The organism is Leptolyngbya sp. GB1-A1, assembly GCF_039962475.1.
Lineage (GTDB): Bacteria > Cyanobacteriota > Cyanobacteriia > Elainellales > Elainellaceae > Leptolyngbya_A.
In genome coordinates this window covers 115,344-216,984 of the sequence record NZ_JAMPLI010000008.1, presented here as the reverse complement: position 1 = coordinate 216,984, position 101,641 = coordinate 115,344, and the positions used below count along the sequence as shown (strand labels likewise).

At 48.5% G+C, this 101,641-nt stretch carries 73 protein-coding genes, 1 tRNA gene and 8 pseudogenes (1 of these 82 running past the window's edge); 33 read left to right on the top strand and 49 right to left on the bottom strand.

The window, feature by feature from the left end:
* Together NDI45_RS11475 and NDI45_RS11470 are read right to left on the bottom strand one after the other, a co-directional pair.
* A pseudogene (locus NDI45_RS11475) lies at positions 1-356 on the bottom strand (TIGR00341 family protein); the annotation flags it as partial.
* 454 nt (positions 357-810) lie between these two features.
* On the bottom strand, positions 811-2,373 hold the full coding sequence (locus tag NDI45_RS11470) for a Na+/H+ antiporter (RefSeq protein ID WP_348247404.1): 1,563 nt from the start codon (positions 2,371-2,373) through the stop codon (positions 811-813).
* A 134-nt stretch (positions 2,374-2,507) separates the two neighbouring features.
* Between NDI45_RS11470 and NDI45_RS11465 the strand changes: the two genes are divergently transcribed.
* Positions 2,508-3,527, top strand: a complete 1,020-nt coding sequence (locus NDI45_RS11465) for a DUF389 domain-containing protein (RefSeq protein ID WP_190794922.1) — start codon at positions 2,508-2,510, stop codon at positions 3,525-3,527.
* A 125-nt stretch (positions 3,528-3,652) separates the two neighbouring features.
* Here NDI45_RS11465 and NDI45_RS11460 read toward each other — a convergent pair whose 3' ends face one another.
* The 6 genes from NDI45_RS11460 to NDI45_RS11435 form a co-directional block, all read right to left on the bottom strand.
* A complete protein-coding gene (locus NDI45_RS11460) occupies positions 3,653-3,784 on the bottom strand; it encodes a hypothetical protein (protein WP_348247403.1) in 132 nt (43 codons plus the stop codon).
* A gap of 563 nt (positions 3,785-4,347) precedes the next feature.
* Positions 4,348-4,647: a hypothetical protein gene (locus NDI45_RS11455; RefSeq protein WP_348247402.1), complete on the bottom strand. Its 300-nt coding sequence runs from the start codon at positions 4,645-4,647 to the stop codon at positions 4,348-4,350.
* Between the two features lie 10 nt (positions 4,648-4,657).
* Positions 4,658-5,848: a 2OG-Fe(II) oxygenase gene (locus NDI45_RS11450; protein WP_348247401.1), complete on the bottom strand. Its 1,191-nt coding sequence runs from the start codon at positions 5,846-5,848 to the stop codon at positions 4,658-4,660.
* Positions 5,849-5,902: 54 nt separating this feature from the next.
* The gene (locus NDI45_RS11445) at positions 5,903-6,109 is read right to left on the bottom strand and encodes a hypothetical protein (RefSeq protein WP_348247400.1); all 207 of its coding nucleotides are present in this window, start codon (positions 6,107-6,109) and stop codon (positions 5,903-5,905) included.
* Between the two features lie 19 nt (positions 6,110-6,128).
* Entirely contained in the window at positions 6,129-8,906 is a 2,778-nt protein-coding gene (locus NDI45_RS11440; RefSeq protein ID WP_348247399.1) for a cation-transporting P-type ATPase, read from the bottom strand.
* A 255-nt stretch (positions 8,907-9,161) separates the two neighbouring features.
* Positions 9,162-9,854, bottom strand: a complete 693-nt coding sequence (locus tag NDI45_RS11435; protein WP_348247398.1) for a response regulator transcription factor — start codon at positions 9,852-9,854, stop codon at positions 9,162-9,164.
* 133 nt (positions 9,855-9,987) lie between these two features.
* On the opposite strand from NDI45_RS11435, the gene NDI45_RS11430 reads away from it, so the two are divergent.
* The gene (locus NDI45_RS11430) at positions 9,988-11,385 is read left to right on the top strand and encodes an ATP-binding protein (RefSeq protein ID WP_348247397.1); all 1,398 of its coding nucleotides are present in this window, start codon (positions 9,988-9,990) and stop codon (positions 11,383-11,385) included.
* A 277-nt stretch (positions 11,386-11,662) separates the two neighbouring features.
* Here NDI45_RS11430 and NDI45_RS11425 read toward each other — a convergent pair whose 3' ends face one another.
* The gene (locus NDI45_RS11425) at positions 11,663-15,226 is read right to left on the bottom strand and encodes an alkaline phosphatase (RefSeq protein ID WP_348247396.1); all 3,564 of its coding nucleotides are present in this window, start codon (positions 15,224-15,226) and stop codon (positions 11,663-11,665) included.
* 1,331 nt (positions 15,227-16,557) lie between these two features.
* On the opposite strand from NDI45_RS11425, the gene NDI45_RS11420 reads away from it, so the two are divergent.
* The gene (locus NDI45_RS11420; RefSeq protein WP_190790728.1) at positions 16,558-18,267 is read left to right on the top strand and encodes a hypothetical protein; all 1,710 of its coding nucleotides are present in this window, start codon (positions 16,558-16,560) and stop codon (positions 18,265-18,267) included.
* A 6-nt stretch (positions 18,268-18,273) separates the two neighbouring features.
* Here NDI45_RS11420 and NDI45_RS11415 read toward each other — a convergent pair whose 3' ends face one another.
* On the bottom strand, positions 18,274-18,477 hold the full coding sequence (locus NDI45_RS11415; protein ID WP_348247395.1) for a hypothetical protein: 204 nt from the start codon (positions 18,475-18,477) through the stop codon (positions 18,274-18,276).
* A 157-nt stretch (positions 18,478-18,634) separates the two neighbouring features.
* On the opposite strand from NDI45_RS11415, the gene NDI45_RS11410 reads away from it, so the two are divergent.
* From NDI45_RS11410 to NDI45_RS11395, 4 genes are all read left to right on the top strand, one after another.
* The gene (locus NDI45_RS11410; RefSeq protein ID WP_348247394.1) at positions 18,635-18,805 is read left to right on the top strand and encodes a DUF4058 family protein; all 171 of its coding nucleotides are present in this window, start codon (positions 18,635-18,637) and stop codon (positions 18,803-18,805) included.
* Positions 18,805-19,296: a hypothetical protein gene (locus NDI45_RS11405; protein WP_348247393.1), complete on the top strand. Its 492-nt coding sequence runs from the start codon at positions 18,805-18,807 to the stop codon at positions 19,294-19,296. The genes NDI45_RS11410 and NDI45_RS11405 overlap by 1 nt, the downstream gene beginning before the upstream one ends.
* A gap of 8 nt (positions 19,297-19,304) precedes the next feature.
* Entirely contained in the window at positions 19,305-20,030 is a 726-nt protein-coding gene (locus NDI45_RS11400; protein WP_348247392.1) for a hypothetical protein, read from the top strand.
* A 264-nt stretch (positions 20,031-20,294) separates the two neighbouring features.
* Positions 20,295-20,678, top strand: a complete 384-nt coding sequence (locus tag NDI45_RS11395; protein WP_348247391.1) for a site-specific integrase — start codon at positions 20,295-20,297, stop codon at positions 20,676-20,678.
* 149 nt (positions 20,679-20,827) lie between these two features.
* Here the strand turns inward: NDI45_RS11395 and NDI45_RS11390 are convergent, their stop codons facing one another.
* Positions 20,828-21,187, bottom strand: a complete 360-nt coding sequence (locus NDI45_RS11390; protein ID WP_190790449.1) for a hypothetical protein — start codon at positions 21,185-21,187, stop codon at positions 20,828-20,830.
* A 684-nt stretch (positions 21,188-21,871) separates the two neighbouring features.
* Between NDI45_RS11390 and NDI45_RS11385 the strand changes: the two genes are divergently transcribed.
* The 5 genes and pseudogenes from NDI45_RS11385 (at position 21,872) to NDI45_RS11365 (ending at position 25,793) form a co-directional block, all read left to right on the top strand.
* Positions 21,872-22,036, top strand: coding sequence for a hypothetical protein (locus NDI45_RS11385; RefSeq protein ID WP_190790450.1), 165 nt, complete (start codon positions 21,872-21,874; stop codon positions 22,034-22,036).
* A 46-nt stretch (positions 22,037-22,082) separates the two neighbouring features.
* Positions 22,083-22,773, top strand: a protein-coding gene (locus tag NDI45_RS11380; RefSeq protein WP_348247390.1) for an IS1 family transposase whose coding sequence is annotated in 2 segments (ribosomal slippage) — positions 22,083-22,414 and positions 22,413-22,773 — 693 coding nt in all. Because the reading frame shifts where the segments join, the coding sequence is not laid out codon by codon here.
* An 81-nt stretch (positions 22,774-22,854) separates the two neighbouring features.
* Positions 22,855-23,487 carry a hypothetical protein gene (locus tag NDI45_RS11375; protein WP_190790451.1) on the top strand — a complete coding sequence of 211 codons (633 nt, stop codon included), beginning with the start codon at positions 22,855-22,857 and terminating at the stop codon, positions 23,485-23,487.
* A gap of 78 nt (positions 23,488-23,565) precedes the next feature.
* Complete coding sequence (locus tag NDI45_RS11370; RefSeq protein WP_348247389.1) at positions 23,566-24,735, top strand: HNH endonuclease domain-containing protein; 1,170 nt, start codon at positions 23,566-23,568, stop codon at positions 24,733-24,735.
* A gap of 235 nt (positions 24,736-24,970) precedes the next feature.
* Positions 24,971-25,793, top strand: a pseudogene (locus NDI45_RS11365) (IS5 family transposase).
* A gap of 22 nt (positions 25,794-25,815) precedes the next feature.
* On the opposite strand, the gene NDI45_RS11360 reads toward NDI45_RS11365, so the two are convergent.
* The 5 genes and pseudogenes from NDI45_RS11360 to NDI45_RS11340 all read right to left on the bottom strand — a co-directional run bounded on the left by NDI45_RS11360 (position 25,816) and on the right by NDI45_RS11340 (position 30,805).
* Positions 25,816-27,270 carry a protein kinase gene (locus tag NDI45_RS11360; protein ID WP_348247388.1) on the bottom strand — a complete coding sequence of 485 codons (1,455 nt, stop codon included), beginning with the start codon at positions 27,268-27,270 and terminating at the stop codon, positions 25,816-25,818.
* Between the two features lie 221 nt (positions 27,271-27,491).
* Positions 27,492-27,812 carry a hypothetical protein gene (locus NDI45_RS11355; protein WP_348247387.1) on the bottom strand — a complete coding sequence of 107 codons (321 nt, stop codon included), beginning with the start codon at positions 27,810-27,812 and terminating at the stop codon, positions 27,492-27,494.
* Between the two features lie 168 nt (positions 27,813-27,980).
* Positions 27,981-28,794: pseudogene (locus NDI45_RS11350) on the bottom strand (IS5 family transposase).
* Between the two features lie 216 nt (positions 28,795-29,010).
* The gene (locus NDI45_RS11345) at positions 29,011-29,814 is read right to left on the bottom strand and encodes an isoprenyl transferase (RefSeq protein WP_348247409.1); all 804 of its coding nucleotides are present in this window, start codon (positions 29,812-29,814) and stop codon (positions 29,011-29,013) included.
* Positions 29,807-30,805, bottom strand: a complete 999-nt coding sequence (locus NDI45_RS11340) for a ferritin-like domain-containing protein (protein ID WP_348247386.1) — start codon at positions 30,803-30,805, stop codon at positions 29,807-29,809. The genes NDI45_RS11345 and NDI45_RS11340 overlap by 8 nt, the downstream gene beginning before the upstream one ends.
* Positions 30,806-30,993: 188 nt before the next feature.
* Between NDI45_RS11340 and NDI45_RS11335 the strand changes: the two genes are divergently transcribed.
* The 7 genes from NDI45_RS11335 to NDI45_RS11305 all read left to right on the top strand — a co-directional run bounded on the left by NDI45_RS11335 (position 30,994) and on the right by NDI45_RS11305 (position 39,534).
* Entirely contained in the window at positions 30,994-33,366 is a 2,373-nt protein-coding gene (locus NDI45_RS11335; protein WP_348247385.1) for a tetratricopeptide repeat protein, read from the top strand.
* Between the two features lie 260 nt (positions 33,367-33,626).
* A complete protein-coding gene (locus NDI45_RS11330; RefSeq protein ID WP_348247384.1) occupies positions 33,627-34,691 on the top strand; it encodes a sulfate ABC transporter substrate-binding protein in 1,065 nt (354 codons plus the stop codon).
* A gap of 2 nt (positions 34,692-34,693) precedes the next feature.
* Positions 34,694-35,563: a sulfate ABC transporter permease subunit CysT gene (gene cysT, locus NDI45_RS11325; RefSeq protein WP_348247383.1), complete on the top strand. Its 870-nt coding sequence runs from the start codon at positions 34,694-34,696 to the stop codon at positions 35,561-35,563.
* Positions 35,553-36,434: a sulfate ABC transporter permease subunit CysW gene (gene cysW, locus NDI45_RS11320; RefSeq protein ID WP_348247382.1), complete on the top strand. Its 882-nt coding sequence runs from the start codon at positions 35,553-35,555 to the stop codon at positions 36,432-36,434. Before cysT ends, cysW begins: the two co-directional genes overlap by 11 nt.
* 21 nt (positions 36,435-36,455) lie before the next feature.
* The gene (locus tag NDI45_RS11315; protein WP_348247381.1) at positions 36,456-38,816 is read left to right on the top strand and encodes a DUF3604 domain-containing protein; all 2,361 of its coding nucleotides are present in this window, start codon (positions 36,456-36,458) and stop codon (positions 38,814-38,816) included.
* Positions 38,817-38,883: 67 nt separating this feature from the next.
* Positions 38,884-39,075 carry a helix-turn-helix domain-containing protein gene (locus NDI45_RS11310; protein ID WP_190792582.1) on the top strand — a complete coding sequence of 64 codons (192 nt, stop codon included), beginning with the start codon at positions 38,884-38,886 and terminating at the stop codon, positions 39,073-39,075.
* Between the two features lie 108 nt (positions 39,076-39,183).
* Positions 39,184-39,534, top strand: coding sequence for a winged helix-turn-helix domain-containing protein (locus tag NDI45_RS11305; protein WP_348247380.1), 351 nt, complete (start codon positions 39,184-39,186; stop codon positions 39,532-39,534).
* A gap of 79 nt (positions 39,535-39,613) precedes the next feature.
* Here the strand turns inward: NDI45_RS11305 and NDI45_RS11300 are convergent.
* From NDI45_RS11300 to NDI45_RS11270, 7 genes and pseudogenes are all read right to left on the bottom strand, one after another.
* Positions 39,614-39,721: pseudogene (locus tag NDI45_RS11300) on the bottom strand (oxidoreductase); the annotation flags it as partial.
* 105 nt (positions 39,722-39,826) lie between these two features.
* Positions 39,827-40,162 (bottom strand): hypothetical protein, encoded by a 336-nt coding sequence (locus NDI45_RS11295; RefSeq protein ID WP_348247379.1) that lies wholly within the window; start codon positions 40,160-40,162, stop codon positions 39,827-39,829.
* Between the two features lie 115 nt (positions 40,163-40,277).
* Positions 40,278-40,946 carry a response regulator transcription factor gene (locus NDI45_RS11290; protein WP_190792580.1) on the bottom strand — a complete coding sequence of 223 codons (669 nt, stop codon included), beginning with the start codon at positions 40,944-40,946 and terminating at the stop codon, positions 40,278-40,280.
* A complete protein-coding gene (locus tag NDI45_RS11285) occupies positions 40,876-42,435 on the bottom strand; it encodes a HAMP domain-containing sensor histidine kinase (protein ID WP_348247378.1) in 1,560 nt (519 codons plus the stop codon). The genes NDI45_RS11290 and NDI45_RS11285 overlap by 71 nt, the downstream gene beginning before the upstream one ends.
* Positions 42,436-42,671: 236 nt before the next feature.
* Positions 42,672-42,869, bottom strand: coding sequence for a hypothetical protein (locus NDI45_RS11280; protein ID WP_348247377.1), 198 nt, complete (start codon positions 42,867-42,869; stop codon positions 42,672-42,674).
* A gap of 373 nt (positions 42,870-43,242) precedes the next feature.
* Positions 43,243-43,539, bottom strand: a complete 297-nt coding sequence (locus NDI45_RS11275) for a hypothetical protein (protein ID WP_348247376.1) — start codon at positions 43,537-43,539, stop codon at positions 43,243-43,245.
* 429 nt (positions 43,540-43,968) lie between these two features.
* Positions 43,969-45,729: an alpha/beta fold hydrolase gene (locus tag NDI45_RS11270; protein WP_348247375.1), complete on the bottom strand. Its 1,761-nt coding sequence runs from the start codon at positions 45,727-45,729 to the stop codon at positions 43,969-43,971.
* 341 nt (positions 45,730-46,070) lie between these two features.
* Between NDI45_RS11270 and NDI45_RS11265 the strand changes: the two are divergent.
* The 3 genes and pseudogenes from NDI45_RS11265 to NDI45_RS11255 all read left to right on the top strand — a co-directional run.
* Positions 46,071-46,288 (top strand): annotated as a pseudogene (locus NDI45_RS11265) (transposase); the annotation flags it as partial.
* Between the two features lie 325 nt (positions 46,289-46,613).
* Positions 46,614-46,686 (top strand) — tRNA-Ala (locus NDI45_RS11260).
* Positions 46,687-46,954: 268 nt separating this feature from the next.
* Positions 46,955-47,341 (top strand): hypothetical protein, encoded by a 387-nt coding sequence (locus tag NDI45_RS11255; RefSeq protein WP_348247374.1) that lies wholly within the window; start codon positions 46,955-46,957, stop codon positions 47,339-47,341.
* Here the strand turns inward: NDI45_RS11255 and NDI45_RS11250 are convergent.
* The 3 genes from NDI45_RS11250 to NDI45_RS11240 form a co-directional block, all read right to left on the bottom strand.
* Positions 47,271-47,498 (bottom strand): glycosyltransferase, encoded by a 228-nt coding sequence (locus NDI45_RS11250; RefSeq protein WP_348247373.1) that lies wholly within the window; start codon positions 47,496-47,498, stop codon positions 47,271-47,273. The genes NDI45_RS11255 and NDI45_RS11250 overlap by 71 nt on opposite strands.
* Positions 47,499-47,519: 21 nt before the next feature.
* A complete protein-coding gene (locus tag NDI45_RS11245) occupies positions 47,520-49,010 on the bottom strand; it encodes an NAD(P)/FAD-dependent oxidoreductase (protein ID WP_348247372.1) in 1,491 nt (496 codons plus the stop codon).
* Positions 49,011-49,071: 61 nt separating this feature from the next.
* Positions 49,072-50,130: a glycosyltransferase gene (locus NDI45_RS11240; protein ID WP_348247371.1), complete on the bottom strand. Its 1,059-nt coding sequence runs from the start codon at positions 50,128-50,130 to the stop codon at positions 49,072-49,074.
* A gap of 365 nt (positions 50,131-50,495) precedes the next feature.
* On the opposite strand from NDI45_RS11240, the gene NDI45_RS11235 reads away from it, so the two are divergent.
* On the top strand, positions 50,496-50,762 hold the full coding sequence (locus NDI45_RS11235) for a hypothetical protein (RefSeq protein ID WP_348247370.1): 267 nt from the start codon (positions 50,496-50,498) through the stop codon (positions 50,760-50,762).
* Positions 50,763-50,877: 115 nt separating this feature from the next.
* Here NDI45_RS11235 and NDI45_RS11230 read toward each other — a convergent pair whose 3' ends face one another.
* From NDI45_RS11230 to NDI45_RS11195, 8 genes are all read right to left on the bottom strand, one after another.
* On the bottom strand, positions 50,878-52,317 hold the full coding sequence (locus NDI45_RS11230; RefSeq protein ID WP_348247369.1) for a hypothetical protein: 1,440 nt from the start codon (positions 52,315-52,317) through the stop codon (positions 50,878-50,880).
* Positions 52,318-52,411: 94 nt separating this feature from the next.
* Entirely contained in the window at positions 52,412-53,554 is a 1,143-nt protein-coding gene (locus tag NDI45_RS11225) for a methyltransferase domain-containing protein (RefSeq protein WP_348247368.1), read from the bottom strand.
* Positions 53,555-53,603: 49 nt separating this feature from the next.
* Positions 53,604-54,842, bottom strand: coding sequence for an ABC transporter ATP-binding protein (locus NDI45_RS11220; RefSeq protein WP_348247367.1), 1,239 nt, complete (start codon positions 54,840-54,842; stop codon positions 53,604-53,606).
* Positions 54,843-55,643: an ABC transporter permease gene (locus NDI45_RS11215; protein ID WP_348247366.1), complete on the bottom strand. Its 801-nt coding sequence runs from the start codon at positions 55,641-55,643 to the stop codon at positions 54,843-54,845.
* A 28-nt stretch (positions 55,644-55,671) separates the two neighbouring features.
* Entirely contained in the window at positions 55,672-58,542 is a 2,871-nt protein-coding gene (locus NDI45_RS11210; protein ID WP_348247365.1) for a glycosyltransferase, read from the bottom strand.
* Positions 58,542-61,241 carry a glycosyltransferase gene (locus tag NDI45_RS11205; protein WP_348247364.1) on the bottom strand — a complete coding sequence of 900 codons (2,700 nt, stop codon included), beginning with the start codon at positions 61,239-61,241 and terminating at the stop codon, positions 58,542-58,544. Before NDI45_RS11205 ends, NDI45_RS11210 begins: the two co-directional genes overlap by 1 nt.
* A 77-nt stretch (positions 61,242-61,318) precedes the next feature.
* The gene (locus NDI45_RS11200; protein ID WP_348247363.1) at positions 61,319-62,452 is read right to left on the bottom strand and encodes a glycosyltransferase family A protein; all 1,134 of its coding nucleotides are present in this window, start codon (positions 62,450-62,452) and stop codon (positions 61,319-61,321) included.
* Entirely contained in the window at positions 62,445-62,756 is a 312-nt protein-coding gene (locus NDI45_RS11195; RefSeq protein ID WP_348247362.1) for a hypothetical protein, read from the bottom strand. Before NDI45_RS11195 ends, NDI45_RS11200 begins: the two co-directional genes overlap by 8 nt.
* 622 nt (positions 62,757-63,378) lie before the next feature.
* Between NDI45_RS11195 and NDI45_RS11190 the strand changes: the two genes are divergently transcribed.
* Both NDI45_RS11190 and NDI45_RS11185 read left to right on the top strand, forming a co-directional pair.
* Positions 63,379-63,579 carry a hypothetical protein gene (locus tag NDI45_RS11190; RefSeq protein ID WP_348247361.1) on the top strand — a complete coding sequence of 67 codons (201 nt, stop codon included), beginning with the start codon at positions 63,379-63,381 and terminating at the stop codon, positions 63,577-63,579.
* A 360-nt stretch (positions 63,580-63,939) separates the two neighbouring features.
* Complete coding sequence (locus NDI45_RS11185) at positions 63,940-65,637, top strand: hypothetical protein (RefSeq protein WP_348247360.1); 1,698 nt, start codon at positions 63,940-63,942, stop codon at positions 65,635-65,637.
* Positions 65,638-65,841: 204 nt separating this feature from the next.
* Here the strand turns inward: NDI45_RS11185 and NDI45_RS11180 are convergent, their stop codons facing one another.
* Positions 65,842-66,108, bottom strand: coding sequence for a DDE-type integrase/transposase/recombinase (locus NDI45_RS11180; RefSeq protein WP_348247408.1), 267 nt, complete (start codon positions 66,106-66,108; stop codon positions 65,842-65,844).
* A gap of 229 nt (positions 66,109-66,337) precedes the next feature.
* Here NDI45_RS11180 and NDI45_RS11175 point away from each other — a divergent pair.
* A pseudogene (locus NDI45_RS11175) lies at positions 66,338-67,337 on the top strand (hypothetical protein).
* 79 nt (positions 67,338-67,416) lie between these two features.
* Here NDI45_RS11175 and NDI45_RS11170 read toward each other — a convergent pair.
* A pseudogene (locus NDI45_RS11170) lies at positions 67,417-67,644 on the bottom strand (CorA family divalent cation transporter); the annotation flags it as partial.
* 158 nt (positions 67,645-67,802) lie between these two features.
* On the opposite strand from NDI45_RS11170, the pseudogene NDI45_RS11165 reads away from it, so the two are divergent.
* Both NDI45_RS11165 and NDI45_RS11160 read left to right on the top strand, forming a co-directional pair.
* Positions 67,803-68,096, top strand: a pseudogene (locus NDI45_RS11165) (group 1 truncated hemoglobin); the annotation flags it as partial.
* Positions 68,097-68,103: 7 nt separating this feature from the next.
* Positions 68,104-69,420, top strand: coding sequence for an IS701 family transposase (locus NDI45_RS11160; protein ID WP_348247359.1), 1,317 nt, complete (start codon positions 68,104-68,106; stop codon positions 69,418-69,420).
* Between the two features lie 950 nt (positions 69,421-70,370).
* On the opposite strand, the gene NDI45_RS11155 is transcribed toward NDI45_RS11160, so the two are convergent.
* Positions 70,371-71,459 (bottom strand): RuBisCO accumulation factor 1, encoded by a 1,089-nt coding sequence (locus NDI45_RS11155; protein WP_348247358.1) that lies wholly within the window; start codon positions 71,457-71,459, stop codon positions 70,371-70,373.
* A 63-nt stretch (positions 71,460-71,522) separates the two neighbouring features.
* Here NDI45_RS11155 and NDI45_RS11150 point away from each other — a divergent pair, with 63 nt between their 5' ends.
* Positions 71,523-71,762: a hypothetical protein gene (locus NDI45_RS11150; protein ID WP_348247410.1), complete on the top strand. Its 240-nt coding sequence runs from the start codon at positions 71,523-71,525 to the stop codon at positions 71,760-71,762.
* 129 nt (positions 71,763-71,891) lie between these two features.
* Here the strand turns inward: NDI45_RS11150 and NDI45_RS11145 are convergent, their stop codons facing one another.
* The 9 genes from NDI45_RS11145 to NDI45_RS11105 form a co-directional block, all read right to left on the bottom strand.
* Positions 71,892-78,239 carry an amino acid adenylation domain-containing protein gene (locus tag NDI45_RS11145; RefSeq protein WP_348247357.1) on the bottom strand — a complete coding sequence of 2,116 codons (6,348 nt, stop codon included), beginning with the start codon at positions 78,237-78,239 and terminating at the stop codon, positions 71,892-71,894.
* Positions 78,236-81,571: an amino acid adenylation domain-containing protein gene (locus NDI45_RS11140; RefSeq protein WP_348247356.1), complete on the bottom strand. Its 3,336-nt coding sequence runs from the start codon at positions 81,569-81,571 to the stop codon at positions 78,236-78,238. Before NDI45_RS11140 ends, NDI45_RS11145 begins: the two co-directional genes overlap by 4 nt.
* Positions 81,572-82,041: 470 nt before the next feature.
* Positions 82,042-83,676, bottom strand: coding sequence for an ATP-binding protein (locus NDI45_RS11135; protein WP_348247355.1), 1,635 nt, complete (start codon positions 83,674-83,676; stop codon positions 82,042-82,044).
* A gap of 438 nt (positions 83,677-84,114) precedes the next feature.
* The gene (locus NDI45_RS11130; protein WP_348247354.1) at positions 84,115-86,142 is read right to left on the bottom strand and encodes a response regulator; all 2,028 of its coding nucleotides are present in this window, start codon (positions 86,140-86,142) and stop codon (positions 84,115-84,117) included.
* The gene (locus NDI45_RS11125; protein ID WP_190793716.1) at positions 86,142-86,570 is read right to left on the bottom strand and encodes a response regulator; all 429 of its coding nucleotides are present in this window, start codon (positions 86,568-86,570) and stop codon (positions 86,142-86,144) included. Before NDI45_RS11125 ends, NDI45_RS11130 begins: the two co-directional genes overlap by 1 nt.
* Positions 86,527-88,830, bottom strand: coding sequence for an ATP-binding protein (locus tag NDI45_RS11120; protein ID WP_348247353.1), 2,304 nt, complete (start codon positions 88,828-88,830; stop codon positions 86,527-86,529). The genes NDI45_RS11125 and NDI45_RS11120 overlap by 44 nt, the downstream gene beginning before the upstream one ends.
* A gap of 393 nt (positions 88,831-89,223) precedes the next feature.
* The gene (locus NDI45_RS11115) at positions 89,224-89,661 is read right to left on the bottom strand and encodes a response regulator (protein ID WP_348247352.1); all 438 of its coding nucleotides are present in this window, start codon (positions 89,659-89,661) and stop codon (positions 89,224-89,226) included.
* Between the two features lie 353 nt (positions 89,662-90,014).
* Positions 90,015-90,167, bottom strand: a complete 153-nt coding sequence (locus NDI45_RS11110; protein ID WP_190793719.1) for a hypothetical protein — start codon at positions 90,165-90,167, stop codon at positions 90,015-90,017.
* 36 nt (positions 90,168-90,203) lie between these two features.
* Entirely contained in the window at positions 90,204-91,745 is a 1,542-nt protein-coding gene (locus NDI45_RS11105) for a heme peroxidase family protein (protein WP_348247351.1), read from the bottom strand.
* 456 nt (positions 91,746-92,201) lie between these two features.
* On the opposite strand from NDI45_RS11105, the gene NDI45_RS11100 reads away from it, so the two are divergent.
* Positions 92,202-93,029 (top strand): DUF2993 domain-containing protein, encoded by an 828-nt coding sequence (locus NDI45_RS11100; RefSeq protein WP_190793721.1) that lies wholly within the window; start codon positions 92,202-92,204, stop codon positions 93,027-93,029.
* Positions 93,030-93,111: 82 nt separating this feature from the next.
* Complete coding sequence (locus NDI45_RS11095; protein WP_348247350.1) at positions 93,112-93,735, top strand: GerMN domain-containing protein; 624 nt, start codon at positions 93,112-93,114, stop codon at positions 93,733-93,735.
* 230 nt (positions 93,736-93,965) lie between these two features.
* Here the strand turns inward: NDI45_RS11095 and fusA are convergent, their stop codons facing one another.
* Entirely contained in the window at positions 93,966-96,047 is a 2,082-nt protein-coding gene (gene fusA / locus NDI45_RS11090; RefSeq protein ID WP_348247349.1) for an elongation factor G, read from the bottom strand.
* Between the two features lie 606 nt (positions 96,048-96,653).
* On the opposite strand from fusA, the gene NDI45_RS11085 reads away from it, so the two are divergent.
* Complete coding sequence (locus tag NDI45_RS11085; protein ID WP_348247348.1) at positions 96,654-98,645, top strand: GUN4 domain-containing protein; 1,992 nt, start codon at positions 96,654-96,656, stop codon at positions 98,643-98,645.
* A 41-nt stretch (positions 98,646-98,686) separates the two neighbouring features.
* On the opposite strand, the gene NDI45_RS11080 is transcribed toward NDI45_RS11085, so the two are convergent.
* Positions 98,687-99,487 (bottom strand): phytanoyl-CoA dioxygenase family protein, encoded by an 801-nt coding sequence (locus tag NDI45_RS11080; protein WP_348247347.1) that lies wholly within the window; start codon positions 99,485-99,487, stop codon positions 98,687-98,689.
* 665 nt (positions 99,488-100,152) lie between these two features.
* Between NDI45_RS11080 and NDI45_RS11075 the strand changes: the two genes are divergently transcribed.
* Positions 100,153-101,346 carry a helix-turn-helix domain-containing protein gene (locus NDI45_RS11075; RefSeq protein WP_190793725.1) on the top strand — a complete coding sequence of 398 codons (1,194 nt, stop codon included), beginning with the start codon at positions 100,153-100,155 and terminating at the stop codon, positions 101,344-101,346.
* A 74-nt stretch (positions 101,347-101,420) separates the two neighbouring features.
* Here NDI45_RS11075 and petH read toward each other — a convergent pair whose 3' ends face one another.
* A protein-coding gene (gene petH, locus NDI45_RS11070; RefSeq protein WP_190793726.1) for a ferredoxin--NADP reductase crosses the window boundary here: on the bottom strand, positions 101,421-101,641 show its end. Its footprint extends 1,036 nt past the window's final position; the window shows 221 of its 1,257 coding nt (coding positions 1,037-1,257); the start codon falls outside the window, past its right edge — the gene reads right to left on this strand; its stop codon occupies positions 101,421-101,423.

Genomic DNA, 101,641 nt, shown 5'->3' with positions numbered 1-101,641 from the left:
AGGGCAGCATACCCTAAAAAGCCCTTCCAGGAGCCAACGCTTTGTAATCCCGACAAAAAAACTTCCACCGGACTACGAGGCTCAACATTCGTAACCTGTTCTGCAGCTTGATTGCTAGGTGGATGGAGTGCCATGACCCCAGAAGGCAGCAGGGTAATATGGACATCCGGCAAACTTTCCAATTGTCTGAGAAAATCTTCAACTCTGCGGTTAGAAATATACACAATCACTAAATCCAGGGCATGATCGAGGCTATTCGCTTCAATCTGAACCAGATTCACGCCCTGATGATCTTTGGCAATATTCAGGACATCCTTGCCGTGTCCCTGTGGAACCTGAACGATAAGTTGCCGCATAATACCCTCCTGCTACTAACCATCCCGTACTGCTAAGAAATTCGATCTCTAGCTAAGGGAAGATTGTAGAGGCATGTTTTTTGATAATGGAGAGGATGACAGTTCATTTCGTTTAAATTCAATCCCTTGCTACTGATAGATGAGTTTTAGGACTAACAGATTTCACTAAATTTCTGCACAATTTCTCCACCTTCTAAGGGTACGCTCTTATTCTAAGGAAAATATTTAATTTCCTTATTCGTTACAGACTCTATGCCTTAACGGGTGCAGATTTGTCAATTTGCACAACACTACTTTATTCAACTCGAAGAATCGCTCTACTGCTCAATGAAACACAGCTATGTTCCAGCCGCGTTCACCAAGGTTTATGCTCGGCAGCGAGGTACACCAATTACACCCTCTGAATTTGCTGTATCTACTTCTGATCCTGATCAAGGTTATATTCAGTAACCCTTTAAACTTCCTCTGATGAATCCTCCTGAAGAAGAGAAGACAGTTCCCGGTTGAGTCTGCCTGTGCGAACCAACTCAGCATAAGTATCTGCTTCAATCGCCAGCAGTTCCTGCTTAAATTGTTCTGCTGCAAAGATGCGGAGGTCTGGATTTTCGTCCTGTAAGGTATCGATTTCTGCGGTCAATCGTTCGATTTCGCCATTAATCAGAGCCTCCTGATAACGGTAAAACTCCGGCTCAATGGCAGGGCGATTTTCTGGCTGACCTAGCTGCTGCAAAACCCGTTTCATAGCGGCTAAACGAGCGACTGTTTCCTGGAACTGCTGACGTAAGGGCTGATCACCCAATAAATTTAGCTTCTGCAGCAGTGGCTGAACCGTGAGTCCCTGCACTAACAGCGTGAATAGCACGACCCCAAACACTGTGGCAATGATTTCTTCTCGAGCAGGCAGAATCACAGGAACACTTAATGCCAGGGCGATCGATACAGACCCCCGCAGTCCACCCCAGAGCAAAACTGTTTGTTCAGGTAGCATAATTTTGGATTGGGTGAAGCGATTGCTGATTGCGCTTAAACCATAGATGGAGATTGCTCGTGTCACAATCATCGCAACGAGGGTAATGACGATCGTGCCCAGGTTTTGTCCCAGGATATCGAAGCGAATCTGATCACCAATCAGTAGAAAAACAATCGAGTTTACGAAAAAGGCGAGAAACTCCCAAAACTCGCTAACAATAATTCGAGTGCGGGGATTCATGCCAATGCGAGAACCAAAGTTGCCTAAAATTAATCCGGTCGTCACGACTCCAATTACCCCAGAACCACCCAGATCATCAACAATCAAATAAGTGCCATAGGCAGAAACCAGTGTTAGCGACTGTTCCACTAGCGGCAGATCAAACCGCTGTGTCAAATAGGAGATGCCAAATCCAATCAGGCTGCCGCCTGCAATGCCAATACCCATAACACGCATAAACTGAAGCACCGCCGATTGAACGCTCAAATCCGCTGTTCCAAGCGGCAGGGCAACCAGAAAACTAAATGCGACAACCGCGATGCCATCATTGAAGAGGCTTTCGCCTTCCATGACGATGCTAAGACGGCTTCCCACCCCCAACTCTCGAAATAACGCAATTACTGAAACAGGGTCGGTCGCAGACAAACTGGCTCCCAGCAGTAGAGCAGTTGTGAGCGAAACCCCTGCAAACCAATTCAGCCCCAGCGCAATGCCAACGATTGCAATTACAACTCCTAGCACCGCAAACAGGCAAATGGGCAAGGCTTGCTCCTTCAATTCCGGCCATCTAATATTCCAGGCAGCTTCAAACAGCAGCGGCGGCAAAAAGATAGACAGGATCAAGGCAGGCGACAGATCGACTAACCGTACGTCGACAAACGCTAGCCCTAAACCGACAATCACCAGCAGCAAAGTGTAAGGAATGCGCCGAAACCAGCTAAACACACGGGGCAGCGTTGCCACACTTAGGGAGACGGACAGCACCAGCAAAAACTGCTTCAGATTGGTCTCGATCGTCATTTCAGCCATCGCTGGATCAATTGCCATACTTTACCTTAATTTTTTTAACCAACCTAATCTCTTCAAACTATTATCAAATAACTGCCACAGTCTTAAGGTAGGATGCTGTCAGAAATCCGCATCTCGTTACTTCTAGAATTTTGTGGCTTGAGGAGGAGCAGATGTCGAAAGGAATTAAACATCGGTTCAGGAATTTTAGAAGTCGAGGCGAAGCTCTAGTTCCGCTCCAGCAGCTTCAAACCGAGATACTAAAGGAATCTACGCCTGACCTATCCTATCTGATTTTAATCGTGAGTTCATGCCTGATTGCCACTTTTGGCTTGTTAGCAAACAGCACTGCCGTCATTATTGGCGCAATGATTATTGCTCCGCTCATGCTGCCTATTCGTGGCTTAGCTTTTGGTGCGCTTCGAGGAGACGTCATCTTGCTTCGGCAAGGCGCAATCGCAATTATTGCCGGAACTTTACTGGCAGTCGCTCTCGCCTACAGTGTAGGATGGCTGGTCGGCATCGAAAATTTTGGCAGCGAAGTTTGGGCACGATCGGAGCCGACGCTGCTCGATCTGGGGGTGGCAATTGTCGCGGGAGGCATTAGCGGTTATGCAAAGGTGCAGCCCAAGATTTCAGGAAGTCTGGCAGGAACAGCGATCGCGGTTGCCCTAATGCCGCCAATTTGTGTGATGGGTTTGGGGTTATCTCAGGCAAACTGGTCACTCAGCCAGGGAGCAACCCTGCTCTATGCAACAAATCTACTGGGGATCATGCTCTCCTGTATGTTGACTTTTCTGCTCACAGGCTATGCTTCATTTCGCAATGCCCATAAACCGTTAACCTGTGCGCTGGCATTTACCGCCATTTTGCTGCTGCCGCTGGGTATTAGCTCTAGCAGACTAGTAAGACAGGCACATCTCGAAGCCACCATCCGGCAGACATTGCTCAATCGCACCATTACCTTTCAACGAGTCGAACTCCTGACCAGCAGAACCAACTGGCACACCACCCCGCCCGAAGTTAGGCTCAATGTACGTGCTAAAGAACCCATTACTCCCAAACAGGTTGCCTTGCTGGAGGAGTTTTTGCAGCGTGAAATGGGACAGCCGTTTACGCTCATTTTTGTGGTGGGACAGGTCGAGGAAGTTCAGCGAGAAACCTTTGATTCGCTTAATCAACGGGAGTATTAGTATTCATACTGGGCTGTAAAACTAAATTGCTAAAGAAACCCCCGACTTCTGCCAAGCCAGGAGTGTGCGGTGAGTTATGAGAAATAGCGGTACTTATTGGCATCCTATAACAGAAGCCCTGAAGTTTAAACACAACGACGGCTCAGTGATTCCCAGATAAAGATTGCAATCATTGCTCCGATAATCGCCACGATAATTCCAGGAATGCTCAAACTGGCGGCAGCAAGCTGTAGTGTTCCTGTCTGGATGATACTCATAATACTACCCTCAATCAATAAAACCCAAAATAATCCAAGCAAGGATATTCATAATTATGTTTCTAATACGCTATTACATTTAAATTTTAATCGCTTACTTAATTATGCATCTTCGTCCGGAAGTTCTATCACTAGCCTCAAAATTTCATCCACTTGACTTGCTTATTGTCATAACCGTTTCGTTTTTAAAGTAAGAATATATTTTTTAAAAATTTGCAATCCTTTAATTCTGCTCTATCGGCTCTATTCTAATCACGTTGCTATATAGGTTCTCGACGAAATTCATGAACTAGCTCTGAACGCACTACTTTCAAAAATATTTCTAAGAATTTTTCATGGCTCTATTCCATCCAGCATGAATTTAATCTTTTCAAAAAGATACTCTGGGTCATTGGCTAACCTGGGAAAATATAATAATGTCAGGGGAACATCATGCTTTGCAATTGTATAGACAATCTTGTAGAGTTGATTGGCTAATACGGTTTCCTGTTGCTATGGGTCAAATGTGTGCTAAAGACCTCCATAAATTCCTTCTGGATAAAGGGAAGCGTCACTTCTTCGTGCTACGTCTCGCTGCCTTTCCACTGCCGAAAGAGGTCTTGAACAGGGACAATCGCGTAATTAATGACAGTATCAGTGCTTTCTAGAACCTTATCAAGGTAATCACACAACCACGGATTCTTTATGATGTAGGGTACATTTTCCTGATGAATATCCCACTCCATCCCAGCATTGCAGTTTGGGTGAACGGCTGATGTAAAGTCATCAAATCCAGTATCAAGACCTAAAGCTGTAAATAGCCGAACTAGAAATGTTGTTCCAGCACGACCAGTCCCAGTAATGACAATATGATGTTTTGGCATAGCATCTGCTTTACGATTTACGACGCTTTTTGCGATATCTGGATTGGGAGTTACCCTGGAACCCAAGCGACTTTACTTGAGATTCTTGCTTTTTATCACTGTTGGTCTGCTGCTCTGAGTTAAGGACAACATACTTTTGATTGCGATCGCGAATTTTAGCATCCTCATCGTTATAGAAAAAGGATAATAAGGCAAACCGTTTTCCGCTTAACACAGGCGTCACTTCATGCAGCAGCGAACAGGAAAAGATGACGGCTTCGCCCACTCGAGGACGGTAGAGGCGATTACCGTATTCTGGAAAACGAAGACAGCCACCCGTATAATTTCCCGTATTCAGGTTGATTGTCATAGCAAAGCGACGATGGGCAGTGCCTTTGGTCGTATTGTCCCGATGGCGGTTAAAGAAACCTTGTGTTTCAGCATCGTAGCAAGCGACAAGGTAACGTTCAAATCGAGTAATACTAAATTGAAAGGCTTTCTCAATTTCTGGTTTTACCCGCCGCAAGATTAAATCATTAATGGCTTGTAGATGGGCTGTATCAGTAATATGAAAGTCCTTACGCTGCTTAAAATCGGCGTCCAAAACTTCTACTGTTTTGCCATCAATCTGCCGCATAAAGCCTGAATTTCTTCCTCCGTTGGCTTGATAAAGATGAATCAGAAATTCACAGAATTCTGGATCGATTACATCGGGGATGAAAAGGACGGGAGCCTGCCTGACCGCCATCATTGCTGGCTCTGGTACTGGAAGACTTTCGATAAAGCGAAATACATCAGCAACATGGCTTTCAGGATTCTCTAGGGGAAACACCTTGAGAACATGAAGATTCTCATCGAGGACCAGAGTTGCTGGGCGATAGAAATCTGGATTGGACTCATCTGGCAGTACGCCATATCGTAAGCTGACGAAGCGATCGAAATCCCAGATTAGTTTGAAATAGGACGGAATCTTGATTAACTCTTTCAGAACGATATCTTCTGGATTAATTGTGACTCCAAAGAATGGAACTTCGTATTGTTCAAGCTGTGGCTGTAGTGCCGCAAAATCCTGTAGAACCTTAGCGCAGGATTGGTTACTAAAGCGACCAAGGAAAGAAAGGATAATCCGATAACCACCTACTGCACCAAAGTGATAGGCAGGGTTGGAACTGGAGGAAGCTGTGAACCAGGGAACTGGATCACCTGTGGCGAGAAATGTCATAAAGGCAACAGAGGAATTGACTCGATCCAATTTTGAAAGGAATTCAAATACTCCCTACAAGCAAGGATTCTCAGAATCTAGAACAGGTGGGGTAGATTCTAACTTTGATTCGTTCTTCAATACGTTTGCTGGTTCGAGAATTTGTTCTAAAGCATCTTCATCAAGCTCATAGGGTTCACAAAGCTCAGGCAGTCGATTAACTTCCAATCCAATGTAGAAAGGGTGGTTTTCAAAATTTGAATCAGCGTGAATTTGAGGCATTGTTCGATCCTTCAATTCCTTATTCTGTTGGGTCAAGACGATCGACAAATACGGTCAAGAAGAGCATCGGGATTATTGGAATAAGACAAATTAACCATTGCGTGAGGCTGAGGGGAGCTGTTGCAAAGAGGACATTCATTACACTCCACTGGCTGAATAGAACTTGTAGAACGATTGCACCTAAAATGCCAAGACCGATCGCCCAGGCATCACGTATTGAAGTATTCCGGCCCTGAAATTTATCCACGATTGCCCGACCTAAATGGCTGACACTCAGCAAATACACAATTCGTCCGGCAACTAATGCCTGAATTGCCATTGTCCGGGCAACTGCAATATCTCCCGTCGTGCGTCGTGCCCACTCAAACATTCCGAAGATTAAAATCCAGTTGAAGACCGAAACCGTAGCAATGCGCTGAAACAGTTTGCCCGATAGCAAAGGCTCTCTTGGATCGCGGGGTGGCTTTGCCATTGTGCGATCGGTTTTGGGTTCAAAAGCAAGGGGAACCGTCATAGCAACAGAGTTGACCATGTTCAGCCAAAGCACCTGGATCGAGAGAATGGGTTGATCTCTAGCAAGCAGGGCACTGATGAGGATCGTCATCGACTCGCCACCATTGACGGGCAGAATAAAGGCGATCGCCTTTCGCAGGTTCTGATAAACAGTACGTCCTTCTTCAACGGCTGCTTCGATTGAGGCAAAGTTATCGTCAGTGAGCAGCATATCCGCTGCTTCTCTGGCAACATCGGTTCCCCCTTTGCCCATTGCAATTCCAATATCGGCTTGCTTCAGGGCAGGGGCATCGTTCACTCCATCTCCCGTCATTGCCACAATTTCACCTTTCGATTGCAATGCTTCAACCAGGCGCAGCTTTTGCGCCGGAGCAACTCTGGCAAACACGGAGCCAGATTCAACCGCCTGCGATAGTTCAGAATCGTTCATTTCTGCGAGCTGCTGTCCGGTAAACCCAAACAGGTTACCTTTGCTCTGAAGCCCGATGCGATCGGCAATTGCAGTTGCAGTGGTTAAATGGTCTCCGGTGATCATCTTCACCTGAATTCCCGCTGCCTGACAGGCCTTCACTGCGGCGATCGCTTCCGCGCGAGGAGGATCAATCATACCCTGCAAACCGAGAAACGTGAGTCCACTGTTCAGGTCTGCGTGATCCAGCGTCGTCTGCTGCTTGGGCACTGTTTTTTCGGCAAAAGCCAGCACTCGTAATCCCTGTTCTGCCAAACGCTCTGTTTCAACGCCCAGAAGCCCCTGATACAGCGGCATATCATGCCCTGATGCATCGCGCATCTTCTGGCATCGACGCAGTATGGCTTCCAGCGAACCTTTGACGTAAATAATATTGCCAATAATATTGCCACCCGTCGTTTTCCTATCCGCCCCATGATGCAGCGTTGCCATATATTGATACTGCGATTCAAACGGGATGACATCCAGGCGAGGTAGCAACTCATTGAGCTTGGATTGGTTTATGCCTGCTTTTTGGGCAGCCACAATCAACGCTCCTTCCGTTGGATCGCCGATGACTGACCAGTGATCCTCTTTCCATTCCAGATGGCTATCGTTACACAAAATACCCGCAATCAGACAGTCTTCTAAGGCAGTATGGTTTGGAGAACCTACAACAGACGGAAGACGCTCATTCGCGATCGCCTCTTCTGTGACAGGTTGAATTTCTCCTTCCGAGTTGTATCCCACGCCGCTTACTAAATAACGCTGTCCGGCTGCATAGATTGCCTGCACCGTCATCTGATTTTCAGTCAGCGTTCCGGTTTTATCCGAGCAAATGACCGTTGCACCGCCCAGCGTTTCAACCGCAGGCAGTTTGCGAATAATGGCGTGTCGACGTGCCATGCGATTTACTCCGATCGCCAGTGTCACCGTCACCACTGCCGGAAGTCCTTCAGGAATGGCACTGACTGCCAGAGCTACCGCCGCTTCAAACATTTCTGCCCAGGAGCGTCCTTGCCCTAACCCCACAAAAAACGTGAGGGATGCCACAGACAGAATGATATACAGCAGGGTTTGGCTAAACTTGGCGAACTTGCGTGTGAGCGGCGTACTCAGGCTGTGGCTATTGTTCAGCGATTGTGAAATCTGCCCCACTTCTGTTTTATTTCCAGTCGCCACCACGACACCACTACCCTGCCCAAAGGTAACGAAGCTACCTGCATACGCCATGTTCGTGCGTTCTGCCAAAGGTGTATTGCTGCCCAGCGGCTGAATGTCTTTCTCAACAGGAACCGATTCCCCGGTCAGCGCCGATTCATCAATTTGTAAGCCGCGCACACGCAACAATCGCAAATCTGCCGGAACCTTGTCTCCTGAAGTCAGCAGAACTAAATCGCCCGGAACCAATTCCTGTGAAGGAATTATCTGCCTTTTTCCCTCTCGGACCACGGTTGCTTCTGTGGTCACCACTTTTGCCAGAGCAGCGATCGCCCCTTCTGCTTTTGACTCCTGCAAATAGCCAATAATGGCGTTAATCAGCGTCACGCCCCAGATGACGATCGCATTTGTCCATGATCCCAGGAAAGCTTTAATCGCTCCGGCAATCAGCAGAATGTAGAGCAACGCCTGATTAAACTGCAGCAGAAACCGCAACCAGGCAGGTTTTCCGGGCTTTGCTGCCAGCTCATTTAGACCGTAATGTCTGCGCCGTTGAGTGACTTCCCGTTTAGCCAGCCCACGCTCAGCATGACTTTCGAGCAATCGGGCAACATCTTTACCCGATCGATCGTGATAAGTTGCAGTCGTTGAAGCGTGATTCACAATGATTTGCATAGCCTTTGGAGAGGAAGTTTCACTTGTGAATGAGGAAAATTCCAGAACTTCAGGGAGGAGTAGTCCCAAAGTTCTGGATGGGGTAATGCTTCTTGTTACGTAAGAAGCTGTAAGGAGTGCAACGGACTAGCGAGGGAGGAACTTACGTCCGCCCCTGTAGCACTGTGCTACCCAAAGACTACCAACTCAAAGTCAGGATGCCAGAAGGAAATCGGAGGGATTTCGGGGGGATTGCTCTTTTCAGGAGAACTGCTTTCAGGGAAACTGTTTGAGCCGGTAGCCCATGCCATGCACCGTTTCGATCAGATCATCGGGTGCATCTGCCGCTCTCAATTTCTGACGGAGGGTTCTAACATGGGTTTTGACCGCTTCTTCGGTGGGTAATTCTTCCCGCGTCCAGAGTTTTTCGATAATAATTGGGCGACTCATGACACGCCGACCGTTGGAAATCAGCAGTTCCAGCAGCGCGAATTCTTTCGGCGTTAAATTCAGAGGCGTGTCACGGTAAGTGACTTCACAGGTTGCTGGATTTAACTGAAGTTCGCCCCAAGTCAGCGTAGGATTGACATTAGGACTTCCCCGCCGCAGCAGGGCACGAGTTCGCGCCATCAGTTCATCTAGGTCAAACGGCTTGACCATGTAGTCATCGGCTCCGGCATCCAGCCCAATGATTTTGTCTGCGATCATATCTCGCGCCGTGAGCATCATGACTGGAATTGCGGCATTTCGCGCTGCGGCTCCTCTGGCTCGAAGCTGTTGACAGAAGCGGAGACCGTCCACCTTGGGCAGCGTTAGATCCAATACAATCAGGTCGTAATCCTGAGTATTTACCCAATCCCACGCAGCTTCACCATCCTCTGCCACATCGACTTTATACTGACGGTTTGTAAAGGCTTCCGCCAGCATATTAGCAATTCGCAAATCGTCTTCCACAACCAAAATACGCATTGAGGTCTTAGACTTGGGATCTGAGATAAGGCATATTCAGGAGAACAGCGATCGGGCACCAATGTCCGCAGCCCTGCGGGATCGCCTTTCTCCTACTCTATTGTAAATTTCTCAGTAAATCTTTCAGGCTGCTATGGTGACGTTCAGTGTGCTGAAATGGTCAATGGAACGCAAATGGATCACAGCATCCTTTTGTCTGGCACTGCTGCTCTTGGGGCTGATTAATTTAATCTCCTATCAAAATGCAACCCAACTCATTCACAGTGCCGCCCAGGTCAAACAAACAAGCGACCTCCTCACTGCTTTAACTAGCGTTTCTGAAACGCTAACTGATAGCGAAGCTCGACGTTGGCGGTATTTTTTGTTAGGCGATCGAACAGAGCTGGATGCCTACCATCAAGCCATGCAGAATCTCACCTTCCAATTAGAGAAACTGCGACAGCCCTTATCCGATACGCCTGCTCAACAACAAAGGCTCAACCTGCTAGAAACACTTATTCAGCAGCGACAAACCCTGCTTGAGGAATCAGCAGCACTCTACGAACAGCCCATTCTGCTTTCCGCTGAAAATCCTTGGGTAGCGCAGACCAACCAGAACCAGGCACAAATTCGTCGAATCATTACTGAGCTACAGAACGAGGAGGAGCAGCTTTTGCAGAGCCAGGTCGAGCAATCTCAGGCAAACTCACAGGTGAGAATGGCGATCGAAAATCTGGGAACTATTCTGGCATTTGTAGGGCTTCTGGGTGTTTATATTCTGCTCTATCGCCAGATGTTTAAGCGTCAACAATCAGAGCAAATTCAGCAGAAGCTGGCGCAGGAGAAAGAATTGGGTGAACTGAAGCTGCAATTTTTCTCGATGGTTTCGCATGAGTTTCGAACTCCTCTCAGTGTCATCGTGGGATCAGCGCAATTACTTCAGGAAAATTTGAAAAGATTGGTTGAGCCTAGTAAATTAAAGAACCTGCTTCAGATACAGGCGTCTGCTAAATTAATGACCCAGCTCCTAAACGATATCCTGACTTTAGCAAGGGCAGATGCTGGAAAATTGCAGTGCAAACCAGAACTTCTGGAAGTACAGTTTCTTTGTTTAAATCTGGTTGAAGATATTCAACTTTTTAGCGAACAGCCAAGAACAATTAAGTTTCACAAGTACGGTACTCGTACCTATGCTTATTTAGATGAGAAACTCATTTACTCAATTCTCAGCAATTTATTATCTAATGCAATTAAATATTCTCCTCCAGAGTCTTCGATCAATTTCACGGTCATTTGTGAACCTAATGCTGTAATTTTTGAAATCAGAGATCAAGGGATTGGCATTCCTGAAGAAGAACAAGCAACTATCTTTGAACCCTTTTGCCGAGGCAGAAATGTTGGCAGCGCACCTGGAAGTGGTTTGGGTATGGCAGTGGTTAAAAGATGTTTAGACTTGCATCAAGGTAAGCTGTTGTTAGAGAGCCAAGTTGATATAGGTACAACATTTACGATTAGAATATCCCAGCCTGATAAAGTTGGTTTTCTGCCATGACGATCGAAAACCTTGAGGCAGAAAATTGAGCAGCAAGGTAGCTCAGAAGGCATTTAGGAAAATAAAGAAGAAGGAGCAAAGCCTGTACATCAATCGTTACGAGTTTGGTCTCTTTGGCTAACCAGCAACCATCAATATAGGTAAAACACTACTTACTGATCGTTTATACGCTCAAAATTGCATCAGGCCAAAAGACAAGGTTCCAGTCATCTTCAATCAGATCACTGGAACCTTAACGCACTCAAAATTGAGCAGACTTCTTCAGACGCAATCGCAATTAAGCAAGCACAAAGTTGTTGTTGCTGAGGGTGCTGGCTTGAATACCTGCCAGAACTGCCAGCACTTCACTACTGCCTGCCGCCTGCACAAAGGCATTTGCGCTCTGATCGCCGCTTCCCTGAACCAGAGTTAGCTGTTCAAAGGTAAGTCCGCTCAGGCTCAACAAATCATCTTCGCTGCTGAAGTCGGTAATGGTATCTGTGCCTTCTCCGATCGCCAGCCTAAAGATGTCCTTGCCATCGCCGCCCGTTAATAAATCATCTCCTGTACCGCCATCCAAAGTGTCATTCCCTGTAGCACCTCGCAATAAATCATCACCACCCAATCCCTCAATGTAATCATTACCACCAAGCGCATTGATTACATCATTAGAACCATTCAATCCAGCAGTGCGGTTACTGCGATCGTTAAGGAAAGTGACCGTATTCGAGTTCAATACCGTATCGACATCGGCATCAGCATTGATCACATCAAAGCTATCACTGACAGCATCTTCCCCGTTGAAGATAAGATTGCCAATTTTTCCGCCTCCACTTCCCTCCAGGGATAAGTTATCTAGATTCTCCAGATCAAAGTCAGGCAGGACAGCTCGAACATTGTTAACCCCCTCAAAAGTGATGACTAGGTCTTCACCGCTCTGCGTGAGCAGCAGGTTACGAGCCGTTAAACCTTCCCCGGTAAACTGAAGCGTATCGACTTCAGCGATCGTTTCCTCAGAGGGACTCGTTCCCCGACCCACACCGCCAAAGTTACTGATCTGTGCGCCTTCTCCCAATCCGATTTGCGTTACGCCCTGCTGATCTTGAACATTCAAGGGATTTTGCAGCCGAATCCCAAACAGGGATTGATACATCATCCGGTAAATTTCAGTGTTATCAAGCGTGCTGGGCAGAATGTCAGCATTTAAGCCATAGGTTTTTGACACAATGCTACCTGGAAAGTCGGGAGTGCCAACCCAACCGACCGCAAAGTTGCCTAGCGGACCATCTAAGCTTGGTTGAGAGGGGAACGATCGCCAGGGATTTTCAGGGCTGGCAGTGCTGCCATTAATGCCATCCAGGTAGTTTGGATTATTCCCATTACTGTTGACGAAAGGAACTTCCGGCTGCGATGCTGCAAGCTCAGGGTTGCTGGCATCAAAGTTCCCGGTTGGACGAGTGTAGGGCGCAAACTGAACAAGCTCCAGCCCCCCTGCATCACTGTCTGCCGCCGTCACGATCATAGTATTGGGGTCTTGAGTATTCACATAGTCCATCGCCACGCCGATCGCCGCATCTGCCCGTCGAGCCGCTTCGACTGTTCCAACAGCATTATTGTTGTTGGCAAAGTTGTCGGTTCCCTCTTCTTCCAGCACCACAAAGAAGCCATCCGGGTCGCGGTTGACAATCTTCAAGCTGGCATCCAGCATTTCAGCTACAGTCGGAGCCGTTTCCACATAGAGCGGTTGCGGATCGGCGGTATTGAGTCCCAATCTTTCTTCAGGAACGTCAAAGAAAGTATCCTCTGCCGCAAACACACCTAACAGTTTTTCAGGCGGATTTGCACCATTGACAGTTGCATTCATCTGCTCCTCGGTGTAAACCACGGTGTAGCCGAGGGATTCTGCCAGTTCAATCAGGTTAATCGTTGGACGACGTTCTGGGCGGATTTCTGAAGCATCGATTTCAGCCGTGACGTGAAATCCAGTTGTGCCGATCGGCAGCATATAGAGTTCCCCGCCGCCCATGATCACGTCCGTTCCAGAGCGAATCACCTGCTCAATGATTTCAGCGTACTTATCTCGTGCCCGAATGTTATTGCCCTGACGATTTGTTGTTTCAGCCGCAAAAGCAGCCGTTCCCGGCTCTGCTAATTGACCCGACTGGATCAATGCCGTCGCTTTACCCGCTTCGATCGCCTCCTCTAAAATCGTTTTGCCCCGGTTGCCCGACAGCGGAATCACCTCAGTATTGTCCTCTTCTAGCCCAAAGGACTCTGAGAACACCTTCACCCCATTGGCGTGGGTCACGGCTCCGGCATTTGACGTTCCGGTAAGCTGGTCTTCCATGTGTCCCAGGTAGACTCCAGCATTGCTCATCATGTCCCAATTGAGCCTGCCATCAGGACCCAGATCAGTGTTACGCAAAGCCATGTAGTGAGAAGGACTCGTGCCATCGGGGTGAATGAAAATTACATTTCCCGTCGTGCGAGTTGCTTCAGGAGCAGGAATCGGAGGCTCAACTCGTGAGGGCAATTCTGCATCAAACAGGGTTTCGTACATCAATTCGTACATCCCTGTGTTGTCTACCGTAGATGGCAGTTTTTCGGCATTCAAACCATGTGCCTTGCTAACGATCGAACCCGGCACATCCGGCGTACCGACCCAACCCACCGCAAACGGAAAAACATCCCCATTGGCATCAGGAGCGGCAATAAAAGGGGTTGTGTTTGTTCCCTTCGTACCGTCTAAAAGATTTTGGCGCGGTTCAGGATTAGGATTCACACCGATCGTACCTACCGGAGCAGTCGGATCATCTCGATCGACCACTTCTAACCCGCCTGCATCACTATCTGCTGCCGTTAAAATCAGCGTGTTGGGATTTCGTTCAACAAAATCAAGGGCAACCCCGATCGCTTGATCGGCTCGAATTGCTGCTTCTACGACACCCGAAGCATTGTTGTTGTTGCCGAAGTTATCAGTACCCTCTTCTTCCAGAATCGTGATCGAACCATTATTAAAGTTAGGATGACGCTCGACTAGTTGTTGCGTTACTTCCAACATCTCACCGATCGTGGGTGCAGTTGGAACAAAGAGCGGGCGAGGGTTGTCAGTATTTAACCCCAACACTTCTTCTGTGACATCGTTAAACGTATCCTCTGCCGCAAACACCCCCAATACCTTCGTTGGTGTCGTAGCGTACTTGTTTGCATCTAATAACTCAAACAGTTGATCACGGGTATAAACAACCGTGTATCCTTGACTCTTTGCCAGTTCAATCAGGTTTTCAGTAGGGCGATTGAGCGGATTAGTGCTAATGGCATCCAATGTAGCAGCATTGCCATGAAAACCATCCGTTCCTACAGGCAGCAAGTTAATTTCGCCGCCCGCCAGAATGAAATCAACTCCAGATAAAATCACTTCTCTGGCAATGTCTGCCTGCCGTTGACGAGGAGGAACCCGTCGATCATCGATCGTCGTTTCGCCGACCTGAGCCACAAAGGCAGCCGTTCCCGGTTCAATAATTGCACCGGATTGCACGAGAGCCGTGACTTTATTGGCTGCGATCGCTTCTTCAACAATCGTTTGACCCACCCTACCCGATCGGGCAACTACCGGAGAGCCGTCTTGATTGAGACCAAAAGATTCTGCGTAAACCTTCGTTCCCGTCGCGTGGGTAACTGCTCCTGCATTAGAGGTTCCAGTAAGCTGGTCCTCCATGTGTCCTAAATAAACACCTGCATTTTCTAATCGATCCCAGTTAAGCCTGCCGTCCGGTCCTTGAGAGACAAATCGTGCCGCTGCATAGTGAGAGGGGCTCGTACCGTCAGGGTGAAGGAAAATAACGTGATTACCGTTCGTCATAAAACCTCAGAGCGTTAGCAAGTTGAAAAGCACAAGGGATCGTTGTGTTACCCGAAGGAACACGTCGGCAAGAATGGAAATGGTTTAACAAAACCCTAGATTAGGGGATGAAAACTGATGCTTGGAAAGAATTTTCAACCAAATTAATTCAGAGATCAGTTTACGACGTTTCAAAATCAAGACTAGGTAGATGCTTTTACAGCAAACTGATTAAGCTCGCCAGATAATAGAATTCAACAAAAAGATTAATACAGGTTTAAGGTGTTACTTTACAATTAATTAAGAAACGACTAAACAAAATAATCTATTTCCAAAGACAGATAGGGGAACAAATATTTTAGAGGGACAAGTATAGAAGGACAAATATTGTGGAAGAAATCATTGTCACGCCTGGAATTTGCAACTGGGCAGCTCGTATGTTCGAACTCGTATGTTCGAAACTGCCAGATCCAGTGGTTGATAGACTAAGCCCAATATTGCTTCAGTCACTGCGAGCTGAGAAGATCGCCTGTTAGCAGAGGAAGACAAAGGAAACTCGTCACGTCTTTAGAGGTGACTATAGAGCAATACCGCAGGCTGTAGTAGTTTCAAGCAGATGCTCAAGGGATGTAGAGGCAAGTGCATTGCTACAAGAGGACGTTGCCAGGGTTGCTGGAGGGAAGATGTAATGGTAACTGATGCATTTCACTGCCGTCAACGCCTCAACTCTCTACTGAGCAAAACTTTGTGAATTGACCGCTTAAGATGAAAACCGATGAAGAGTTGAGGTTGAATCAGGTACGTTTAGGTTTCGTAGCACTAAGTTACTGATAGCTGGATCAGATCTTCGATTCAGCCCTGATGGCAAGCAGTAACCCTTTAGCTTATAGAGGAATCAAGATTCCCTTCATCATCTTAATGGCAGTGGGCTTGACAATCACCTTTCTGCGCTACAAGCAGCCCGCTCATTGTGACACCCTCTGTACTGGCACTCAGCCCTGCCAAGCGGGACAGTGCAAGTTTGGAGAGCAAAGAGCAGGCTTTCCCATAACCTTTGCGAAATGCGGAAGGCGGTTCACTCCAAGTGGTTGGGGCAAGGCTGGGCTAGAAGATTATGCCTACGCGAGCCTTGGGGCATTCACTCTTAATGTTGCCTGCTCCAGTCTTACCTTGTAGCTGTTCTTAAGGTTGATTCGATGGCTTTTCTCTTTGTTCCGAGCATCATTCAGAATCAAAGGGTGAACCTTACCGTCTCCATTGGGAGTGAAGTGAGCCGCAACATTGTTTCACGATCGGGGTGCATTGCCGAATGATAGCCAGTTACTCAAATTCCCTATCCCCGTCGAGCCACTATGAAATCTAACGTGCTTTGTGTCAAGCTTCTCCTCCTGGTAGCCCTGCCCGTTCTTGGGATTCTCACCCCGGAGAAAGCGGTTGCCCTGCCTGCTCCAGATCTGAAAGCCAGATTGCTATCAGACATTGCCTTTCAATATGCAAAACTTGGTGATTCGCAAGAGGCCGTTGCTGTTTCCGAGCAAGCACTGGAGGCAGCGGCGGCAATGCAACCCTGCTTTAAGGCAAATTCTCTGGCAAAAGTAGCAGGCAGCTATTTGCTGGTTGGACAGGAGGCAGAAGGCAAGCGATGGGTTGCAGAGGCGATCGAGACTGCCCGCACTCAAGCGGCAACCGCATGTAGCGGCAGCGCCACGTCTCCAACCGAATCGTTAATGAATCGGGCTGGGGAATTTGCCGAAGCAGGACAATTTGAGTTAGCGATCGCGCTCGGCAGTGGGATGGGCGATCCACTTACCCTGTCAGAAATTGCAGCTGATTTGCTGGAAGCAGGACAATCTCAGCGAGCGGATAAGTTACTGAAGGAAGCGATCGCCCAAGCGCAAAAAATTGACGATGCCTACTACCAAACGCAAACGTTAAACAACATGGGCATGAAGCTGGCTCTGGCAGGACACCCTGAACCTGCAAAGGCGGTACTGGAACAGGCAATCACCAGTTCGGCAGCGCTGGATACCGAGAACCCTGAAACGGCTTCATTGCAGAGACACGCTCTCCTTTGGACGGCACGACAGTTTACTGAGCTAGGCGCAAATGATCAGGCGATCGCCGTCCTGGATCAAACCCTCCCAAAAATTCGCAGCCGCCCCGCTGACTCGTTCCCCCTTGACAAAGCGATTCAGCTTGTTGATGCGGCGCTTCTCTACCAGCAGTTGGGTTTGAACGACAAAGCAGTGGCGACACTGGCAGAGGCTTACCAGTTTGCTAGAGCCATTGCCCCTAATAATGCCCGACGAGGTCGAGCTGATGCAGATGCGCTGGGTCAAGCCGCAGTGGGCTATGCCAAGATCGGCGACTTCGAGCGAGCCATGCAGATTGTTCAGGAGATTCAGCCCGCCAGCGCACGACAGGGGACATTGGGAAATATTGCGATCGCCCATGCAGAGGCAGGCAATCTGGAAGCGGCGATCAAGCTGGCGCAGTCCAACCCCAATCGCAACGGCGCGATGATTGGCATCGTCAGACACTATTTGCAGCAAAAGCAGCCAGACCAGGCATGGCAGATTGTCCAGGCACAGCAGGTCAAAGGCATTTTGTCGGAAGTGGCAGTCGGGTATCTTGATGCAGGACAGCCCGAACAGGCACTGCAACTTGTTCAGGCTGGCAAGCTGGAGGGATTCACGCCAGACCTTGTGCAGGGTTATGCTCAGTCGGGGCAACCAGAGCGGGCAATGCAGCTTGCTCAAAGTGAAGGAATCGCATGGCTACTGCCCTCAGTGGTACAGGGGTTTGCCCAGCAGAAGCAGTTCGATGCCGCTTTGCAAACGGCTCAATCCATCGTTGATCCGGTCGATCGAGCACAGGCACTCATTGCGATCGCTCGTGCTTATGCTGAACCGCAAGCTGAGGCACAAGGAACAATTCAACGGTTCATGATGCAGCTGCAGGATAAGGTTGCAGGACTGTTTGGCACCTCCGATCGGGAAAGAGCAGCTGAGGTGTTAGGGCAAGCCTTGCAAGCGACGCAGTCTATCTCCTCAGCGAATTGAAGATTCTCACCCCCAGTACGTCAGCAGCCTTCCCCTACTCCGGTTCGAGTTCGAGACGAATCGCAGACTTTGCGGTGAGAGTTCCTTTCCGATCGCTGCGGTCTGAGCTTGACGCTGCTGCACATAAGCATCTACATCCGCTCTTGCCGACCGCGTCAAGGGAACCTCACCCACACTGTCATGCTTTGCCTCCCGAATGATGAGCTGCATTCTTGAGACTATGGCTGGGGTACCTTCTCCTGCTTTACCTCGGTTGTCAGATCGCTAAAGACATAATCGCTAAAGACATAGTGGGACTGAAGCATCCCTTTATCAGAAGACAATCTGGGGTTAGAGTACAATCAAGACAATACAAGCGGTTGGCGTCATGCATGCGATCGAGCCAGTTGTACCTTTACAGAAAACCTTTAGCCAGTTCTTTAAGCGTGCTCGCTATATAACTCGGAGCGATTATCGCCAACCGATTCCCCCGCCTGCCCTCCCCCAAGCAGATCAGCAATGGGGCATTGCCTTGCTAGCACCCCTGCAAGGTGGCTAATGGCGAAGATGTTGCCTGAGAAGTGCTGCAAGTGTGCCATGCTGTCGGCAGAGCAGGCGCAGAAGCTGCATGGTGAGGCAGGGGATGGCTGCTGGAATCCGTCAGTTTGCTATAGTCGCAGATCGTATGCTCGCAATCGCGGTCGTATCAATCAAACGCGCAGCCGCAAACGCAAGGAAGCCGGACTTAAAGAAATCCAGGTCGAATTTGAGCCGCTCAATCAATTGGTATTCGGCGTGTTGGTAGTGTATCGCAGCGCAGGAACCGACACTCCAGTTCACGCAATTGCGGCTGAGATTTGGCAGGGGCAAGAGAAAGTGGCGATCGTTCCTCCGGTTCACTGTGCAGGCATGGTTCCCAGCCAAGTGCATACTTATGTGGGCAAAATGCTGAATGTGCTGGAGGAGCGATACGGCATCAAGAAGTTTGCTAGCCTCACTCGGCTTGATCCAAATTTGTGTTCGATTCGTCCTTGTCCATTACAGGCGTGAGGGCTGAGATGAAACCAATCGAGCAACTGGAATTGCCGTTTTGGGAGATGTTGAAGGAGGCGACGATCGCGCCGGACGAGGCGAATTTGCAGCAATTACTTGATGTCCTGGAAAGTGCTCTGACCAACCTGGATACCGCTGGGCAGTTGCAGATGGCAGCAGAAGCGATCGCCCAGATTGTGCAGGTGTTTCAGAAACGATCCGTACTCGCGTTTGAAGAGTTGGAGGCGACTGCCAGTGAGGAAGGTTCCGTCATGCCCTTAGATGCCTTCGATCGCTATGTGCGGCAAACGATGGAGGTTGATTTTGAGCAGTTCATTGAACCGATCGAGCGTTTGCCTAGAAAGATGCGAGAGCAGCAGGAGCGATTACCCCTTTGGGAAATTGCGGAGCAATCGGACGAAATGGGGTCAGTGATAGGGGAGTTAGACCAAGCTGCATTGTTGCAGGCATTAGATGAGCAGATGAGCCAGGCTCCCGGTTTAACCGAGGTAGAAGCTTTTAATCAGGCAATGGGCATTGCGCATGATGAAGATGTTTCGACCTGGACTGAAGCGATCGCCCAGTGCTTGCGGAAGCACCAGATTGCAACCATCCCGCTGGTGCAGCTTCAGCAAATGGTGCGGATGCCATTGGTGCAATTGTGGCTTGCATTGCTGCTAGGCGGGTTTACAATCGAGCAGCGGGGCAAATTCTACGAAACCGAGCAGATTTGGGTTCTAGTCGGCTGTTAAATGCGTCTGTTACTCCCCTTTCGCAGTATGCCCTCAGGCCCCTGGTTAGAAGTCGGCTTAGACAGCCTATTTTGCAATTCCTCGTCGCGTCAATCTTGAGGTTCCTAGATTAACCGCTGCGAGCGATCTGAGTGATCTGTAGGTTTGAAAGGGGTTGATCAAACGGCACGATCGCTCCTGCACTGCTAACCTTTAGGATAGATCAGGTATTTGCATCTAGGCCCTTGCGTTAAAATATGAAATTTCCTGATAAAACGAACCATCATGGCAAGAAAGCCGAAAGAATTTGGTGAACTGCTACACCAGCAACAGCGTGCCAAGGGACAGAACGTGAGTGAGGTGCCATTGAGCAGGGAGGCGCGATCGTACCTGGAAGCCTATTTAGAGTGGCGACAGCAGCAGGGAGGCGTATTTGAACCGATACCGGAGAGTCCGATGTTTCTAGCGCAGGACCCGAAGAATAAGAGGCAGCGGTTAGGCTACAAGGGGCTGCACAAAATGGTGCGAAAGCTGGGAGCAGTTGCCGGAGTGGAAGACATTAATCCACACCGCTTCCGCCATACGTTTGGAACGGAGGTGACGCGGCGCGGGGTTGACCCACTGTTTGGTAAGGAGTTGATGGGGATCAAGAGCGTGCAGCTTCGCTGATCCGGAACGGATCGGGTGTTTCAGCGGTACGCGAAAGGGGTGTTTAAGCAGGCGGCGGCTGAGGCGTATCTCAAGGCGATCGGCGAGGATAGTGATGAGAAGAGTTAATGGTCGAGGTGAGCAGTCGGCAGTGTCCCATCTCGTTCGGTTCACCCACGCGCGGCACGACGGAACAGCCACGCCGACCCGACAAACAGTGCGACAAAAAATCCATTCAGGGCAGTAAGTTCTAGCGGTCCGCTCCAGGGGTAGCCCAACCGGGCGGTCAGTGCAATCGTAGCGACTGACGTCTGAGCGAGCGCTGTAGCAAACAGCGCACGGGACATGCCACGGGGTCGGAACCGCGCGATAAAGGAGCCGATGATCCCAACGGCGAGCACCCCGAAATACATCAGGTTAGCAGGGTCGCCATCCTTGCCGATAATGCCGGCACCGAGACTGAGCCAGATCAGACTAAGGGCTGCCGCGATCGCGACGCCAGCGGCAAATCGATAGGTCGTGTTGTTCATTGTTCCTCCTCAATTGGTGGTAACGTCGCGCAGCAGTGTGCTTTTGTTCCGTAACTATACAAAGGCGATTAGGCGCAAGTCTGGAATATCGGACTTGCGCCTAATTCATATAGCCCTGCTGCGTCCTTGTAATTTTGGATAGATTCTCTAGAGTTGGGTAGCCCATTAGTCATTGTTTCAATAACTGTCGCTTCGGAGACACTGTCTACTGTCACACCGCAAATCGTCACTTTGCCAAAAATAGATACTAAAATTTCCTGGCGCGATCGCAGAAGCTCCTATCAACAATACGCTGCAGAAAGACAAGAGAATTCAACATTGCCGAATTTAGTCATCTTCGGCGATTGTAGAGGTGGTAACGATTGAGATGAGCGGCAGCAGATGAGATTGAACTTGCTCTAGGCATCTTGTGCTGTCCGCTCCATTGATGGGTTAGCCCGTAAGTTCTGCGCCAGGCACCTCACGGCACCACGTATGAAATCCTGACAGTATTCTCGCACAGCGAACTTCGATCGGGGTATCTATCCAATCTTTGTTAAGTAGAAACTCACTGTATCGAATGAATTCTTCGTCTACCCGATGTATTCCAGGTCTTGACCTACGATCGGCAATCTGAGTTTGTGAAGCGGCTGGAACTAGCTTTGAGACGGGTGAGTTAGGAAAGTAGTGTTAGGGGGTTAGGCTATGACAGTAGAACAATTGGCTAAGGCGATCGAACATCTGCTGCTGACTGGGGCAATTGAAGGAAATAAAGTGATAGAGCTTTACCATTTGTTGATGGACTTTGAGCAGGGAAGGATTGAGGCTGCTGAGCTACAGGAGGCAATCGACCAGCATGAACCTCACTGATTTTTAGGGCGTTGCATAATTAGAGTATGAATTAGGGTTGGTTTTCATGCAATGTCCGGAGTGCGGCTCGACTCACATTCGTAAAAACGGCATCAAGAAGGGTAAACAAAATCACATCTGTGTCGATTGCAAGCGTCAATTTGTTGATCGCTATGAAGCCCACAAAGGCTACAGTGACGAAGTGAAACGGGAGTGCCTCAAACTGTACGTCAATGGCATGGGATTCCGTGCGATTGAGCGTGTTAAAGGAGTTCATCACACCACAATCATCACTTGGGTCAAACAAGTCGGGGAACGGTTGCCTGATGCCTACGAACCAGAATCAACGCCCCAAGTCGCGGAACTTGATGAATTAGAAACCTTTATTGGCTCAAAAAAACAAGATTTGGCTCTGGACAGTGGTTGACCACTTCCAAGCAGGAATTTTAGGTTGGAGGTTGGGTGACCACAGTGCTGAAACGTTCCGACCCCTCTGGGCGATTGCGAAGCAATGGAGTTGTTATTTCTACGTGACTGATGGATGGAAGGTGTATCCCCAGTTTATTGACGCGGGCGACCAAATTGTGAGCAAGACGTATATGACCAGAATTGAAGGTGAAAACACAAGGTTGCGACATTATCTGGCGCGATTGCATCGCAAAACGTTGTGCTATTCCAAGCCAGTAGAAATGCTGGCACACTCAATTCGGTTGTTACAGCACTATCTCAAGTTCCACGATGTTCCGGTGCCTTGTTGAGTCATACCCTTAATAAGCAACGCCATTTTTAGAAGCCATCGCTGAAAGAGGAAATATGACAATCAGAGCTTCTCTCAAAGCATGAATCCATCAGAAATCGGCTCTCTCCTAATGCAAGCACAAGCCTCTTACGAAGCTTCTCCCGCAGGCATTCATACTTTTGCTTTGTACTGGATCACTTGGGAGGCATACCGCACTCGAATGCTAGCAGTTGCTACACGATTAAGGGGTTGGCGCATTGCAGATGCTTATTTGGCAATTGGAACTAGAAAAATTTCAACTCAAAAAATTTATAAAAGGTGCTTTAAGGGAGTAACAGGAGTAGAACTCTCTGAGCAACCAGGCATCGTAGCAAGAGTGCTGTCAAACCTGGATTTGATCGAATCCCTTAGGCAGCGCCTCATTCACGGATATCGCAGTGCTAATCCTGAATTAATTCAGGCTTCTAATGAATTTCTTGATGCCATTCTTACCCATCACGAAAAAGTATTCGGCAAAATTGTGCTCCCTTTGCAGGACGGAACTCAAATTCAACTAGGAAATGTTCTTGCTAAACGTCCTTGTGGTGGGCGTGGAATTCCTATCCAAAACAACTACGAACTACTGAAACCGTGTTTTGAGCTGAAGGATACGGCTAAACGTGACGGCTTGCCCGATCGCTCTATTGTTCATACCTTAGAAAAAATCGTTGTTCATTTGAGATCTGGTCAGTAACAACACGACTCACAGGACAAGCTAAGTAACGACCCATAAACCCAAGAACAATTGAACCCAAGAACAATTGTGCGATCAATGGATATTGCCTCAAGTCAGGTCATCAGCACAATCCTCCGGCACGATAGCAAAGTCACGAGCTACAAGATTGCGCTACTGCGGGCTATCAACGATGTTATGCTGTCATTTCCGGATCTGGGTAGCTATCGCCAAGATGTTGCCGTTCCCCTACGTCTCCTTGCTGAGTATTGGGTTGCTTACTATTGGGGCTTTGTCGCTTTGGATCAACCGATCGCTCAGGGACAAAGGGCACAACGCGACGGCGGGCTTCGCAACGACGTGGAGTTTCGCCCTGCTCTGACGGAATTTCGACGGCAGTGGGAAGAACATACCGGGGGGCTATCTCAGGCAGCCGATGGGTTTCTGGTGATTCATGAACTGCGAATCCCACGAAAGCTATCGACCTACCCCACTGCGCTGATAACTGCCTATCAGAAGACTTTGACGACGATCGCCAAAACGATCAAAATGCCGATTCAGTATGCGGGGCCGGGCAATTGGACGATTTTTGAGAAACCTGCTGCTTATCGGGAGTTGAGCAGTCGCGTCGTAGCAGTGCCAGGGACAGAGGCGCAGGGTGTGTGCCTGATGATTACGGCTGAACTTTGGCAAACCTTTCAGGCGATGTCATTGTGGGTTGAGGCTCTGTGTATTTATGAGTGGTGTCTATTCACAGAGCGAGTATCTCAGTCCCATCAGCCCGTGAGCCGAGGCGAGATTTACAACCTGCTCACCGATCGCCCTGATAACCGCCGACCTCTGACTTGGGAGAACAACCAGATCGAAATCTTGCTGCTGGAAGGTCAGGAACTCCGCTGCCCCTGGACAGATAAGCGAATTGCGCAGGGAACTGCCTACGACCTGGATCATCTGCTGCCGCTGTCAGTTTATCCCATTAATGAAATGTGGAATCTGATTCCCTCTGACCCTAGCTTTAATCGTCATGTGAAGCGCGATCGGTTACCCAATGCGGAAAAACTGTTTGCGGCTCAATCGTCACTGGAATGGGACTATGAACGGTATGGCTTGTCGGCTACGCTGTCCCAAGCATTACAGGAGGATGTGAGGCTACGGTTTACGACGGGGCGCTCGGTGGGGCGAGGGGTGGCGGCAGGTGTAATTGTCGATCGGGTGGTTGATTTGATTGAGCAGATAGGGCGATCAAGAAATTTAGCAAGGTTTGACTGAGATTTAGCAGTCTATTTGGAATGCCTAACGTAGCAAAGTGATCAAGCCTAACTTGGATTATTTGTGAAGCATAGTAGAAAAATATAGTAGAAGGGAAAGCAGATCGAATTGGGGATGTGATCGAGAAAACTTGACTGGACCTCCTACATAAATAAGTGGGAGTGTGCCAGTTTCAGACAAAGGGCTTGCAAAAACGGTGTGAGCATGGCAGAACTAAGCACAAGGAGAAATCGCTATGCCTTACCAAGAACTGCAACGCTTGAGTGTTGGAGAATTTAAGCGATTGTGCGGCGTGAGCTGGGAGACCTTCGGCGAGATGGTTGAGGAGTTGCGTCCCCACCTGGAACACCAGGGACGACGAGGTGGACAAAACAAACTGAGCTTGGAAGACCAGTTGTTAGTGGCATTGGAATACTGGCGGGAATATCGCAGCTAGTTCCACATTGGCACGAGTTGGGGACTGCACGAAACAACAGTGGGGCGCATCATCAAGAAGGTCGAGGACATCCTGGTCAAATGCGGTCAGTTTCGCTTGCCTAGCCAACGATAGCTATACCAACCGGGGTGGGAATGGAAAGTGCTGCTGTGGACGTAGGCAAAGTCAAAATCGAACTCCCGAAAAAAAATAGAAACGGTACTACAGTGGGAAGCACAAATGCCATACGCTGAAGGCGCACCTGTGAGTGGAGTTTGACACCGGGTAAGTGATTGCCACCTACAAGGGCAGGACGCATGACTTCAAGCTGATCAAGCGCAGTCGCCTACCCTTTGTGCTATCGCAGTTATGTTTAGCTGACCGAGGGTATCAGGGGGTTGCCAAACGTTATGCTGGGGCTTGTACCCCAACCAAGAAACCGCGCAAGCAACCGTTAGCCAGAGACGAAAAGCAACACAATCGGGCACTAGCGAGACTGCGAGTTCGAGTGGAGCACATCATTCGTCGCTTCAAGATCTTCCGCATCTTCTCAGGACGCTACCGTAACCGCAGGAGGCGATTTAGCTTGCGCTTGAACTTGATTGCCGGGCTGCTCAACTACGAACTAGCACATCCCGCCTGATTCACGCAGGAAGTTTACTATTTCAGCTAGCCTCGGCAGCCTGCAAGACGCGTCTCACGGTTTGGGCATCGGGTCGTAAAGTAGGGTTGCGATCCAGTAAAGCAACAATAACTGCTCTAACATCGCGCGGAATGCCTCTTCTGAGCTTGCCGATCGGTGCTTTTAGTTCCTCACTTGTCGGAAGTTTATTGCTCAGCATTTGATGCAGAGTCGAGCCAAGGGCATAAAGGTCTTGAGAAACTCCCTGAATTTGTGCAGAAGCACTCAACGATTCAGGCGGCAAGTAGCCCGATGTTCCCCAGGGCACCGGATCTAACGCATTGATTTGGCAAGCACCTTCAAAATCGAAAGCTCGCAATGTGCCATCTTGACTGCGCATTAAATTCATGGGCTTGCAATCTCGCCAAATCCAACCAGCGGCATGAAGTTTTTCTAGAATACAGGCGATCTGAATGCCATACTGTATCGCTTCCTGAATGGGTAATTTTTTGCTGCGTTGGAGAAGAGCCTGTAAGGTTTCGCCTTCAATCGCTTCCATTGCAAGATAGAAATTTTCTCCTGCTTGAAACGTTGCATAAACCTCAGGAACCTTTACTCCTGCCAGCTTTAGCGATGAGAGAATTTCAGCTTCATATTTTACTCTCCAGTATCCATCTCGCCCATCCCAGTCAATCTCTCCTGCTTTTCTTCCTTCTTTTAAAATGCACAATCGAGCCGGAAGCACGCTCAAATCTAGCGCGCGATAGACTCCTCCCTTTCCTCGCTGAGACAATGCCTCATAGGCACGAAAAGTTGATTGGAGTTGACTTGCTTTAGGGGCCGAACCGGAGCTGAGCGATCGTGAACTGTGAATGAAAGGATCAGTCACCCAATGAGGAACAGCCGCTTGGGCTTCACGTAGATCCGGGACTAAATTGCCTTGAGGAGTTCGTACAGCAGGAGTTTGAGTTCCGTCAGGGTTTGTAATGGCTAAAGAACTAAATGAGCCGTAGCGATAATAAACACAGCTATTTTGTCTCAGCGGCAGATCGTAGGGGATCGGAGGAGAGGATAATCCTTCAGTCAATTGATGCAGCCGATCGGCAATTTCAACGGCAATTTCAGTTGTTTTTGGATATACAGTAATAAATTTTCCAACCTGACTGAACCCATAGAAAAGACCGCTGTTAATTTTCTTCAGTTCCTTAAGAGAATTGGGTGCTTTGAATAAAATGTTATTCTTTTGCAAGAAAGGCGCAACTCGCTCAAAAATTTCAATTGCAGACAAAACCGTTGCAGAAATATGAAGCTTCCATCCCTGCTCGGCATCATCGCTATTTCCTAAGCGGCTAGATCGCCAGATGGAGTAGTCAGATTCTACTGGAAGGTAAGTCTTACAGAACTGCTGCCATCGACTTTCCGCTTTTTGTACCAAAGCAAGATATTCTGTAAAGTCGATATATTTTTCTGACGTTCTACTCAGTATCTTACTGCTCATCTTTTTCCTCTTGCTTAAGCAACTAAAAACAAAATTTCGACAGCATTATTAGTAAATCCACAACCCTTTTAAATCATGGATGATTAACACAAAATACAGCCCTTTCAAAGCTGAGGTCGTACAAGAAATGGGATGCAGGAATGATGTCTCTTCATGGAAACTGTGCCCCTACATCCCCTCGTACCTTAGTAGAGTGGAAAAAGCTCATTTCAGCTTGCTATTTAGTCTTGGGAAGACTCAATCCCAATAGGAAAATCGGTTGTCGTGGTCGTGAAAGTGGTTGTGGTTGTGAAAGTGCAGACTAAGGTTGTGGTTGTAGCTGTAACCGTGGTTGTAGTCGTGGTGTTCTGGGCTCCACCCGTTGTTAGACGCAGGTTTTTTAACTGAGCTAGCTCTTCTGGAGTTTCAGCAAAATTTTTCATTGCGGCTTCCCACGCTTCTGAGCCAACACCTTCGCGAGAAACTCTTTCAGCCTGCTTTTTGAGCCTTTCAGCAAAGGTTCTATCAGCTAACGCCCGATCGAGAACTTCTTGAAATTTCATGATTCATCCTCCTTCTTGTAGCAGTTTTAGAAAGCTCAGTAATGTCAAGACAAAACTTTGATAAACGTGACTCAATAAAAGTTCAAATTCACGTGACCTCTGAGTTTCTACTGTTAATCTTGACGAACCTGCACAGCTAATGCTATTACCCACCTGGGTACTAAAAGCCTATCCGAACACCCGTATTGCTCTCACCACAATGCATGCACAAGCGAGGTGAATCATCCCCAGATAGTTTTCTTTATGTTTCTCCCAACGAATCAATAAGCGTCGAGATCAATTCATCCATGCGTGTGTTCGCTCAACGACCCATCGTCTTGCTCGGTAGTTGGGAATATCATGAATGATTCGTTTTCCTTTATCCCGGGATGGAATATGTCCCACATATCCCCAGGCTTTAACAATCTCTCGCACTTTATGGTAGTCATACCCTTTGTCTAAACACAGATTGCAAACTTCAGTGTCACCGGGAATAATGCGTTGTGCTGCTATTGTCATTTCGGTCATCTTCATGTCATGACGATTGGCTCCTTCAATGGCGATTGCAAGTGGGATGCCTTTACCATCGGTTAACAGACTGCGTTTGGTGCCCAACTTCCCTTGGTCAGTGGGATTAGCTCCCGTTGCTTTTTCCCCCAACGGTGCTTTGACCATTGCACCATCCATCGCCATCCACTCCCAGTCGATGCCAACCGCCTCGGCATACTGTTCTAACCCCAACTCCCACATGCGTTCAAACACGCCCTGCTCAACCCACAACTGAAAACGATCATGAACGGTACTAGAAGCACTTAAACAACGAGGTAAAGCGTTCCACTAGCATCCGGTTCGCAGCACATAGAATACGGCATTTAAGGCTTTGCGATCATTCATTCTGGCGTCATCCTTTCGGCTTTGGAGCTTCGAGTAGAATGGCTGCTTTTACCCGTTCCCAGACTGGGTCGGGCAGCAGAAAAGTGGGGTCAATGTCTGTGAAGCTCATGGAGTTCTAAACGCTGAAATAGAGCCGCTGCGATCCTCTCACAGCTCTGGGGGTTTTCGGATAGATTTTTAGCAAAGGCTTTTTCAAGCATTGCATCCTGACGTGGGTGGGGTGAGTGGAATGGAAACGTCGGGTCGGATGCTGCCCCAATCGCTGGGTGGGAAACCGCGCTGTTCCGTTTGACCGAGAACTGGGGATTGCCCCTTGTAGTACTGCCTAAACCATCCCTATTGCCTCATTTTGTTTGTCATTCAGAAAGTTTTGCGGCACAGTCAAAGCAACTCTTCCAAAGCGGCGGTCGCGTTCCTGATAATGCAGCAAGGCGCAATACAGTGCTTTGCGATCGAAGTCGGGAAATAGCACATCGGTAAAATAAAGTTCCGTGTATGCGATTTGCCAGAGCAGGTAGTTACTGAGACGCATTTCGCCGCTCGTACGAATGAGCAAATCTGGATCAGGATGTCCTGCTGTATAAAGCTGTTCCTCTAGCCGTGCAGCATCAATTTCTGAGGGATGTAGCATTCCCTGTTGAACCTGTTGGACAAGCTGACGACAGGCATTGATCAGTTCGTTTCGACTTCCATAGTTGATTGCAACATTGAGATGAACCTTGCAATTGTGGGCAGTTTCCTGCGTGGCTCGGTGCATTTCCTGCTGAAGTGACGGGGCAAGGTTTGATCGATCGCCAATAAAAGTAATCTTGACGCCTTCTCGCTGCATTTCTGCCAATTCGCGCTGGAGCAGTTGTTCAAACAATCCCATGAGAAACTGAACTTCCGACCGCGGACGCTGCCAGTTCTCGGTGGAAAATGCATAGGCAGTGAGCGTAGAAATGCCCCAATCCTTGCAGCAGCGCAACAGTTCCTTCAACGCTCTGGCTCCCTGCCGATGTCCCGCAAACCGGGGCAATCCTCTCTGCGTTGCCCAACGCCCATTTCCATCCATGATGACGGCAATATGGCAAGGCAGCCGTTGCGGATCGAGATCCGCTGGTAAGGCTAAAAAGTTTCGCTCATTCATCGTCATGATTTAAAGTTCTCCTCACTGAATGACAGGGACTTTCACCCAATAAGTCCTGCAAAAAGGCTGGAGTCAGACCTTGGTTCCAGCGGCCTAGAAGCCGCAGCGCGTGGATGCAGGTCAAGGCAAATGTCCATTGGTTTGCTGTAGACCAGGCTTGCCATCCCATTACCTCAGTCATGCGGTAAAGCGTGCCCACCAAGCTACTGCGATCGCGCTGATAACCGATTCGCCCCTTCATTGTTTGTAGCAAGGTCCAGCCAACACAGGGGAGCGATGAATTTGGGTATGCCCAAACGCCAAAGCCCCAAAACTTTGCCATGTGGTTGATTTCATCCAGCAGCAGTTCATGCAGCACCGCTTGCAAAGGTCCAGTCGTATGGGCCATCAACCAGAGATAAAGGCAGGCAGCTCCATATTCAGTCGCAACCCGGTGCAGCCCGTGACGGTAAAGCGCAATCGTTGAGTTAGCCACAGAGTGATAGGGTCGAACTGCATGGGGTTGGGGAATTATTTTTTTTCCTGCGAGTTGGGTATAAACTTTGAGCAACGCGGGCGTGTGTTGCCGCTCTTCTTTTTCCCAAAGACCCGGTTCTAGCAATTGACCGTCTGCCGCGACCACTCCTCCGACAAAGCGAGCCATCCGGGAATCGATCGGTTCTAGATATTGGCGACTGGTTTGGGTATAACCCCGAATTGGGGCTTCTGTGTCAATCGCCCCTTGTAGAATCGACAGAAACGCCTGGAGCTGTATCCCCACAATTTGATCCAGGGCAATTCCCTGCCAGTCGATCGGTTTCCAGGGGCGGGGTTGGGGGTGGTGAAACTGATTCGGTAAATCCTGAAGGCGATCGTTCAGGTGAGCGATTGAAAAATAATGGTTGAGCAAATCACTTAAATCCTGCTGAGTGGGAGAGCTAGAAAAATCGAGAGAAGCTGATTTGATGTGATGCAATTTGTTGTTATGCATTAGTGGCAGGTCGATCGTCATAGGATAATTCCGTCGAAGATTTGATTGCGATCGTTCACAGCTTAAGCAATCCATCTGCTTCGCGTCAGTCGGGGACAGTCGCCCATTGAACCTGTGCAAAAGTCGGAAAAGTCGGAAAAGTTGGGGATAGAGACACTGGCCGGACTGATTCAGTAGAATGTGTAAAAAACTTCATCAGTTATTCCGCAATGGAAGCTGAAATGGCACTGGTATGGGTGGATCAGCTACTCGCTCGAAAAACTGGAAAACAGCTTAGCGCCCTGCAAAAGGAGATTTTGGGTAAGGTGCTGCGTGGGCAAAAGTACCCGGAGATTGCAGCGCATTCTGGTTATACTGAGGGACACATCAAGGATGTGAGTGCTCACCTATGGAAGGTGCTGTCTGGGTTATTGGGCGAGCGCATTACCAAAAGCACCTGTCGAGTTGTTCTGGAGCGGTATCTCCACACGCTGTCTGAGGTTTCGGCAACATTCCTCCCTGCACAGGCATTGGTGAACGATCGCCCCCCGTCCAAAACTCTTCTGGGTCGGGAAGCGGCAATCGCGCATCTGGATCATCTCGTGCAGCAGGGTTGTAGAGTCATTGTCATTCAGGGCGAAGGCGGTTTAGGCAAAACGACGCTGGCACAGCACTATCTCCAAACGCAAGGATTTGAAGCAGTGCTGGAACTGCTGATGGCAAAAGAAACGCAAAATATTACCTCGGTTGAACGCATTGTTGAGGAGTGGTTAAAACAGGACTTCCAGCAGGAACCGGGATCGGAATGGGGAATTTCGCTGGGACGCTTAAAACGCCAACTGCATCAGCGGCGAATCGGTATCCTGATTGACAACCTGGAACCTGCGCTGGACGCAGAAGGTCGGTTCATTCCACCCCATCGTGCCTATGTTGAGCTACTGCGAGTCCTATCAGATGCTAGAGTTCAGTCTGTCACACTAATGACGAGTCGCGATCGCTTATGTGAACCCGATCTGGCAGTAGAACACTACAAGCTACCCCGGCTCGATCTCGCGGCGTGGCAAACCTTTTTCAGTCGCCAAACGGCGATCGATCTGCCCACCCTGGGGCAAATACATCATGCCTATGGTGGCAATGCCAAAGCAATGGGGATTTTGTGTGGTGCTATTGCTGAAGACTTTAATGGTGACATGGCAACCTACTGGCAGGAAAATCAGCAGGACTTGCTGGCAACACGAGACTTAAGAAATTTAGTGATCAATCAGATCGATCGCCTGCAAGCATTAGATCCGGCTGCCTATCAATTGCTTTGCCGCTTGGGATGCTACCGCTATCAGGAAATGCCGGCGGTTCCCTCGGAAGGAGCGCTGTGTTTACTTTGGGATGTACCGACTAACCAACGACGGCAGGTAATGACTGGGCTGCGGGATCGATCGCTGGTGGAGTGTGAACAAGGCAAATACTGGCTGCATCCTGTGATTCAAGCGGAGGCGCTCGCCCGGTTGCGTGCCAGTCCAGACTGGGAAATCAGCCACCGCAAAGCCGCAGAATTTTGGACGACTCAAGTCTTGACGATTGAGACCGTTCAAGACGCGCTGCAAGCTCTGGAGGCACACTACCACTACATCGAAATTGGGGACTTTGAAGCAGCGGGGAGCGTCATTCTCAAAAGCCGGACGAATCAGTGGCGGCAGTTTTTACCTCTAGGCAGTACTCTCTACCGCATGGGATTGCTGCAACCCGTCCTGACCGCGATCGTCCAAGTGATCCCTAACATTCAATCTCCCGCCAAACTCAGCGAACTCTACAACATCCTGGGAGATTTGTATTGGATTACGGGTCGCATTCAGGAAGCGATCGCCTGTCAGGAGAAAACAATTGGGCTGGTGGATGCTGCTCAGCAAAAGCTCTCTTTCATTACCCGAAACCAGCACACCGTTTACTATGTTCGGATGCTAGAAGTGGATTCACTCCTGAGCATTGGGCTATACCAGATAGACTTATGGGAACTGGAAATCGCCGCCCGACTCTTTCAGCAGGTGATCGACCGAGCGCAAAACACCGCCCATCATCCTTGGGCAGAAAAAGCATCGGTCTGTTTAGCCCTAACCCATTCCTATCTAGGGCAAGCCGATGCCGCCTATTCCTTAGCAGAGACAGCCTATCAATCTATTCTGGCTGAGAAAGTGATCGAACAAACCGGACGATTCGCCTATTTCATTCAGATTCTAGGGCAAACCTACACAAATTTAGGGGAGTTTGAGCGCGCACAGGCAATGTACGATCGTGCCTTGAAATTTGCAGAAGAAAGTCATTACACCCAGGTCAAAGCAAAGACGCTGAATGGACTCGCAGAACTTTGTCGCCGCCAGCAGGCTTTAGACAATGCACTGATGTACCACAAACAGGCGATCGCGCTGCTCGATACAATCGGAGCTGTTTGCGATTTGGCAAATGCTCATTTTCAATTGGGACTCACCTACCAAGCAATGGGTGAATCGCAACTGTGTCAGCACTCATTAGAGCAGGCATTACGATTGTTTAGGCAAATGCAAGCAACAGGACAGATTGAAAGGATTCAACTACAGATTCAATTCAAGTGACTTCTAGAAGGTGAAAGAGAAAGCTTGCAATGATGAAAATTTGTAAAAAAGCCGCGATTTGAGTACCTAGTTCTGACAGTTTCAGAGCAACATTCTCAATCAGAAGGGATGAGTACTTAGTTCTGAGAGTTTTATACCGACTGAACAATCTTGGAAACTCACATTTGTTGGTCGGCTTTTCGGTGTATCTTATTTGAAAGTAGGTTAGGCTGTGCAAGTCTCACAGAAACCTCTAGATCATTCGTTATCGAGAGAGAGTTATGAAAAGACGCTCTGTGCTGTATGCTTCGCTGTTTACAGCGGGTTTGTTAGTGACGGCTTGTACTCAACCTCAACAGTCTGGGCAAGCAGGGCAGGATACATCCTCCCAGACCCAGGCGACGGGAACTCCCCCTGCTGTTGAACTGACCTTTGTGTCTTATGGAGTCGCGAAGCCGCTGTATTCCAAAATCATTCCAGCATTTCAAGCAGAATGGAAAGAAAAGACAGGTCAACAGGTAACTTTCAAAGAGTCTTATGGAGCTTCCGGTGCTCAAACGAGAGCTATTTTGGGAGGGTTAGAAGCAGATGTTTTGGCTCAGAATATCCAAAGTAATGTTGACCCGCTTGTGGAAAAGGGATTTGTTGCTACTGATTGGAGTAAACGTTTACCGAATCAAGCTTCTCCTGCTAGCACCGTCATGGTGTTAGTTACCCGTCCTGGTAATCCGAAGCAGATCCGCGATTGGCGAGACCTGGCAAAAGATGGGGTATCGATCGTGGCAATTAACCCTCAGACTTCTGGGAATGCTCGGTGGGGTATTTTAGCGGGCTATGGTGCGTTAGCGAAGAGTGAAGGTGAAGCAGCAGCAAACGCTTATCTAAACGGCTTTGCTAGAAATATCAAAACACTCGTGAGCAGTGGACGAGAAGCATCAGATGCCTTTGTCAAAAACAAAATTGGGGATGTGCTGGTTACGTTTGAGAATGAGATTATTTTCACTAACGATGCCATTCCTGATGATTATCCCTATATTGTTCCAACTGACAATATTCAGGTTGATTTTCCAGTAACTGTCATTGACAAAACTGTTGACAAGCGCGGCACACGGGAAGTTGCAGAGGCGTTTACAGCGTTTTTATTTACCCCGAAGGCACAAGAAATTTTTGCCCAAGCCGGGTATCGTCCGATCGACAAACAAGCCTATGCCACAAAGTCTAGCCAGTATAAGCCTGTAGACAAGCTCTACACGATCGCGGATTTTGGCGGATGGCAAGCCGTCAACAAAAACTTGTTTGCAGATGGTGGCTTATTTGATGCGGCTCAAGCAGCAGGTAAACAATAGGCATGGCGACTCGGACGATTCCTACCTCCCAAGTTGCAGGTCGGGCATTGTTTTCTGGGCTGGTGCTCACTTATCTCAGCTTTATTCTGCTGCTGCCGTTAGGCGTCATCTTTCTACAAGCCTCTCAGCGTCCGTGGCAGGAGTTGTGGGAAGTCATTACGGCTCCGGTGGCAATCGAAGCCTATACGCTGTCTTTTTCCGCAGCGATTTTGGCAGCGCTTATTAACAGTGTGTTTGGGTTGATTCTTGCCTGGATTCTGGTGCGGTATGATTTTCCTGGTAAGCGATTTGCCGATGGCTTGGTCGATTTACCGTTTGCTATGCCTGCTGTGGTGGCGGGGATTGCCCTGTTATCTCTCTATGGTCCAGATGGAATGGTGGGTCGCTACCTCAACCCTGGAACGGCTTTAGGAGACGGGCTGCAACAACTGGGGTTTCAATCCATCAACCTAACTTCTTCGGTGATAGGCGTCGTGTTTGCCAAAGTTTTTGTGACGCTGCCTTTTGTGGTGCGAGCTGTACAGCCTGTCTTGATGGAGCTAGAGCCAGAAGTGGAGGAAGCTGCCCATGTCTTGGGAGCAAACGATCGACAAGTATTTTGGCGAGTCATTTTTCCACAGTTGCTGCCGGCAATCCTCACGGGCTTTACGCTTGCCTTTGCAAGAGGCGTTGGTGAGTATGGAGTCGTTGTCTTAATTTCAGGCAATATTCCTTACGAAACGATGATTAGCTCCGTCTATATTTACCGTCGTTTAGAGGAGTATGACTATAGCGGGGCAACCGCCGTTGCGATCGTCTTGCTCATTGTTTCGCTCATTGTCCTGGTCTGTATTAATCTGCTGCAATGGTGGACTCGGCGATATGACCCTTAGCTTACCTCAACCCAAACAGATTGCTCTGCGGTTGCAACAGCTCCCTTGGGGGCGCTATCTTCTGATTGGTTTAGGATTGTCATTTCTGGCAATCGTTGTTCTCTTTCCCTTACTAACGGTGTTTTACCAGGCGTTTGCCAGCGGCATCACTGCTTATTGGGAAGGCATTACCACTCCTGAAGCCCAACACGCGATCGCTTTGACGTTGACAATTGCGTTGGTCACGATGCCAGTCAATACTGTCTTTGGGATTGCGATCGCTTGGATTTTGGTACGCTACCAATTTCCGGGTAAGCCAATTCTGATAGGGTTACTAGACTTACCCCTTGCGATTTCGCCTGTGGTGGTGGGGTTAATGTTTATTCTGCTCTACAGTCCTACGGCAGGCATCTTTGGCAGTTGGGTAGAGGCAAGCAATCTAAAAATCATTTTTGCGTTACCCGGCATGATCCTCACAACTCTGTTTGTGACATTGCCCTTTGTAGCACGGGAAGTGCTGCCAGTTTTTCAAAGTATGGGAATCGAAGCGGAAGAAGCTGCACAAACCCTGGGGGCAAATGCCTGGCAAACCTTCTGGCGCATTACATTTCCCTCAATTCGGTGGGCAGTGCTGTATGGCGTCATTCTCTGCACATCTAGGGCGATCGGCGAGTTTGGGGCGGTTTCAGTTGTCTCCGGGAAGCTAATTCGGGAAACAAATACGCTAACGCTGCATGTTGAACAGGTTTACACCGAATATCAGACTGTTGCTGCCTTTGCCTGTGCTTCGCTACTTGCCCTTTTGGCATTACTGACTCTAGTTGTCCAGGAATTATTGCGGACGACCGATAAGTTGCAAACATCAATAAATGCTTCGAGACATAAAAAATAGCCTGACAAAAGGAACGATATTGTGGACGAAACGTTGAATGGTTTGGGGGAATATGCGCATCCTCAAGGATATTTGGAATATGTCAGTACACTACCTTTTTTAGGACAACTACGCTGCTCAACTCAAACGATCGAAGCTGGAAGCTGGCAAGAAATCCTGCTCGATTATGAGGTTGGTGCGTCTGGAATTGCAGATGGTGCCTGGATCAAGGTGACATTTAAGTTCTATTCAGACTGGGGACTGTTTCAAACTGAAGACCCTTTAGCTGCAAACTATATTTCTGCGGAATATCAGGCTCGACCCTCACTTCCGGGGGAAAGCCCTGCTACCGTGCAATCGCTCAAGGTTCGATTTGATCAAAAAGGACATGAACGCCCTTTTCAAAAAGCGATCATTATTGACATTGTAGATGGCTATCTTAAACCCGGAGATCACATCCTGATTCGCTTGGGCGATCGGCGGGCTGGAGGCCCTGGAACCCGAGTTCAAACCTTTGTCGAGCAAGACTTCCGCTTTCGTGCTTATATCGATCCGGTTGGCACTTCTCGCTTTGCCGCAATTCCAGGAGATGTTGTGGTGGATATTGTACCTGGAGCACCTGCGAAACTGGCAGTCATTAGTCCTCGATTGGTTAGGGCAGGAACAGCTTTTCCTCTCAGAATTCGTGCTGAAGACCGTTGGGGCAATACCTGCTGGAACTTAGGCAAACCGCTGAAGTTAATCCAGCAAAGTACAGCTGGAGCGATCGTCGAGCAAGAACTGAACTTTCCAAAGCAAGGATGGGCAGTTGCCAGAACAGATCTGACGTTGGAAGCGATCGAAGAAACGCGATTTCAAGCAACTTTAAGTGGAACAAGTTTGCAGAGCAATTTAACGCCTGTCACTGTAGAGTCTGATCTGGCTTATCCGCGTGCGTTTTTTGCTGATCTGCATGTACATTCCAATAACACGGTCGGAACCAATAGCACTGAATACAATTTCACCTATGGTCGAGATGTTGCCGGATTGGATATTTTAGGCTACACCGCAAACGACTTTAACATCACCAAAGAACGGTGGCAGGATGATGTAAAACAATGTCGAGAGATTACCGAAGAAGGCAAATTCCTCTGCTATCCCGGAACAGAATGGTGCGGCAATTCTGCTGCTGGCGGCGATCGCAATGTGATTTTCTTAGGGAATGAAGTGCGATTTCCCTACGATCCTCAGGGTAACCAAGTGCGATCGTTTGAGTGGAATGAAGAAATGAAGGGACAGGAATTAGTCCCTGGGGCTTGGCCCGTCGATCGGCTGTTTGCAGCTTACATTCACGATCCAGAGCAACATTTGCTGATTCCTCATGTTGGCGGACGACGTGCCATTTTAGACTGGCATCACCCCCGGTTAGAACGGCTCATTGAAATTGGTTCTGCTTGGGGACATTTTCCCTGGTTCTATCAAGATGCAATTCGTCGAGGCTACAAGGTTGGTGTATCTGCCAATGGAGATGAGCATCGAGGACGATGTGGCGGCGGCGTCCCGGGTACAGCCGTCTTTGGTGTAAACGGTGGTTTGACAGGGGTCATTGCGCCATCCCTAACCAAATCAGCCATTAATCATGCCCTGCGTTCTCGACATACTTGGGCAACAACAGGCGATCGTCTGGTTGCGCTGCTGTGGTCAGGTTCTCATATTCAAGGGGACGAGTTTACTGCCTCTGATTCAGTCAAGATTCAATATCGATTCTTGGGCACAAGCGGCTGGGATGAGATTGCTGCTTATACAGATACAGGGTTGTTGTGGAGCCGTAATCTTCACGCAGAGGCAGGTTATTCTTCCGATCGGATCCGGCTGCGTTGGGGAGGAGCACGCATTAAAGATCGCTATCGTTGGGCAGAATGGCGTGGAGTATTAGAGTACTCCAATACCCTCGTGCAGAGTTATCAAGCGTATGGATTGGAGCATCCTGAGGAATATGTGAGACGAGCTAGCCCTCTCAAGCTGGAGTTTCGGTCTGACACTTACGGGGATAGTGATGCAATTGAATTAGAATTATCCGATTTGCTCCAAGCCCGGTTTCGTCTGCATATTCAAATTGGTAGCTACACCAAGGTAGGTAGTTTACTTCAGCCTAATCCTTATATTCACTGTCCTGAGTTCACCTGGGAGTTCACAGGACAGGAGCTGCTAGCCCAAACTAATTTGCGTCAAGAATTGGGTGGAGCAGAGCTTTTTGTTGCCGTAGAACGTGTGAGTGGAAAACAGATGCCCCGAGATTTAAGCGGTGAATTTACTCTGCCTCCTCAATCTAGACCACATGGCTTTGTACCTGTTTATCTATCAGGTCGTCAGGTTGATGATTCAAAGGTTTGGACAAGTCCATTGTTCGTTGAATTTGGCTGATTCATATTTATTAGCCTGGCAAGAAAAGAGAAGGCAGAGTTAGGCGAGAGATTGCTAGCATAGAGGTATGAACAAACCGGATGCTCGAACGCTCAATCCGGAGACACAAAATTACTTACGACAGCAGGCAATCCGATTACGCGGGGAAGGCAAACGTATCGTTGACATTGCTGAATACCTGGGTGTTCATCGCAATACGGTCTGGGACTGGTGGCAGCAATATCAGCAGGAAGGGGAAGCCACTCTAGAGCAGTACTGACGCGGCAAAAAACTAGGGTAAGGACGGACGCTCAATCCTGACGAAGAGGCATACCTGCAACAGTTAATTCGGGAGTATTGTCCCAATGAGTTAGAGATAGACAGTGCCTTGTGGACTCGACAAGCCGTAGCAAGTCTGATTGCTCAAGTGTATAGTGTGGTGATGCCGATTCAGAGTGTGGGAGAGTATCTCAAGCGATGGGGGATGACCCCGCAGAAGCCATTGAAGCGAGCATATGAACAAGACCCGCAAGCGATCGAGCAGGGGCAGAGATTGCCTGGGCAGACGAAGCGAGAGTCCGCTCAGATGCACAAAGAGGACGAGGGGATGCGCCAAAGGGAGAAACCCCAGAGATTCGACTCAACACGCAAAGAGCGTGAATTACGTTGCCAGCATCGACAATCAAGGGACGCTGTGCTTTATGCTCTAGACGCAGAAGCTAACGGCGCAAGTCGCTAACACGATGCCAAGCATTAGCACGAGGATGATAAACGCTAGTTGACATCAACGTTTTCAGCACCTCAACATCGGCAGACACTTAGCCGCTCTGTCCGATCGGTCGAACGATAATTTCATTAACATCCACATCTTCTGGCTGCTCGATCGCAAAAGCGATGGCACGGGCGATCGCATCTGCTGGGATAATTGCCTGATTCTCCAAGCAAGGCATTGGCAAACGATAAGTTTTGAAAAACACTGCTACAGGATGAACACCCCTACATTTACATTTGATTTTGCCAATCAACTTTGCTCAACGAACTGCTTGCGATCGATACAAGTCCACCTGGTTTAGGGTTGAGTCAGCTTGTCGATCGGCAAAACCCTCGTCTAACCACGCCAGAGTTTCCTCCTCAGAAGTCAGATAAGCACTCCGTTGGGTGTTTGGGTCGTGAACATGCCACCCAACTCGACCGTTTCTCTGTTTCACCTGCTGAATGATGGGTTTAGATGGGGTGAAGCATTGGACAATTCTTCTATTAGTTTGTTGAAGTTGTTCAATAAATCGCTGCAAAAAGGATTGTTCAACACAATCGATAGTTTGTTCGAGTTTGCGATACGTTTGCCAGTGCGTTTTGTGTATTGTCATGAGTTAACTCCTGAATAATCTGCGGTATCCCTTCATTGATATCGATATATTGAGATTCAAGAAGTAAAACATTGAAGACTTATCGCATTGAGGAAACCAGCAACGCACCTTGCCCCTAAACGCGCAGACGATAGCCTGCCCCACGCACGGTTTCCAGTCGATCGTCCCCAATCTTGCGCCGCAGGTGTCCTACGTAGACATTCACTATGTTTGTACCCGGATCATAGTCGTATCCCCAGATGCGATCGAGCAGCTGTTCGCGGGTCATGACCTGCATCGGATGGCGCAGGAATACTTCCAGCATCAGAAATTCGCGGGTCGAGAGTTCTACCGGACGATCACTGACCCACACCTGACGAGTCAATAAATCCAGCGTGATGTCTGCCACCCGCAATTGCGTTTCTTCGGGCTTTTTAGACGATCGCTGATTGCGAAGCTGAACCCGCACTCGCGCCAATAACTCCTCAAACCGAAAGGGTTTGGTCATGTAATCGTCTGCGCCGCTTTCGAGACCGGAGATAGTATCGTCGAGCCCATCACGAGCGGTCAGGATGATAATCGGTAGGGTTGCGCCTTGTCCTCGTACGGCTGCCAGCACTTTTAGTCCATCGGCATCAGGGAGCCCCAGATCCAGAATCAGCAAATCAAAATCAGTGCTGCTGGCAAACGAAATGGCTTTTTTTGCCGTACTCACCACGGTCGTCGTATAACCATTAGCCTGAAGTCCGGTTTCCAGGAAGGAGGTGATGCGCGGATTGTCCTCGGCGATCAGGATGCGATTCATGGGCAGTAACGGGGGGTTCCAGCGGAATAATAATCGTAAATGTTGAGCCTTCTCCCAGACGGCTTTGCAGTTCGATCCAGCCGTGATGAGCCTGTGCGATCGCCTGCACAATGGAAAGTCCGAGTCCGTAACCTTCAAACTGATTGTCTTGATTCGTGCCGCGCGTGAAGCGTTGGAAGATGCGCTTCTGATCTTCGGGGGCAATACCTTCTCCCGTATCGCTCACCCATAGGAAGGCGTAGCTGTCGCGCACTGATGATCCGAGCGTAATCGTATCGTTCTCTCCAGTATGGCGCACCGCATTCTGTACCAGATTCATCACGGCTTGGGTCAGGCGTTGGCGATCACAGCGAATGGGGCTGAGCCCTTTCGATTCCAGCTTCCAGTTGCGCGGGGCGATCGAGCGAGATTTGAGATACAGTTCCTCGGTCATCCAGTCCAGTTCTTCGGTTTTGAGGTGCAGGAAGTTAGGGTTTTCGGTTTTTGCCAGCAGCAGCAGATCGTTTACCAGGCGGCCCATGCGCTCCAGTTCATCCATTACCAGGGCAATCGTTTCTTCTTGCTGGTCGGGTCGATATTGCAGCATCTCCAGGTGTCCCTGAATCACGGTGATGGGCGTTCGCAGTTCGTGGCTGGCATCTTTGAGAAATTCCTTCTGGCTTTCGAAGGCCACCTGAAGGCGATCGAGCATTTCGTTAAAGGTCGTGGTGAGTTCTGCAATTTCATCTTTGCCTTGCACAGACAATCGCTGATTCATGTCTGACTCCCGAATGGACTGAGCCGTTTTGGTCAGTTGCCGCAGGGGAGCTAGCACCCGTCCTGCCGTAAACCAGGCGAAGATCAAAGAAATCCCTAGAAAGATGCTGACATCCCGCAACAAACGCAGCAACGCCTGCCGTCCCTGCTGAAAATCAGAGGTGGCATCGTAGAAAACAATTAGGGTTCCGGGCTGTTTGCCTGCCATTCGGAAGCAGTGCGCGACGTATTGAAATCGCTGTTCGCCAAAATGCATCTGTCCTTCTTGTCGATATTTCACCGTTGACCAGTCCGGGAACTGGGCAGCGTTTTGTTCCAGGAAGGCAGGGAGTTGCCCGGAGTAAGAGCGATAGTCGTGCAATTGCCCATTGATCAGCGTTATGAAATACTCATCACGGGTAGGTGCGTAGAGATCTAGAAATACGTCGAAGATTTGAGTCGTAGAAGTCGGAAGTTTACCGCTCTGCTGTTTGGACTGAACAAAGTAACTGAACTGGTCAAGCTGCTGCTTCATTGCCAGGTTTGCACGCGACACAATGCTTTCGCGATAAACGCGATCGGCAGCGCTGACCGAAATGAAAGTGACACAGCCTGCCAGAAACAAATACCACAGCAACAGGCGAGTGCGAACGCTAAACAGCCAGCGATACCATTGGGGATGGGTGAGCTTTACCAGGAGTGACTGCGGCAATGCCCTAACAGAGGGTTGAGTGGGTTTTGGAAGCGACGGCATGGCAGGCGGGAAGTAAAGGTGAAGTGAGCTTCGTGGTCAAGCAGGGATGGCAAAAATTCTAAAGCAATCTTGCGATTGAAGGATAGACACCACTACAGAATTCTTGTAGAGGAAAAGCATTAGGTCGCACTCCTAATACTCATTTCCAGGTTGAATTTAAGGATGCCAGGTTTACCAATAACAACCTGGGGCAATCGCATCCTGTCACTTTGAAACTGTTTCTAGATCCTCTGATTTCAGATCGTCTGTCCTGCCGATTGATTGGCTTCATTGCAGCCAACTTTGGGCTGTGCTTGCGGCTGCTCTTGAAGTTGTTCCTGCTGGGGTTGCTGTGCCTGTGCGGTAGCAGATTGATGGTCTAATGCGCTCAGGGCAGCGATCGCGCCCAGCGACACAGCAGCCAGCGACAAACTCATTAACATTGAACGTTTCATCGGTTTTTCTCCTGAATGAGATTGAATTATTTCATCAGCCTTTGCTGACACTTTCTAATATGACTGGATGAAATAAATGGTGTGTAAATGAAAGATGAAAGATTTTTTATAAACGTTCTAAAATAAAAAGGTATCACCCGGCAGCGGTAATACCTCAGTGAATGTTTCTGTGCGACGATTGATTCAATGAAACGAACACTGCTTAAGGGTGAAAATTTGGTTTTTGGATCCCGTAAGCAATGCCGTTTGACAAACCTCATCGAGCAGAGGATGAGGGAAACATCTTCAGCTTTAACGATGAGAGCATTTTGAGCCAGGCAGTTTCACTGTCATCGGGTTAGCGGTTACTTGAGTAAAACTGCTTCAGTGAAGTTTAGGTATTCAAAGTTTCCTGGCGTTCCTGTTCCCACCGATCGTTCATTGCATTCAAAGTTTCCTGACGTTCTTGCTGAAAGCGATCGTTGCTGGCATTTAAGGTGTCTTGACGTTCCTGCTTCCAACGTTCATTGCTGGCGTTCAAGGTTTCCTGACGCTCTTGTTGCCAGGAATCACTCATTGCATTCAAAGTTTCCTGACGCTCTTGCTCGAAACGATCGCTGACGGCAAAGGTCGGAGCAGCAACAGTGCCAAGAGCCAGAACAGATAAGGATGTGAGGATCAGGCGTTTCATGATGATTACTTCCTAGTTTAAATTGTGTAGGGCTGAAGGTGAAGGAGAGCAAGTTTGATTTGTTCTCTTTCCTTCATGTCTTTTAGTTTCACAGTTGAACTTAAATTGTTTATAAAACGAATGTGAAAAGGTTTTTATAAACTCAGCGAAAAAGTGCAGCGCATCGATTAGCCTGAATTACGCTTACTGCCTCTTATTGTTTAAGTTTGTTTTTATGCATCTTCTTTAAGGCGTATATTTTTCAAGTAAAAATTGCAGAAATATGATGGAACATCTGGATATTGCTGCTAACGCAATTAGTCTCTCGCGGTTAACATATCATTAACTTCAACAAAACGATCCAAGTCTTAATTAGGGCATTGGATCGAAGGCATAATCAGGTTAGTTCTGAACAGTATTCGAAAAGGACAGAAAGAAGTGAAAATTCAATTAGCTTGCAACTTTTGATCTCGTTGCTCGCTCATCTCTCTCGGTGGACCTCCTTCTAGGAGCAAGAGACACAGCGGATAACGCCAGAAGCAGGAGCCATTTTTCAGTTATCCGTGACATTTCAAGCTGAATGGGAACGGCTGCCAAAATTGTGCTAATTCGTGGTGAAGCGACGATCGCTCTATGAATGTCTTCTAAATGCTTTAATCGAGTAACCAACTCTGGTGGAAGATCGGTTGCAAAACGCAGCTTTAGATCGCGAGTTGAATGGGACTGTACATAGGCAGCACCCAGAAAAGGACGATAATTTGCGGCTTCAGGGGTTAACTGCTGCGCAAATGCCAGCGACATCCCTTTCAGCATTTGTCTCAATGGTTCTGTTTCTCCGCTGCGACGTTCGCGCACAAATGCATTGTCAAATAGAGATTCATTTAGAGTATTTGGCGTTCCTGCACTGAGATGTGTTGCTCCAAGCGCCGTAATCAAATACTTCTTGGTTTGCATCTGCTCAAACGGTAGAAGCTGATGATGAATCGGGGGCGTAATTGTATCCTCGCTGTTCGATAAGACGATCGTCGGAATCTGGATTTGTGCCAGACTCGCTGACGTGAATAAATGTCCGATCGCTGGGTTGAGCGCAATAATTTGGGCAACTCGTGCATCTTGCAAGACGGGCAAGTTATTAGGTAAGTCAGCGGCAGTGCATTGCAGCCAATCTGCGGGAGTCAGCCCGGCCTGATCAACGCGATTGCAAAACGTTCGTAGGCTCTCTAAATCAAGTTCTGCTCCTGCCAGTGCCAATGCTGTATATCCGCCCAACGAGTGTCCAATCACAGTGACTTGCTTAGTATTGAACAGGTCCGCAAATCGATCGGATCGTTGTTCTAACTGCTCCAGTTCGTCCAGCAAAAACTGAACATCTCTGGGACGCTCGATAAACTCTGAGGTGGGCAGAATCGATCGCTGCTCGGCGGGAATCCATCTGCCGCCCAGGAGTGGGGCGAGCCAGTCAAGGTTGCTGCCCGGATGCTCGATCGCTGCAACGGTGAAGCCGTGGGAAGCAAGATGCTCACCCAAGTAACCCAAAAAACGGCGATCGGCTCCAAACCCGTGGGAGAGAACGATGAGCGGTCCGCGATGCTGATCACTCCAATACAGGTCAGTGGAGATCCTGCGATCGCGCTCCCAATCTCGAAAGGCAAGCGTTTGTTGCTGCACCTCAAAAGTTCCAGGAGCAGCCGGGTCAAGCGGATGCCGAAAAGGTAGGGTGGGAACCGTTAGCGTTTGCTCAAGAGCCTTCTCGATCGCCTGTTGGGATTGATTCATCTGAGCTAATAGGACGATCGCCGCTTCCAGATCGATCTTGAGTTGGGCTTGAGGATAGTGGCGCAGAATTCCCATCAGGCTCAATCCTTCTGGCTGTTGGGCGGCTTGAGAAATCGCTGTTGCAAGGTCTTCCCTGGTACTGCCGATTATCAAACGTTGCAGCAAATGCAGGAGGCGATCACCGTTGGTGGATTGCAGCAGATCGTTCATTAGACTATTGCTCGCGGATGGGTTTAAGTTTGCCTTACTGCCTAGAGCTTGACGGACTTCCTTATTGAGCAAAAAACGGTAAGGTTGCAGTTCGGGAGGCACTTGCCCGGTTTCGAGAAAGGTTTCCAAATCCGCGAGCAATACAGACACCCCGACAGAACTCATTTGAATGTCCAGTCGTTCACCAGCGATCGCTGGTGAAACTGCATTGATACTGACTGTCAAGGCCAATCCACCGATAAAGAAACGGAGCGTTTGCTTCGCGGTTCTGCAAAGGGATAATCGCCGCCCTCTCCTAACTCGCTGATCCACAGTGCTACCTTCTGGTTTCGTAAAGTGAAACAAAGCGGCTCTGGATTTAGAATCCAGGCTGCTAATGTTTATTCATTCAGTGTTGGCGGCGTCGATAAATGCTGAGTGAAACAAAGATGAAAGAATTTTTATCTTTTGCGATCGAATGACAGCTTATCGGGTGCAAGCGTCAGTGAGGATCACCGGAGAATCATTGTCGCGCAGGTCAAGTCTCCTCTTCAGCAGCTTCTCTACACCGCACCCTGCCAATCGGGATTCAACTAGAAGTAGTGAAATTGCCAGAAGCCAAGCATGGTTTTGTCTTACTGCCTTGTCGCTGGGTAGTGGAGCGCACGTTTGATGGGCTGGACGATTCAGGCGATTAGCAAGAGATTACGAACGTTTACAAGAAACATTAGTTGGACTGCATCGGGTCGCTTTTGCCATTCTTATGCTTGGACGATTTGCTCAGGTGGTAGTACAAAGTTCATAACACCTTCCAGGAGAGGGATGAAAATGGGAATCAAGCAATTAGCTGGTAAAACGATAGATTCAGACCACTACCGGAGTTGCTTGACTAGAAGTACAAACTGCTGCGAATGCAGTTGCCCACTCACAAAACCTTTTTCGATGATTTGCGAGCGTTGACTCGTTAACTGTATTTCGACAGTTGGGATCACCTGCTCACCTTTATGCTTCAAGGGCTTGAACTAGAGATCCCGCACAACACCAGTTGAATTGCCAAAATGAGAATTGCCAGATCGAATCAGATGAAGTTGACAATCTCACCGAATTAAGGCATCATTATCGAGATGTAAGGGGCTATAGCACAGTTGGTAGCGCGTCTCAATGGCATTGAGAAGGTCAGCGGTTCGAATCCGCTTAGCTCCATAAGATTTTTCCTGCTGCAAGACCCTTCTTGTGTCTAATCTGTGTTTGCTTGACCATCATAGCTAAGAGCTTCATCTAGGAGCTAGACCAATCTTATTTTGAGACAAGGAAGGCTCACGATCGGAATTGTCTAGCTGCTAGACAACCGAGCAAAGAACAGGGGTTCGGTCGTTTCAATCTCGTCACGCTATGGAAACGGGTCTACCGACAATCGAAAACTAATCAAGTCTGGTATTTGTTGACCAACCTCAATGATCTTGAATCTGCCTTGAACAGCTATGCTAAGCGGTTTTCGATTGAGCCGATGTTTAGAGATTTCAAAACGGGCGGCTATAACCTGGAAAATTGTCGTGCCACCGGGCAACGGTTTCTCGCTTTAGTGCTGTTGGTCGCCATTGCCCACACCCTCACAATCGAACAGAGCAAGCGCATCTGTCGTCAGCAGATTCAGCACTACATTGGACGAGTGCCGGAGTCGAAGCGAACTCAAAACCGACACAGTGATTTTTGGATAGGACTGTATGGACAGCTTTGGATTCGTTCGATGGATTTATGGTCGAATTGGGCTGAGCAACTCATACGCCTCAAGCTGCAAAAACGCTGCTTTTTCCAACAAGGGCTACGGGCAATGTCCCTGATTCAGCCTCCCTTCTAGCTTCTCTGTCACCCCATGAGTTATCCACTACGATGATTTCGATCTGCGATCGCGGATAGGACTGCTGTGCTAATGCCGCTAAACAGAGCTTTAGCTGCTCTCCGTCATTGAAGACCGGGATAATCACTGAAACCAGCGGAGCGTCAAATTCTGCCATCAGGACCTCCCTGCATCGCCCTCAAGCGGCTTTGGAAAGCGATCGAGCCGGTATAGGCAAGTTGTTAGTCTGTTGCTTCACCTTCGACCACTCCTCATTCGTAAAGTTTTCGTGATAGGACCGCTCAACGTTCACATTCCAGAGGTCGTGCTGTTCGCCCAGAATGTTCTTGGCTGCCAGTAATGCAGTCAGCATCGAGTGATCCTGGTTGTTATAGCGGTGCATCCCGTTTCGCCCCACGGTTTGCAGATTTTCGAAGGTTTCGAGATAGTCTTGCAACACCTGCAAGTGCTGACGATACTCGCCGTCGTAAACCGGATACGCCTTGCGCTGACGAATCACACAACCGTCTTCCACATCCTTCAAGTTAACTCCCAATCCCAATCGCACAATTTCCTGAGAGGCTAACTCAATCAAATGGGAGTCTGGCATCTCCCAAAGATCATCGCCTTCGCTACAGAAATATTCCATTCCTAGGCAAGTTTTGCCTGCTTCAGGAACCATCTCCGGACTCCAGTTCTTGAAATTTTGAATGCGTCCAACTCTAAATTGCGGGCTATGGATGTAGAGCCAGTTATCGGGGAAAAGATGCTCCTGGTTAATAATCAGGGGAACGATCAGAAAGTCACGATATTTCAGACCACGAGCTGCGGCTAGAATCTCCTCGGGTGGTAGGGGATCAAGACGATGTAGCAGTGCTGATATTGGCATGGAGTTAATGAAGTGATCACCTACCAGTTCAAAGGTGCGATCACCCTGTCTCGCAATCACTTTTGTAATCCGTTTGCCCTCGCGCTCAACTCGCACCACCTCTGTATTCAGATGAACAGGTGATCCATTGTTCTCCAGTAATTCCTGACAGCGTTCCCACATCATTCCGGGTCCAAGTCGAGGATAGTCAAACTTCTTAATCAAACTCTTGGCGTTTTGTTTTCCAAACAGTGCATTGATTACAGCTCGCTTCAGCGACATATTTTGAATCCGCTGAGCTGCCCAGTCCGCTTGAATTTGATTGCAGGGAATGCCCCAAACCTTTTCCGTGTAGGTCTTGAAGAAAATTTGGTAAAGCCGCTCTCCAAAGCAGTCAGTTACCCAGTCCTCAAAGGTTTTTGGGTCAAAGTCTGGGTTCAAAAACTTGCGGAATTTAGCTTTTAGATAGCTGATCAAAATCAAGAAACTGCGAATAGGTCCCAGATTCCTCAGGGTTTTGAACAGTGAGAGGGGATAGTCATAAAACCTTTCATCGTAATAAATCCGAGATAGCCTGGGAACTTGAATAAAATCATTTCCCAAAATTTCTTGCCATACAGCCTGAACTTCGCCTACCTTTGTGAAAAAGCGATGACCACCGATATCAAACCGATAGCCTTTATACATTTCAGTACGAGAGATGCCACCAACTTTTTCAGCTTTCTCCAGAACGATCGACTGGACACTATGTTTCATCAGTTCGTAACCCGCGGTCAGTCCAGCAGGTCCACCCCCTATAATAATGACGGGAAACGAGTTCATATCTGAAAAGCCTCCAAAGTTAAGTTGTGCTGAGTGATGTTTTGCGGGTAGACATTTTTCATCATTTGGACTTGTAAACACCCAAAGGCATCGGGAGTTCAGGGAGATACCAGCGGTTAAGATAGTGCCGCAATAGACCATAGGCAAAGGCAGCCCCTCCATAAAAGAAGTAGAGCCAGTGCCAGGGAATCACTTGCAGGGTGAACCGCAGCCCCCGTTTGGTACAGAAAAACCGATAAACGTCCCAATTCATCACTAGCAGCCCCAGGGTGATAATGATTGAAACCCATAAAAACCAGGGCATGAACCCTACCGCAAGCAAGCTTCCGATCAAGGCAAATACCAGAATCACGCTGATGCGATTCGCATGGCTCAGGTTGAGATCAGCATTGAATTGGCGATTGCTTAAGAGTAATTCTGTCCAGGGCAATGCCCGATAAAAAATTTCTGCCCTCAGCAGAGAAAGGGGCTTCCAACACTTCAGGTGCTTAACCTGAATATCTTTGCACAAACGGATAGAATAGCCCGCCCGTTTCAGCCGATAGCCTAATTCAATATCTTCAATACAAGGCTTTTGATAGCTTTCATCAAACCCACCGATCGCCAGGAATACATTGCGCCGAATTGCACCACAAGCTCCCCAAAACGTTGATGCTTCCTCACAAGCTGTTTGATGGGTGTAATGGTGAAACAGGTTCTTGTACTGGGAAAGGAAGTTAGGAGCACCGGGTGCATCATCGTAAGAACCAATTAGAGCAGCGAGGCCGGGCTGATGGCGAAAAATCCTAGCAATCTGGCTTACTGTGTCACCTTTGAGAGTGACATCAGCATCTACAAAGAAGAGAATGTCGCCTTGAGCTATGTGCGCGCCTAGATTGCGTGCCCGTGCTGGTCCTCCTGATTTGGGAACTCGCACGACTTGGGCTCCCATTTGCTGAGCGAGCTTTCCAGAGCCATCAGTACTGCCATCATCAATAACAATCAGCTCTACCGCAGTTGAGACAAATTGAGCAAGACTGGCTAAACATCGCTGGAAGCTTTCACCTCCATTAAAGACCGGAATTACAATCGAAATCACTAGCTCAGTTGGCAAGTCCAATTCTGAAAGAGGCTGATTCATTACTAAAGTTGCGGCTATTTCCGTGCAGCGTTTACAAAAGTCGATTCAAGTCACCTTGGAACTTCTAACTGAATGTACGGCAGCATGTTTGAGCCAGTCTATACAACAGAGTTGCATAGTCACTCGCTAAAATGATTTTTTTAGAGGAAACAGCTCAGCTTCTGATTTGCAAATGTTAATTTAGCATTAGTGTTATTGGCATCGTACAGCACTAGAATCTACTGTCCCAGTAAGCACGGCTTTCTTTATTGTCTCTTTAATTATCTCTTTATATTATTTGGTAGTGCGTCAATATGATGGGGGATTGATAGAGTAGAGAGGCTCATCAATTAGAAACCAGGTGATGGAATGCTCTCTGTGTGGTCATGTCAAAGCCCATCGACACGGCAAAATGCCTAACGGTCATCAACGCTACCTCTGTCCTGCTTGCCATCAAACCTTCTCGGAATCCTTCGACAGTTTGTATTACCGTCGCCATAGTAGCCCTCAATAAATTAGACAAGTTCTACAAGCCCACAACAAAGGCAGTAGTTTACGAGGGATTAGTCGAACAACAGAACTTGCTTACCGAACTAGTTCTGTCAGGGCATCTCGAAATGATGCTGATGATTCTGCTGCTTGAAATGCAATAAGATTATCCTTACTCATGGTGTATCCTCGTCTGGTCTTTTTTGCTTATCCAGCAGAATACGCCCTTTCTTTTTCTTTATTTGTACACCACTTCAGAGCATAGCTCAGGTTTACGATCTACTGAGCCTCAAATTTAATCAATAGCCCGCTACTTGCGGGAATTTCAAGGTGAGTATATCCTTGCTGCATCGTGACGTGCCCTCGAATTTCATCCATAGCTTCTGAGCTAAACTGCCAAATAGTACTTGTGGTAAACGCACTAAAGGCTGAAAGATCAACACCTGTACGAGAAATGGTTGATCCACTGTTAACGACCAGCAAATAAAGATTCCTTTCCTGATCCTGAGTGGCGATCGCCATCAGGTTTGAATTACTACTGGTGGCCAGAAGAGTTTGTCTTCCCCCCTGTAATGCTCGAATTCCTAACCGCATGGCGTAGTAACTCATGCGACGTTTTCCATCAGGTCCAATTAGTCCCTCGAAGTCACCTGATATTCCCCAATCATAAAGTGAAAAGATATGACTGCCATAAACATACGTATCTCCCGGTTGGGAGGCTCGAATCATATTTTTAAGCAGATTTAGAGAGAAAGTGAAATCATCATATCCTCCCGTGTAAGTTCCCCATTCTCCTAACCAGAGGGGCGATCGCGCATGAATCGTACCCTGCATCCAACTCCGCACACGGCGGACATAGGGTGAAATATCTAAGTCATAGTTGTGAACATTGACAGTATCAAAATAGGTTGGGATGCTGGCTAGGGTATCAACAGGCCAACGGCTCCCGCCAACCGTTTTGGGCGCATGAATGTAGAATTGCCGATCGGGTAAATAGGTGCGATAAACATAGGCGATCGCATCGGTCGCTATTCGGACTAACTCAAAGTAATCAGCTTGATTTCCGCCCCATCCCTGTTGTCGGTTATCTGGCTCATTGTGGATTTCAAAATCATCCACTTGGTAATTATTGCGTACGTTTAGCCAGTACACCGTAGCAAATACATGTTCCCACCATTCATTCCAGTCATCTTCCGTGCGTGGCGGGTTCAATTGTAATGCCCAATTTGGGCTCCAACCCGGATCGGTATTGCGGATAGTAAGTACGGGACGAATGTTGTCTTGCTTAAGGGTTTCAAAAATGGTTCTCGCGTTGCCCTGCCATAACTCCGCAGGGTCACCAGAAAAAGCATAATCCGATCGGCTGATGGGGTTCGTCATCACTGCATCCCACTGTTCCCAGGGAATGACATCAGGGTTAGTTTTTATTTGAGCAATGGTAGGCAGTCCATAGACTCCGTCATCATCCTCCCTTTCCCATCGCGACATCCCTCCATAAATTCGGTAGGTGTTAATTCCCAGGTCAGCTATATCTGCTCTATCAAAATTGATGTTTCCTTCACAGGCTCCAATATAACGGGTACTGACTCCGGTAACTGTGTTGTGGACTTTGATAGCTGTCTCAACACGGGGTAAAACTGCTTGACCTGCTGAACTTAATACAATGATGATCCAGAATCCCAAAAATAGACTTAGTACAAATTTTAGTAAACGACTCATACACGCTTAGGGTCTTTTACCAGTCACAATATACTCTTGTGTTTCGTGAAACATTCGGCTGTACTCAATCCAGAATTGATTCTGAATTAGGTGGTTAGGAAGGGTAATTACACAAAATATGCCATCGCATAGGAGGATTTAGAATTCCTTTCTGAAACGCATTAGCAGAAATGGTAAGAGGATAGCGGTGCCAGTGGAAATCGTAGATTTGCTGCCAATCGGGGCTAAAAATGCCAGGGTTGATAAAGTAATGCCCGTCAATCAAATCCAGGCGATCGATCTGCAACTGGAGACGATGCGGAACCTGCCAATCATTAGATAAGGGATTAATTTCAATGTGTGTGTCTAAATAAATATCCCCTAAAGCATTACTCAGACTGAAACTAAAAATAGCCGCTCCTACAGGAGACTGAAGCTGATACTCCAATTCCAGGGTTACCCCTTCACCGCTACGAATCTTGGCGAATGGAAGACAGGTAAGATTGAGAATCTTGATCAGCTGTGAAGGTTGATCTTTAGCGTCAATTGATTCTGTTTCAGAAGAGTCTGAGGACTGTTCTGGACAGTGATAAAGGTAAATCTTGGGATGCACAAGAATTTGTTTTGACCAGAGCGAGCGCAATTCCAGCTCTTGAAGTTTGGGGTAATGGGACAGGCGATCGCCCCGCACAAAGATAAAGCTATTTTGGGCATACCAGGGTTCTACCTGGGGATGATTCCAGATTCGTGTTCGGAGACTGTCGATCGTGATGAATCCCCGTTCTTCAAAGCGTTGAATCCAGTAGTTAGGCCATTGCTCATTAATATGGTGGGTTCCCCCCTGATGCGGAATTGCCGCCGAGAACAATACCACATCACTGAGCCGAACAAGAGAATCTACAAAGTCAGAGGCGCTTTCCTCAGGTAGATGTTCGGCTACTTCCAGGCACATTGCTAAGTCAAAAGTTTGATCCAGCAACAGAGGTTGAGCCAGATTCCATGACATAAACTGGTGCGGAGGAATCTGAAGGTTTTCAGGCTCAACATAGTCGCCATCGATCCCTAAAATGTCTGCAATTCCGTGTTTCTGAAACATCGAGAGCCAGGTTCCATCCCCACAGCCAACATCCACGATCCGCTGTGGCTGAACCCAGTCCAGAATGATCGGCACAATGACCGCCGCAGACTGGCGGGAACCATCCCGCAGGGCTTCAAAAAATGCCTGATCATACGGTTCATGCAAAACCTGTTCAGCCATTAATGATTAGCCTCCAGAATTACTTTTCGGTTGAATAGGAACGGGATGCTTATGATGCCACCACCTGAGACACCATTTCCCAACGCATCGGAGGGGTTAAAATACCTTTTGCAGGCACCTCTGACTCAACTACCAAAGGGTAGACGTGCCAATGATAATCGTAAGCATAAGCCCAATCTTCCTTAAAGACTCCAACGTTGACAAAATACTTGCCGCTACAAAGGTCGAGACGATCGCACCACAACCGAATTGTATTTTTTCCGCTAATCCTTGGCACCGGAATTCCCATATCGGATGTGTTAACGTCCAGGCAGGTCGTCCCATCCTCTTGGCTCACGGTTACACAAAAGATGGCAGTATCAATCGGTTGGTGAGACTGATAGTCAATTTCAATGCAGAGAGCATCACCTGTTTCCAGGATGCTGTTGGGCTGTAATCGGACATCAGTAATCTCAATTTCCTGGGAGCCGAAGCGATTTTCATTAACCCGTAGTTCGGTACCCGCTCGGGTCAGTTGCGGTGGGCGATGGGGCGTGCGTTGCTGGCTTTGCGATCGCATCTCCATGGCGTACTGCCCTGCTACAACAGTCGGTTCACCATAGGCTACAACCCTACCGCGTTTAAGCCAAAGGGCGCGATCGCACAATCGCTCTACCTGCCCAACTGAGTGGGATACAAACACAATGGCGCATCCCCGTTCCTTCATTTCTGTGATTCGGCTTAGGCATTTGGTCTGAAATGCCAGATCCCCTACCGCAAGAAACTCATCCACTAGAAGAATTTGAGGATCAGTATGAATGGCAACTGAAAAGGCCAATCGCATCGTCATCCCAGAACTATAAGTACGAACGGGATTATCAATAAATGCTTCTAGTTCGGCAAATTTTACAATCTGGTCAAACCGGCGGCTTACCTCTCGCTCTGACAACCCAGCGACAATTGCCGTAACAAAAACATTTTCCCGCCCGGTTAAATCTCCATGAAACCCAGCACCTAGATCGAGCAGAGCCCCAATACGCCCGTTCATCTTAATGCGTCCTTCAGTAGGATAGGCTACTTTACCCAAAAGTTGAAGTAAAGTAGATTTTCCAGCTCCATTATGCCCAATAATTCCTAGCATTTCGCCCGCGGCAACCTCAAAAGAAACTCCTCGCAGAGCCCAAAAGTCATCTACAGGTTTGATACGACGCCAACCTAAGAGAGCTGCTTCCATAAAGGTCACAGGCTTCTCAGCATGGAAGCGTTGAAACCGCTTCCCCAAATTTTCTACAAGAATGGCAGTGTGCATCTAAATTTCCTCCACAAATCTAAGGCTCTGTCGCTTAAAAAGTGCGTAACCAATTGGCAAAAGAATTAGGGTAATTGCTGTAATGATTGCCAGAGCAAACCAATCAGGTTGCACACCCCACATTAAAATTTGCCGGTAGCAGGTCACAATATGCACCATTGGGTTCAAACTATAGGCATACCAATATTTTTCGGGAATACTTTTAAGATCGTAGAAAATTGGGCTTAAATAAAACAGAAATTGCAGCAAAACCCCCAGCGTATGTTGAGTATCGCGAAAAGTAACATTAAGGGCAGCTAAGAAGTAAGAGAACGTAACAGTTAATGCAAACTGAATCAGTTGCAACAGCGGGAGAGCAAAGACAAGAGGTGTGATCGTAGCTCCATCAATTAGATAAAAAACGATTAGAATTGGTAATGCTAAAACAAAATGAATCAAACCTGTAGTGACCACAACTACAGGTAAGATAGCACTTGGAAATCCAGGCTGTCGAATCAGTGGACGGCTGCTGATGATAACTCCAGTAGCTTGAAACAGAGAGGTTTGAAACCAGTTCCAAACCAATAATCCCGTAAACACGTAAGACGAGTATTGGTGAACGTCAACCTTAATAATGACCTGAAAAACAAAGATAAAAACTAGCAGTTGTAGCAACGGGCTGATCAACGTCCAGGTTACACCCAAGGCAGATCGCTTATACATGAGTTTCATGTCGCGATCGACCAGAGATCTCAACAAATCCCACAAGTAGCTAGGTCTACGCAGCAATATTTTATTTGCTGCACTATTCACATGTGCCATAATCTAAAACTCCTGTGGTTGTCTGTCGTTATGAATTGGTGGGTGAGATCAAATCAGATCGTTTGTGGCTTTGTTCTGTTGCGCCCCAGCTATCAGGTTTCAGGAAAACTTGTAGTCTTTGGCTTGGAGGGAGGTAAGACGTACTGGTACCTTCGCACATAACTCGCCAGCGAGACTGAAGGAGTGCGAGAGGACCGATGAGATTACCCAGGATTTCTAGCAAGATGAGTGAGATGGGATAATCGCTCCAACCCCGGAGCCTGTAGTAAATTCGTGAAGAATGAGCTAGAGGTAGCCCTATCAAGATTTGTACTAATCCTCGCCAATCTTTGTCTCGTAACAGGGTAGTCAGATGATAGGCAACATGACCTTTGCTGTAATTAAACAGCTGGTGACGCAAAGCCTGCATGGTTCGACGATGCTTGTGCCAAACATGAGCTTGAGGGTTATATAAAATGGTGTATCCAGCTTTAAGAACTTTATAAAAGAGATAAATATCTTCACCCACTCCAGATGGCATGCCTGGTCCCAAGGCTTCGTCCATTAAACCAATTTTGGGATGATGGAAGATACAAGCTCGAAAGGCGGCGTTAGCAGTTGCGCCTAAAGTCCAAGTTGTTACTGCCTTACGGGCAAAACATTCAAACCAATCTCCGTTAACTTCAAAGGATTCAAAGCCACGGCCTAACCCACCATAAGTTTCAAACAATCGTTGTGATAAAGTCTCTAATTCCGCAGGTAGTACATTTCCGGTTACGGCCATAATGTCAGAGCGAGTGAATGGTGCCACCAGTTGTTCGATCCAATTAGGAGGTGCGATGACATCATCATCAGTCATGGCAACAATGGTTCCACTGCTGGCTACAATACCTGCATTGCGTGCGTAAGCTAACCCCTGTCGAGGTTCCTGCACTAATTTAACAGTGGAAAACTCTTCTACAACAGGTGCTGTCAACCCAGAAACAGGATGATTGTCAACGACGATAATTTCTATCGATCGTGATGATTCTTGAGCACACAGGCTTTGCAGGCAATGGCGCAAATCGTCCGGTCGGTCGTATGTGGCAACAACAATAGATACAGATGAGCCAGTAGACAATTCTGCTCTAGAAGTTGCACCATTTGGCTTCAAATGCCAACCATTTGCCAAGGTAGACACTGCTTGAACCCAACTTAAATTTGGACCTAAGCGTAAGCCAAATTCTAGGAGTTGCTGACTGAAGGCATTGGTAATTGCTTCTTCTAAGATAGACGTAGTAATAGGACAGTTGCCGTTGTCAATGTCAACTTTGCCCATGAGCTGCCCATTGTAGCTCACAAAAACACGTACCTTTTGGTATTCCAAAACATCTGCAATGGTCTGTAAAGGCTGGCTCAACTCGACAAATCGCAGTGCAACTGGTGTTCCGTACTGAGCAAAATAGGAAGACGCTGTAATCTGAGGAGCAGATGTATCGGTAGAAGTAATAAACTCTTCCTGAGTTTGGGAGATGTGAATTACAGAGTTAAGGCTGCTGTTCTCTATCCCAATCACCTGATGCTCTAGTTGGTGAACTGTGAGTGTAGAGGTTTCTACTGCCGCATCTAGCGGAAGCTGGTGCAGATGTTGGGCAATTGCAGGATCATTTGCAATCTCAGTTGCAGACTTTAAGGCTTTCTGATACCGCGTTAGCCCAACAAAACATCCTTTCAATTCAACCCATCTCAGGTCAACAGGAAAACGGTTGGGATATTTGAAGGAAATCCACAGCCAGCGAAGATTGCCGTACCAGAGCCACCAAAGGGCGAGCTTGACGAAATCCCAACGTTCTTCAGAGCAGTTTAAGAATGCCCACACAAAGTAGGAATATAGCCCGATGCCATCGTTGGCTAATTGCGATCGCAACGTTTCATAATTCCGTCGATGCCGATGCCGAACTAGGGCACTAGGTTCATACATCAGGGCATAACCTGCTTTCAGTACCCGAAAGTACATTTCATGGTCTTCGCAGCCCATACTTGGTGTACCAGCACCGAGGGCAACATTAAAACCACCGATGGTATCAAACAAGCTTTTTCGGTAAGCCATATTTGCTCCCGTACCGAACTGCCCACCTCCTAGCAGATGCTTCGGTACTTTACCAGCAGGAACCTGATAGCGTTTTTGCTGAAAACCGCGACCAAAGCCTCCATGTCGCTCAAACAAAATCTGAGATTCTGTCTCCAGTTCATACGGCACAACCAGCCCGGTTACCGCCATTACTTGCTTATCATCATTAAAAGCTTTAACAAGTCGCGTGACCCACTCTGCATCAACCATGACATCGTCGTCGGTATAGGCAACTATCTCTCCATAAGCCTCAACAATGCTACGATTACGAGCCCAGCTTAGTCCTGGTTTTGGTTCGCAGACATAACGCACATCAGGATACTGTCCTCGAACTAAGTCTTCAGTAGTTGCGTCGCTGGGGGCGTTATCCACCACCAAGACTTCATAGTTAGGGTAATCTAGCTGATGAATGGCATCCAGGCAATGCTTCAAGTCTGCCGCACGATTTCGGGTGCATACAACAACAGTTACCAGCGGAAATGGCCCAGCGTAGACTGGTTTGGGCAATTGACACAGATCTGTAGTCGTTAAATTGCCTAATTGAGAGAGGTAAGGCACTCCTACCTTAGTTAAGTAACATAGGATGGAAGAGCTATATTGGCTCAGAATGGCATCACTCAGATCAGCTTCTGTGCAACGACCACTGGGTAACGGCATTTCCAGATAACCTAAGGGTAAGCTGTGTAAGCGGATAAGAGCTTGCAGCTTATCGTATTGAGTTAGCCCTTCAATCACTGGTAAAGGCTGGCTCAATTCAATGTCCATCACTTTAATGGGTCTAAAGACGGTAGCTACCAGATCTGTATTCATTACACCAAGTTCCTCTGGGAATCCGAAATTTGATTGAGCTGATCTGTTATTGAAAAAGCATCTTCATGTGTTTTTGGCCGCTGTAAAACGGGAACATAAACCCCACTCTGACCTAATCGGTTTACGCGGCGATACGATTGCCACAAAGCCCAAGCACCCACTAAATTACCCAAAAACTCTTGCCAAAGTAGTTTTAATGGATAATTGTCCCACCCTTGCAAGCGTCCTTTAATGCGCCACCAGTAAACCTCTGGAATTTCTACCAACAAGCGCCATAGCCCCCGCAGGTCGCCGTCCTCTAGAACAGTCATCAAGTGGTAGGCAGGGCCACCCTTGCTGTAACTATAGATTTGACGTTGCAATGCTTCGTAAGTGTTGCGATGCTTGTGTTTGACATAAGCACTTGCTTCATAAACAATCGTGTAACCAGCTTTTAGAACCTTATAAAAGAGGTAGGTATCTTCACAGCATCCAGTAGGACTACCGGCACCAAGAACTTCACTTAACAAACCAATTTCAGGATGATAAAAAATCTGCGAGCGAAAGGCTGCATTTGCAGTAGCACCTAAGTCCCAGGTTGGCAATGCCCGTCTGGAATAGGATTCAAACCAGTTCCTATCAACCTTAAATGATGTAAACCCTTTCCCCAAACCTCCACCATAGGCTTCAAAAGCCTGCTGGAAAGGGTTTTCTAGCTCAAAAGGCAAAACATTGCCTGTCGCAACCATAACATCAGGATGGACAAAAGCAGCGATCAGCTTTTCAATCCAGTCTGGTGGAGCCACTACATCGTCATCAGTCATGACAATAATATCGCCTGTACTGGCAATAATTCCGGCATTACGAGCATAGGATAGTCCTTTGCGAATTTCCTGTACCAGCATCACTCCAGGAAATTCGGTTACAACGGGAGGCGTTAAACCAGATTCAGGATGGTTGTCAACAACGACAATTTCAGTTGAGCGTTTAGAATGTTGCGTCAGCAAACTCTGTAAACATTCCCGCAAGTCGTTAGGGCGATCGTAAGTAGCAATGACAATAGAAACCGATGTGGTATCGGGAAGAACCGCCAATTGCTCAGGCTGCTTAGCATTGGGTAACAGATGTTTCACCAGAGTGGTGGTTAGCTGTGCCCAAAGAGTATCTTGATTGATTTTTTGTTCGGGATTGAGCAAGCGGAGATTGAAATGACTCACAATTACATCTCTTAATCGGCTAACAGCAACGATTTGGTAGAGATTCTGAATGTGAACTTTGCCCAATACTTGCCCCTGCCAGGTAGCAAAAACCCACACTTCGGGATAATCTTTGACATCTGTTAAGGAAGCTAAGGGCTGGGTGAGTTCTACAGTTCTGATGGCAATTCCCGTTGATGCTTTTGGCTTACCTCGATCTGGCTTTGCAGTCTGAGAGGGTAAGAGGGGTTCGGCAGCAAAGGATTGGGCAATTTCTTGAGCAATGCGACGGGCTTTTTGATAGCGGGTCAGCCCAACAAAACAACCCCAAAATTCTGCCCAGATCAGCTCTCTTGGTAAGCGGTTGGCATATTTAAAGGACTTGTACAGCCGTCCGAAATGCCACCACAAAATCCACCAGCAGGCTAATTTCAGGTAGGCCCAGCGTTCATCGGGATAAGCCAAAGCACTGCGGACAAAGTAGGCATAAAAGCCAATGCCGTTGTTTGCAATCTGGGCATAGAGCTTACTGTAGTCACGGCGGTGACGATGGCGCACCATCGCTTTGGGTTCATACACCAGAGTGTAGCCTTCCTTGAGTACCCGAAAGAACATTTCGATATCGCCGCCGCCATTGGTGACTGTGCCCACATCTAAAGCTGGGTCAAAACCACCAATTTGATCAAATATACAGCGACGATAGGCCATATTTGCTCCGGTTCCAAACTGACCTGATGCGCCATAGTAAGAGGCTATAGGTACCGATTTGCGCTCATCAACTCGATACCACTTGCATTCAAATCCTCGTCCAAAACCACCATAGTGTTCAAATAACACCTGAGATTTGTCTTCTAGTTCGTAGGGAACGACTAATCCTGTAACCACCATGACATCAGAGTTTTCAGCAAACACTTGAGCCAGTGCTTTTGCCCAGCCTGGATCTACCGCTACATCGTCATCGGTGTAGGCAATGATTTCACCTTTGGCTTCCAGGATGGCGCGATTACGTGCCCAGTCTAAACCCGGACGGGGTTCTCGAACATAGCGCACAGTGGGATAATGCGTTTTGACTAATTCTTGAGTGGCTTCCGTCTGAGGAGCATTATCGATCACCAGAATATCCAGGTTGGGATAGTCTAGATTGCTCAGGGCTTCTAGGCAGAGCTTCATATCGTCGGGGCGATCGCGCGTACAAACTGCCACCGTCACCAAGGGCCACTCACCCGAGTACTCTACAGGAGGCAGACCAATCAAATTCTCCAGTGTCAGCTCCTCTGGGTGCTGCGGCGATGACATTCCATTCTTGAGCAGCTGACAGATAATGCCCCAACTGTGTTGTTCTAGAATCAACTTGCTCAGCGTTTCAGCCGTGCAACGTCCTAAGGTAACTGGTGCATTGACATAGCCAATGGGAACTCCATGCAAACGCACCAAGCCCTTTAACCCCATATATCCATCTAATCCCTCAACTGTTGGAATTGGACGGCTAAGTTCGATGTCAACAACTTTAATTGGATAAAGCATTTGCTAGTGACCTTTGTTTAGATTCGCAACAAGGATTGATAAAGTAAACTTCTAATCAAAAGATTGAATTGAACACTCTATAACTGCAGTGGTAGATTCGTTGGAGTACCCATTTTCTGCTGTTTTGCACGTTGCTGCGACTGCTGCTGTGGAGCATGAGCAAGGTGAGAAACCACTCGGTGAAACAGATTGCCGACGATCAGTTTGAGGGCGATCGCACCTTTACGTTGATAGATATCAATCAGAGAGATAGACGATAGGGGAATGGATGTAGCTGTGGGAGTTTGAGATTGCCCCAATTTCAACAAATTTTGAATCAGCAAAAGATAAAACCCAATCCGTATCCAGGGTGTTACCGGGTCCGCCTGGATGGCTTTTCTTAACCAGTACAGCGTAGTACGGTGATCCTGACAGCGATGACTTTGGTGGGCAAAGTACCCATAGAGATTACTGCTGGACAGGCGAAATAAGAACGGTGGAAACTTCGGTTGCTGCCGGCGCACAGCTTGCATAACCAAGGCATGCGATTGTGCCATTTGGGTGTAGTCGCCAGACATACTCGTTGTGGATTTGCGATAGCCCACTAAAAACTTTGGAACTACGCGAAATTCATATTGGGCAGCAATCCGCAGATACAGATCCCAGTCTTCACAACCCTGGGCGTTCTGCAATCGCAAAGTTGGATCGTATCCGCCTACCTGTTCCAGACAGCTACGCCGCATCATAGAAGCACTGGAATTGCCTAAAAAATTGTGACAGACCAGGGTTGCGTAAACATTACCTTGAATCTTTGCTGCCCGAAAGCTGCCTAGCAGGGCATCAGATTCGTCAATATCCACAGACCAGGAATACACTAGCCCTACAGAGTTACCACCCCGCACCATACATTGAACTTGTTTTTCAATGTTTTCTGGATACCAGATATCATCTGCGTCGATCGGCGCAATAAACTCGCCTTTTGCATGAGCGATCGCCAAATTACGCGCTGCTGCAACCCCCGCATTTGCCTGATGCAATAACTTGACTCGATCGTCCTGTTGAGCAAATGTAGTTACAATTTCTGGAGTTTGATCTGTGGAGCCATCGTCCACAATCAGCACTTCCAAATGACAGTAGGCTTGTGCCAATATGGATTGCAGTGTCCGCTCGATAGAAGTAGCGGCATTGTAAGCCGGAATAATCACAGATACTAACGGAGTGTCACTAGACATCGCTTACTCCTATCAATCGTTTCAAAACTCGGTGAAAACGCGGCTTTCTTGGACTGACGCACTGCCGCCACTGCTTCTGCCAATGCATCATCATTCCTAATCCCATCGCGATTCCACTGTAGAAGTAGTACAACCAGTGCATGAGCACAGCTTGGCTGGCAAAAACGAACCCACGTTTCTGTTGAAAAAATTGGTAATATCGCAGTTGAGCCAAAGTAGAGCCGCTACCAACAGCAATATCAACCAACAGCAAAATTAATTCAAACTGGCGAGGCCCTTGTTTAAGAAACCATTTGTCAGCCATGCTTCTTCCTTAGTGTTCGCTGGAAAGCATAAATGTGGTTATAAATGCTGAATCTATAAATTGGGAATACTTTTCAGCAATCTAGAGAGACTTGAAGAGCTTATGCCATTCAGCTGATCCTCAAAGTGTGACAGTAAAGCTGAAACACCTAATGAAAGTTGCTTTTAGCGATCGAGCACCTACTGAAAATGAGCATTCTCTTTTGCTTTCTCTAGTACTCTCCTACTGCTGAAAGTGCGAGAAACACAGGTTTCTGAATTCGGACTTACTTTTTACAGCTACGTGAATAGTAATTTTGGCTTAAAGTCATTGTCCAATGAGCTTTTTAGACTACTTGTCATCCTTTAAGGAGCAGTGAGCAATTTTAGTAGAAGCACCGAGGTAATTCTCAAATTAGTACACTAAAAACATGTTGATAGGTTGCCATACCTATCGAGAAACTCGCTACAGCATTCGCTCAAACTTTACGAAAGCTAAATACTAGTAACTGTTTGAAAAGATAAGCTGAAGCAGCACAATTGAAAAGAACTAAACGTATGGGTTGTGGCAAAATGTTAAGGCAGAGAAGCTTAGTTATTTCTGCATCAGCCTGAATAGCCTTCCAATTTCTGTCTAATTGGGGATGATTACTGCTAAAAATTATTTTGAAGGTGCTGTGAAATTGTCACCATGCTTTAAGCAACCCGAATATGGAGAAGATGATGCAGGAGTGGATGTAAATAGGCGGATAGTGCCATTTAGGGAAGGAAAGAGAAAATATAGACAATCTGATATTGCAAGATTTTTGACAAAGCCTGATTATTCTCTAGCCTCTCCAAAATAGAACCACTGATAATCAATCCTTCCCTGATTCACACATAGGTCTTAAGGTAGGTTTTAGACCTGTAGGATTGAGCGTGAATAGCCCTACCTCAAACCCAGCTTGTCTAGAAACGGCAGTCTTTTCCCAAATTCTTGTTTGGTGCAAATACACCATCCTAATCAGAGGCAAGTAATTAAAAATGATGAGTACTTTACCCTGCAATCCAAATTAGACATCTCAACAATGATCTATTTCATTATTGCCTGGAGTTTGTTGGCAATTGTATGCTTTATCACTGGAACCTATCTACTTAACTTACTGAAAGCTAGTTGCTTTGTTCGAATTGGCGATCGACTGATCATTGCCATCTGGAGTGGACTAATGGTGATATCCATCTTGCTTTTGGCAATATCCTTTGTCTTTCCGCTGTCTCTTCTAACTGGAGGGGTAGTTGCTGCGATTTTAATCACCCTTTCACTGCTTTCATCTTCAACCAGAGCTGAACTGATTCGTCTGAAGTCAGCCTTCTCAATTGACTGGCTGAGCGCATTTGTGAACCTGAGCTTGTTGTCAGCTACATTATTCAACCGGTCAATGAAATGGTTTGATACAGGAGGCTATCACATTGGCGCGATTAAATGGCTTCACGAGGCTGGAACGGTTCCTGGTGTTGCCTTAATCAACTACGCATTTGGCTTTACTTCGTCCTGGTTTGCATTCACGGCTCCATTGACTCCAGGCTTTTTAGGACATCATATTGGTGGAGTCACAAATGGCTTCATTTTTTTTCTAGCGACATTCCATATCTTGATAGCTTTAACTCACGTTAAGCAAAAGCATTCTACGTTGTCTGACTGGTTTGCGATTGTGATTTTTCTAGTTATTATTGTTACCTATGTTACAACAATTTTTACCAATTCACCCATTCTCATTTCCTTCTCTCCTGATGTTCCCGTGACTTTAGCTACTGGAATAATTGCTTGGACAATTTTAGTGATCAAGGAGAGAGCGGCAGATGAAAAGACTTTATCACCTCATTCTGTTTCACCCGCTTTCGATGTTAAAACTCTGCCTTTAGTTTTGGGTGTTGGCGCATTATCACTGAAGCTGAGTGCGTTACCCGTTCTGGCAATCGTCATTCTATTTTACTGTTTTGAGAGCCGATTCGCACCGAAAAAGCTGTTCATTGGAGCAATACTTGTCATTCTGTTGGCGTTGCCTATGATCAGCTACGGTTTCATAACTTCTGGATGTCCGATGTTTCCTTCTACAATTGCCTGCATCAACTTTTCCTGGAGATTTCCGCAGGAGGAAGCAATCAATCAGCTAGAAGCTACAAGAGTCCTACAATCCAGAGATTCGAAAACGCCTGAAACTAAAGCCAGCCCTGCAGGCCCATTGGAAACCACAAAAGGCCCGCAACCTAGAGAACCGAAAACTCCTGCAACTGAAGCTAGTTCTGCAACTGAAAATTTATCTTCTTTCCTTGAGAAACGTTTTGCTTGGATCAGAATTCAGAGCAAAATGCAAATCATGCTTTTGCTTTATGCCATTTCGATCGCTCTCTCAATCCAGCAATTACTATTTTTTCGAAACCGTAAGTCTCAAGTAGGAGTTGCATGGGTAAATGGATTAGGTATCTTAGGCATGACATTCATCATCTGTTATGCGCCGCTCATTCGATTTGGCTTTATTTATTTCATTCTTGTTTGCGGACTATTTCTAGCCCAGTTTATAAATCACCAGTATAACAATCTTGCAAACCACGCTGTCCTGCAACAGTTATTTTCAGTCCGTTTGAATAAAGCCTCAAGTCGAGTATTGGCCCTTGTCCTAACGAGTTGTTTTTTAATCATTCTTGCTGAGGACCAGCGGCGTCTTTTCTCTCTCCTACCGCCAGAATTACCTAGGCCTGAGCTAATTGAAGCCCAGGTAAATGATGTGAAATACACTTATCCAACAGACTGGTCCTACAAATGTTGGGCAACACCATTGCCTTGTTCAGGTATTGTTTTAGACAATATTCGCTTACGAAAACCTGCTCAAGGAATTCATGCAGGATTTATTCGTGTTCCTTAAGCGGTTGTGTCGCTATGTCTACTGCTTCTCTGTTTAAGTGGTTAAGTGGCGGCACTTTCTACCTGAAATCATCTTGCTCAATGGGTGGTGGTACTGTGAAGTAAGCCCTTGAATTTGAACAGAGAATGGAAGACTTTGAGGAAGTGTTTCTGGTTGTGTCGCAAGAATTTTTAATGACGAACAATCGGTATCGCTCACATCGCTTTAAGCAGCAATTCCAAAGATCGCTTCAATAAATTTTGCTTGAGAGACAATGCTCCCTTGTTCAACTCCTTTCACTTGTCCTTTTCTGATCAGGTTCATCGCCTCAATCCCACTCAACGTTATTCTGGCACTATTGAATGACTTAAACCCCATCATGGGTTTGGTAATCCGCTTGATGTTTCTGTGGTCTTGCTCAACCCCGTTATTCAAGTATTTCACTTGCCATAACTCAGTTTCTGCTGCTAGTGCTTCATGGGTGCGTGTCACGTTCTTGGTAGGAAAATCATAGCTGCTGATTGAGGTAAGCGCATCGCTGCGCCAACACTTTTGGCACATGGGCGGGCTTCCATCTCGCCCCTGAAATCTGCAAGCGACGGTCAATCTCTGGAGTTTAGACTAAACGAAGGATGGAACAGCTAAAAAAGAGCAGCCAAAATAAAGAAACTGGCTGCTCCTGCCATTCTGAGAAAAGCACTACCAATCCTCAGAGGCCGATATGAATGCTGACAAATTGCTTGCGTTTCGTCAAACTGCCTATGAGTGCTTAGGACGCGCTCATGATGCGATGTTTGAGTTGGGTGACGCAGTCTTGAGTAGTCCCAGGGTGAACAGCTTTGCTGAACTCAGTTGTAGTCCTCTGTTCCGACGGCAATGGTCGAGTCTGTACGAAGCCCTGCAAGATAGCCGACCGCAGCGTCGCAAGTTAATGCAGCTGTACATTGAGCAGATGAGTCAGATGGAGCGACCGGTAATTGCAGGTGACCACACGATCTGGGCACGCCCCTATGCCGTCACCTTGCAGGAACGCACCTACGAACATCAAGCCACAATGTTAGGCAACCGCCCGGTTGGGGTCGGACAGGGATGGAGTACGCTGACGTGGATTCCCGAAGCGGGCAGTAGTTGGGCGTTACCCTTACGACTCGAGCGCATCACCAGCTTTGAAAGTTCCATTAGCAAAGCCGCCTGGCAATTGCGCCAGGTGTGTCAGGCACTAAATGTCCGGGCGATCTCGTTGTGGGACAGTGAGTATGGCTGTGCCCGGTTTGTGCTGGCAACGGCAGATATTGCTTGTGATAAGTTGATACACTTGCGCTCGAATCGTTGTTTGTGGACAGCACCGCCTGCTTATGGGGGCAGGGGCAGACCGAGCGTGCATGGCGACAAGTTCAAACTCAATCACCCCACCACTTCATCACCCCGACCAGCAGAGCGAGGTGGATGACCCAAAACAGGGACGGTTGCGCTTACAGTGCTGGCACAAGATGCACTTTCGCACCACCGCTAATCATTCAATGCAACTAATCTTAGTGGAACGACTTGCTCAATCGATGGCTGCCCTTTTTACCCAGCTTGGCACACCGACCCAAGTTCCCAAACCGCGAGGAAAATCACCAGGCTGGATACCAGGACAATCTCGTACTCCTCGTGTTCGCGCGCCCATTGTCAAAAAACGCTACTCCAAACGCAAAAAGCAAGCTCAAACCTCTGCCTGAACGTTTAGCATCCAGTTCCTCTAACCTTGCTCAAGTCTGCATTACAGGCTGGGCTTATTTCCGCTTGGTCTAAACTCCAGTCATAACAATCGCGCAGGTAAAGGCGAACGTCGTCACTAATCAAATCACTGCCATCGCGAATTAGAGCATTGAGTGCCTCTCATTGGAGCCAGATTGCCCGTCGTAGGATCAGCAGTTCTCGCTTCACTTGATGAATTTTTTTCAGGGTCTGTTGAGTTGGGTTCTCTACCACCTCTCCTACGAGATCCTCGATCAATTCGCCGTAGGCTTCCAAAACAGGGAAGAATCGGTAATGTTCTAGACCTATGGACGTGAGAGAGAATAGAGCTACGTCCACCTCCAAACGTCCCGATGGTTTTAGAATCCGTACTGTACAGGAACGCTGGTGATGGCACGCGATCGCTCAGGACAGTGGGACAATCCTGTCCGCCTAGTGTCTACGTCCAGCATCAAAAAGCCTTTCTAACCTACGCTTTTGGTGGTGCTGAACACTGGAATGGTCGCCCTCTGAGGGACGCACATTAAGAATTAGTGGCTGAGATGGGCTTAACTGACAGTCACTTCGATGCGATCGCGGAGGATCTAGTCGCGACTCTAGTTGAGATGGAAGTTCCCCAAGCCTTAATTGAAGAAGTAGTGCAAATTGTTGGCTCCACTGCTTCTCGAAATGCTGTCTTATCCCTCTTTTGTTACTTCAATGAGAGCAAATTAAGCTGGAAGAAGCTGCGTTCTACCTGAAAATTGCATGGAGTTAGGACAATCTGTTGCAACCGTTGGGTTCATTGATGACTACTGCTTGCTATACCGTTCAGTTTTTGCAGATATCCGGTTGTATGAATGCTTCAAGTATTTACATGTCGGTATTCTCAGCCCGCTGCCGCGCAAGACATTACCAGAGATTGCCAAACTCACCGGATTCAAAGATGGGCAAAGTTTACATCACTTTCTGCGCGATGGGGTGTGGTGTGTTGAGCAAGTCAGAGCCATTCGGCTGCATCTGATTCGACAACAAATCGGGACTCGACCGATTAGCTTATGTATTGATGAAACTGGGGATGCCAAGAAGGGCAACACAACCGACTATGTTGCCAAACAATACATCGGTAATCTGGGCAAAACTGCTAATGGAATAGTCAGTGTGAATGCCTATGCTGTTGTTGATGGTATTACCTATCCCTTGCTGTTCAAGATTTATCAACCTAAATCACGATTGAAAACCAGTGATGAGTACAAGTCAAAACCGCAATTAGCTGTGGAAATCATTCGTGAAATTCAAGCCATGGGATTTGTCATTGAACGGGTGTTAGCTGATAGCTTATATGGTGAAAGTGGCGATGTCACGGGCGTTCTACATCAATTGAAGTTGCCTTATATTGTCGCAATTCGCTCTAATCATGGCGTGCTCATGCCCAAAGGACAACGAGTGCGCTACAACCGCTGGTGTGCCTACGACCAACCCTTAGCTGGACACCCCACTCAACGTCGCTATATCCGCGAAATCATCTTCGGGACTCGTCGCTCAGTCCGGTTCTACCAGATTACCAAAGGCAGCACCGACAACCCAGACCAATCCGACAGCTGGTTCATCATGACCAACTTGGTAGGAGACATTATTTTGAGTGTAGGCAGTCAATACACGTTGAGAACCTGGATTGAGTATGGCTTCAAGCAAGTAAAAAATGAACTGGGCTGGCACGATTATCGCCTGACCGATTATGCCAGTATTGAACGCTGGTGGGAGTTGGTTTTCAGTGCCTATCTACTGGTGAGTCTACATGCCGATGAATTTAAGCAACGCCAAGCTTCTCACAACGATGATGAGACACAACCAGAACCCCACCCTTTGCCCTTTAGCAAGCATTGCGATTGGGAGTTGGGAACAACTTGGAAGAGTGCTTTGAATAATTTGCGTTTACTGCTGCAACCCTATTGGTGTTGGGCATGGTTAGAACAATGGTTACATGTCTTTCCAGTGCCTGGACTCAAACGAGCCTTGCATCAGTTAATGGATTGGATGGATACCTTCCAGATTCTTCCAATCCCAGACCTGAAAGCAGCTTGATGCAACTTGAATCTCTTCTCTTTTATAGTAGTAACAAAAGAGGGATTAAATCGCTAAGACCTGCTTGTAACCACAGCTGAACTATAAAAAAATAGTTTTGGCGATAGTTCCTCCAGGTTTAGCAAGACACCTTTACAGGAACATCAAACATTGGACGTAGTTGCTAGGCGAATTTATTTTTAGTTAGTTTGACGACTAAAACAACCGCTAGAAATAGAGCGCAGCACAATACTGCGACTAGCGTTTCGTGGATTCTTGGTGAGACCACTACGATAAACCCCTGCCCTTTAATCAAAGCAGAAAAGCTTGAGACGCAGAATGGCATCAGATATAACCTGAATGTTTGCCAGGGATCACTTCTGCTAGTCTTGCCAGAAGAAACACTGAATAAGAGACCTGTCCCAATGACCGCACTGATACCAATTGAATTAATCCATATCTTCAGCGAAGGATCAAAATAGAAATAAAGGATTACAAGATACCAAATGAAATAGCACCAGAGAATCGCTTTATCTAATTTGATTTCATCAAGATATTGAATCAACCCTTTCATACATTACTGAACTACAGCAACGACATTCTTTAATTTCGCCACGACTGAGCAAATGGCTCTTTGTGTGTTAGCTGCAAAACTGAGAAAGAATTGATAACAGACCAACAAAAACGGTGCTACCTTTAAGCTTCTTCAAAGTAGAACTATCTCACTAATCGCCATAAGCTTTCTGTATAGAATGCAGCTTTAGGTGAACACCCTACCCATCTCCGTCAAGCTCAACCTCGCATACCTCACAGAGACGAGCGGGATCGTCAACATCAACTACCTCCTTGAATCAAGATAGAGCATGAGTAGACATCGGAGGGGATAAGGCAAAGCCAGGCTTGTTTGCCTTACCATCGATCGCTTTTGCGACACAGCCGCCTGTCTTCATCGTGATCGATCGCAGTAAACACTACTCATCAATCTGCCACAGCTCCTTGTTGTATCCTTCATCCAGCACCTTCTTCGGACGCAAAACTAAAATCACGCGACCCAGCAACGTTTTCTCTGGAGCTTCCTCAAACCAATCAATCTGAATCTGTCCCTCCTGCTCGATTGCAAAGTAGCTGTTGTCCTGCCATTCGCGTTCCGCCCGATCGATCACAATCATCACTTCTTCGATCGTTTCTAAGTCATTATTGGGAAGCCGATCGCTGTCTGCCAAAAACGCAACCGGATCTTCCGCCGCAAAAATCACCTGCCAACCCGGTAAGCTAACCCATACTCCTGTGCCCGAAAACTGAACAAGCTGAAACGTTCCCTGCGGCTCGACCAGCGGCACTGCCTGAAGATCGGCGATCGCCAGCGGTAATTTCCCTACCACAGGCAAAATTCGTGGCTGCTCAGTCGCAGACTCTAACCGATAAAAAGGCAATCGCGGAGCAGGACGACTGCGCGTAACCGAAAAATCAGTTAACAACTTTTCAACCTGCTTTCGGGCAGTCTCACTCTCTGCAAACCGCAACGCCTGGGCAATAAGGCGCGATCGTGCCTGAAGGTCAGTCTGCTGCCGCGCCAGCTTCCAGTAGTAGTAGGCAATTCCATCGCCAGCCGCAGCGGTAAACCCCGTAGGCGGATTAGAGAGCCGCGAATACTCCTTCATTGCTTTCGCCACATCCCGCGCCGCTTCTGAATCGATTCCTTTTTCAACCGCCAGGGTCGCCGCCGCCGCCCGATCTGCCTGAGTTAAGATTCGAAATTCATATAGCGTATCGCTCCCAGTCCGCTCGAACCGCGCCAGCACATCTGGACTCACCGTTCCAGAGGCGATCGACTGATAAACCTGAGCTGCCACAATCACCTGATTTTGCTGAACTGGCTCAAATCCCGTTTCCTCAAAAATTTGCTGCGGCGAATAGCCTGCCTTCTGCAACTGCTGACAGGCTTGCCCCCAGACAACCCAATTTTCTTCTTTGCGTCGGAGTTGCTTCAGCAGAACGGCTGCCGCTTCGCTATCTAATGAATTCGACTGCTCCGAAGAGTCGGGCGGTAAAACAGACATAAAACCAAACCTGGCAAACTTCACTTTAAATTTTAGAAGTTGGTGGGGCGATCGCTCTCCCTCATGCAACAATCTGTCGAAATTGCAGGGGCGATGCAAGGCTGTTTCTCCCAAGGCGATACGAAGCAGTTCCTGCTTTGGAGCGATCGAGCCCAGCAAGGATGGACTTTATTCTGCCCACCGGCTTACCTGCACTGGCGACGATTTGGCAGCAATACTTGCGTCGCTTTGCGATCGATCACGGGTATCGTTTTGCTAAACAGCACTTACATTGGGCTTTGCTGCAACAAAAAGCCTGCTTAATCTCTGACTGCTTTGGTCTTGCCGCCTCACTCCATTCTTGCAAGAAGTTAGGTCATTTCCGCCTACCGTTAGTCTAAACTTCAGCAAGTGAGTTTTGGGGCGTTAGATCTGCAACGTTTCAAACTGCTTCTAGGAAAGATAGGCTTGAAGCTGCTGCGCTAGAACCTGCACATGGGGCAGTTTAAGCATCGATAAATGATTGCCCGGAACAGAATGCACTTGAACTCGATCGCATAATTGACTCCAGCCCAGCGTGGGGTCAGAACTGCCGTAGTCCGAGGGATTCGTCGCTTTGAAGAGGGTTACAGAGCCAGGATAGAACTGCGGCATATAGCGATAAGCTGCCTGACTGTTCGCATAGAAAATTCGCATCAGCGGCACGATCGCCGATTCATCTTGGAGTCGGAGCCGCGCATCGGGCATCAGGCGCGTAATTGCAGACCATTGCCAGCGCGAATACCAGGATTTCCAGCGTTGCGATTGGGGCAAAGCATTCGGCAGGGTATTCAGGACAGGAAATCGATTAGTGACGATCGCGCCATAGTCTAACAAGAACGGCAGCGTAGACCAGAGCGCAGTTTTCAGCAAAAACTTGAGGCTCTGCACCAGAGAGGGCTGCTGATGGGCAAGGGGAGCGGGCGTATCCAGAATTGCTAACAGCGCAACGGTTTCACCTGCCTGGGTAAGCTGCTGCGCCATCTCGAAGGCAACCAGCCCACCAAAAGACCATCCGCCCAGAAAATAGGGTCCGTGAGGCTGAACGGCTCGCATCGCTGTAATGTAATAGGCTGCCATCGCCTCGATTCGGTTAAACGGCAAATGTTTTCCGTCTAATCCAAGCGGCTGAAGCCCATAAAAACTGCGATTCACTGCTGAACTAGTTTCTAAAAGCTGCGCCAGTTCTAGATAGGGAAACACCACGCCAAATATCGGATGCACACAGAAAAAGGGCGATCGCGTAACGCTCCCAGGACGATATCGATTTCCCTCAACGGTTAGGGGAACTAGCGGCGATCGGGCTTTTGCAAAGTTACTATTGATAATTTGATCAGTTAGTCGATCGTCATTCGATCGCGGAACGATTTCTAAATTAGATTTAACAGCCTCAGATTTAACAGCCTCAGATGCAACTGATTGATCGAGCCGTGAATATTGATAGTTCGATGACAAGGATACCAGCGTTGATGACTGAACCAATCTCTCTGTCTTTTTTCGGGCTGTGTCTGCTCGGGCTGTGTCTGTTCGGGCTATGTCTGTTCGGGCTATGTCTGTTTGAAAATCGCTTTCTGACCGCTTCGATCGTTGCCATCGATAAACCGATCGTTCCAGACGCCCAATCGGCGGAGACTGTATGAGGGTGCTATCGCGAAGTCTGTCAATCGCTGGAGCAAGTTGGGCGATCGTGGGAGTTTCAAAGACCCGGCGGAGCGGGAGTTCTACCTCAAACCGATCGCGAATCCGCGAAGTCATCTGGGTTGCCAGCAGCGAATGCCCACCCAGTTCAAAAAAGCTGTCGTAAATGTTGATTTGCTGAAGCCGCAGCAGCTCTTTCCAGATGTCGATCAGGGCGAGTTCGGTAGGAGTTTGACTTGCGTCATTGGCAAGAAGATTTGGGCTTGGAGTCGATTCAAGCGATTGCCAGTCGAATTCATTCTGTTCGAGCAGGGCAGCACGATCGATCTTGCCGTTGGGGGTGAGGGGAAGGGTTTCGAGCGGCACAAAGGCAGTGGGAATCATGTAATCAGGTAGGGCTTGTCCTAGAAAAGCGCGAAGTTCAGGAATAAGCTGCCGGGCAACCTGAGACTGAAGCGGATTATTGGTATAGCGATGCCAGGATGAATTTTGAGACAAATCCTGAGATGAACTATTCTGCCGAATTGTGCGTGAATGAATTGGTGAATTGAGCGGCGAATGAGTCGCAAAATCAACTTCCGAGGCAATGCCATTTCTAATTTCATTCTTGATGTCATTTCTAATTTCATTCCGAATCAAAACAACATCATAGGTTCCGGCTTGGGAATCGCTCGACCAGCTTATTTCAACCTGATAAGGCAAAACCTTTTCTAGATCCCACCAATCTTGTGGATCAATCGCAGTTTTAACAGAATTCTGTAGCTTTTCCCGAAATTTTCCTACTGTTTTAGGTAATGCTTTACTTGATAGCCATTCAGTTGTCTGTACAGCATCATCAACACGATCGTTGGCAATATTCCTTACCCCAAACAGATCAGGCTGATGCTCAAGCAAGTATCTTTGCGTATCGCTGACGGTTATCCTTTGAGTTTTCCAGTCTATCCATTGCATTTGCTGCAAAGGTGATCCGAAGCAGTTCTTCTTTTGGAAAAATTGGAATTCGTTCTCAGATAAATCATGCTGACCGATGTGCAGCAACACGTTATAGCGAAACTGTGTCATTTCGTTATGGCTGCGACCACGCGCAAGACGAATCTGTACCCGATGAATCCTGGGAAACGCATCGCGCAGGGCATGAAAAAAGGCAGGATCGATCGCCAGCTCTGATTCTTCAAACTGCGATCGTTCAACCTGTTGGCGAAGCTGAGTTCGTTCTGTAGTTTCATCTGCCTGAGACAAACCGACCCAGGCATGAAAAGCCTTCAGCAGCGGCAGGCTTCGCACATCGCCCAGAAACACTGTGCCGCCCGGACGCACTGCCTCGATCGCCCCTGCAATGACCTGCATTAAGTAATCCACATCAGGAAAATATTGCACCACCGAATTGAGAATCACGACATCAAACGCAGACGATGCAACGCCCTCAAAATCCGCTGCCGATCGATGCAATAATTTCACCTGAGACAATCCTCGATCATTCACCTGCCGCTGCACCGTCTCCAGCAAAACCGTCGAGAAATCGATGCCCCAGTAAGCCTCGCAGTGCGGCGCAATTTGAAAGAGCAGTAGCCCTGTGCCGCAACCAATTTCTAGCACTTGTTTAGGATGAAGAGCGAGAATTTGCTGCACGCGATCGTCTACCCATTCGCGCATCTGGGCTGCCGGAATTGGCTCTCCGGTGTAGCTGCTGTTCCAGCCTGTGATGTTGAATGCCGGATCAGCCGGACGATCAGGCGATCGATAGGTCTGGTTGTAGAGCGTCTGCCAGTGCTGGATTTGCTGGGCTTGAAGTAAGCCTGGTGTCGATTGTGTGCTGCCAGAATTGGAGTCGCCAGCGTTAGAAATCAAGGGACGAGTCAGACTGAAATAGGCAAGCAGTCGCTTGGCGTGGGAGGCTTCGCCCGTTGCTAAAACGATCGCCTCCTGAACTGCCGGATGACGTTGCAGCGCAGTTTCAATCTCGCCCGGTTCGACCCGAAATCCGCGAATTTTAATTTGATCGTCCGATCGTCCACAAAATTCTAAATTGCCATCTGCCCGATAGCGCACCCGATCACCCGTGCGATAAAGTCTCGCCCCCGAACTCGACAGACTGGCATCAAACGGATTGGCATCAAACGGACTGGAAATAAACCGGTTCGCCAGTTCAGGACGATTCAAATAGCCTCGTGCAACGCCTGCCCCGCCGATGTAGAGTTCGCCCACCACGCCGATCGGCACAGGCTGAAGCGCACCATCCAGCACGTACACCTGCATATTCGCCACCGGACGACCAATCAGCGGTGCATCACCGGGACACAGTTCGGCAACCGTTGCCCAAATCGTAGTTTCTGTGGGTCCGTAGGCATTGAAGAAGCGGCGATTGGCTGCCCACCGATCGATCACCGGACGGGGACAGGCTTCGCCTCCGGTAATCAGCGTTTGCAGCGCAGGCAGATCTGCAGACGGCAGCACCGCCAACACCGCCGGAGTGAGCAGCGCGTGGGTAATTGCATGATCCTGCAAAAACCTGACCAGAGCGGCTCCGGGCAACTGAGCAGACTGCGGCGGAATGTAGAGCGTCCCCCCTGAACCGATCGCCAGCGCAATCTCAAACACTGACGCATCAAAGCTAAGCGAACTAAACTGAAGCACCCGAATTTTGCTGGATGAATCAGCAGGTAAATCAAAAGCTTGACGCTGTGCTGCCACCACATTGCACAGTCCACGATGGGTAATCAGCACTCCTTTCGGCGTTCCAGTCGAACCGGAAGTATAAATCACGTACGCCAGCGAATCCCGGGTAAAAAAGGGAGAATTGCCCCCTAAATCTTCCAACGTTGGAGAACTTTGAGCGTCAGAATCATCAAGCTCGGTTCCTTCCAGATCGGTTCCTTCCACAATTGAGGGGTTAAAGGGACGGCTGAGATTTGAATTCAGCACTGAAACTTTAACTTTTTCATTCACCGCAAGCGGCTGATCGAGACAGATGATTTGCGCCTGCGATCGCGGCAAGGTTTCCCGTAGCCAGGATTGCGTCAGCAGAACGTTCATTTGTGTATCGATCAAGATAAACTCAATGCGATCGGTGGGATAGCTGGGGTCGATCGGCACATAGGCTGCCCCTGTTTTGAGAATGCCAAGAATGCCGATGATCAAGTCAGCCGATCGATCGACACACAATCCGACTAAATCATTAGGCTGTGCTCCAATTTGTTTGAGCGTATTCGCTAAGCGATCGGCTCGATCATTCAATTCAGCGTAACTGAGGGATTCCGATTCGGTGACTAAAGCAATTCTTTCAGGAAACTGATTGGCCTGTCTTTCAAATAAATGATGAAAACCGAAATGATAAAAACTGCGATCGTTTAGAAATTCGGTTGCCGTTTGATTCCACTTCACCACAAGCTGCTGATGTTCGGCAGGGGTGAGCAATGGCAGGTCTGACAGCCGTGCGTCGGGATTGGCAACAATACCATGCAACAGGGTTTGAAAATGTTCGACAAATCGGTGAATTGTGGCGCGATCGAAGAGGTCGGTGCTGTAGGAAATAAAGCCGCTTAAGCCTGCCTCAGACTGCCACAGGCTGCTTAACCCGTGCGACGGCTGCCACAGATGCACCTCCAGATCAAAGCGAGTTGTCTGCGGCTCCAGCGGCACAGGTTCCAGGCGAACTCCGGGTAATTCCAACGGCTGCATCGGCGCATTTTGCAGCGCAAAGGCAACCTGAAACAGGGGATTTCCGCTCAAATCTCGCTCTGGGTCAAGCTCCTCGACCAGCTTTTCAAACGGCAAGTCCTGATGCTGATACGCCTCTAACGCCACATTTCGCACCCGCCCCAGCAATTCTCGAAACGTGGGATTGCCCGACAAGTCCGATCGCATCACCAGACTGTTCACAAAAAAGCCAATTAACTCCTCGAATTCGCTGCGGTGGCGATTGGCAATCGGTGAGCCGATCGCAATATCGGTTTGTCCGGTGTAGCAGTGCAATAACGTTTGAAACGCTGCCAGCAGGGTCATAAACAAAGACACTCCTTCCTGCTGACAGAGTGCCTCGATCGCCCCGGTCAAAGTCGGAGAAAAGCGAAGGGGAAAGGTTGCGCCCCGATAGGTCTGCATCGCAGGACGCGGACGGTCAATCGGTAAATCTAGCCGTGAAACGTCCTGGAGCTGCTTGCGCCAGTAAGCCAACTGATTCTCCAACACTTCGCCCTGAAGCCACTGCCGCTGCCAGCAGGCAAAGTCTGCATATTGAATGGGTAATGGAGCAAGGGCTGCCGATCGTCCTTGAATGCCGGCTTGATAAAGCTCAGCCAACTCCCGAATCAGCACACCCAGCGACCAGCCATCTGCCACGATATGATGCAGCGTTAACAGCAAAATCGCCTCCGACTCGTCAAATTGCAGGAGCGTCACCCGCATCGGTAAATCGGTACTTAGATTAAAGGGACGCTGGGCTTCGGCGGTGATGAATTGTTGCAGGATATGTTCTCTATCGCTTTGCGTTTTTTTCAGGAAAGCATCGCTGGGGGCAATTGTTTGCGTTGCAGTTTTCTGCAAGGACGATCGCAAATCAACAACAGGAATTGTAATTCTGGCTTCTGGTTCAACCACCTGCACAGGTTCACGATTTGCGGTGGTAAAAGTCGTTCGCAGAGCAGCATGACGACGGACTATCTCGTTAAACGATCGCTCCAGCACAAAGCAATTGAGCGATCCGGTTAGCCGAATCGCTGCAGGCACATTGTAAAAAGGATTATCGGGCGCAATTTGATATAGAAACCATAATCGCTGCTGAGCAAACGACAAGGGAAATACTGTTTCTGAAGAATTAAGTGGAATAGGCTGGGATAGGGTTTGCGGAACACGATTTTGAACAATATTTTGAGAATCAAGTTGAAAGCCTGGCTGAGAATCGGGTTGAGAATCTTGCTGTAGATTATGCTGTAGAAAATTGATAATCTCTGCTTTGCGATCGATTAACTGCTGCCTCAGTTCAGAAGTTAAAACTCCTGCTGGAGCGTTGCAGCGGAGACGCGGCGATAAAGTCAAACCCTCCGAGATAGGTGATTCCACAACCGCTAACTGAACATCTAGACGTTGCAGCTCTGCCAAAAATTCGGCGATCGAACGATGGCTCATAGCTCAATCTCCTCACGGGATGGCATTGCGGCTGATAATTGAGTCAACGACTGAAACTGAGACAAATCCACGTCCGGCATTGCCTCAATTTTTTGTGCTAGAGCTGCGATCGTCGGCGTTTCAAACACGGTTCTTAAAGGAATTTCCACCCGAAATCGATCGCGTAGCCGCGACACAAGCTGAGTTGCCAGCAGCGAATGACCGCCCAGTTCAAAAAAATTGTCGTGAATGCCTGCTTCCCGTCCCAAAAGCTGTCGCCATAGATCGACTAAAACCTGCTCTAGCGAAGTGGTGGGCGCAGTTGCCGTGACTGGATCGATCGATGTCAGGGAAGGCAGGGGCAGGGCGCGATGATTTACTTTGCCATTGGGCGTGAGGGGGAGCGCATCCAGAACCACAAACGCCGCAGGCAGCAGATAAGCAGGCAATTTTGCTTTGAGAAAAGAGCGCAGCTCCAGTTCTGTGACCGATAATCGCTTCACAGCTTTGGGAACGACATAGGCAATCAGTTGGCGATCGGCTTCGATTTCGCGCACGGTCAGGAGTGCCGCCTCAATTTCTGGATGCTGAAGCAAAGCTGTTTCAATTTCGCCCAACTCAATCCGAAAGCCGCGAATTTTAACCTGATAGTCAGTTCGCCCCAAAAACTCAAGATTTCCATCGGTGTCATAACGGGCACGATCGCCTGTTTTATATAATCGCTGCTGATTCACCGGATGATCAATAAAGCGTTCCTGAGTTAACTGCGGCTGGTTCAGATATCCCTGCGCTAATCCATCGCCGCCCAGATAAATCTCACCAATAATTCCAGGGGGGACGGGCATTAAGTTTGTATCCAGCACATACACCTGCGTATTCGCAATTGCCTTACCGATCGGAATCGTAACCGCATTCTCCAGCACATTCTCAACTTCATACCAGGTTGAAAAAGTTGTGTTCTCGGTAGGACCATACACATGAATTAAATGCTGCGGTTTACCCTGCTCTAGAATCGTTCTGACGTGATCGGGATTGGCTGCCTCGCCACCAAACAGAAGATAAGTGAGCGATCGAAACGCCGCGGGAATTTGGCTCACCGTTTGATTCAGCAAAGCCGTGGTGAGAAACATTGCATCAATCTGCTGCTCTTGCAGTGCTGCGGCAAAGTCTGCCGGAGACAGGGTAATATCTCGCTCAATTCCCACCAGACAAGCTCCGTTAAGCAACGCACCCCAGATTTCAAACGTTGCTGCATCAAATGCCAGATTTGCCGCCTGTGCTATTCGCATTTCTGGTTTAATCTGCACATAGTTTGTATCGCACACCAAGCGGACGATCGCCTGATGCGAAACCATTACGCCTTTGGGAGTTCCCGTCGAACCAGACGTGTACATCACATAAGCAAGCGGATTGTTAGGGCAGCGATTTGCTAAATTCTCCTCAGACTCTTGTGCGATCGTCTGCCATTCCTGCTCTAAAGCAATCACCTTAACGTCATTCTCAAATAAATTCTGCCACCGCAACTGCGTGATCACGATTGGAACTTCAGCATCCTCCAACATAAAACGCAACCGTTCCGGCGGATAGTCAGGATCGAGCGGTAGGTAGGCTGCCCCAGCTTTCAAAACTGCCAGTATCGCAGCGATCGTTTCTGCAGATTGTCCCAAGCAGACTCCCACGCGCATTCCCGCCTCAATTCCAAGCTTTTGCAAATAGCGGGCAAGCTGATTACTGCCTTGGTTCAGTTCCCGGTAGGTAAACTGCTGCTGTCCAAACTGAACGGCAATCGCATTCGATCGCTGCCTCACCTGGGTTTCAAACAGCTCATGCACCGTCCAATTTTCCGGGTAGTCGGTCTGGGTTTGGTTCCAGAGGCTCCACTGCTGCTGTTGCTCTGCCTGCGTCATCAAAGGCAACGTCGATAAGCGCGAGTCTGGATTGGTCACAACGCCTTCTAACAGCCATTGAAACTGCTGCCGCAACCGGACGATCGCCGCATCGTCAAACAAATCCCGGTGATAGATCACCACGCCTCGCAACCCCTCAGACTGCTGCCATCCCTTGCCCCACAGACTTCTAAAGTTGCCGTCACACTTCCAGACATACAGTTCCAGATCAAAGCGCGTTGTTTCCGTTTCAAACGCCACCGGGCTGAGCGTTAATCCCGGCAGTTCAAGTTGCGTCATCGGCGTATTTTGCAGCGCAAACACCACCTGAAACAGCGGATTTTGATTCAAACTGCGGACGGGCTGCAATTCCTCGACTAGCTTTTCAAACGGCACATCCTGATGGGCATACGCCGCCAATGTCACTTCCCGCACTCGATCGAGCAGCACCCGAAAGGGGGGATCGTCCGACAAATTCGATCGCAGCACCAGGCTATTCACCAAAAACCCGATCAGTCCCTCCAGCTCACTGCGATGACGATTCGCAATGGGTGAACCGATCGCAATATCCGTTTGTCCGGTGTAGCGGTGCAATAACGTTTGAAACGCCGCCAGCAGGGTCATAAACAGCGTTACGCCTGCCACCTGGCTCAGCTCCTCTAGTTGATCAAGCAAGCTCTGAGGCAGCTCCAGCAGTTGGCTGGCTCCCCGATTACTTTGCCTGCTGGGATGCCCCCCCAATCCGTTGAGTACAGGCAAATTGAGCCGGGGCACATCTTTAAGCTGCTGCCGCCAGTAGCGAAGCTGAGCATTCAACAACTCTCCCTGCAACCATTCCCGCTGCCAGCCAGCAAAATCTGCATATTGAATGGACAAGGCTGGCAACTCCAACGGGCGATCGTTCACTGCCGCTGCATAAAATTCACCCAGTTCTCGAATCAAAACCCCGCTCGACCATTCATCAAAAATAATGTGATGCAGCGCGATTAGCAGCAAATGATCGGTTTCTCCCAACCGCCATAGCCCCAGTCGAAACAGCGGACCCTGGGTTAGATCAAACGGCTGCTGCGCTCGCTCTCGAATCTGTATCAGCGCAATTTCTTCTCGGCTGCTTTCCAGTTCTTCAGCGAGAAAATCGCCTTCTGGCAAGCTCTGAAGCTCAACTAATGGCAGAGCAACCGAAGCCCAATCGCAAACCACCTGAACCAGTTGCCCATCGACCACATCAAAGGCAGTTCGCAGCACTTCATGACGATGAACGATCGCCTCCAGGCTAGATTCCAGTGCCGCTCGATCCAAAACGCCTGTCAGCTTTAAGATAATCGGGATTGTGTAGAACGAAGCTCCTGGCATTAGCTGATCGATAAACCAGAGTCGCTGCTGAGCGAACGAAGCCGGAAACACAAAAACCTCTTCCTCAGCCCAGTCAGAAGCCAGGTTGAAATTGCTTTGCTTACAATCAGCCACGCCATCCCCCATTTTACCCCACTCTGTTTTAAGGGAAAATCCGAGCGAAAAATTGTCCTCTAGGATAGATTGACAGTTCAATTAATGTATTTTTTTGCTGCGATCGAATGGATTTCTTGTAGGAGGATGTTTGAAAAGTTATCGCTGTGACCAAACCGCCTCCCTCGCCTCCGATTCTAAGCAAACCCGATGGGTCACTTGGCATGAGATCGCCATTCGAGGAAGCAGACCGCAAAGGCAAGACAGATGGGGTACAAGCCCCAAAGCCATCCAAGCGATGCTGCGATCGTCGCAAACGGGACACTTTAGACTGCCGCATTGAGTTCTCTCAAATCGTTACTTTCTCGGATTGAAACCGTCTGAGATTTCTACACCACTAAGCTTCTCAGATATCCTCTAACCGGTTTGTATAACCAATTTGTACGATACCACCCCGCCAATTGGCATGGCATTAAGCCAGTTCCTAAAAACTAAAGTATTGAAGGAAGAAAAAACTTAAAGGTTGTACCGATTCCAACACAACTTTCAACCGTAATCTTTCCTTCCATTGCGTTAATCAGCTGATTAACGATTGCTAATCCTAATCCAGTTCCAGGAATCTTGCCTACATTCCTTGCTCGGTGGAAGAACTCAAATAAATGGGGTTGGTCTTCTGGGGGAATGCCAATTCCTTCATCCTGAACATGGAAAAGCACCTGTGACTCCTGACAACTTACTCGAAACTGAATTCTGCTCCCTTCAGGCGAGTATTTCATTGCATTAGAGAGTAGATTAACGAGAATCTGTCGCAGCAGCTTTTCATCCAGATAAACGCAATGGTCTGTACAGTTGCTTGTAAAAGCGATCGTCTGTCGGCTCCCCGCGTGCAATTGCATTTGATTCACGAGGTCGTGACAAAACTTAGATAGGTCTAGAGCAACAGGCTTTGATTGAATCTTTCCAGCTTCAGCTTGACCAACAATCAGGATATCTTCAAGCAGTGATTTCATTTCCTTCGCTGCCCTTTGAATACATTTGAGTCGTTCTAGTCTTTCTGCCTCGCTCCAACGATGGCTGTAATGTTCCAACAGTTCAGCTGCAAGCATAATTGTACTGAGGGGGCTACCAAATTCATGAGAAGCCATCGAAATAAACTGAGATTTCAATGCTCTCAGCTCCTTTTCTTGGGCTAGAGCTTGCTGCATCTGTCGTTCGGTTTGCTTGCGCTTGGTGATATCCCGCACCATGCCCCGGTACCCTTGGAGCCTGCCTTCTTCATTCAAAATAGGACAACCACTCGTTTCGAGTTCAACAGCATGCCCGTTTTTGTGAAGCAGGACTTTTTCTAATCCGACAAAAGGAGTTTGCTGAGCGATGAAGGGACTCAGAAGGATAGAAAATTGCTTGGCTTCTTTTGCAGCCATAAAGTCGAACGTCGTTTTCCCCAAAACTTCTTCAGCTCGATATCCTAAAATGTCAAACACTTTGGGATTGGTGTAGGTAAAGCGACCGTCAAGGTCAATTTCCCAGACCCAATCATTTGTCTGTTCGACCAGGTTGCGAAACTTGGCTTCGCTCTGACGCAGTGCCAATTCAGCCGCCTTGCATTCCTCTGCCAGTAGCACCGATTTCATCAGGCTATGCCGCAGCTCTAGTTGAGTAACGACCTGTTGACCTAGAACCTGCAGAACTTCAATTTGCTGAGGCGTGAGTGTACGAGGAACTCGATCAATTACACAGAGCGTTCCCAATACTTCTCCGGTGGGAGTGAGCAAAGGCATCCCCGCATAAAAGCGGATCGTCAGGTTGGAAGTCACGCGTGGATGGGTTGCAAATCGTTCATCCTCCAGTGCGTCTGGTACTATCAACACTTCGCGCTGTAAGATGGTATGGCTAAAGAATGCAATATCGTAGGCAGTTTCTGTGGCTTCTAGCCCCACCTTTGACTTAAACCACTGGTGATGAGCATCAATAAGACTGATCAGGGCGATCGGTGCACCACACAAGTGCGCGGCTAGGCGGGTAAGGTCGTCAAAGGCAGCTTCAGGTTCAGTCTCTAAAATGCCATACTGCGAGAGGGCACAAAGCCTTACTGATTCATACTTAGGCGAAGGAGCTATCTGCATACAATTCCAATCTTCATACAATTCCAATCTTAAGCACGGCTAGCACAAGCTATTGATTTCATTAACATTGATTGTACTGTGACGTCCCAGTATTCCTGATTGAAATAAGAAAGATAACTTCCATGTTTCAAATTATTGAATTATCTATAATTATTCAACTGTTTTTGAGTTGCTGAACTGGAATCTTAATGACAAATTTAGTTCCTTGTCCAGGAGTAAAAGAACAGTACCGTGAACCCCCATCCTTTTCTACCGTAATTTGATAGCTGTCGCTGATTGACTTCCTAATCCTGTTCCTTTCCCAGCAGATATTGTGGTCAAGAACGGATCAAATACCCAAAGACTTGATTGAGTTGCCCCGCCTATCCCTGCAGCCCGCTGCCCCAGGCTCGACATCTTCTCACTCTGCACCAATTGAGCTTGCGCTTACCGGATTGCTTAAACCCGCTCGATCGCCTTGAGGTGAGAGCCAATCGTTTGCAGTAAATCTTTCCGCGTAAAGGGCTTTTGCAGGAATCCTTGAAATCCCACCTGTTCCGCTCTCGCAGTGATATCGGTTGAAGTCACGCCGCTCATTGCGATCGCACACAGATCAGGATTAAATCGACGTAACAGCGGCAAGGCTGTAAAACCATCCAGCGTTGGCATCATTAAATCCATCACGACGCAGCAAATGCTTTCTTCATGTTGAGCCAGCAGCGCGATCGCCCCAATGCCATCGTAGGCAGTCAGAACTTGATAATCCTGAGCCAGCAGCGTTTCCTGCATCGTTTCACGAATTGCGACTTCATCATCCACGATTAAAATTAGCTGTTGATCACCCGATCGCAACTCCAGCTCCTTATCGACGCAGGGGGCGATCGTTCGGCTAGCAGGCAAAAAGACTTTAAACTGGCTGCCTTTGTTCACTTTGCTTTGGACATCTACAAATCCGCCGTGACTTTTAACAATGCCCAGCAGCGCTGAGAGCCCTAAACCCGTTCCTTTGCCCACTGCTTTGGTGGTAAAGAATGGATCAAAAATGCGATGCAAATGCTCTGGCGCAATCCCGATTCCTGTGTCTGTAATGGTCAGAACTACATAGGAACCCGCCGCAGCGTCAGGGTACATTCGGGCGTACTGTTCATCAATCGTCACGTTTTCTGCGTTGAGCGTTAACGTACCCCCTTGGGGCATGGCATCGCGAGCATTCACACAGAGATTCATGAGCACCTGATGCAGGTGGGTTGGATCGCCGGAAACCATCGAGAGATCGGGAGCAATGGCAGTTTTGATGTCGATCGCCTTGGGCAATGTTGGCTCGATGATCTGCTTAATTTCGAGCAGCAAATCGTTAAGCTGGATGCAAACGCGCCGCCCTTCGACTCCTCGTGCAAAGGTGAGAATCTGTTTGACTAAATCGGCTCCACGACGGGCACTGGCTTCAGCAGTCTTGATTAAATCATGATTGTGATCGCTGAGGTCTGCTATTTTCAGCGGTAATAGCTGCATCACGACGAGAATTGGCGTGAGAATATTGTTCAGGTCATGTGCAATTCCCCCGGCAAGCGTTCCCAGGCTTTCGAGCCGTTGCGCTCGTAAAAACTGTGTCTCAAGCTGTTTCTTCTCGGTGATATCGATATGAATACCGAGCATCCGAACGGGCTGATCGCCTTCATAAAAGAGGCTGCTTTTCACCGCAATCCAGGGGGTGCTGCCGCTGACGTGTAGAATCCGAAACTCAGTATCCAGCCCATGTCGGTTCTCGATCGCCTGCTGAAGTTCCTGCTCAATTCGGCTCCGATCGTCTGGGTGCAGGGTTTGCATCCAGTCGTCGTAATGCCCATCGAAGCTACCTGGGGCTAAACCATATAACGCTTCAACTTCCGGTGTCCATGAAACCGTATTGGTTTGAATATTCCACTCGAACGTCCCTGCTTTTCCCGCTTTCTGCGCAAGTTCCAGCCGTTCCTGAATTTTCTGAGCGCGAGCGATTTCCTGCTGAAGTCGCTGGTTTGCCGTTTCAAGTTCGATCGTGCGTTCCTGAATGCGCTCTTCTAAAATTTCGTTGGCTTCGTGGAGGGCAACTGAAGCCTGTTTGCGCTCGATCGCGTACCGAATCGATCGGATCAGGATATCGGGATTGATCTGCCGCTTCACCAGATAGTCCTGTGCGCCCTGTCGAACTGCCTGGATTGCCAGTTCATCGTTATTGGTATTGGTCAGCACGACGATCGGCAGGTTGGAAGATTCCCCGATAAGGGTGTCGAGCGACTCCAGCCCGGTACTGTCGGGAAGCGTGAGATCAAGCAAAATAACGTCGAAGTGTTCGGCTCGCAAACAGGCGATCGCTTCACTGATTCGCTTTGCAGAGGCAAGATAAAACTGATTGACTACGGTGTTTTTTAGAATCTCCTGAAGCAAGCGCAACTCCGCTGCATTGTCCTCTACCAGCAGCACTTTGATAGATGAAGCAGAGCCACGCATCAAAGCGTGAGGGGCAGTGTCGCTGTTTCTAACCAAAATTCCTCGATCCCCCGAATAATTTTGAAGAGCTGATTGAGATTGCGCGATTTTGCAATATAGCAATTGACGTGCAGATCGTAGCTTTTGGTAATGTCCTCTTCGTTGCGCGATGTTGTGAGAACAACGACGGGAATGTGTTTCAGGGAGGGGTTCGCTTTGATTTCCGCCAGCACTTCCCGCCCATCTTTTTTGGGCAGATTGAGATCCAGCAGAATCAGATCGGGATGAATTACCTGATCCTGCTGAAGGTATTCCATGGCTTCCACACCATCCCGTGCGACGACAACATCACAGTCTACCCCCGTGCTTTTCAGGGCTTCCTGAATGAGCCGGATATCGCCTCGATTATCCTCGACGAGGAAGATAGTTTTTCTTCTGTCCGATCGCATGGCTGTGATCCCGCTCTCCTACCGGAATGGTGAAATAGAAGGTTGCCCCCTGACCCAGTTCAGACTCAACCCAAATCGTTCCGCGATGGCATTCAGCAATCTTTTTGCAAATTGCTAGCCCCATGCCTGAACCGGGATATTCATCGCGTGTGTGCAGTCGCTGAAAAATGACAAAGATGCGATCGCTAAATTTCGGGTCAATTCCAATTCCGTTATCGCGCACTGAAAAGAGCCACGCCTCTTCCCGACGCTCTACGCCCACATGAATTCGCGGTGCTTCACTGCTTCTGAACTTAATCGCGTTCGCAATCAGGTTCTGGAAGAGCTGCATCAATTGCGTTCCGTCTGCCACAATTTGCGGCATTAAGTCATGAGTCACGATCGCTTCGGTTTCAGCAATCCGTCCGCGTAGATTGCTCAGCGCATGGTTGAGGGCAGTTTCAGAATTGGTTAATTGCCATTCAATTCCCTTGAGATCGACCTTTGAGTAAGCCAATACATCGTCGATCAGGGTTTGCATCAAGCTCACGCCTTCCACCGCAAATTCGATAAACTCGCTGGCATCTTGGTCAAGCTGGTCGTGATAGCGCATCTCAAGTAACTGCACATAGTTCGCGACCTGGTTCAACGGCTCCTGCAAGTCGTGAGACGCGACATAAGCAAATTTCTTGAGCTCCGCGTTCGATCGCTCTAAATCCTGTGCCAGAAGTGCCAGTTCTTCCGCCTGCCGCAGCACAATATTGACGATCGCTTTCCGCAGTTCCAGGGTCGCTTGAATCTCCACTGGTTTCCAGGGCAGCGAGTTGAGGCGAACGGTTTCCTTCCAGAGTTCAAACGACTTACGAGGACAAAGCCACTGCCGATCGCCTGATTCTTGCAGCTCGTAGGCATGATTGGGATCACCGCCCCAGCTCACTGTTTGAATCACCTCTGGACGGAACCACAGCACATAGCTCCGCTTCGAGATGGGAATTGCCAGCAGTCCGCTTGCCACGTGCTTAAACCGCTCGGCATCCGAGTAGATTAAAGGCAGCGAACTGGTGTAGAACACTTCTTCATCCACATTTTTCGCAAGCCATTGAACGAGATAATTTAGCTCTTCCTCGGAAGGGGTTTGCCCGATCGTTGTCCAGCGTCCGCCAAAACAAATTGCCGCTCCTTTTGCGTCTGTCAGGTCAAGCAAGTTTGGTTCGGGCTGCATCAAGCCATCCACAAAACTGTTGGCTTCAGACATTGATTCGATCAGGACAGATTGTACGTGCGCCAGGTGCATCCGATAGTGATAATCCGCCGTTTCTTCACGGGTGGAAATCTCTGCAAAAATGACCCGCCCCAAAAATTCGCAGGCTTTTCGCAGCTCATAGGAAACGTATTTGGGCGATCGATGGTGGCAGGCAATTAATCCCCAAAGTTTGTCGTCTTTCATCAGCGAGATGGTCAGCGATGCACTTACGCCCATATGGTGTAGATACTCAATATGGCACTGGTAAGGACTTCGCAGAATGGACAGTGTGAGATCGGTGGGCTGCTGCGTAATTGGATTATTGCCTGGATAAAGCGAAGCCGGTTCGGCATGGGCATCGGGAATGACGCGAATCCAGTTTGACAAAAACATTTTGCGAGCCGGAACAGGAATATCCGATTCAGGAAAATGGAGACCGAGATAAGATTCCATCTCGTCTACTTTCTCTTCGGCAACGACTTCACCATGTCCATCTGCGTCAAATTTGTAGAGCATGACGCGATCGAAGCCAGTCACGTTACGCACTTCCCGCACAATCACCTGACAGAAGTCCTGTAGATTTGAGGTAGCTTCAAGCTGATTAATCGATGCCTTTGCAAGATGATAAAAACTCAGAAACGGAATGTTCTGCTGCGTAAATGCTGGCTCCAGCTCTAGCACCAGAAAACCATCTGCACTGCGATGGAAAACCGCATCAAACACACCATAGTCATCGCCGTTGCGCCGCACCCAGACGCGGGTGGGATTAACAAAATCTAGATTTTCTTCAGCTAACCCAGCTCGGAAGCGATCGACCTGAAACGAATCAAAAATCTCATCCAGTGTTTTACCCAGCAGCGAGGCAGGCGAGCGTTGCAGCAATGCCGTCGTATTGGTACTTGCCTGCAAAACAGTCAGCGTAGGCTCTTCCAGAATCAGCAAAATGCCATGTGGCTGAACCCCGGTCAAACTATGAATCGCGGGCTGTTTTAAACTGGTGAGATTAATGAGTTGCGTTTCCAAATTAAGATTGGTCATGATAGTTCCTTAGCTGTGCAAAGCGCACACCCTTATAAACAGCAATCGTTGAGGCGACAATATCCCAGCAGCTTCGTCTAAAAAATGAACAAAAGACTGACGAAACTCACTTCACTTGTTCTTCACTCGTTCGGCTTTTATTACGTTTCCTGAAGGGATACGGAAAACAATGCAAACGAATCAGTCAAAAGGTAGAACTACTATCTTTATTTTTGCTCTACGTTAGCAGCATAACGTAAAAGTCGTAGAATTTGAGTCGGAATTGTTAAGTAAAACAAAAGCCTATTTTGATTAAAATAAACCAATTTTTCTTAAGCTAAAGCAATTAAAAAACAGCTTTTAAGTTAATAAAAATTAGAATCCTTCAAGAAAAGTTTTAACAGGGATAGCGTTCTACTCTAACGGTAAAGTAACAATTCCCAACCAAAACTCCTTAATCCGCTGGACGATTTGGTGAAGCTGATCGCCATTTCGGGGATTGATGACATAGCTATTTCCTTGCAGCAAATAGCTTCCGAAGATGTCTTCCTCATCATCGGAGTCTGTCAAAATGATCACTGGAATTCGTCTTAGGCCTGCATTAGATTTTAATTCCTCCAGAACTTCTCGACCGCATCCTTTCAAACGAAGGTTGAGCAAAATTAAATCTGGACGCTGAGCCTGGGTATATTCTCCACGACGATGGATAAAATTAAGGGCTTCTGTACTTTCTGCGATCGCTTTGACTCGAGAGGTAACCGCACCTTCACGGAAGACGTTTTGAATCAGAACAGCTTGCTCTGGATTGTCTTCTAAAATTAAAATAAAGGGTTGAGACGAGGATTGTTCCATACTGAATATCCTACATTAATCATCAATAACCCTATTGTGTGGCTAAAACTTTGTCATCCTCAGAAATAATGCGATTTTGTTAATTTTCAGGTGTGATGAATCAATCAAACTGCAAGTGATTGTTCCGGTAGTGCGGCAATCTGATGTGGAATTGATAGAGTAGAGAAGCTCATTAATCAGAAATCAGGGGATGCAATGCCCTCTGTGGAGTCATCGCAAAGCCTATACGCATGGCAACATGCCCAATGGTCATCAACGCGATCGCTGCCCTACTTGCCATCAAACCTTTTGTGAGTCCTTTGATAGTCTCTACTGCCGTCGACCGCATCTGAAGAAGACGATTCAGCTTGCGTTTAAACCTGATTACGGGGCTGCTCAACTATGAACTGGCACATCCCTCCTGATTCATACAGGAGGTCTAGTTTTTGCAGCACAACCTGGAAGAAGTTGACCGCAATTAATGCGCCCTGACTTCCTGCGAGACTGGCTGCGAAAGTAGGACGCATTCATGGGCAAGTTGAGCGTAAGAGAACTTAAGCGACTTAAGCCACTCTTGCAAAGGTGAGGAGATCCACCATCGTAAAGTTTCCGTCTGTCCTTCCATTTCGGCGCGGTAGGGTAGGAGTCCAGGTTGGCTTCTGGCTCCAATAGGAGCTCGAGTCACTCAGCAGAAGTCCGAAGAAGACCTCGGCAATGATCCGGCTTCCCACCTGACCAAGCCTTTGTCCGCCCTGTTGAACCAGTGCCTCTTTCAGGATGTAGTACCACAGTGGCGTACTTCTATGGAAGTTGAGGTGTCTCAATTCTGCTAGTTCTTCTGGCGTGAGCGGGGTATACCCCAGTTGCTGAGCGATCGCCTGCCCTGATGGAATCCCATGTTGCAGATGACGTTCTAGATTGCGACCTGCAAGCGTTCTCACATCTTCCACCGGATCAGGCAAACCTGGACCCACAGGCAGATCGAACCTTGGCGAAGAGATAAACGGATCAATGCGCTTGTTCGGCTTCACTCTGGGCTGCACTACAGCTTGACCATTTCTCACCGCAACTTCTTGAACACCAAAGTCAAAGAAGATGTCCCACTCTACAAATCGTCTTGGTGCCCGCCGACCGCCGCGCAGATCATTCGGATCACCATCTTGGGGATCGATCACAGGGTCAAAAATGGGTGCACCGAACCCTTGGTTGGGTTTATAGCCTGGTCGAATCTGGCTGTGTCCAAATCGATAGACGCTAATCTGGAACTCGCGCGGCATTTTAGGTTTGGCAGAAGGCTGGAAGATGGTTGGACCGTTCTTCTTGACCTGCTCATAGACAACTGGATCGAGAGTCGCCTTCAGAAATTGATTGACGATGATGTACTGGTAGTGCCAGCGAACCAGACGACGGGCTTCCTCAAACATCCGCTTGGGATCGGAATTCGCAGGGTTCTGCTCCACTACATAATCAATCACCTGGTTATGAAACTTAAGGAATGCCAGATGGAGCTGAGAAATGATGACATTTTCATCGTTGCGGGGGTCAGCAATAATTGCACGTTGCTGGCTAGTTCGCGGTAGGTCACGCGCAGCTTCCATGTCAATCAAGAACTTGGTTGGGGCAGGACGCTGCAATTCTGGAGAGCGATCGTACAAGATGCTGTCTATATCTGGACCTCGTCCATATACACTATCCAGATCAAAAAATGGCGATCGCAGGTTTTTACTGTTGGTCACGGTCGAGGTCAGCGGCAGCGGATCAAAGGTAATGTCATGATCCAGGAATTGCCCCAAGAAGGTGAAACCAACCGTCATCTCTGGGTTTTTATTATCTGGATTACGTGTTGGATTGCCATCCAGTGGGTTCGTGATTGTAACGAGCGGATCTTGTGCATCCATCAGTCCGCCCTTCTTTCCCAAGATACGGAGGCGTTGCAGCACATCTTGCCGATTCTGTCCTTCTGCAAAGGAGGGCAGGCAAGGAAATAGCTTACTAAAATCGTTTTCTTCAGCTCGAACTGCATCTACCATAGGCATAAAGCTCCGGTAGAGCGAGTCCTCGAACATTGGAACATCCTGGAAAGATTGCTTAACGATCGTCTGCATAAACGCCTCCTAAGTTATTAGGGAGTCACTGTAGTTTCATTCTGGGTGGGGCATTGGCTTTTAACCTTACCCACACGGGTACTTTTTCGGCTTACAGTTGCGATCCGCTGTCGTCGATCGATAGAATCATGTGTCACGAACTAGATTCATCACAATAATTATCGATAGAATTTTGTGTCCCGAACCAGATTTATCACAATAATTTTTGAAACAAGTGCTTAACGTAATGGAGGCAATATCCTTTTCGTTTGCTATCAATTTGCTATCAAAAAGATTTCAGAACACAATTCCTGGATCTATCAAATGCTTCTCATCAGATTTTTTAGAATTCCATAATGTTGTCTCCCCTTTGTAAATGCTTCAATGCAGCGATCGGGAAGAAACAAAACTCATGGATAGCTCTGATTGAAACCCCTTAACTTATGACATAGTGTAATCGTTGATTTATGAGCGTATATGGAATTTCTGACTGTTCTGCTGGCTGCGGTGCTGGGCGTTTTGTCTCCGGCTGGGTTTGTCGCCGATCGCCTCGCTGCAAATGCCATTCGGCAGCAGTTTGACCACATTGAGGATTTAGCCGTTCGGATCGACAGCACGCCGAATTACCGCCTACTTCAGGGCAGAGCCGATCGGGTACAAATTGCAGGACGAGGCGTTTTTCCGATCGCTGATGTTCGCATCGATACGCTGGAAGTCGAAACCGATCCGATCGCCTTAAATCTGAGCGACGCAAACGATCTCAAGCAGCCAATTCAGGCAGGGGTGCGGCTTGTCCTGACACGGGAGGATTTGAATTTTGCGCTGCGCTCGGAACCCGTAACAGATGCCCTGCGCGACCTTAGCCTGAATTTTTTGGGCGGCACAGCACAGCAGCTTCAGCGATACGACTTTGTGGAGCCGCAGGTGCAGTTTATCGCAGGTAATTCTCCAGAAGCGGAAACTCGTGTGCGGTTTCAGGTGAGTTTAGTAGAGCAGCCAGCCGAAAAAACGGCGCAAACCCCACCGCAGAACAATCGGATTGAAATTACAGGAGAAACAGGGCTGCAAATTCTGGCAGGAAAACAGCTTAGCCTGGTCAATCCAGAAATTCGCATCAACAATGAAGCCGTGCCGCCGGAACTGGTGAACCTGCTTTTGGGCGGTATCAGTCAGCAGCTCGACCTAGGCAACTTGCAGGGCTCCGGCATTTTTGCCCGCATCCTCGACCTTCAGATCCAAGACGATCGCCTCACGCTCGCTGCCTTTGTCCAGCTTCAGCCCGGCTTCGATTTTTCCGATCGCTAATTTCCGAAATACCAGGAATCAAATCCGTAGTTATCCTGAATGTGGCTTACCCCACACCTGAACTTTCAGGAGGAATCCTGTAATGCAAGACCATCAATCCTCAACTCCGAGAACTTCCACGCCTCGCCGTGCCCCGGTCGTCATCATTGCTGGCTTAGCAGCGATCGGTTTAGCCATTGGCGGTGGTGTTGCCTGGTGGAATGGGCGCTCAGCCGCCCCAGAAGCAAACGCCCCGAGCTCAACCGCCGTTTCTCCTTCTCCGCAAACCGCTCCCGCACAGCAAACCGTTCAGATTTACTGGCTGAAAACGAACAGCGATCGAATTGAACTGGCTCCCGCTCCGGTCACTGTTCCTACGACTGGACAGCCCGATGCTACGCTCAAAGCTGCCTTTGAAACCATGTTGAAAGGCTCACCTGATGCCGCTCTCACGTCTACTATTCCCCAAAACACGCGCCTCCTTGGATTAGAAGCTAAGCAGGATGGCATTCACGTTAACCTTTCTCAGGAATTTACATCAGGCGGCGGCAGCACCTCGATGCAAGGCAGACTGGGACAGGTAATTTACACCGCAACGGCGATCGATCCCAATGCGAAAGTCTGGCTTTCAGTAGAAGGGAAGCCGCTCGAAGTGCTGGGCGGCGAAGGACTCGTGATCAATCAGCCCACTAGTCGATCGAATTTTGAGCAGAATTTCAGCCTCTAAACAATTTCCACTAATTTAATCACTTCACTGGGTATCACTTCACTGGGTGCCCTCTATTTCCCTATTTCTGCTCAGACGGAATCAACTGGTGTCTACACAGCAGACTTTAATAGGGACGGTTCTTCGTATCCCAACTCCTTAAAAAAATTCCCGATCGCCTGATGACAACCGGGAATGCTTTCGCTAATTTAATTCATGCTGATTAGCGATCGGAGAAGCAATTCAAGCGATTAAGCAGCTTGACGCTCTTTCGCTTCCTTGATCACAGCTTCAGCAATGTTATTCGGGCAGGGCGCGTAGTGCGAGAACGACATTGAGAACTGTCCCCGGCCGGAAGTCATGGTACGCAGGTCGCCGATGTAGCCAAACATTTCGCTCAGCGGTACATCTGCCTTAATCCGCGCTCCGGTAACACCCGTTTCCTGAGACTTCATCATGCCGCGACGACGGTTGAGGTCACCAATCACATCACCCATGTAGTTATCTGGCGTGAACACATCTACATTCATGATCGGCTCTAGCAACTGCGGACCTGCTTTCGGCATCGTCTGACGATAAGCTGCTTTTGCCGCAATCTCAAACGCGATCGCCGAAGAGTCAACCGGGTGGAAGCCGCCTTCAATTAGGGTGAACTTCAGATCCATGCAGGGGAAGCCTGCCAGCACACCTCTGTCGATGCTGCTCTCGAAGCCCTTTTGCACAGCGGGCCAGAATTCACGGGGAACGCTGCCGCCCGTCACTTTTGACTCAAACACAAAGCCCGTAGTAGGCTCGCCGGGTTCGATCGCATAAGTAATCTTCGCGTATTGACCCGAACCACCCGACTGCTTTTTGTGGGTGTAGGTATCTTCGGTGCGACGGGTAATCGATTCGCGGTAAGCCACTTGAGGCTTGCCCACTTCGACTTCCACGCCATAGGTGCGCTTGAGGATGTCCACCTTAATGTCCAGGTGAAGTTCGCCCATGCCCTTCAGAATCGTTTCGCCGCTTTCCTCGTCGGTCATCATGTGGAACGAGGGGTCTTCCTGCACCATCTTGGTCAGAGCTGCGACCATCTTCTCTTCACCGCCCTTCGCTTTCGGCTTAACAGCGATCGAGATCACGGGTTCCGGGAAGACCATCGGTTCCAGGGTTGCCGGGTTCTTCGGATCGCAAAGCGTGTGTCCGGTCTGGACATTCTTCATGCCCACGATCGCCACAATATCGCCTGCCTGTGCCGAATCGATCTCTTCACGTGAGTTTGCATGCATTTCCACCAAACGGCTGACCCGCTCGGTTTTGCCCGTTGCCGTGTTGAGGATCGTATCGCCCTTCGACAGCGTACCGGAATAGAGGCGGGTAAAGGTGAGTGCGCCGTAGCGATCGTCCATGATCTTGAACGCCAGTGCGCGTAGCGGCTTCGTGGCATCAACAGTCGCAAATGTACCCGTTTCGTTGCCTTCCAGATCCATTTCCGGCTGGGGATTGACTTCAGTCGGGTTGGGCAGGTAGTCCACCACACCATCCAGCACGAGCTGTACACCCTTGTTCTTAAAGGACGAACCGCAGAAGGTCGGGAAGAACGCCATCTTGATCGTGCCCGTGCGGATGCACTGCTTCAGTGTATCGATGTCCGGCTCGTTACCTTCGAGGTACTGCTCCAGCACATCGTCATCTTGCTCAACGGCGGTTTCGATCAGCTGTTCGCGGTAGGACTCGACCTGATCCACCATATCGGCAGGAACGGGTTCAATCCGGTAGTTCATGGGGTCGCCAGACTCATCCCAGATCCAGGCTTTGCGGTTCAGCAGGTCAATCACGCCTTTGAACTCGTCTTCGCGACCGATCGGCAGGGTCATCACCAGCGGCTTCGCGCCGAGGATCTGCTCTACCTGCTTCACCACGCGATAGAAATCTGCGCCCGTGCGATCGAGCTTGTTGACGTAGATAATCCGCGACACTTTGGACTCGTTGGCATATCGCCAGTTGGTTTCAGACTGGGGTTCTACGCCGCCCGAGCCGCAGAATACGCCGACGCCGCCGTCCAGCACTTTCAGGGAGCGGTAAACCTCGATCGTGAAGTCTACGTGCCCGGGAGTGTCAATAATGTTGAGCTGGTGATCGTTCCAGAAGCAGCTTGTAGCAGCAGATTGAATCGTAATCCCCCGCTCCTGCTCCTGTTCCATGAAGTCCGTCGTGGCTGCGCCTTCGTGAACCTCACCGATCTTGTGGATTTTGCCAGTTAGTTTCAGGATTCTTTCAGTTGTAGTCGTCTTCCCCGCATCAACGTGAGCGAAGATGCCGATATTGCGGTAACGAGTGAGGTCTTTCATTGTGTGCGTGTGTTTTCTAGATTGAAAATTTGACGAACCGTTGATCAGGATTTTAGGTTGATCAGGGTTGGGATCGATGATTGCCTGCAAGCGTTATCCAGGGACACCGTTGCTTGTTAACGACTGCGGGGAGAATTTCGTGACTGAAGAAATTAAGAAACCCTTTTCCACATTTACGGCAACATAAGCCATTGTAAAGTGTTGTGACTTAAAAGTGTGGTGTTGTAGACGCAGAAACACATCCTCCTATAGGTGACAGACAGGCTGAAGGCAAACCAACTCCTAAACAAACTTCTATTGTGCCCCAAAGCTGGAACTATCCTGCTGCTCAGCAATTCCTTTAAATCGTCTAAGTTTCGGTATTACTGGAAACCAGTATTACTGAAAATAATTCACTCTTCTCGCCTCCCAATTTTGGGAAGAGTTAATTAACGTTCAGGTTTCAAAGTCCCCCGGTATTAGGAATCTACCAGTATTGGGAATCTACCAGTATTGGGAATTTAAGAGGCAATGTAGAAGTCAGATCAGCAGTAGTCGTATATTCATCCGTTCCACTAACTTGCACTCATTCCAGCTTGTCTTCAGGTTTAGCTCTAGAACAGCCTCATGAATCGATCCCTCTTTGCTTTCCTTTTGTTTGGTACAACTCTGGTTTCCAGTCTTGGTCGCTTCAGCACCCCGTCAATACAGATTTCTCTTGCTCAAACGCTTGCTCAAACTCCACCGCTCTCCTATCTAACTCAATCTGCTCCGGTAGACTTCAGCACCCTTCGATCGCAGCTTCGGTCTCAAAACTGGCAGGCTGCGGATGCTGAAACTCGCCGTATTCTCCAGACATGGGTGCATCCCAACGGAGATGTCTTCAGTTCACCGCTTGCCAGCAATATTCCGCCTGAAATTCTGCAAACCCTCGATCGCCTCTGGATAGAAGCCAGCAACGGGCGGTTTGGGTTCAGCGTTCAGCGGCGAATTTGGGAGGAAGCCCAATCCCAGCATCCTAACAATACCGACACGGCTGCTAAGGCCTTTGGCGATCGAGTCGGCTGGACTCGCCCGACCCCCAACCCAGAAAACTTCGTCTCACCCGACTGGCTCACAGAACCAGAGCTAAATTACTCAAAGGAAGCTCCCGCAGGTCATCTACCCTGGGCAGGCATTGACTGGGAGCGAATTGATGCCATGCTGAATGCTCAAAGCTGTGGAAGCTGCATGATTGATGCGATATATCTTCAAGGGGAACGCTTTAATCGCTATTTGCCCGTCCTCTTCAACTGGCTTACCACCGCCCTGGAATCTCCTTTATCAAGAGCGGGCTCCTGGCAGCAGGCAAGCCTTGCCTATTCGATCGATCTGAGGACGCTTTACGCCAACAGTAATCCAAATAATTCTTGTCCGGTCAATGAACTGGCAGAGGCAATCAGCCCCGATAGCACCATTCTAGCGATCAGCAGCTACAGCTATGAGCGATCGTGTGGCGGAAACCCGAACCAGAACCGGAACAACAGTACGCTGGCAATCTGGAACGCCCAGCGCGGCAATCGGATTGTTACCCTGCTACGGGGACAGGCGACTGAATCTTTCTCCTTTACAGGGCAGGCTCAGGAACCGCCGACTGAAGCCAATCGAATTGTGGGAGATGTTGCCAATGCGATCGCATTTACCCCAGACAGTCGCCTGATTGCCGCCGGACTCTCAAACGGTACAGTGCGTCTCTGGACAACAGATAAAGGAGAAGCAGTGCGGAGGTTTACCGGACACCAATATGCGGTGAGGGCGATCGCCATTAGCAAAGACGGTCAGTTGCTTGTCAGTGCCAGTGCCGACCAGACAATCAAGCTCTGGAATCTGAAAACAGGTCAACTCCTCCGCACGATTCGCCTTAATTCCTCAGACGGCATTGCCCATACTGTACTGATCAGCCCGGACGGTCAACGGCTGGCAACGGCAACACATCGCAACACGCTGCACCTCGGGAACGCTCAAACCGGACAGATCATTCGCACCTTTACTCAGGCAGCTACTCAGGCAGCCGATCGACCCCCTGGACTCCCGATTACCTTCAGCCCTGATGGACAAATTTTGGCAACGGCGGATCGCGATCGCTCTGTTAAGCTCTGGAATGCCGCTACCGGAGCACGGATGAAAACGCTGAGTAGCCATACAGAAGATATTCAGCATCTCGCCTTCAGCCCAGATGGCACACTGCTTGCCAGCACGGACGCCAAGAATGCCCATCTCTGGAACCTGCAAACCTATCAGTCAGTGCAGAGTCTTGATTTAGTACAGTCGGCGGGACACCCCGTGATGCCGAACAATTTGGCAGAGGTGTCTTTTAGTCCAGATGGGAAAGTCCTTGCGACCAGCACGCTGCTGCTGCCGTTGATTCAAAGCGAACCCATTCCTCAGCAGGGCATAACGCTCTGGGAAGTCGCAACTGGGCATCCGCTCAAGCAGATTCATGAAGTCGCCCAGTTCCAATTTAGTCCCAATGGGCAGTTTTTCATGGCAAACGGTCAGAGCGTGCAAATCTGGCAGCCTTATCGCAGTCTGATTAGAAATGCGATGCAAAGCAGTTTTCTCATGGGGCGATCGAACTAAACTGAGGAACTTGCAGAATGAACCCCCTAATAGTGAACTCCCTAATAAGCGTATGCCTGGTAAACCTCAGCGGCAGATCGGTCTTCTAGAGATGCCACTACCGGGTTAAACCGCAGCAGATGACGGGCGCGATCGGACAGCTTATGCCACTCCTCACGGGGAATCTGAATCGACACTTCTGGGCGAAATAGCCAGCGTCGGCTATAGCCAATCACTGCCATCGGGCGAGGGGTATCAGTGTGGTTGGGCGTTCCCCGGTGCAGTCCACGCACATCTCGGATCATGACATCACCCATCTTTAGGGTAATGGGTTCGAGCTGCACGGCTCCTGCTTCCAGTAGACGAAGTCCCTCTTCTTTCGTGACCCGGTGCGTTCTGCGTGCCACTTCAAACGGTCCATTTTCCGGCGTCACATCTACAAGCGGAAAATTCACGGCAAGCTGAAATGGAGGAGTCTCTTGCTCAATCTCTGGGAATAGGGGGGGCGCGTCCCGGTGAATGGCTTGATACTCTGACCCCAAAAGCGGCGTATCCGTTGCAAGCTGACACATCACAGCATCTTCACCCACTAACCTGGCAACGATCGCCAGAACATCGTCGTCTTCATAAATTGCTGGGTCGGCAAACGGAGCCATAAAGGGCAGCGTCACGTAGTAGCGGGATGTCCCTCGATTTTTCAGGTTGCCTTCGCGATCGATATGTTCTGTGAGCAGCGGCGTAAAAGCTTCCTGCCATGTCTGAAGGGTATCTGACGAGAAGTGATTGCGGAGAATGCAAAACCCGTCCTCTAAAACGGCTTGCGTGAATGCTTGAATCTGTTGCTGGCTGTAGCGTTCTGTCATACCCGTTTGAACCGTACATCAAAAGCCTCTCAATCTTAAGAAGCAAAGATTTTCTTGGTGTTAAAAGTTACAAATTGTAGCCATCAGCTTGTAATTGAATCAGCGATCGAATTTCCTAAAATCGCCCTGATCAAAGCTCAGTTAAGATACGCTGAAAGCAAGAAACACAGTCAAGGAATGCCTCGATAAGTACCGTCCTGGATTTATCACCGATCGCCCAGCTTACTCGTGAACAGTTTTATCAGCGCTGCATGGGAAATCGCGACATCCTGCTCGAACGATGCTCAAACATCTGCTTAGGCAATTACTTTTAACTTAACTTTGAACGGGGCGATCGTTATTGCTAGTCTTTCTGATTCAGTAGAGGGTGATGGATATCTTCTGCCTGACTTCTGCTGCTGACCCTAAAAATACTCAATCTTAAAATTGAACGTATCTCTAAAGAAAGGATCTATATAAAGCACGGCTGTACATACAATACATTTGCTCTTAATCAATTAATTACCAATCCATGGAGCGATTGCCAGGCAAGGGCTAGGGCGAAATTATTTAATAAGTTTGAGTGGAACAAAGAGGTGTTTTTCTATGCCAAATCCAAACTTGCTAAGGTAAGTTGAAAGAACTGGTTTTCTTCCCGTTTAAAAATCGAATTTGAGATTTACCTTATGAATTCTTCAGAATCGTTCGGAAGACAACTCGGTGCATTACATAGCCGTTTAGAGAAACTTTATGCAAATCTTGACCAACCTACGGCTCTTTCAACAGAAGCTGTTGATTCAGTCTGGAAGGATCTGGGAATTGCGGCTGAAGAGCTACAAGTTGCAAACGAGGAACTGAGCCAACAAAGCGACCACATTGCACAAATGTTGCAGGACGCATCGGTGCAGCATCGCTATTATCAAAATCTAATTAATCACATTCCTGAAGCGTATCTCACGACCACCCTGGAGGGAAAAATCCAGGAGGCAAATCCGATCGCCGCTGGGCTATTCAACCTGCCCCAGTCTATGCTAATCGGGAAACCGCTGGTAACTTTTGTGCCGCCAGAACAGCGGATGCTATTTCGCACAGAAATGCTGCGTGTCGCTCAAGAAAATCGCCCCTACACCTGGTCATGCTGGTTTCAGCCCCAAAGCTTGACTCCCATCCACCTAACACTGACCGTTTCTGCTGCCGCCCATGTCCAGCAAGAACAGAGCAGCCTGCACTGGATTTTGCGCGAGGCAAACGAAGCCTGGATCAAATCTTCTTTTCCCCAGCAAGAGAACTTTGCGAACGAGGACGATCGTGAGCTGACAATCGATCGCCCCATTCTTCGCTATAGCAAAGGCGAAGCGATCCCGCTCACTCCTCAAAACCTGTGGCTCGTGCATGAAGGACTAGTCAAGCTGCATACCCTGACTGAAGAAAACGAAGAGGTGCTGCTGGGGTTGATTGGGTCTCTGATGCCTTTTGGCTCTGGCTCATCCTTTTTGCCCGTTTATCAGGCGACTGCTATGACCGATGTGCAGCTTCTCCAGTTCTCGACCGCAGAAGTGAAAACCTATCCCCACTTGGCGCGGCTGATTCTGCCCAAGCTCAACGATCGATTTCAGCAGATGGAATCACTGCTCTCGATCGCCGGACAGCGGCGCGTTCGCCAACGACTCTATCTCTTGCTGCGGCTGCTTAAACAAGAGATCGGAGAACCGATTGCAGGCGGAGTGCGGTTAAAGCTGCGGCTGACCCACGAAGAAATTGCCAGTGCCTGTTGTACCAGTCGAGTTACAATCACACGCCTGCTAGGCGAGCTGCAGCGACAGCAGAGAATTGCGATCGACTCCCGCTTCCACATCGTAATTTTGAACTCTGAGCTTTAGAGACCAATTACTCATTAAAAAAACCGGAAGGCTGTCTCCCGGCTTTCTTTTGATTTAGAACAAGTTAGCTCTGGTTAGTAGGTTTCAACGTGCCAGCGTTCTTTGATCGATCGCTGATACTCTTTCCAAGTGATGCCTTCCTTCGCGCAGGCTCCCGCCATAGCAGCATCAATCCCGTCTTCCATGCCCTTCAGACCACAGATGTAAGTGTGGGTTTTTTCCTGCTTCACCAGGTTCCACAGCTCATCGGCGTGTTCTCCAACACGGTGCTGAATGTACATTCTGCCGCCTTCTG

What these genes read in the sequence shown, in the direction of transcription:
- NDI45_RS11455 (WP_348247402.1), bottom strand. Translation starts at nt 4,647, where the DNA reads ATGCCAAAACATCATATTGTCATTACTGGGACTGGTCGTGCTGGAACA.
- NDI45_RS11340 (WP_348247386.1), bottom strand. Translation starts at nt 30,805, where the DNA reads ATGACGATCGACCTGCCACTAATGCATAACAACAAATTGCATCACATC.
- NDI45_RS11310 (WP_190792582.1), top strand. Translation starts at nt 38,884, where the DNA reads ATGAACAAACCGGATGCTCGAACGCTCAATCCGGAGACACAAAATTAC.
- NDI45_RS11285 (WP_348247378.1), bottom strand. Translation starts at nt 42,435, where the DNA reads ATGCCGTCGCTTCCAAAACCCACTCAACCCTCTGTTAGGGCATTGCCG.
- NDI45_RS11190 (WP_348247361.1), top strand. Translation starts at nt 63,379, where the DNA reads ATGATTACTGCTAAAAATTATTTTGAAGGTGCTGTGAAATTGTCACCA.
- NDI45_RS11385 (WP_190790450.1), top strand. Translation starts at nt 21,872, where the DNA reads ATGACAGTAGAACAATTGGCTAAGGCGATCGAACATCTGCTGCTGACT.
- NDI45_RS11425 (WP_348247396.1), bottom strand. Translation starts at nt 15,226, where the DNA reads ATGACGAACGGTAATCACGTTATTTTCCTTCACCCTGACGGTACGAGC.
- NDI45_RS11185 (WP_348247360.1), top strand. Translation starts at nt 63,940, where the DNA reads ATGGTGATATCCATCTTGCTTTTGGCAATATCCTTTGTCTTTCCGCTG.
- NDI45_RS11450 (WP_348247401.1), bottom strand. Translation starts at nt 5,848, where the DNA reads ATGACATTTCTCGCCACAGGTGATCCAGTTCCCTGGTTCACAGCTTCC.
- NDI45_RS11110 (WP_190793719.1), bottom strand. Translation starts at nt 90,167, where the DNA reads ATGCGTCCTACTTTCGCAGCCAGTCTCGCAGGAAGTCAGGGCGCATTA.
- NDI45_RS11195 (WP_348247362.1), bottom strand. Translation starts at nt 62,756, where the DNA reads ATGGCTGACAAATGGTTTCTTAAACAAGGGCCTCGCCAGTTTGAATTA.
- NDI45_RS11410 (WP_348247394.1), top strand. Translation starts at nt 18,635, where the DNA reads ATGCATGCGATCGAGCCAGTTGTACCTTTACAGAAAACCTTTAGCCAG.
- NDI45_RS11230 (WP_348247369.1), bottom strand. Translation starts at nt 52,317, where the DNA reads ATGAGTCGTTTACTAAAATTTGTACTAAGTCTATTTTTGGGATTCTGG.
- NDI45_RS11360 (WP_348247388.1), bottom strand. Translation starts at nt 27,270, where the DNA reads ATGAGCAGTAAGATACTGAGTAGAACGTCAGAAAAATATATCGACTTT.
- NDI45_RS11155 (WP_348247358.1), bottom strand. Translation starts at nt 71,459, where the DNA reads ATGTCTGTTTTACCGCCCGACTCTTCGGAGCAGTCGAATTCATTAGAT.
- NDI45_RS11075 (WP_190793725.1), top strand. Translation starts at nt 100,153, where the DNA reads ATGAATTCTTCAGAATCGTTCGGAAGACAACTCGGTGCATTACATAGC.
- NDI45_RS11330 (WP_348247384.1), top strand. Translation starts at nt 33,627, where the DNA reads ATGAAAAGACGCTCTGTGCTGTATGCTTCGCTGTTTACAGCGGGTTTG.
- NDI45_RS11130 (WP_348247354.1), bottom strand. Translation starts at nt 86,142, where the DNA reads ATGCGTGGCTCTGCTTCATCTATCAAAGTGCTGCTGGTAGAGGACAAT.
- NDI45_RS11220 (WP_348247367.1), bottom strand. Translation starts at nt 54,842, where the DNA reads ATGCACACTGCCATTCTTGTAGAAAATTTGGGGAAGCGGTTTCAACGC.
- NDI45_RS11460 (WP_348247403.1), bottom strand. Translation starts at nt 3,784, where the DNA reads ATGAGTATCATCCAGACAGGAACACTACAGCTTGCTGCCGCCAGTTTG.
- NDI45_RS11430 (WP_348247397.1), top strand. Translation starts at nt 9,988, where the DNA reads ATGGTGACGTTCAGTGTGCTGAAATGGTCAATGGAACGCAAATGGATC.
- NDI45_RS11420 (WP_190790728.1), top strand. Translation starts at nt 16,558, where the DNA reads ATGAAATCTAACGTGCTTTGTGTCAAGCTTCTCCTCCTGGTAGCCCTG.
- NDI45_RS11210 (WP_348247365.1), bottom strand. Translation starts at nt 58,542, where the DNA reads ATGAATACAGATCTGGTAGCTACCGTCTTTAGACCCATTAAAGTGATG.
- NDI45_RS11115 (WP_348247352.1), bottom strand. Translation starts at nt 89,661, where the DNA reads ATGGAACAATCCTCGTCTCAACCCTTTATTTTAATTTTAGAAGACAAT.
- NDI45_RS11235 (WP_348247370.1), top strand. Translation starts at nt 50,496, where the DNA reads ATGTCAAAGCCCATCGACACGGCAAAATGCCTAACGGTCATCAACGCT.
- fusA (WP_348247349.1), bottom strand. Translation starts at nt 96,047, where the DNA reads ATGAAAGACCTCACTCGTTACCGCAATATCGGCATCTTCGCTCACGTT.
- NDI45_RS11390 (WP_190790449.1), bottom strand. Translation starts at nt 21,187, where the DNA reads ATGAACAACACGACCTATCGATTTGCCGCTGGCGTCGCGATCGCGGCA.
- NDI45_RS11250 (WP_348247373.1), bottom strand. Translation starts at nt 47,498, where the DNA reads ATGGCAGAATTTGACGCTCCGCTGGTTTCAGTGATTATCCCGGTCTTC.
- NDI45_RS11135 (WP_348247355.1), bottom strand. Translation starts at nt 83,676, where the DNA reads ATGCAGATAGCTCCTTCGCCTAAGTATGAATCAGTAAGGCTTTGTGCC.
- NDI45_RS11125 (WP_190793716.1), bottom strand. Translation starts at nt 86,570, where the DNA reads ATGCGATCGGACAGAAGAAAAACTATCTTCCTCGTCGAGGATAATCGA.
- NDI45_RS11245 (WP_348247372.1), bottom strand. Translation starts at nt 49,010, where the DNA reads ATGAACTCGTTTCCCGTCATTATTATAGGGGGTGGACCTGCTGGACTG.
- NDI45_RS11440 (WP_348247399.1), bottom strand. Translation starts at nt 8,906, where the DNA reads ATGCAAATCATTGTGAATCACGCTTCAACGACTGCAACTTATCACGAT.
- NDI45_RS11150 (WP_348247410.1), top strand. Translation starts at nt 71,523, where the DNA reads ATGCAACAATCTGTCGAAATTGCAGGGGCGATGCAAGGCTGTTTCTCC.
- NDI45_RS11100 (WP_190793721.1), top strand. Translation starts at nt 92,202, where the DNA reads ATGGAATTTCTGACTGTTCTGCTGGCTGCGGTGCTGGGCGTTTTGTCT.
- NDI45_RS11225 (WP_348247368.1), bottom strand. Translation starts at nt 53,554, where the DNA reads ATGGCTGAACAGGTTTTGCATGAACCGTATGATCAGGCATTTTTTGAA.
- NDI45_RS11200 (WP_348247363.1), bottom strand. Translation starts at nt 62,452, where the DNA reads ATGTCTAGTGACACTCCGTTAGTATCTGTGATTATTCCGGCTTACAAT.
- NDI45_RS11445 (WP_348247400.1), bottom strand. Translation starts at nt 6,109, where the DNA reads ATGCCTCAAATTCACGCTGATTCAAATTTTGAAAACCACCCTTTCTAC.
- NDI45_RS11240 (WP_348247371.1), bottom strand. Translation starts at nt 50,130, where the DNA reads ATGAATCAGCCTCTTTCAGAATTGGACTTGCCAACTGAGCTAGTGATT.
- NDI45_RS11435 (WP_348247398.1), bottom strand. Translation starts at nt 9,854, where the DNA reads ATGCGTATTTTGGTTGTGGAAGACGATTTGCGAATTGCTAATATGCTG.
- NDI45_RS11145 (WP_348247357.1), bottom strand. Translation starts at nt 78,239, where the DNA reads ATGAGCCATCGTTCGATCGCCGAATTTTTGGCAGAGCTGCAACGTCTA.
- NDI45_RS11295 (WP_348247379.1), bottom strand. Translation starts at nt 40,162, where the DNA reads ATGACAATACACAAAACGCACTGGCAAACGTATCGCAAACTCGAACAA.
- NDI45_RS11085 (WP_348247348.1), top strand. Translation starts at nt 96,654, where the DNA reads ATGAATCGATCCCTCTTTGCTTTCCTTTTGTTTGGTACAACTCTGGTT.
- NDI45_RS11405 (WP_348247393.1), top strand. Translation starts at nt 18,805, where the DNA reads ATGGCGAAGATGTTGCCTGAGAAGTGCTGCAAGTGTGCCATGCTGTCG.
- NDI45_RS11345 (WP_348247409.1), bottom strand. Translation starts at nt 29,814, where the DNA reads ATGAATGAGCGAAACTTTTTAGCCTTACCAGCGGATCTCGATCCGCAA.
- NDI45_RS11370 (WP_348247389.1), top strand. Translation starts at nt 23,566, where the DNA reads ATGGATATTGCCTCAAGTCAGGTCATCAGCACAATCCTCCGGCACGAT.
- NDI45_RS11335 (WP_348247385.1), top strand. Translation starts at nt 30,994, where the DNA reads ATGGAAGCTGAAATGGCACTGGTATGGGTGGATCAGCTACTCGCTCGA.
- NDI45_RS11290 (WP_190792580.1), bottom strand. Translation starts at nt 40,946, where the DNA reads ATGAATCGCATCCTGATCGCCGAGGACAATCCGCGCATCACCTCCTTC.
- NDI45_RS11280 (WP_348247377.1), bottom strand. Translation starts at nt 42,869, where the DNA reads ATGAAACGTTCAATGTTAATGAGTTTGTCGCTGGCTGCTGTGTCGCTG.
- NDI45_RS11205 (WP_348247364.1), bottom strand. Translation starts at nt 61,241, where the DNA reads ATGCTTTATCCAATTAAAGTTGTTGACATCGAACTTAGCCGTCCAATT.
- NDI45_RS11465 (WP_190794922.1), top strand. Translation starts at nt 2,508, where the DNA reads ATGTCGAAAGGAATTAAACATCGGTTCAGGAATTTTAGAAGTCGAGGC.
- NDI45_RS11395 (WP_348247391.1), top strand. Translation starts at nt 20,295, where the DNA reads ATGGCAAGAAAGCCGAAAGAATTTGGTGAACTGCTACACCAGCAACAG.
- NDI45_RS11275 (WP_348247376.1), bottom strand. Translation starts at nt 43,539, where the DNA reads ATGAAACGCCTGATCCTCACATCCTTATCTGTTCTGGCTCTTGGCACT.
- cysW (WP_348247382.1), top strand. Translation starts at nt 35,553, where the DNA reads ATGACCCTTAGCTTACCTCAACCCAAACAGATTGCTCTGCGGTTGCAA.
- NDI45_RS11400 (WP_348247392.1), top strand. Translation starts at nt 19,305, where the DNA reads ATGAAACCAATCGAGCAACTGGAATTGCCGTTTTGGGAGATGTTGAAG.
- NDI45_RS11105 (WP_348247351.1), bottom strand. Translation starts at nt 91,745, where the DNA reads ATGCAGACGATCGTTAAGCAATCTTTCCAGGATGTTCCAATGTTCGAG.
- NDI45_RS11375 (WP_190790451.1), top strand. Translation starts at nt 22,855, where the DNA reads ATGAATCCATCAGAAATCGGCTCTCTCCTAATGCAAGCACAAGCCTCT.
- NDI45_RS11215 (WP_348247366.1), bottom strand. Translation starts at nt 55,643, where the DNA reads ATGGCACATGTGAATAGTGCAGCAAATAAAATATTGCTGCGTAGACCT.
- NDI45_RS11080 (WP_348247347.1), bottom strand. Translation starts at nt 99,487, where the DNA reads ATGACAGAACGCTACAGCCAGCAACAGATTCAAGCATTCACGCAAGCC.
- NDI45_RS11160 (WP_348247359.1), top strand. Translation starts at nt 68,104, where the DNA reads ATGGAGTTAGGACAATCTGTTGCAACCGTTGGGTTCATTGATGACTAC.
- cysT (WP_348247383.1), top strand. Translation starts at nt 34,694, where the DNA reads ATGGCGACTCGGACGATTCCTACCTCCCAAGTTGCAGGTCGGGCATTG.
- NDI45_RS11415 (WP_348247395.1), bottom strand. Translation starts at nt 18,477, where the DNA reads ATGCAGCTCATCATTCGGGAGGCAAAGCATGACAGTGTGGGTGAGGTT.
- NDI45_RS11470 (WP_348247404.1), bottom strand. Translation starts at nt 2,373, where the DNA reads ATGGCAATTGATCCAGCGATGGCTGAAATGACGATCGAGACCAATCTG.
- NDI45_RS11355 (WP_348247387.1), bottom strand. Translation starts at nt 27,812, where the DNA reads ATGAAATTTCAAGAAGTTCTCGATCGGGCGTTAGCTGATAGAACCTTT.
- NDI45_RS11120 (WP_348247353.1), bottom strand. Translation starts at nt 88,830, where the DNA reads ATGACCAATCTTAATTTGGAAACGCAACTCATTAATCTCACCAGTTTA.
- NDI45_RS11095 (WP_348247350.1), top strand. Translation starts at nt 93,112, where the DNA reads ATGCAAGACCATCAATCCTCAACTCCGAGAACTTCCACGCCTCGCCGT.